The organism is Methylobacterium sp. 285MFTsu5.1, from assembly GCF_000383455.1.
In the GTDB taxonomy this organism is placed as follows: domain Bacteria; phylum Pseudomonadota; class Alphaproteobacteria; order Rhizobiales; family Beijerinckiaceae; genus Methylobacterium.
Window position 1 is genome coordinate 1 of record NZ_KB911277.1, and the last position, 111,663, is coordinate 111,663.

General features: G+C 72.2%; 102 protein-coding genes, 1 tRNA gene and 2 pseudogenes (1 of these 105 only partly in view). 47 read left to right on the forward strand and 58 right to left on the reverse strand.

Going from position 1 to position 111,663, the window contains the following annotated elements:
• The 7 genes from H288_RS0113805 to ileS all read right to left on the reverse strand — a co-directional run.
• The coding region (locus tag H288_RS0113805; protein ID WP_020093171.1) for a ferredoxin--NADP reductase at positions 1-690 on the reverse strand (690 nt) is incomplete at its 3' end.
• 316 nt (positions 691-1,006) lie between these two features.
• The gene (locus H288_RS0113810) at positions 1,007-1,957 is read right to left on the reverse strand and encodes a ring-cleaving dioxygenase (protein ID WP_020093172.1); all 951 of its coding nucleotides are present in this window, start codon (positions 1,955-1,957) and stop codon (positions 1,007-1,009) included.
• Positions 1,958-2,189: 232 nt separating this feature from the next.
• Complete coding sequence (locus H288_RS0113815; protein ID WP_020093173.1) at positions 2,190-3,485, reverse strand: pitrilysin family protein; 1,296 nt, start codon at positions 3,483-3,485, stop codon at positions 2,190-2,192.
• 107 nt (positions 3,486-3,592) lie between these two features.
• Positions 3,593-5,002 carry a pitrilysin family protein gene (locus tag H288_RS0113820; RefSeq protein ID WP_020093174.1) on the reverse strand — a complete coding sequence of 470 codons (1,410 nt, stop codon included), beginning with the start codon at positions 5,000-5,002 and terminating at the stop codon, positions 3,593-3,595.
• Between the two features lie 159 nt (positions 5,003-5,161).
• Positions 5,162-5,827, reverse strand: a complete 666-nt coding sequence (locus H288_RS0113825) for a hypothetical protein (RefSeq protein ID WP_020093175.1) — start codon at positions 5,825-5,827, stop codon at positions 5,162-5,164.
• A gap of 160 nt (positions 5,828-5,987) precedes the next feature.
• The gene (gene lspA / locus H288_RS0113830) at positions 5,988-6,503 is read right to left on the reverse strand and encodes a signal peptidase II (protein WP_020093176.1); all 516 of its coding nucleotides are present in this window, start codon (positions 6,501-6,503) and stop codon (positions 5,988-5,990) included.
• Between the two features lie 85 nt (positions 6,504-6,588).
• Positions 6,589-9,555 carry an isoleucine--tRNA ligase gene (gene ileS, locus H288_RS0113835; protein WP_020093177.1) on the reverse strand — a complete coding sequence of 989 codons (2,967 nt, stop codon included), beginning with the start codon at positions 9,553-9,555 and terminating at the stop codon, positions 6,589-6,591.
• Between the two features lie 336 nt (positions 9,556-9,891).
• On the opposite strand from ileS, the gene H288_RS0113840 reads away from it, so the two are divergent.
• Positions 9,892-10,161 (forward strand): hypothetical protein, encoded by a 270-nt coding sequence (locus tag H288_RS0113840; RefSeq protein WP_012318778.1) that lies wholly within the window; start codon positions 9,892-9,894, stop codon positions 10,159-10,161.
• A gap of 32 nt (positions 10,162-10,193) precedes the next feature.
• Here the strand turns inward: H288_RS0113840 and H288_RS0113845 are convergent, their stop codons facing one another.
• The 4 genes from H288_RS0113845 to H288_RS0113860 all read right to left on the reverse strand — a co-directional run bounded on the left by H288_RS0113845 (position 10,194) and on the right by H288_RS0113860 (position 14,141).
• On the reverse strand, positions 10,194-11,147 hold the full coding sequence (locus tag H288_RS0113845; RefSeq protein ID WP_020093178.1) for a DMT family transporter: 954 nt from the start codon (positions 11,145-11,147) through the stop codon (positions 10,194-10,196).
• Positions 11,148-11,261: 114 nt separating this feature from the next.
• Positions 11,262-11,642 carry a hypothetical protein gene (locus H288_RS0113850; RefSeq protein ID WP_020093179.1) on the reverse strand — a complete coding sequence of 127 codons (381 nt, stop codon included), beginning with the start codon at positions 11,640-11,642 and terminating at the stop codon, positions 11,262-11,264.
• 427 nt (positions 11,643-12,069) lie between these two features.
• The gene (locus tag H288_RS0113855; RefSeq protein WP_020093180.1) at positions 12,070-12,912 is read right to left on the reverse strand and encodes an NAD(P)-dependent oxidoreductase; all 843 of its coding nucleotides are present in this window, start codon (positions 12,910-12,912) and stop codon (positions 12,070-12,072) included.
• A 26-nt stretch (positions 12,913-12,938) separates the two neighbouring features.
• Positions 12,939-14,141, reverse strand: coding sequence for a pyridoxal phosphate-dependent aminotransferase (locus tag H288_RS0113860; RefSeq protein ID WP_020093181.1), 1,203 nt, complete (start codon positions 14,139-14,141; stop codon positions 12,939-12,941).
• A 166-nt stretch (positions 14,142-14,307) separates the two neighbouring features.
• Here H288_RS0113860 and H288_RS0113865 point away from each other — a divergent pair, with 166 nt between their 5' ends.
• The 5 genes from H288_RS0113865 to H288_RS36410 all read left to right on the forward strand — a co-directional run bounded on the left by H288_RS0113865 (position 14,308) and on the right by H288_RS36410 (position 17,126).
• A complete protein-coding gene (locus tag H288_RS0113865) occupies positions 14,308-14,586 on the forward strand; it encodes a type II toxin-antitoxin system ParD family antitoxin (protein ID WP_326491885.1) in 279 nt (92 codons plus the stop codon).
• Positions 14,579-14,920 (forward strand): type II toxin-antitoxin system RelE/ParE family toxin, encoded by a 342-nt coding sequence (locus tag H288_RS33975; protein ID WP_026604932.1) that lies wholly within the window; start codon positions 14,579-14,581, stop codon positions 14,918-14,920. Before H288_RS0113865 ends, H288_RS33975 begins: the two co-directional genes overlap by 8 nt.
• 46 nt (positions 14,921-14,966) lie before the next feature.
• Entirely contained in the window at positions 14,967-15,989 is a 1,023-nt protein-coding gene (locus H288_RS0113875) for an LLM class flavin-dependent oxidoreductase (protein WP_020093183.1), read from the forward strand.
• A gap of 106 nt (positions 15,990-16,095) precedes the next feature.
• On the forward strand, positions 16,096-16,836 hold the full coding sequence (locus tag H288_RS36405; RefSeq protein WP_326491886.1) for a fumarylacetoacetate hydrolase family protein: 741 nt from the start codon (positions 16,096-16,098) through the stop codon (positions 16,834-16,836).
• Positions 16,833-17,126, forward strand: a complete 294-nt coding sequence (locus tag H288_RS36410) for a fumarylacetoacetate hydrolase family protein (RefSeq protein ID WP_326491887.1) — start codon at positions 16,833-16,835, stop codon at positions 17,124-17,126. The genes H288_RS36405 and H288_RS36410 overlap by 4 nt, the downstream gene beginning before the upstream one ends.
• Before the next feature lie 168 nt (positions 17,127-17,294).
• Here the strand turns inward: H288_RS36410 and cysN are convergent, their stop codons facing one another.
• From cysN to H288_RS0113895, 3 genes are read right to left on the reverse strand one after another with little or no spacing between them, the layout of a single operon-like run.
• Positions 17,295-18,701, reverse strand: a complete 1,407-nt coding sequence (gene cysN / locus H288_RS0113885; RefSeq protein ID WP_020093184.1) for a sulfate adenylyltransferase subunit CysN — start codon at positions 18,699-18,701, stop codon at positions 17,295-17,297.
• Positions 18,701-19,660, reverse strand: coding sequence for a sulfate adenylyltransferase subunit CysD (gene cysD, locus H288_RS0113890; RefSeq protein ID WP_020093185.1), 960 nt, complete (start codon positions 19,658-19,660; stop codon positions 18,701-18,703). Before cysD ends, cysN begins: the two co-directional genes overlap by 1 nt.
• Complete coding sequence (locus tag H288_RS0113895; protein WP_020093186.1) at positions 19,657-20,484, reverse strand: phosphoadenylyl-sulfate reductase; 828 nt, start codon at positions 20,482-20,484, stop codon at positions 19,657-19,659. Before H288_RS0113895 ends, cysD begins: the two co-directional genes overlap by 4 nt.
• Before the next feature lie 265 nt (positions 20,485-20,749).
• Between H288_RS0113895 and H288_RS0113900 the strand changes: the two genes are divergently transcribed.
• The 6 genes from H288_RS0113900 to H288_RS0113925 all read left to right on the forward strand — a co-directional run bounded on the left by H288_RS0113900 (position 20,750) and on the right by H288_RS0113925 (position 29,214).
• The gene (locus tag H288_RS0113900; protein ID WP_010686224.1) at positions 20,750-21,265 is read left to right on the forward strand and encodes an Lrp/AsnC family transcriptional regulator; all 516 of its coding nucleotides are present in this window, start codon (positions 20,750-20,752) and stop codon (positions 21,263-21,265) included.
• 111 nt (positions 21,266-21,376) lie between these two features.
• Positions 21,377-23,146 (forward strand): flavodoxin domain-containing protein, encoded by a 1,770-nt coding sequence (locus H288_RS0113905; RefSeq protein ID WP_020093187.1) that lies wholly within the window; start codon positions 21,377-21,379, stop codon positions 23,144-23,146.
• A gap of 262 nt (positions 23,147-23,408) precedes the next feature.
• Positions 23,409-25,259, forward strand: a complete 1,851-nt coding sequence (locus H288_RS0113910; RefSeq protein WP_020093188.1) for an NADPH-dependent assimilatory sulfite reductase hemoprotein subunit — start codon at positions 23,409-23,411, stop codon at positions 25,257-25,259.
• Positions 25,260-25,662: 403 nt separating this feature from the next.
• The gene (locus H288_RS0113915) at positions 25,663-25,962 is read left to right on the forward strand and encodes a hypothetical protein (RefSeq protein WP_020093189.1); all 300 of its coding nucleotides are present in this window, start codon (positions 25,663-25,665) and stop codon (positions 25,960-25,962) included.
• Positions 25,959-26,597 (forward strand): TetR/AcrR family transcriptional regulator, encoded by a 639-nt coding sequence (locus H288_RS0113920; protein WP_020093190.1) that lies wholly within the window; start codon positions 25,959-25,961, stop codon positions 26,595-26,597. The genes H288_RS0113915 and H288_RS0113920 overlap by 4 nt, the downstream gene beginning before the upstream one ends.
• Before the next feature lie 436 nt (positions 26,598-27,033).
• Positions 27,034-29,214: a TonB-dependent siderophore receptor gene (locus H288_RS0113925; RefSeq protein ID WP_020093191.1), complete on the forward strand. Its 2,181-nt coding sequence runs from the start codon at positions 27,034-27,036 to the stop codon at positions 29,212-29,214.
• Positions 29,215-29,327: 113 nt separating this feature from the next.
• Here the strand turns inward: H288_RS0113925 and H288_RS0113930 are convergent, their stop codons facing one another.
• The 6 genes from H288_RS0113930 to H288_RS0113955 all read right to left on the reverse strand — a co-directional run bounded on the left by H288_RS0113930 (position 29,328) and on the right by H288_RS0113955 (position 36,206).
• Entirely contained in the window at positions 29,328-30,524 is a 1,197-nt protein-coding gene (locus tag H288_RS0113930) for a PepSY-associated TM helix domain-containing protein (protein ID WP_020093192.1), read from the reverse strand.
• A gap of 93 nt (positions 30,525-30,617) precedes the next feature.
• Complete coding sequence (gene garD / locus H288_RS0113935) at positions 30,618-32,210, reverse strand: galactarate dehydratase (protein ID WP_020093193.1); 1,593 nt, start codon at positions 32,208-32,210, stop codon at positions 30,618-30,620.
• 44 nt (positions 32,211-32,254) lie between these two features.
• Positions 32,255-33,142, reverse strand: coding sequence for a 2-hydroxy-3-oxopropionate reductase (locus tag H288_RS0113940; RefSeq protein ID WP_020093194.1), 888 nt, complete (start codon positions 33,140-33,142; stop codon positions 32,255-32,257).
• 22 nt (positions 33,143-33,164) lie between these two features.
• The gene (locus H288_RS0113945; RefSeq protein ID WP_020093195.1) at positions 33,165-33,929 is read right to left on the reverse strand and encodes an HpcH/HpaI aldolase/citrate lyase family protein; all 765 of its coding nucleotides are present in this window, start codon (positions 33,927-33,929) and stop codon (positions 33,165-33,167) included.
• Between the two features lie 130 nt (positions 33,930-34,059).
• A complete protein-coding gene (locus tag H288_RS0113950; protein WP_020093196.1) occupies positions 34,060-34,950 on the reverse strand; it encodes a LysR family transcriptional regulator in 891 nt (296 codons plus the stop codon).
• 122 nt (positions 34,951-35,072) lie between these two features.
• Entirely contained in the window at positions 35,073-36,206 is a 1,134-nt protein-coding gene (locus H288_RS0113955; protein ID WP_026604934.1) for a branched-chain amino acid ABC transporter substrate-binding protein, read from the reverse strand.
• 348 nt (positions 36,207-36,554) lie between these two features.
• Between H288_RS0113955 and H288_RS0113960 the strand changes: the two genes are divergently transcribed.
• The gene (locus tag H288_RS0113960) at positions 36,555-39,272 is read left to right on the forward strand and encodes a glucosidase (RefSeq protein ID WP_234080747.1); all 2,718 of its coding nucleotides are present in this window, start codon (positions 36,555-36,557) and stop codon (positions 39,270-39,272) included.
• 30 nt (positions 39,273-39,302) lie between these two features.
• Here H288_RS0113960 and H288_RS0113965 read toward each other — a convergent pair whose 3' ends face one another.
• Positions 39,303-39,620 (reverse strand): hypothetical protein, encoded by a 318-nt coding sequence (locus tag H288_RS0113965; RefSeq protein WP_020093199.1) that lies wholly within the window; start codon positions 39,618-39,620, stop codon positions 39,303-39,305.
• 175 nt (positions 39,621-39,795) lie between these two features.
• Positions 39,796-40,065 carry a hypothetical protein gene (locus H288_RS0113970; RefSeq protein WP_020093200.1) on the reverse strand — a complete coding sequence of 90 codons (270 nt, stop codon included), beginning with the start codon at positions 40,063-40,065 and terminating at the stop codon, positions 39,796-39,798.
• 559 nt (positions 40,066-40,624) lie between these two features.
• On the opposite strand from H288_RS0113970, the gene H288_RS0113975 reads away from it, so the two are divergent.
• Complete coding sequence (locus tag H288_RS0113975) at positions 40,625-42,373, forward strand: outer membrane beta-barrel protein (protein WP_234080748.1); 1,749 nt, start codon at positions 40,625-40,627, stop codon at positions 42,371-42,373.
• A gap of 339 nt (positions 42,374-42,712) precedes the next feature.
• Here H288_RS0113975 and H288_RS0113980 read toward each other — a convergent pair whose 3' ends face one another.
• Positions 42,713-43,276, reverse strand: coding sequence for a sugar O-acetyltransferase (locus H288_RS0113980; protein ID WP_020093202.1), 564 nt, complete (start codon positions 43,274-43,276; stop codon positions 42,713-42,715).
• A gap of 112 nt (positions 43,277-43,388) precedes the next feature.
• On the opposite strand from H288_RS0113980, the gene H288_RS0113985 reads away from it, so the two are divergent.
• The 5 genes from H288_RS0113985 (at position 43,389) to H288_RS0114005 (ending at position 50,736) form a co-directional block, all read left to right on the forward strand.
• Positions 43,389-43,934, forward strand: coding sequence for a TetR family transcriptional regulator C-terminal domain-containing protein (locus H288_RS0113985; RefSeq protein ID WP_020093203.1), 546 nt, complete (start codon positions 43,389-43,391; stop codon positions 43,932-43,934).
• Between the two features lie 212 nt (positions 43,935-44,146).
• Positions 44,147-47,605 carry a PAS domain S-box protein gene (locus H288_RS0113990; RefSeq protein WP_020093204.1) on the forward strand — a complete coding sequence of 1,153 codons (3,459 nt, stop codon included), beginning with the start codon at positions 44,147-44,149 and terminating at the stop codon, positions 47,603-47,605.
• 412 nt (positions 47,606-48,017) lie between these two features.
• Positions 48,018-49,031, forward strand: a complete 1,014-nt coding sequence (tauA, locus tag H288_RS0113995) for a taurine ABC transporter substrate-binding protein (RefSeq protein WP_020093205.1) — start codon at positions 48,018-48,020, stop codon at positions 49,029-49,031.
• A 23-nt stretch (positions 49,032-49,054) separates the two neighbouring features.
• A complete protein-coding gene (locus H288_RS0114000) occupies positions 49,055-49,846 on the forward strand; it encodes an ATP-binding cassette domain-containing protein (protein ID WP_020093206.1) in 792 nt (263 codons plus the stop codon).
• Entirely contained in the window at positions 49,843-50,736 is an 894-nt protein-coding gene (locus tag H288_RS0114005; protein ID WP_020093207.1) for an ABC transporter permease subunit, read from the forward strand. Before H288_RS0114000 ends, H288_RS0114005 begins: the two co-directional genes overlap by 4 nt.
• Here H288_RS0114005 and H288_RS0114010 read toward each other — a convergent pair.
• Positions 50,733-51,452, reverse strand: coding sequence for a hypothetical protein (locus H288_RS0114010; protein ID WP_020093208.1), 720 nt, complete (start codon positions 51,450-51,452; stop codon positions 50,733-50,735). The genes H288_RS0114005 and H288_RS0114010 overlap by 4 nt on opposite strands.
• Before the next feature lie 772 nt (positions 51,453-52,224).
• Here H288_RS0114010 and H288_RS0114015 point away from each other — a divergent pair.
• The 4 genes from H288_RS0114015 (at position 52,225) to H288_RS0114030 (ending at position 54,686) form a co-directional block, all read left to right on the forward strand.
• Positions 52,225-52,824 carry a PAS domain-containing protein gene (locus tag H288_RS0114015; RefSeq protein WP_020093209.1) on the forward strand — a complete coding sequence of 200 codons (600 nt, stop codon included), beginning with the start codon at positions 52,225-52,227 and terminating at the stop codon, positions 52,822-52,824.
• Positions 52,825-53,031: 207 nt separating this feature from the next.
• Positions 53,032-53,541, forward strand: a complete 510-nt coding sequence (locus H288_RS0114020) for a ferritin-like domain-containing protein (RefSeq protein ID WP_020093210.1) — start codon at positions 53,032-53,034, stop codon at positions 53,539-53,541.
• 98 nt (positions 53,542-53,639) lie between these two features.
• Positions 53,640-54,284 (forward strand): isochorismatase family cysteine hydrolase, encoded by a 645-nt coding sequence (locus H288_RS0114025; protein WP_081636479.1) that lies wholly within the window; start codon positions 53,640-53,642, stop codon positions 54,282-54,284.
• A gap of 204 nt (positions 54,285-54,488) precedes the next feature.
• Complete coding sequence (locus H288_RS0114030; protein ID WP_012318739.1) at positions 54,489-54,686, forward strand: hypothetical protein; 198 nt, start codon at positions 54,489-54,491, stop codon at positions 54,684-54,686.
• A 91-nt stretch (positions 54,687-54,777) separates the two neighbouring features.
• On the opposite strand, the gene H288_RS0114035 is transcribed toward H288_RS0114030, so the two are convergent.
• Positions 54,778-55,548, reverse strand: coding sequence for a glucose 1-dehydrogenase (locus H288_RS0114035; protein ID WP_020093212.1), 771 nt, complete (start codon positions 55,546-55,548; stop codon positions 54,778-54,780).
• Positions 55,549-55,700: 152 nt separating this feature from the next.
• On the opposite strand from H288_RS0114035, the gene H288_RS0114040 reads away from it, so the two are divergent.
• On the forward strand, positions 55,701-56,330 hold the full coding sequence (locus H288_RS0114040; protein WP_020093213.1) for a TetR/AcrR family transcriptional regulator: 630 nt from the start codon (positions 55,701-55,703) through the stop codon (positions 56,328-56,330).
• An 8-nt stretch (positions 56,331-56,338) separates the two neighbouring features.
• Here the strand turns inward: H288_RS0114040 and H288_RS0114045 are convergent, their stop codons facing one another.
• From H288_RS0114045 to H288_RS0114065, 5 genes are all read right to left on the reverse strand, one after another.
• On the reverse strand, positions 56,339-56,683 hold the full coding sequence (locus H288_RS0114045) for a DUF1330 domain-containing protein (protein ID WP_020093214.1): 345 nt from the start codon (positions 56,681-56,683) through the stop codon (positions 56,339-56,341).
• A 63-nt stretch (positions 56,684-56,746) separates the two neighbouring features.
• The gene (gene pyrF, locus H288_RS0114050; RefSeq protein WP_020093215.1) at positions 56,747-57,439 is read right to left on the reverse strand and encodes an orotidine-5'-phosphate decarboxylase; all 693 of its coding nucleotides are present in this window, start codon (positions 57,437-57,439) and stop codon (positions 56,747-56,749) included.
• 280 nt (positions 57,440-57,719) lie between these two features.
• Complete coding sequence (locus H288_RS0114055; protein WP_020093216.1) at positions 57,720-58,337, reverse strand: uracil-DNA glycosylase family protein; 618 nt, start codon at positions 58,335-58,337, stop codon at positions 57,720-57,722.
• Positions 58,338-58,474: 137 nt separating this feature from the next.
• Positions 58,475-60,670 carry a xanthine dehydrogenase family protein molybdopterin-binding subunit gene (locus H288_RS0114060; RefSeq protein ID WP_020093217.1) on the reverse strand — a complete coding sequence of 732 codons (2,196 nt, stop codon included), beginning with the start codon at positions 60,668-60,670 and terminating at the stop codon, positions 58,475-58,477.
• Positions 60,671-60,729: 59 nt separating this feature from the next.
• Positions 60,730-61,185, reverse strand: a complete 456-nt coding sequence (locus tag H288_RS0114065; RefSeq protein WP_020093218.1) for a (2Fe-2S)-binding protein — start codon at positions 61,183-61,185, stop codon at positions 60,730-60,732.
• A gap of 284 nt (positions 61,186-61,469) precedes the next feature.
• On the opposite strand from H288_RS0114065, the gene H288_RS0114070 reads away from it, so the two are divergent.
• Positions 61,470-63,005 (forward strand): ATP-binding protein, encoded by a 1,536-nt coding sequence (locus H288_RS0114070; RefSeq protein WP_020093219.1) that lies wholly within the window; start codon positions 61,470-61,472, stop codon positions 63,003-63,005.
• A gap of 27 nt (positions 63,006-63,032) precedes the next feature.
• Here H288_RS0114070 and H288_RS0114075 read toward each other — a convergent pair whose 3' ends face one another.
• Positions 63,033-63,449, reverse strand: coding sequence for an EVE domain-containing protein (locus H288_RS0114075; RefSeq protein WP_020093220.1), 417 nt, complete (start codon positions 63,447-63,449; stop codon positions 63,033-63,035).
• A 224-nt stretch (positions 63,450-63,673) separates the two neighbouring features.
• Between H288_RS0114075 and H288_RS0114080 the strand changes: the two genes are divergently transcribed.
• Complete coding sequence (locus tag H288_RS0114080; protein WP_020093221.1) at positions 63,674-66,061, forward strand: EAL domain-containing protein; 2,388 nt, start codon at positions 63,674-63,676, stop codon at positions 66,059-66,061.
• Positions 66,062-66,086: 25 nt separating this feature from the next.
• On the opposite strand, the gene H288_RS0114085 is transcribed toward H288_RS0114080, so the two are convergent.
• The 5 genes from H288_RS0114085 to H288_RS0114105 all read right to left on the reverse strand — a co-directional run bounded on the left by H288_RS0114085 (position 66,087) and on the right by H288_RS0114105 (position 69,778).
• The gene (locus H288_RS0114085) at positions 66,087-67,085 is read right to left on the reverse strand and encodes an NAD(P)H-dependent glycerol-3-phosphate dehydrogenase (RefSeq protein WP_020093222.1); all 999 of its coding nucleotides are present in this window, start codon (positions 67,083-67,085) and stop codon (positions 66,087-66,089) included.
• Positions 67,082-67,939 carry a GNAT family protein gene (locus H288_RS0114090; protein WP_020093223.1) on the reverse strand — a complete coding sequence of 286 codons (858 nt, stop codon included), beginning with the start codon at positions 67,937-67,939 and terminating at the stop codon, positions 67,082-67,084. Before H288_RS0114090 ends, H288_RS0114085 begins: the two co-directional genes overlap by 4 nt.
• Positions 67,936-69,000, reverse strand: coding sequence for a tRNA (adenosine(37)-N6)-threonylcarbamoyltransferase complex transferase subunit TsaD (gene tsaD / locus H288_RS0114095; protein WP_020093224.1), 1,065 nt, complete (start codon positions 68,998-69,000; stop codon positions 67,936-67,938). Before tsaD ends, H288_RS0114090 begins: the two co-directional genes overlap by 4 nt.
• 134 nt (positions 69,001-69,134) lie before the next feature.
• Positions 69,135-69,344 carry a molybdopterin-binding protein gene (locus H288_RS0114100; RefSeq protein ID WP_020093225.1) on the reverse strand — a complete coding sequence of 70 codons (210 nt, stop codon included), beginning with the start codon at positions 69,342-69,344 and terminating at the stop codon, positions 69,135-69,137.
• Positions 69,345-69,439: 95 nt separating this feature from the next.
• The gene (locus H288_RS0114105) at positions 69,440-69,778 is read right to left on the reverse strand and encodes a DUF2293 domain-containing protein (protein ID WP_020093226.1); all 339 of its coding nucleotides are present in this window, start codon (positions 69,776-69,778) and stop codon (positions 69,440-69,442) included.
• A 102-nt stretch (positions 69,779-69,880) separates the two neighbouring features.
• Here H288_RS0114105 and H288_RS0114110 point away from each other — a divergent pair, with 102 nt between their 5' ends.
• Positions 69,881-70,183: a hypothetical protein gene (locus tag H288_RS0114110; RefSeq protein ID WP_020093227.1), complete on the forward strand. Its 303-nt coding sequence runs from the start codon at positions 69,881-69,883 to the stop codon at positions 70,181-70,183.
• A 111-nt stretch (positions 70,184-70,294) separates the two neighbouring features.
• On the opposite strand, the gene rpsD is transcribed toward H288_RS0114110, so the two are convergent.
• Positions 70,295-70,912 carry a 30S ribosomal protein S4 gene (rpsD, locus tag H288_RS0114115; RefSeq protein WP_010686187.1) on the reverse strand — a complete coding sequence of 206 codons (618 nt, stop codon included), beginning with the start codon at positions 70,910-70,912 and terminating at the stop codon, positions 70,295-70,297.
• 193 nt (positions 70,913-71,105) lie between these two features.
• Between rpsD and H288_RS0114120 the strand changes: the two genes are divergently transcribed.
• The gene (locus tag H288_RS0114120; protein ID WP_020093228.1) at positions 71,106-71,585 is read left to right on the forward strand and encodes a GNAT family N-acetyltransferase; all 480 of its coding nucleotides are present in this window, start codon (positions 71,106-71,108) and stop codon (positions 71,583-71,585) included.
• A gap of 129 nt (positions 71,586-71,714) precedes the next feature.
• Here H288_RS0114120 and H288_RS0114125 read toward each other — a convergent pair whose 3' ends face one another.
• A complete protein-coding gene (locus tag H288_RS0114125; protein ID WP_020093229.1) occupies positions 71,715-73,349 on the reverse strand; it encodes an alpha-D-glucose phosphate-specific phosphoglucomutase in 1,635 nt (544 codons plus the stop codon).
• Positions 73,350-73,566: 217 nt separating this feature from the next.
• Here H288_RS0114125 and H288_RS0114130 point away from each other — a divergent pair, with 217 nt between their 5' ends.
• Complete coding sequence (locus H288_RS0114130) at positions 73,567-74,679, forward strand: alpha/beta hydrolase (RefSeq protein ID WP_026604936.1); 1,113 nt, start codon at positions 73,567-73,569, stop codon at positions 74,677-74,679.
• Between the two features lie 56 nt (positions 74,680-74,735).
• Here the strand turns inward: H288_RS0114130 and scpA are convergent, their stop codons facing one another.
• From scpA to H288_RS0114175, 9 genes are all read right to left on the reverse strand, one after another.
• Positions 74,736-76,901 carry a methylmalonyl-CoA mutase gene (scpA, locus tag H288_RS0114135; protein WP_020093231.1) on the reverse strand — a complete coding sequence of 722 codons (2,166 nt, stop codon included), beginning with the start codon at positions 76,899-76,901 and terminating at the stop codon, positions 74,736-74,738.
• 117 nt (positions 76,902-77,018) lie between these two features.
• The gene (locus H288_RS0114140; RefSeq protein ID WP_020093232.1) at positions 77,019-77,738 is read right to left on the reverse strand and encodes an SURF1 family protein; all 720 of its coding nucleotides are present in this window, start codon (positions 77,736-77,738) and stop codon (positions 77,019-77,021) included.
• A gap of 74 nt (positions 77,739-77,812) precedes the next feature.
• On the reverse strand, positions 77,813-78,208 hold the full coding sequence (gene cyoD, locus H288_RS0114145; RefSeq protein ID WP_020093233.1) for a cytochrome o ubiquinol oxidase subunit IV: 396 nt from the start codon (positions 78,206-78,208) through the stop codon (positions 77,813-77,815).
• Positions 78,205-78,837 carry a cytochrome o ubiquinol oxidase subunit III gene (cyoC, locus tag H288_RS0114150; protein ID WP_020093234.1) on the reverse strand — a complete coding sequence of 211 codons (633 nt, stop codon included), beginning with the start codon at positions 78,835-78,837 and terminating at the stop codon, positions 78,205-78,207. Before cyoC ends, cyoD begins: the two co-directional genes overlap by 4 nt.
• Positions 78,838-78,841: 4 nt before the next feature.
• Positions 78,842-80,842, reverse strand: a complete 2,001-nt coding sequence (gene cyoB, locus H288_RS0114155) for a cytochrome o ubiquinol oxidase subunit I (RefSeq protein WP_020093235.1) — start codon at positions 80,840-80,842, stop codon at positions 78,842-78,844.
• Positions 80,843-80,917: 75 nt separating this feature from the next.
• The gene (cyoA, locus tag H288_RS0114160) at positions 80,918-82,150 is read right to left on the reverse strand and encodes a ubiquinol oxidase subunit II (RefSeq protein WP_020093236.1); all 1,233 of its coding nucleotides are present in this window, start codon (positions 82,148-82,150) and stop codon (positions 80,918-80,920) included.
• A 139-nt stretch (positions 82,151-82,289) separates the two neighbouring features.
• Entirely contained in the window at positions 82,290-83,621 is a 1,332-nt protein-coding gene (locus H288_RS0114165; protein WP_020093237.1) for an MFS transporter, read from the reverse strand.
• 168 nt (positions 83,622-83,789) lie between these two features.
• Entirely contained in the window at positions 83,790-85,976 is a 2,187-nt protein-coding gene (locus tag H288_RS0114170; protein WP_020093238.1) for a glycosyltransferase family 2 protein, read from the reverse strand.
• Complete coding sequence (locus H288_RS0114175; protein ID WP_020093239.1) at positions 85,976-87,019, reverse strand: hypothetical protein; 1,044 nt, start codon at positions 87,017-87,019, stop codon at positions 85,976-85,978. The genes H288_RS0114170 and H288_RS0114175 overlap by 1 nt, the downstream gene beginning before the upstream one ends.
• A gap of 476 nt (positions 87,020-87,495) precedes the next feature.
• On the opposite strand from H288_RS0114175, the gene H288_RS0114180 reads away from it, so the two are divergent.
• Positions 87,496-87,570 (forward strand) — tRNA-Val (locus H288_RS0114180).
• A 217-nt stretch (positions 87,571-87,787) separates the two neighbouring features.
• Here H288_RS0114180 and H288_RS0114185 read toward each other — a convergent pair.
• Positions 87,788-88,006, reverse strand: a complete 219-nt coding sequence (locus tag H288_RS0114185; RefSeq protein WP_020093240.1) for a hypothetical protein — start codon at positions 88,004-88,006, stop codon at positions 87,788-87,790.
• Positions 88,007-88,045: 39 nt separating this feature from the next.
• Complete coding sequence (locus H288_RS0114190; protein WP_020093241.1) at positions 88,046-88,375, reverse strand: hypothetical protein; 330 nt, start codon at positions 88,373-88,375, stop codon at positions 88,046-88,048.
• A gap of 297 nt (positions 88,376-88,672) precedes the next feature.
• Here H288_RS0114190 and H288_RS0114195 point away from each other — a divergent pair, with 297 nt between their 5' ends.
• From H288_RS0114195 to H288_RS0114215, 5 genes are all read left to right on the forward strand, one after another.
• A complete protein-coding gene (locus H288_RS0114195; protein WP_020093242.1) occupies positions 88,673-89,176 on the forward strand; it encodes a hypothetical protein in 504 nt (167 codons plus the stop codon).
• On the forward strand, positions 89,173-89,670 hold the full coding sequence (locus tag H288_RS0114200; protein ID WP_020093243.1) for a hypothetical protein: 498 nt from the start codon (positions 89,173-89,175) through the stop codon (positions 89,668-89,670). Before H288_RS0114195 ends, H288_RS0114200 begins: the two co-directional genes overlap by 4 nt.
• 225 nt (positions 89,671-89,895) lie before the next feature.
• A complete protein-coding gene (locus H288_RS35640) occupies positions 89,896-90,033 on the forward strand; it encodes a hypothetical protein (RefSeq protein ID WP_020093244.1) in 138 nt (45 codons plus the stop codon).
• Between the two features lie 170 nt (positions 90,034-90,203).
• Positions 90,204-90,983, forward strand: coding sequence for an SDR family oxidoreductase (locus tag H288_RS0114210; RefSeq protein WP_020093245.1), 780 nt, complete (start codon positions 90,204-90,206; stop codon positions 90,981-90,983).
• 61 nt (positions 90,984-91,044) lie between these two features.
• Positions 91,045-92,328, forward strand: coding sequence for an amidase (locus H288_RS0114215; RefSeq protein ID WP_020093246.1), 1,284 nt, complete (start codon positions 91,045-91,047; stop codon positions 92,326-92,328).
• Between the two features lie 24 nt (positions 92,329-92,352).
• Here the strand turns inward: H288_RS0114215 and H288_RS0114220 are convergent, their stop codons facing one another.
• Positions 92,353-93,558 carry a serine hydrolase gene (locus tag H288_RS0114220; RefSeq protein WP_081636480.1) on the reverse strand — a complete coding sequence of 402 codons (1,206 nt, stop codon included), beginning with the start codon at positions 93,556-93,558 and terminating at the stop codon, positions 92,353-92,355.
• 233 nt (positions 93,559-93,791) lie between these two features.
• On the opposite strand from H288_RS0114220, the gene H288_RS32370 reads away from it, so the two are divergent.
• The 4 genes from H288_RS32370 (at position 93,792) to H288_RS0114240 (ending at position 96,265) form a co-directional block, all read left to right on the forward strand.
• A complete protein-coding gene (locus H288_RS32370) occupies positions 93,792-94,142 on the forward strand; it encodes a hypothetical protein (RefSeq protein ID WP_234082999.1) in 351 nt (116 codons plus the stop codon).
• Between the two features lie 124 nt (positions 94,143-94,266).
• A complete protein-coding gene (locus H288_RS0114230) occupies positions 94,267-94,521 on the forward strand; it encodes a hypothetical protein (protein WP_020093249.1) in 255 nt (84 codons plus the stop codon).
• A 91-nt stretch (positions 94,522-94,612) separates the two neighbouring features.
• The gene (locus tag H288_RS0114235; RefSeq protein WP_020093250.1) at positions 94,613-95,215 is read left to right on the forward strand and encodes a nucleoside deaminase; all 603 of its coding nucleotides are present in this window, start codon (positions 94,613-94,615) and stop codon (positions 95,213-95,215) included.
• A gap of 246 nt (positions 95,216-95,461) precedes the next feature.
• On the forward strand, positions 95,462-96,265 hold the full coding sequence (locus H288_RS0114240) for a class II aldolase/adducin family protein (protein ID WP_020093251.1): 804 nt from the start codon (positions 95,462-95,464) through the stop codon (positions 96,263-96,265).
• Positions 96,266-96,484: 219 nt separating this feature from the next.
• On the opposite strand, the gene H288_RS0114245 is transcribed toward H288_RS0114240, so the two are convergent.
• A complete protein-coding gene (locus H288_RS0114245; protein ID WP_020093252.1) occupies positions 96,485-97,384 on the reverse strand; it encodes a LysR family transcriptional regulator in 900 nt (299 codons plus the stop codon).
• 142 nt (positions 97,385-97,526) lie between these two features.
• On the opposite strand from H288_RS0114245, the gene H288_RS0114250 reads away from it, so the two are divergent.
• Positions 97,527-99,689 carry a malate synthase G gene (locus H288_RS0114250; protein ID WP_020093253.1) on the forward strand — a complete coding sequence of 721 codons (2,163 nt, stop codon included), beginning with the start codon at positions 97,527-97,529 and terminating at the stop codon, positions 99,687-99,689.
• A 214-nt stretch (positions 99,690-99,903) separates the two neighbouring features.
• Here H288_RS0114250 and flhB read toward each other — a convergent pair whose 3' ends face one another.
• On the reverse strand, positions 99,904-100,965 hold the full coding sequence (gene flhB / locus H288_RS0114255; protein WP_020093254.1) for a flagellar biosynthesis protein FlhB: 1,062 nt from the start codon (positions 100,963-100,965) through the stop codon (positions 99,904-99,906).
• A 104-nt stretch (positions 100,966-101,069) separates the two neighbouring features.
• Positions 101,070-101,765 (reverse strand): annotated as a pseudogene (locus tag H288_RS32375) (FliG C-terminal domain-containing protein); the annotation flags it as partial.
• Positions 101,766-101,771: 6 nt separating this feature from the next.
• Between H288_RS32375 and H288_RS33990 the strand changes: the two are divergent.
• The 4 genes and pseudogenes from H288_RS33990 to H288_RS32380 all read left to right on the forward strand — a co-directional run bounded on the left by H288_RS33990 (position 101,772) and on the right by H288_RS32380 (position 105,226).
• Positions 101,772-101,912, forward strand: coding sequence for a hypothetical protein (locus tag H288_RS33990; RefSeq protein ID WP_020093256.1), 141 nt, complete (start codon positions 101,772-101,774; stop codon positions 101,910-101,912).
• Positions 101,909-103,156, forward strand: a complete 1,248-nt coding sequence (locus H288_RS0114270) for a chemotaxis protein (protein WP_020093257.1) — start codon at positions 101,909-101,911, stop codon at positions 103,154-103,156. Before H288_RS33990 ends, H288_RS0114270 begins: the two co-directional genes overlap by 4 nt.
• Complete coding sequence (locus H288_RS0114275; protein WP_020093258.1) at positions 103,153-104,721, forward strand: flagellar hook-length control protein FliK; 1,569 nt, start codon at positions 103,153-103,155, stop codon at positions 104,719-104,721. The genes H288_RS0114270 and H288_RS0114275 overlap by 4 nt, the downstream gene beginning before the upstream one ends.
• A pseudogene (locus tag H288_RS32380) lies at positions 104,681-105,226 on the forward strand (transglycosylase SLT domain-containing protein). Before H288_RS0114275 ends, H288_RS32380 begins: the two are co-directional and overlap by 41 nt.
• A 236-nt stretch (positions 105,227-105,462) precedes the next feature.
• Here H288_RS32380 and H288_RS0114290 read toward each other — a convergent pair.
• Both H288_RS0114290 and H288_RS0114295 read right to left on the reverse strand, forming a co-directional pair.
• Positions 105,463-105,870: a hypothetical protein gene (locus H288_RS0114290; protein WP_020093261.1), complete on the reverse strand. Its 408-nt coding sequence runs from the start codon at positions 105,868-105,870 to the stop codon at positions 105,463-105,465.
• A gap of 198 nt (positions 105,871-106,068) precedes the next feature.
• Complete coding sequence (locus H288_RS0114295; protein WP_020093262.1) at positions 106,069-106,260, reverse strand: hypothetical protein; 192 nt, start codon at positions 106,258-106,260, stop codon at positions 106,069-106,071.
• A gap of 87 nt (positions 106,261-106,347) precedes the next feature.
• Between H288_RS0114295 and H288_RS0114300 the strand changes: the two genes are divergently transcribed.
• Entirely contained in the window at positions 106,348-106,620 is a 273-nt protein-coding gene (locus H288_RS0114300) for a hypothetical protein (RefSeq protein WP_020093263.1), read from the forward strand.
• Positions 106,621-106,677: 57 nt separating this feature from the next.
• Here the strand turns inward: H288_RS0114300 and H288_RS32385 are convergent, their stop codons facing one another.
• Both H288_RS32385 and H288_RS0114310 read right to left on the reverse strand, forming a co-directional pair.
• Positions 106,678-107,304 carry a cell wall hydrolase gene (locus tag H288_RS32385; protein ID WP_020093264.1) on the reverse strand — a complete coding sequence of 209 codons (627 nt, stop codon included), beginning with the start codon at positions 107,302-107,304 and terminating at the stop codon, positions 106,678-106,680.
• A 136-nt stretch (positions 107,305-107,440) separates the two neighbouring features.
• Complete coding sequence (locus H288_RS0114310) at positions 107,441-107,767, reverse strand: multidrug efflux SMR transporter (RefSeq protein WP_020093265.1); 327 nt, start codon at positions 107,765-107,767, stop codon at positions 107,441-107,443.
• A 336-nt stretch (positions 107,768-108,103) separates the two neighbouring features.
• Here H288_RS0114310 and H288_RS0114315 point away from each other — a divergent pair, with 336 nt between their 5' ends.
• On the forward strand, positions 108,104-109,333 hold the full coding sequence (locus H288_RS0114315) for a serine hydrolase (RefSeq protein ID WP_020093266.1): 1,230 nt from the start codon (positions 108,104-108,106) through the stop codon (positions 109,331-109,333).
• A gap of 49 nt (positions 109,334-109,382) precedes the next feature.
• On the opposite strand, the gene H288_RS0114320 is transcribed toward H288_RS0114315, so the two are convergent.
• A complete protein-coding gene (locus H288_RS0114320; RefSeq protein ID WP_020093267.1) occupies positions 109,383-110,804 on the reverse strand; it encodes a DUF4105 domain-containing protein in 1,422 nt (473 codons plus the stop codon).
• Positions 110,805-111,438: 634 nt separating this feature from the next.
• Between H288_RS0114320 and H288_RS0114325 the strand changes: the two genes are divergently transcribed.
• Positions 111,439-111,663 carry the 5' portion of a MucR family transcriptional regulator gene (locus tag H288_RS0114325; protein ID WP_020093268.1) on the forward strand. 204 nt of this gene lie beyond the right edge of the window, so the window shows 225 of its 429 coding nt (coding positions 1-225); its start codon is at positions 111,439-111,441; the stop codon falls past the right edge of the window.

Sequence of the window (111,663 nt, forward strand, 5' to 3'; positions counted from 1 at the left end):
CTCGCGGGTGTCGCGGATCATGTCGGGGCTGCCGCAGAGCATGAAGCGGTCGTTCTCGATCGCCATCGGCGGCAGGCCGATATCCTCGAACAGCTTGCCCGAGACCATCAGGTCGGTGATCCGGCCGCGGTTGCGGAACGGCTCGCGGGTCACGGTCGGGTAGTAGACCAGCTGGTTCGAGATCATCTCGCCCAGGAACTCGTGGCGCGGCAGCGTCTCGGTGATGGTCTCGCCGTAGGCGAGTTCCTGCACCTGCCGGCAGCCGTGGACCAGCACGACCTTCTCGAACCGGTCGTAGGCCTCGGGATCCTTGATGATCGACAGGAACGGCGCCAGCCCGGTGCCGGTGCCCAGCAGGTACAGGTTGCGGCCCGGCAGCAGGTTGTCGAGCACCAGCGTGCCGGTCGGCTTCTTGCCGACGATGATCGGGTCGCCGACCTTCAGGTGCTGCAGCTTCGAGGTCAGCGGGCCGTCCTGGACCTTGATCGAGAAGAACTCCAGCTCCTCCTCGTAGTTGGCCGAGACCACCGAGTAGGCGCGCAGCAGCGGCCGGCCCTCGACCTCCAGGCCGATCATGGTGAACTCGCCGTTGCGGAACCGGAACGCCGGATCCCGCGTCGTGCGGAACGAGAACAGGTTGTCGGTCCAGTGGTGGACCGACAGAACGCGCTCCTCGTAGAACTTGCTCATCGACGGATCAGTCCTCGAATCCTCTGACGCTCGGCACACGGCCCCGACGATTCGGGGCCCGTGGTGCGGGGGATCCCCGCCGCCCCGCTCGGGCGGGGGTGGATCCTCGGCAGGGAACCCGCCCGGATCCGGTTGCAAACACACGCGCGCCGCTTCTTTCGCAGTTGCAGCACGTCCGTCAAGGCGTGCCGGGATCACACTGGCGAAAGAAGTGAACGGCCTGGAATCGTTCGAAGATTTAGCGTCTTCGCGGACGCTCCGCAGCGCCGTTCCGGACATGGGAGGGTTGCCGCAGAGCGGGCCCCGCGCGCCGCCCTCAGAGGGGGGCGGCGGGCCGGAGCGGCGCGAGCCCGGCCTCGATCTCGGCCCGGCGCGGCTCCAGAAACGGCGGCAGGGCCAGGCGCTCGCCCAGGGTCTCCAGGGGCTCGTCCGCGGTGAAACCCGGCCCGTCGGTGGCGATCTCGAACAGGATGCCGTTGGGCTCGCGGAAATAGAGGCTGCGGAAATAGTAGCGGTCCACCGGCCCGCTGCTCGGCACCCGCGCCGCCCGGAGCCTGTCGGCCCAGGCCTCGTAATCCCCGTCCGGGATGCGGAAGGCGACGTGGTGGACCGCGCCCGCGCCCTGGCGGGCCGGCGCGGACCGGTCGGCCAGGAGCTGGAGCTCGGCGGCCGGGCCGCCGGGTCCCATCGCGTAGACCTCCACCGGGCCGTCGCCCGTCTCGAAGGCGCGGTCCCGGCGCAGGCCGAGCACCTCGGTCAGCACGGCGGCGGTGCGGGCCGGGTCCGGCACCGACAGCCGGATCGGGCCGAGGCCGCGGATCTGGTAGGCGGCCGGCACGGGCGAGCCGTCCCAGGGATGCTCCGGCCCGGTCCCGCCATCGTCCACCAGGGCGAGGCGCTGGCCCTCCGGATCCTCGAAATCGAGGGTGAGGCGCCCGTCGCGCGCGGCGGGCTCGGCCTCGACGATCCCGGCCTCGCGCAGGCGCGCGTGCCACCACGCGACCGCGCCCTCGCCCGGGACGCGCAGGTGCGTGCGGGTGATGCTGCCGGAGCCCCGCCGCTCCCGGGGCGCCGGCCAGTCGAAGAAGGTGATGTCGGTGCCGGGGCTCGCCAGCCCGTCGGCGTAGAACAGGTGGTAGGCCGAGACATCGTCCTGGTTCACCGTCTTCTTCACGAGCCGCAGGCCGAGCGTGCCCGTGTAGAAGGCGACGTTCTCCGCCGCGCGGGCGGTCACCGCGGTGAGGTGGTGGATGCCGGTGAGCTGCATGTCGGTCCTGGGGTTCGCCGCGTCGCGCCTCAGGTGGGGGGCGGCGGCGGCTTCGCGAGCGGCTCGCGGATCGGGCGGCCGGCACCCGTTCCTCCGGGGCCGCGCCGCGGTCGGCCCGCAGCGATCGCCGCCCGAGAGGCGCCGCGCCCCGGACCGGCGGCGCGGCCGCTACGCGGCGATCGGTACCCGGGCGCGGCGGATTTCGCCGAACCGCGGTCCCGAGACCCGCTTCTCAGAGCCCCACGGGCCGGCCGGCGGCGACCACCAGCATCTTGCCGTCCGCGAAGGTGCGGGCGGCGGCCCGGCGGATATCCGCCTGGGTCACGGCCGAGACCATCGCGTTGCGCCGGGCGATGTAGTCCATGCCCAGCTCCTCGAAGGCGATCTGCACCAGCTGGTGGGCGATCTTGGTCGAGGTGTCGAAGCCGAGGGCGTAGGAGCCGGTCAGGTAATCCTTGGCCTTCTGCAGCTCGTCGTCGTCCGGGCCGTCCGTGATCAGCCGGCCGATCTCGTCGCCGATCACCGACAGGGCCTCGCCGACGCGCTCGTTCTTGGTGGCGGTGTAGCCCCAGGTCATCGCGGCCGACCGGTGGCTGACCAGCGAGGTCCCCACCGAGTAGGCCAGCCCGCGCTTCTCGCGCACCTCCTGGAACAGGCGGGACGTGAAGGCGCCGCCGCCGAGGATGTGGTTCAGCACGTAGGCCGGGATGAAGTCCGGGTCGCGCCACGGCACGCCGGCCATGCCGAACCGGATCACCGACTGGGGCACGTCGAGGTCGACGACGATGCGCTTGCCGAGATCGTGCACTTCGGTGCGCGGCACCGCCTTCAGCGCCCCGGCCTCCGGCAGGGTTCCGAAGGCGCGGTTCAGGCCCTCGGCGAGCTGCTCGGCGCCGATGGCGCCGACCGCCGCCACCTTCACCCGGCCGCGGCCGATGATGCGGGCGTGCATCGCCAGCAGGTCGTCCCGGGTGATCGCCGTCACGCTCTCCACGGTGCCGGAGGACGGGCGGGCGTAGGGATGGCCGGCGAACGCCTCCTTGAAGAAGCGGCGGGAGGCCAGCACGCCCGGATCGTTCTGCTGGTAGCGCAGGCCGGCGATGATCTGGGCGCGGACGCGCTCGATCGCGTCGGGGTCGAGGCGGGGCTTGGCCAGCGCCAGGGCGAGGAGCGCGATGCCCTCGTCGGCGTGCTTGACCAGCATCTTCAGCGAGCCGCCGACCGCGTCGGCCCCCGCGTGGAACGACAGCTCGATTGCCCGGGCGGCGAGCCGCTCCTGGAACAGGTCGGAGGTCAGGTCGCCGGCGCCCTCGTCGAGGAGCCGCGCCAGCATCTGCGCGCAGCCGGCCTTGCCGGCCGGGTCCTGGGCGGCGCCGCCCTCGAAGGTGAAGGCCAGGGCGATCATCGGCACCACCGGCGACTCGACGTGCCACGCCTCGATGCCGGCGGCGGTCGTCACCGGCAGCGCCGTGGTGGGCGAGCTGACGGTTTGGGCGGTGGTCTCGACCAGAGTCTCGGCCAAGCTCATGGGAACCTCGTGTCTCTATCTCGGGCGACGGCGGAGCGGGCCAGGGCTCCCGTTCGGCAGAGCGCCCCGCCCGGACCCGTCACGGGCCCGGCGGGACGCACCCGGGGTTACTCGGCGGCCATCGCGACCGGGGCGTCGGGATCCTGCGCCTTGGTCAGGTAGCCGGTGACCGAGCGGGCCGGCGTCAGCCAGCGCTCGGCGGCGCCCTTGAGACGCGCCTGCGTCACCCCCTCGATGTCGGTCGGCCAGCGGCGGACCTCCTCGATGGTCTCGCCGATCGCCAGCGCCGAGCCGTAGATGCGTGCCAGCGACGACTGGCTGTCAGAGGAGTAGACGGTCTCGGCCACGAGGCGGGTCTTGGCGCGCTCGATCGCCTCGGCGTCCAGGGCCTCCGCGGGGGCGCGGCGCAGCACCCTGTCGACGGCCTCCTCCAGCTTCTCCAGGGGCACGCCCTCGGCGGGCACCGCGTAGACGGAGAAGCGGGTGTCGTCGATCGCCGAGCCCATGTACCAGGCGCCGGCATTCACCGCGAGGCCGGTCTCCATGACCAGCTTGCGGTAGAGGTAGGAGGTCGAGCCGCCGCCCAGCACCTCGGCCAGCAGCTCGAGGTCGTGGCAGCCGCCGTCCCGGGCGGTGATGCAGGAGGGGGTCAGGTAGAGGCGCTGCAGGGTCGGCTGCTCGACCTTCGGGTCGGCGACGGCGACGCGGCGCAGGGCCTTCGGCTCCGGCTCCCGCGCCCGCAGGCGCTCGGGCCGGGCGCCCTGGGGCGTCACGCGGCCGTAGGTGGTCTCGGCGAGGCGCCGGACCTCGTCGGGCGTGACGTCGCCGGCCACCACCAGGATGGCGTTCTCGGGGGTGTAGAAGCGCTTGTAGTAGGCCAGCGCGTGCTCGCGGTTCAGGCCCTCGATCTCGTGCATCCAGCCGATGATCGGGATGCCGTAGGGATGGTGCACGAACAGGCCGGCCGCCATCGCCTCGGAGAGCTGGGCGGAGGGGTCGGTCTCGACCCGCATGCGCCGCTCCTCCAGCACGACGTCGCGCTCGGGGGCGACGACGGCGTCGTCGAGGACGAGGCCGCTCATGCGGTCCGCCTCGAATTCCATCATGGTGCCGAGGTGATCCCGGGCGACCCGCTGGAAGTAGGCGGTGTAGTCGTAGCTGGTGAAGGCGTTCTCCTGGCCGCCCAGGCCCGACACCGCCTTGGAGAAGGCCCCGACCGGGTGCTTCTCGGTGCCCTTGAACATCAGGTGCTCGAGGAAGTGGGCGATGCCCGACTGGCCGAGCGGATCATCGGCCGAACCGTTGCGGTACCAGATCATGTGGGTGGCGACGGGGGCCCGGTGGTCGGGGACGACCACCACGTCGAGGCCGTTGTCGAGGGTGAAGGCCGTCACTTCCGGTCCGCCCGCCTCGGAACGCCCGAACGGCGCGGCCTCGCCCCGGCCGGCGCTGCCGCCGTAGGGCGAGCCCGGACGCAGCGGGAAGAGGGTGGGCGTCGCCTTCCTGAACAGGTGCATTCCGCTTTCCTTCTGCCGGCCCCGGATCGAAGCGTCCCGCGTCGGGATGCGCGCGCGGATCGGGGCCGTCCTGGTCACCGGGGCGCAAGAACCGCACCGGGACGATCATCTCATGTTGCCACGCCGCGGCGCCGTTGCAACGGCGACACGGCGCCCCCGTCACTGCTGCGCGCGCTGACGGAGATACGCGCGGGGATCCGACTCCTCGCGCTCGCGGCTGGCGTTGTTGATCGGGTCGCTCGACGGCGGCCGGGCCAGCTGCTTGGGCGACTGCCGGTACCCGGTCGGCGGGTCCGTGAGCGTGTCGCGGCTCGGCTCGATGTCGGAGGGCTCGGCGTTGGCGCTCTTGCCCTTGAGCAGCTCGAAGGGGCTGAGCAGGCTGTCGTCGCGGTTGTTGTCGCCGGGCTTGCGCTCGGCGGTGGTCGTCAGGCCCGCGCCGGCACGGCGGCCGCCGCGCATCTCCTCCACGGAGAGCGTCGCGTTGTTGTCGTCGTAGCGGCCCTGGGCCTGGGAGCCCTTGGGATTGCGCCGCTCCACGGCGGCGCGCTCGCGCTCCACGATCTCGGGATCCTTCGGCCAGGCGGTGCTGGTGGAGCGCGCCCGCGGCTGCGGCAGGGCCTTGCCGTCGATCTTGGGCGGCATCACCAGTGGCGGCCGCTCGTGATAGTCGATCGGATCCTGGCGCTTCTCCAGGAGGCCGATGCCCGACAGGGCGTCGCGCATGAACTCGCCGCGCTCCTGCGCGTGCGCGGCACCGACGACGCAGAGCGGAGCCAGGGCCACCGCGGCGGAGAGGAGGGGACGAAGCCTGCGATGCCCGGTCATGCTGCCTCACGGGTTCCGGACGGAGCGTCCGGCTCTGGGAAGGCCGCGGCGCGGCCCGATCCGACAGGTCCCGGCCTGAGACCGGTTTCCGGCGATCGTATGGCGCCTTGACTGCGTCGCGCCAGGAGGGGGACGCGGGAGGACCTGTGTGTTGCAGGGATCACAGGCGCGGCGCCGGGTCGCCCTGCGGGGGGGACGCCCGGCCCCTGCGGCCGTCCGGGGACAGGCTGTCGAGGATCAGGCCGATCACGCCGGCCACGATCGCCGCGTCGGCGACGTTGAACACGTACCAGGACCAGCCGCCGGCATGCAGGTGGACGAAGTCGAAGACGGCGCCGTAGGCGGCCCGGTCGATGGCGTTGCCGAGCGCCCCCCCGACGATCAGCCCGAGGGCGATCCCGAGGAGCCGCGACGTGGCCCGGCGCATCCAGATCCCGAGGCCGAGGGCGGCGGCCAGCGACAGGGCCACGAGGAGCCAGCGGCCGATCCCGCCCTCCTGCTGGAACAGCCCGTAGGAGACGCCCCGGTTCCAGACCACGACGAAGTCGGCGAAGGGCGCCAGCCGCCAGGGCTGCGTCAGCACGAGGTCGGTGCCGAAATAGAGGCCGAGCTTGCTGGCCTGATCGAGGACCAGGGTGAGAACGAGGGCCAGGAGGCCGGCGCGGAACGGCGTCACGGGCGGCGCACTCGGCCCGGGCCGGCGTCCCCCTCTCCCCGCGGGCGGGGAGAGGGAGTGGCGCCGCCGACGACGCGGAACGCCCTCACGCCGCGCTCGCCTCCGGATGCGCCGCGTCCCACTCGCGCAGGGCCTGGGCGTCGCGGGGCGTCACGTCCGGGTAGTCCGGGTCGCTGCCCACCTCCGGGCTGACCCGCCAGGAGCGGGCACATTTGCGACCCGCGGCCGGGCTCGGCACCACCGCCACGCCGCGTACCTCGTCGAGGCGGAAGGCCTCGGCCGGGCCCTCGCCCGCCACAACGGCGATGTCCGAGGTGATGCAGGTATCGGCGAAGTCGCAGCCCTCGAGCGCCGCGAGAAGCTCCGGATCCGCCACGTAGACCGTCGGCGCCGCCTCCAGGCTCGCGCCGATGCGCTTGGCCGCGCGCTCGATCTCCAGGGCGCCGGTGACCACCCGCCGCACCCGCCGGATTTTTTGCCAGCGCTCCGCGAGGGGGGCGTCGAGCCAGTCAGCCGGGGTCTCCGGCAGGGTCTGGAGATGCACCGAGCCGTCCTCGGACGGGTAGCGGTCGAGCCACGCCTCCTCGGCGGTGAAGGCGAGCACCGGGGCGAGCCAGATCGTCACCCGGCGGAAGGCCTCGTCGATCACCTGCAGCGCCGACCGCCGGCGGACCGAGGACACGGGATCGCAGTACAGGGCGTCCTTGCGCACGTCGAAGTAGAAGGACGACAGGTCGCCGGTCATGAAGCCGTTGAGCAGCGCCACCACCCGCTTGGTGTCGAACGCCGCGTAGGCCTCGCGGATCTCGCCGTCGAGCTCGGCGAGCCGGTGCAGGATCAGCCGCTCCAGCTCCGGCATGTCGGCGTAGGCCACGTCGTCGCCCTGGACTCGGTGGGCCAGCGAGCCCAGCATCCAGCGCAGGGAATTCCTGAGCTTCCGGTAGGTCTCCGCGAAAGTCTTGATGATCTCCGGGCCGATGCGCAGGTCATCTGTGTAGTCGGAGGCGGCGACCCACAGGCGCAGGATGTCGGCGCCCGAATCCTTGATGACGCTCTGCGGTGCGACGACGTTGCCCTTCGACTTCGACATCTTCAGGCCCTTGCCGTCGAGCACGAAGCCGTGGGTCAGGACGATGTCGTAGGGCGCCCGGCCGCGGGTGCCGGCGGATTCGAGCAGCGAGGACTGGAACCAGCCGCGGTGCTGGTCGGAGCCCTCCAGGTACATGACCCGGTCCTGCCCGCCGTCGCGGACGCGCTTCACCCCAGAAAGCCCCGGGAAGGCCTCCGGATCGTCGAGCACGAAGGCGTGGGTCGAGCCCGAATCGAACCAGACGTCGAGGACGTCGGTGACCTTCTCGTAGGCGGCCGGGTCGTGGTCGGGCGCCAGGAAGCGCTGCGCGGCGTCGTCCCGGAACCACGCGTCGGCGCCCTCGGCCGCGAAGGCGTCGCGGATGCGGGCGTTGACGGCGTCGTCCTTCAGGATCTCGGCGGTGTCGCGGTGGACGAAGACGGTGATCGGAACGCCCCAGGCGCGCTGGCGCGAGACCACCCAGTCCGGCCGGTTGGCGACCATGCCGGTGATGCGGTTCTTGCCTTGCGTCGGCACCCACTGGGTGTCGTCGATGCCCTGGAGCGCTACCTCGCGCAGCGTCCGGTTGCCCAGCGAATCCACCGGCCGGTCCATGGCGATGAACCATTGCGGCGTGTTGCGGAAGATCACCGGCTTCTTGGACCGCCAGGAATGCGGGTACTGGTGGCGCAGCACCCCGCGGGCGATCAGCGCCCCGGCCTCCGTCAGCGCGGCGATGACCGCCTTGTTGGCGTCGCCCTTCTCGCCCTTGGCGGTGAGCACGCGGGTGCCGGTAAAGCCCGGAGCGGCCTCCGTGAGCACGCTGTCGGCGTCGACCGTGTAGGGGATGGTCGCGTCGATGCCGCGCTCGCGCAGCAGCCGGCCGCTCGCCATCCAGAGCTCGAAATCCTCGCGGCCGTGGCTCGGCGCCGTGTGGACGAAGCCCGTGCCGGACTCGTCGGTGACGTGGTCGCCGTCGAGCATCGGCACGGCGAAGCCGTAGCCGAGCTTCGCCAGCGGGTGGTCCAGGGTCAGGCCGGCGAGCGTCGACGGGCTCACGTCGGCGACGCGCGCGAACGCCTCGACCCGGGCGGCTTTGAACACCGTGGCGGCGAGGCTGTCGGCGAGCAGGTAGGTCTGGCCGGGCACCGCCCAGTTGTCGGCCGGCGCCTCCGTGACCCGGTACAGGCCGTAGGCAATTTTTTTGGAGAACGCGACGGCGCGGTTGCCCGGGATCGTCCACGGAGTGGTCGTCCAGATCACCACCCGCGCCTGCGCGAGATCGCCCTCGGCGCCGGACCGGATCGGAAACGCGCAAAAAATCGTGTCGCTGACGTGCTCCTCGTACTCGACCTCGGCTTCGGCCAGCGCGGTCTTCTCGACCACCGACCACATCACCGGCTTGGAGCCGCGATAGAGCTGGCCGCTCATCGAGAACTTCATCAGCTCGTCGGCGATCACGGCCTCGGCGGGGAACGCCATGGTGGCGTAGGGATGGTCCCAGTCGCCGGTGACGCCGAGCCGCTTGAACTCCTCGCGCTGCACGTCGAGCCACTGGGCCGCGAAGGTCCGGCATTCCTGCCGGAACTCGATCACCGGCACGTCGTCCTTGTTGCGGCCCTTGGCGCGGTACTGCTCCTCGATCTTCCACTCGATCGGCAGGCCGTGGCAGTCCCAGCCCGGGACGTAGTTGGCGTCGAAGCCGAGCGCGGTCTGCGAGCGGACCACCACGTCCTTGAGGATCTTGTTGAGCGCCGTGCCGATGTGGATGTTGCCGTTGGCGTAGGGCGGCCCGTCGTGGAGCACGAATTTCGGCCGGCCCTGGCCGCGGGCGCGCAGCTTGCCGTAGAGGTCCATCCGCTTCCAGCGCTCGATGAACAGCGGCTCGCGCACCGGCAGGCCAGCGCGCATCGGGAACTCGGTCTGCGGCAGGAACAGGGTCTTGGAATAGTCGCGGGCGGGCGCGGTCTCGGGGGCGGTCATCGGATCTCGCATCGGCGGTCGGGCCGGCAGCGTCGGGCCGGCGGAATCGGGTCGGGCGGCAGGAGGATCCCGGACCTCCGCGCGGCCGCGCTGGAGCGGGCCCTCAGGCGGAGGCCGGGCCGGTAATTCGGATCGGGCGGCCGGGGCCGCGCAGGGCGCGCGAAGCGTGCATGACGGGTTCTCTACCAGCCGCCCCGGCCGGAGGCCAGCGGCAGCGCGGATCACGCGCCCGTGACCGCGGATGGGACCAATCGGCGTCTGAACCGTTGACCGACACACCCTCCGCCCGCCGCGGGGGCGCGGAGCCGATTCGGACAGACATCCGGGAGTAGCCCCATGAAGAAGCTTCTGATCGCGACCCTCGCCCTCGCGCCGCTGGCCTACGCGGGCGCCGCGGAGGCCCAGGGCACGGCGCGCGGCGCCCAGCGCGGCGTCGAGGACGGCACGGCCGCGGCCGGCCCCGTGGGCGGGGTCGTCGGCGGCGCGGTCGGCGCGGCGACCGGCACCGTCGGCGGCGTGCTCGGCACCGATCCGGACCCGGCCCGCCGGGCGCGCGAGAACCGCCGCGAGGAGCGGATGGAGCGCCAGGAGCGCCTCGGCCGCTGACAGGGTCCCGTAACAGGGTCCGGCCGGTCGCCTCAGGCGGCCGGCCGCGCCTCCCGGCGGATCGTCTCCTGCGCCAGGAGGTACAGGCCGGAGCCGACGACGATCATGGCGCCCGCCACGGTCCAGCGGCTCGGAACGTCGCCGAACAGCAGGAAGCCGAGCGTCACCGACCACAGCAGCTGCGTGTAGATGAACGGCGCCAGCACGTTGGCCGGGGCCCGGGCATGGGCCATCACCAGCAGCCAGTGGCCCAGCGTTCCGAACAGCGCGACCCCGAACAGCAGCGCCCAGTGGGTCAGGCTCGCCGGGCTCGTCCAGATCCACGGTAGGAGCGGGGCCATCAGCGCGAGTCCCGCGAGGCCCGTGTAGAACATGGTCGTGGCGGTCGAGTCGTAGGCCGCGAGCTTGCGCGTGATGATCGCGTAGAAGGCGTAGACCACCACGTTGGCGACGCAGAGCAGCGCGGCCGGATGCATGCCGCCGGCGCCCGGCCGCACGATCACCAGCACGCCCAGGAAGCCGACGCCGATCGCCGCCAGCCGCGCCCGCGACGACCACTCGCCGAGCAGCGGCCCGGCGAGCAGCGCCACGGTGAGCGGCGCGGCGAACTGGATCGAGATCGTCTCGGCGAGCTGCAGGTAGCGCAGGGCCAGGAAGTTGAGCGCCGTGGAGGCGAAGAGCAGCAGGGAGCGCGCGATCTGCAGCGGCAGGCGCCGGCTCTTCACGACGCCCGGCGTGCGTACCGGGTTGATGAACAGCGAGATCATGGCGACGCTCGCCGCGTAGCGCATGAAGGTGGTGACCAGGGGATCGACGCCGGCCCGGGCCAGGGTCTTGCCGCAGGCGTCGAGGCTCGCGAAGAAGGCGACGGCCCCGCACATCAGGGCGATGCCGACGATCCGCCGGCGGCCGGCGAGGTCGGCCTCCGGAGCGGCGCGCGGCGCGGCGCTGTCGTCGGGGACGGAGGTCGCGACCTGCGTGCTCATGCCTGACCAATCTCGGTAGAGGCCGAAATCCCTGCCACGCCCGGTGCCGTGCGGGTACCGGCCGGCGCGCAGGGGAACCATGCAGCCGGCACGGTCGCCCGCGACGGCGGCGGCTCAGCGCTTCGCCGCGACCTTCTCGGCAACGGGGGCCTTCTCGGCGGAGGCCGTCTTGGTGGCGGCCTTGGCGAGCTTCGGCTTGGGCGGCGTCGCGCCGGCGATCAGGGCGGCGAGGTGCGACTGGTCGAGCCCCGCGGCGGCGCGCGCGGGCGCAGCGGGAACAGGCGCCGCCGCGGCGACCGGCGCGGGCGCCAGCGCGGCGGCCCGTTCGACCCGACGCGGCTCGATGGAGCCGGTCGCGGCGGGCTCGGCGAGGCTCGCCGTCGCGACCGCGGGGGCGGCGGACTCGCGCTGGACCCGGAGGGTCCAGTGCGCGGCGGTGGAGAGCGCGGCGATGCCGAGAATCGCCTTGATGCCGCTGGTGAGCAGGGCTCGCATGGTCGTCAGGCCCGAGAGAACGCGGTTACGCGGAACCGGATCCCCGGCCCGGACGCATCATCGCGCGGGAGCGTGAACGAAGCCGCAACGGCCCCGTGCGCCCCTGTCCCGGAACGGGTCAGGGACCCGCGCCCGCGACCCGTCTCGCGGGCGGAATCGGGTGGGAAATCATGTGGGCCATGCGCCGGACCCGCGGTTCCTGTTCCCCGCGCTCCCGACACTCCTGCAGCGACTCGGCCCACTGAGCCTCACAGGAACGGCCCAGAGAACTGGTCCGGACCGTCCCGTCACTGCCGACCCCGCCGCCATGCAGGCCCGAGCGGGCTCGCGAAACCTTCAGGCGCATCGGCCGCTGGGGACAGCCCGTGTAGAGGGTGACAGCCGAGCCGGCAACAGAGGCGGGGCCGTTTCCGGGACCCCGCGGCGATCAGTGCTCCGCCGCGGGCGCGACGAAGCGCATCAGCGCGGCGATCTCGTCCGCGCCGTCCTCCGCGGCGAGGCGCCGGTAGAGCGCGGCGTAGCCGGAGAAGACCTGCCGCCCGGCCGCGTCGGGCCCGAGGAACCCGGCGATCTCCTCCATCTCGGGCGCCCAGCGATAGGCCTTCGGCACCATGTCGGGCAGCCCCCTGGCGAACCGGGCCAGCAGCGACGGCTCGTTCTCGGCGAGCTCGGCCAGCAGCGCTTCCCCGGCGCCGGCGCGCTCGGCGGCGCCGATCACGAGCGCGGCGAGCGCCGTCAGGCCCTTGTTGAGGCCGGCATAGCTCATCTTGAGGCTGGAGGCGGCGCCGACCGCGCCGGGGCAGACGCGCAGGTCGAGGCCGAGGTCGCGCAGGACCAGGGCCGGGGCCGTCTCGGGACCCGAGACGTAGACGCGCGGCCCCTTGGCGCCGGGCTTCGGCGGCAGGCCCAGGATCGCGCCGTCGAGGAATGGCGCGCCGGTGGCCGCGACGATCCCGGCGACGCGCCCGACCGTCTCCGGGCTGACGGCGTTGGCGTCGATGTAGACCGGCTTGCGCGGGGCCGCCGCCAGGGCGGGCGCGAGCCGGCGGGCCAGCGCCTCCGCGTCGGCGGGCGGCACGATGGAGAGCAGGAGATCGGCGGCGGCGAGCTCGCCGTCCCCGGCATGCGCCATGCCGGCGGCCGCGGCCCGGGCGCGGCTCGCCGCCCCGCGCCCGTCCAGGGAGGTCAGTACCCGGGCGCCGTGCCCGGCGAGCCGGGCCCCGACGGCGCTGCCCATGGCGCCCGGGGCGATCACCGCGATCGTGGGCACGGGACGCCTCCGGGACCTCGGGGCCGCTACCGCAGCGAGCCGCAGAAGCGCTGGATGCGCCGGCAGGCCTCCTCCAGCACCGCGTTCGACGTCGCGTAGGAGATGCGCAGGTTCGGGCCGAGGCCGAAGGCCGAGCCGTGGACCGCCGCCACGCCCTCGGCCTGGAGCAGCTCCATGACGAAGTCCTCGTCGGTCTCGATGGTCTTGCCGGCCTCGGTCCGCTTGCCGATCAGCGCCGCGCAGGACGGGTAGACGTAGAACGCGCCCTCCGGCGTCGGGCAGGTCAGCCCGTTGGTCTGGTTGAGCATCGACACGACGAGGTCGCGCCGGCCCTGGAAGGCGGCCCGGAACGTGGCGAGGTGGTCCTGCGGCCCGTCGAGGGCGGCCACCGCCGCCCACTGCGCGATCGTGCTGGCGCCGGAGGTCTGCTGGCCCTGGACGAAGTCCATCGCCTTAATGAGCGCTTCCGGCCCGGCCGCGTAGCCGATGCGCCAGCCGGTCATGGCGTAGCCCTTCGAGACGCCGTTCATCGTCAGCGTCCGCTCGATCAGCTGCGGCTCGACCTGGGCCGGCGTGACGAACGCGAAGTCGCCGTAGGTGAGGTGCTCGTAGATGTCGTCGGTGAGGATGTGCACGTCCGGGTAGCGGAGCAGCACGTCGGTGAGCGCCTTCATCTCGGCGCGGGAATAGGCGGCGCCCGACGGGTTCGACGGCGAGTTGAGGACGATCCACTTGGTCTTCGGGGTCAGGACCCGGTCGAGCTCCTCGGCCTGGAGCTTGAAGCCGTTGGCCATGTCGGTGTCGGCGAAGACCGGCGTGCCGCCGCACAGCCCGACCATCTCCGGGTAGGACACCCAGTAGGGGCGGGGGATCACCACCTCGTCACCGGGGTTCAGCGTGGCGAGGAACGCGTTGTACAGCACCTGCTTGCCGCCGGTGCCCACGATGGTCTGCGAGACCTTGTAGTCGAGCCCGTTCTCGCGCTTGAACTTCCGCACGATCGCCTCGCGCAGGGGCACGATGCCGGAGACCGGCGGGTAGCGGGTCTCGTTCCGGTGGATCGCCGCGATGGCGGCCTGCTTGATGTGCTCGGGCGTGTCGAAGTCGGGCTCACCCACCGACAGGCTGATGACGTCGACGCCGGAGGCCTTCAGGTCCCTGGCCTTCTGGGTCATCACGATGGTCGCGGACGGCTTCACCCGCGAGAGGACGTCGGCGAGGAGAGCCATGGCGTGCGGTGCTCCGGATTTTTGCGGTCAGGCGCCGCTTCCCCGCGGCGCGGCGGACCCTAGGCCCGGGACGCTGAGCCGGCAAGCGCGAGACGCCGCGGCGGCGCGCGGGAGCGACGTTTCTGCTATGATCCTCGGAATCGGGACGGAACGAGAGGCCCTGCCGATGGGCGAGACGATCAGCATCACCCTGGCACCGGACACGCTCCGCGCCGTGCGGGAGAGCGTCGAGGCCGGTGAGTACGCTTCGGTGGACGCGCTGCTCGACGAGGCCGTGCACGCCCTGCAACGCCAGCGACGCGAGGATGCCGAGCGTCTCGATGACATCCGCGCCCGCATCCGGCGTTCCCTGGACGATCCGCGGCCGGATCTGAGCATCGAAGAGGTTCAAGAGGATCTCGACAGGATGTTCGCTGAAGCGCGGCACGACACCCGCCGTGCGTAGACTGCCTGTCGCGTTTCGCCCTCAAGCGCAGGCCGATCTGGCCGGCATCTTCCGAACGGTCTTGCAGCGGAGTCAGAACGTCGCGACGGCGCAGCGCTTCACGCAGCGGATCAAGGATCGGTGCGACCGAATCGGCCACGCACCGCATGCGGGCCGACCCCGTGACGATCTCTTGGAAGGCTTGCGAACGGTGGCGTTCGAGAGATCGGCTGTGATCGCCTATCGCGTGGAACGTGGATCCGTGAGGATCCTCAATATCTTCTATGGCGGCCGCGATTTCGAGGCGGTCTATCCAGGCGATACCACGGAAGAAGCTCAGGAGCCCCCGTCCTGACGAACTGCCCTCGCACCGGCCGGCCCAGACCCCCATCTCACCCGGCATGACCCCGCTCTCCGTCCTCGACCTCTCCTTCGTCAGCGCCGACTCGACCCCGGCGCGGGCGCTGCACGACACGCTGGCCCTCGCCCGCCACGTCGATAACCTCGGCTACCGGCGCTACTGGCTCGCCGAGCACCACGCCCTGCCCAACGTGGCGAGCCCGGCGCCCGAGATCATGATCGGCCAGATCGCCGCCGCGACCCGCAACATCCGGGTCGGCTCGGGCGGCATCATGCTGCCGAACCACGCGCCGCTGATGGTGGCCGAGCGCTTCCGGGTGCTGGAGGCCCTGTTCCCGGGCCGGATCGACCTGGGTCTCGGGCGCGCGCCCGGCACCGACGGCCTCACCGCGCGGGCGCTGCGCCGCCGGGAAGCGCCGGGGGAGGGCGGGGACGACTTCCTCGACCGCCTGCAGGAGCTGCTGTTCTGGGACGGCGGCTTTCCGGAGGGGCACCCGTTCGCGCGGATCGAGGCGAGCCCCGCGGGGGTGCCGCTGCCGCCGATCTTCCTGCTCGGCTCCTCCGACTACAGCGCCCGCCTCGCTGGCGAGATCGGCTGCGGCTTCGGCTTCGCGCAGCACTTCTCCGGGATGCCCGCGGAGCCGCCGATGCTGGACTACCGGACCCGGTTCCGGCCGACGCGGCTCGGCGCGAAGCCCCACGCGATCCTGGCGGTGGCGGCGATCTGCGCCGCCACGGACGCGGAGGCCGAGCGCCTCGCCTCCAGCGCGCGGCTCGCGACGCTGCGGCGGGAGCGCGGCGAGTACCGGCCTCTGCCGAGCCTCGCCGAGGCGCTGGACTACCCGTATTCCGACGGCGAGCGGGTGCAGATCGAGCGCGGCCGCGACCGCCTGCACGTGGGCGGCCCCGAGACCCTGCGGGCCCGGCTCGCCGACATGGTCGCGCGCACGCAGGCCGACGAGCTGATGATCGTCTCGGCGATCCCCGACCAGGCGGCGCGCCACGACTCCTACGCGCTGCTGGCGCGGGCCTGGGGACTCGGCGCCGCCTCACAGGCGGCCTGAGCCGTCACTCGCCCCCGCCGCGGGCGCTGGCGGCGGCGAGGCCGGCCGTGCAGGCTCCCCCCGGTTCACGCCCGCGACCAGACGGGCCGACCGGAGGAGAGGCAGCATGGGCAACCGACGCGAATTCCTGACCGCCACGGCCGCGGGCCTCGCCGCCGCCGCCGCGGCGCCGGCCCGGGCCGCCGAGGAGCGCACGGCGGCTCCGAAATCCACGCCGGCGGGGGCGCCGCCCTTCGGCATGCCCCGCGACATGGTCCTCCTCAACATGCGCCGCGGCGACGGCTACGCCCTGGGCGTGAAGACGAAGGACGGCGTTCTCGACGTCGAGGCCGCCGGCCGGGCGCTCGGGATGCCGGTCCCCGCCGACATGGACGACCTTCTCCAGAACGGGCGCGGCCCGGCCCTGCGCGCCCTGATCGACGCGGTCGAGGCCGCGCCCGACGGGCGCTTCGTGCTGGCGGAAGCCGACGTCGCCTACGCGCCGGTGGTCACGCGGCCCGAGAAGATCATCATGATGGGCTTCAACTACCGCCACCACGCGGAGGAGACCGGCACGCCGATCCCCAAGGACCCGCCGCTGTTCAACAAGTACAACAACGCCCTGAACCACCACGGCGGCACGATCGCGCTGCCGACTCAGGCGGCGCGGGAATTCGACTACGAGACCGAGCTGGTGATGGTGTTCGGCCGCGAGTGCCGGAACGTGTCCGAGGCGGACGCCCTCGATTATCTCGCCGGCTACTGCACGGGCAACGATTTCAGCGCCCGGGACCTCCAGACGCTGACCTCGCAGTTCATGATCGCAAGACCTCGGACGGGTTCGCGCCGCTCGGCCCCTACCTGGTGACCGCCGACCGGGTGAAGGACCCGAACAACCTCAAGCTCAAGACGCTGGTCAACGGCCGGGTGCGCCAGGACTGGAGCACCGACGACATGATCTTCAACTGCCGCCAGCTGATCAGCTTCGCGTCGAGGGTGATGACCCTGAAGCCGGGGGACATCTTCTACACCGGGACCCCGCAGGGGGTGATCTTCGGCGAGAAGATCCCGCGCAAGGACCGCGCGTGGCTGAAACCCGGCGACGAGGTCGTGTCCGAGCTGGAAGGGCTCGGTGAGCTGCGCTTCAGGCTGGTCTGATCCGTCGTCCGAGCGGTGCGACCCGCACCGTCATCACGAGCGCAGCGACGTGACCCAGGGCAGCGCGACGGCAGGTGTCGTCGCGCCGGCCGGATCGCTTCGCTCCGCTCGCGAGGACGGCACTGTCGCAGCCATCACCCGTGAACGGCCCGGGTGCTGGGACCGTCCTCAGCGCCCGAACAGGCGACCGAGACGGGCGAGGAAGCCGCCCCCGTCCGCGGGCTTCGCACCGGGCGTCGCCGCCTGCGCGGCCCCCGCCTTCGGCGCCAGGACCAGCCCGAGGGCCGCCGTATCGGTGGTCTCGCGGTCGATCAGGATCAGGCTGCCGGTCTCGCGGTTCTCCGCGTACGGGTCCACCGCCACCGGCCGGTCGAAGCGCAGGCTCACGTCGGCGATGTCGTTCGCCGACAGGCGCTCGGCCGGGCCGGGCCTGCCGGTCTCGGGATCGATCCGCGAGGCGATCCGCTCCACGGTCGCGGTGACCGTGGCGGTGCCGATCTTGGCGAGCAGGCTCGCGCCCGGGCTGAGATCGGTCTCGGCCGCCCAGAACAGGCGCGCGTCGAGGGTCTCGGTGACCCGCATCGGCGCGTCGGTGGCCACGATCACCTGCCCGCGGGAGGCGTCGATCTGGTCGGCCAGCACCAGGGTCACCGACTCGTCCTCGCCGGCCTCGGGCAGGTCGCCGTCGGCGGTGTAGATCCGCGCCACCGTGGAGGTCCGGCCGGAGGGCTGGACCGTCACCGAATCGCCCGGCCGCACCCGGCCGCTGGCGATCCGGCCGCTGTAGCCGCGGAACTCGGAATTGGGCCGGTTGACCCACTGCACCGCCATCCGGAACGGCGCGTTCAGTGCCTCCGCGCGGACCGGCACGGTCTCGAGGTAGTGGAGCAGGGTGCCGCCCGTGTACCAGGGCGCCGCGACGCCCGCGTCCACGACGTTGTCGCCGTTCTTGGCCGAGAGCGGGATCGCCTTGACCTCGGAGAAATTCAGCCCGCGGGCGAAGTCCGAGAACCCCGACACGATGCCGTCGAAGGTGCCCTGCGCCCAGCCGGCGAGGTCCATCTTGTTCACCGCCAGCACGACGCGGCGGATCCCGAGATTCGACACGAGCAGCGCGTGGCGCCGCGTCTGCCGGGTCAGGCCCTGGCGGGCGTCGACCAGGATCACCGCCACGTCCGCCGTCGAGGCGCCGGTGGCCATGTTGCGGGTGTACTGCTCGTGGCCGGGGGTGTCGGCCACGATGAAGGAGCGCTTGTCGGTGGAGAAGAACCGGTAGGCGACGTCGATGGTGATGCCCTGCTCGCGCTCGGCCTGAAGGCCGTCGACGAGCAGCGCGAGGTCCATCTCCTGCCCCTGCGTCCCGTGCTTGCGCGAGTCGCGCTGGAGCGCCGAGATCTGGTCGTCGAAGATCTGCTTGGTGTCGTGCAGGAGCCGCCCGATCAGGGTCGACTTGCCGTCATCCACCGAGCCGCAGGCGATGAAGCGCAGCACCGCCTTGTTGCGGTGGGCCGTCAGGAACGCCGCGTAGCCGGAGGCCCGGTCGGTGAAGGCCGTGGGAGCCTGGTGGAGCGTCATCAGAAATAGCCCTCCTGCTTCTTGCGCTCCATGGCGCCGGCCCCGTCCTTGTCGATCACCCGGCCCTGCCGCTCCGAGGTGCGCGCCGCCAGCGTCTCGCCGATGATCTCGGGCAACGAGGCCGCGTCGCTCTCCACCGCGCCGGTGAGCGGGTAGCAGCCGAGCGTCCGGAAGCGCACGAGGCGCTGCTGCGGGGTCTCGCCCGGCGCGAGCGGCAGGCGCTCGTCGTCGACCATGATGAGCTGGCCCTCGCGCTCGACGACCGGCCGCTCCTTAGCGAAGTAGAGCGGCACGATCGGAATGTTTTCCTGCTCGATGTAGAGCCAGATGTCGAGCTCGGTCCAGTTCGACAGCGGGAAGACGCGCAGGGACTCGCCGCGCTTCTTCTTGAGATTGTAGAGGTGCCAGGGCTCGGCGCGCTGGCGCTTCGGGTCCCAGCGGTGCTGCGCGGTGCGCAGGGAGATGATCCGCTCCTTGGCGCGGCTCGCCTCCTCGTCGCGGCGGGCGCCGCCGAAGGCCGCGTCGAACTTGTGCTTGTCTAGCGCCTGCCGCAGGGCCTGCGTCTTCATCACGTCGGTGTGCACCTCGGAGCCGTGGCTCACCGGCCCGACACCGCGGGCGAGCCCGTCCGGGTTGGTGTGGACCAGGAGGTCGAGGCCGAGCTCCTTCGCGCGGGCGTCGCGGAAGGCGATCATCTCGCGGAACTTCCATGTCGTGTCGACGTGGAGCAGCGGGAACGGCAGCCGCCCGGGCGCGAAGGCCTTGAGGGCGAGGTGCAGCAGCACCGAGGAATCCTTGCCGATCGAGTAGAGCATCACCGGGTTCTCGGTCTCGGCGACCGTCTCCCGGAAGATGTGGATGCTCTCGGCCTCCAGCCGCTTGAGATGGCTGAGGCGGTCGGCGGCGGTCGGTGCGGGCGTGGGGGCGCTCGGCTGCACGGCGGCGAGGGCGGCGCTCATCGGGCGAACTCCGGCTGGCGGGCTGTCTGATTCGGGGTGGTCTCGAAGGCGGCGGGCTCGAGGATCGCGGGCTCTTGGCCCGGCTGCACGGCCGCACCGGGGCGTCCGACGTGCAGGCCGCACTCCTTCTTGTCTTCCTGCTCCCACCACCAGCGGCCGGCCCGCTCGGGCTCGCCGAGCTTCACGGCGCGGGTGCAGGGGGCGCAGCCGATCGACGGGAAGCCGCGATCGTGCAGGACGTTGTAGGGCACGAAATTGTCGCGCACGAAGCGGTCGACCTGCTCCCGCGACCAGTCGGCCAGCGGGTTCAGCTTGATCAGGCCGCGCTCCGCGTCGAAGGCGGCGAGCGGCGTCTCGGCGCGGTTGGCCGACTGGCCGGCCCGCAGCCCGGTGAGCCAGCCGCTCGCGCCGGCGAGCGCGCGGCCGAGCGGCTCGACTTTGCGGAAGCCGCAGCAGGCCTGACGGGCCGCCACCGAGCGCCGGAAGCCGTTGATGCCCTCGCTCCGCACGAAATCCTCGGCGGCCGCGCGTTCGGGGGCGTAGGCGGTGATTCGGATGCCGTAGGCCGACTCGGTCTCGGTCCACGTGTCGTAGGTCTCGGCGAAGAGGCGGCCGGTATCGAGGGTGACGATCTCGACGCGACCCTTCGCGAGGCCCGCCATGGCCAGCGCGTGGGTGAGCGCCTGGTCCTCGACGCCGAGGCTCGTCGTGAAGACGAGGCGGCCGGGGATCTCGGCGGCGATCAGGTGGAGGCGGCCTGGAAGGTCGAGCCCGGACAGCCGCTCCGCGAGGGAGTCGGCCGCCTGTCGGTCCGGACGGGTCATCGCGCCATGTCCCGGGGTTCGCGTGGTGGAAAGGCCACGGCCAGCGCCGTGCCTGTTGTCGAACGGTCGAAATGTTCGCTATACCGAACGAAGTCAAGGCGCCCCGGCGCGCTTGGCGGGGTCGGACCGGCGGTTCGGCGTGCGGTTGCGCACAGCTTCCGGCGCGGGCAGCATGGGCCCGAGGTAAAAGATTCTTCTCACTGGTCCCGGTAGACACGTATATGCGCTCGCGCCCCGCGCGCGGCGGAAGCCCACGGAGACAGCTTTGGACGCGATCGATCTGAAGATTCTCGCCCTGCTGCAGACGGACGCCACGCTCTCCATCGCGGCGATCGGCGAGCGCGTGGGCCTGTCCCAGACGCCGTGCTGGAAGCGCATCCAGAAGCTGGAGGCCGACGGGGTCATCGACCGGCGCGTGGCGGTGCTCGATCCGGTGAAGCTCGGCCTCGGGCTGACCGTGTTCGTCTCCATCGAGACCGCGGACCATTCCCAGGAGTGGCTGCAGCGCTTCGCCGCAACCGTCTCGGCCATGCCGGAGGTGCTCGAGTTCTACCGGATGGCCGGCGACGTGGACTACATGCTGCGGGTCGTCGTCGCCGACATGCAGGCCTATGACAGCTTCTACAAGCACCTCATCGCGGTGCTGCCGCTCAAGAACGTCACCTCCCGCTTCGCGATGGAGAAGGTGAAATCCACCACGGCCCTGCCGCTGCCGGCGCCCCCGAAGAACGGGCGGCACCTGCCGGGGACGGCCCCCGTCCTCGCCGTGGTTGGAGAATGATATTCTCTTTTTTCGCAGTGCAGCGAACGTGATGTCCTATACGCCACCCGTTCTGCAAAACGAACGTTTCTCGATTGACACCGGCCGCGCCGGCCCCGACATGGTCCCGTGATGTCCCGCCAGAATCTCCTCCCGCGCACCGCCCCGTTCGGGGACGGCGAGCGCGCCAGCCTCGACGCGGTGCTCGGCACCGCGAGCCCCACGCAGCGCGCCTGGCTCGCCGGCTTCCTGGCGGGCCTCGACGCCGCGGGCGGCCAGCCGGCCGCGGTACCGGCCGCCCCGCCCAAGGCCGCCGCGCCGCTGACGGTGATCTACGCCAGCGAATCGGGGAACTCCGAGGCGCTCGCCGGCAACGTCGCCAAGCTCGCGCGCAAGCAGGGCTTCAAGCCGAAGGTGGTGGACTTCGCCGACCTCGACGTCGCGACCCTGCCCAAGGCCGGCAAGCTGATCGCCATCGCGGCCACCTGGGGCGAGGGCGAGCCGCCGGCCCGGGCCGTGCGGGCCTACGGCGAGCTGATGGGGGAGGGCGCCCCGCGCCTCGACGGCGTCGAGTTCGCGGTCCTGTCGCTCGGCGACACGTCCTACGCGGAGTTCTGCGCCATCGGGAAGGCGCTCGACGCGCGCTTCGAGGCGCTCGGCGCCAAGCGCGCCGCCGAGCGGGCCGACCTCGACCTCGATTTCGAGAAGCCCGCCGCCGACTGGATCAAGGGCGCGCTGAAGGCGCTCGCCCCGGCCGAGCAGCCCGACAACGTCGTGGCGGTGGACTTCGCCCGCGCCGGCGCCGGCGAGGACGACGACGCCGAGCCGAGCCGCGAGCCCGTCGTGGTCGAGGTCGTCGAGCACGTGAACCTCAACTCGTCGCGCTCCGACAAGGAGACGATCCACCTCGCGCTCGCCTTCGAGGACGGCGCGCCGGCCTACGAGCCCGGCGATTCGCTGGAGATCTATCCCGAGAACGACCCGCAGCTCGTGGACGAGATCCTGAACGCCGCCGGGCTCTCCGGCGACGAGGCCCTGCGCACGGCTCTGCTCGCCGAGCGGGACATCACCACGCTCTCGGCCGCCACGATCGAGCGCTTCGTGAAGGCGACCGGCCACGCGGAGGCGCAGACGCTCATCGACAGCGGCGAGGCCAAGGCCTGGATCGAGGGCCGCCACCTGATCGACCTGCTGGAGACCTACCCGGCGAAGCTCACGGCCGATCACATCGGCACCATCACCCGGCCGTTGCCGCCGCGGGCCTACTCGATCGCCTCCTCGCGCAAGGAGGTGGGCGACGAGGTCCACCTCGCGATCGCGGCGGTGCGCTACGAGACCCACGGCCGCGCCCGCTCGGGCGTCGCCTCGGTCCACGTCGCCGACCGCATCCGCGACGGCGCCAAGCTGCGGGTGCGGCTGAAGCCGAACCGCCACTTCCGCCTGCCGCAGGATCCGGCCACCGACATCATCATGGTCGGGCCGGGCACCGGCGTCGCGCCGTTCCGCGCCTTCGTGCAGGAGCGCCGCGCAGTGGAGGCCCCGGGGCGGTCGTGGCTGTTCTTCGGCGACCGGCACTTCACCCACGACTTCCTGTACCAGCTCGAGTGGCAGGACGCCCTGGAGGACGGGTCGCTCACGAAGATCGACGTGGCCTTCTCGCGGGACCAGCCGGAGAAGGTCTACGTGCAGGACCGGATCACCCAGCACGCGCAGGAGTTGGTCTCCTGGCTGGACGGGGGCGCGCATCTCTACGTCTGCGGCGATGCCAAGGCCATGGCCAAGGACGTGCGCGCCGCCGTGGTGGGCGCGTACCAGAGCGCGAAGGGCCTCAGCGCCGCCGAAGCCGAGGCGCAGGTCGCGGCGCTGGAGCGCAGCCACCGCTACCAGCAGGACGTTTACTGAGGACACACCGCTCCCCGCACCGCGGGGGGCCTTCAACGAGATGCGGCAGAGACAGGCGGGACGCAGGTCCCCGCTCCCGGGCGGGAGAGGGACAGGGTGAGGGATCAGGTCTTTCCGGAGAGGGCGCACCCCTCACGCCGACCCGCTCCCGCACGGGAGAGGGGGCGGGTCGCGGATCCGGTTCCAGTCCTGCACCGGCTTCGCTCCGCTCGCCACCTCCCGATCGGGGAGGAAGACGCGTTCAGACAGACGGATTCACCCCATGGACGACCACAGCCCCCGCGACGCCGCCGAGACCCCGGCCCCCGGCCCGATCACCGCCCCGGCCAAGCGCGTCTACGAGACCCCGCCGACCGCGCGCCCGATCACGGACGCCGAGGCCGCGCGCGCGGAGAAACTCGCCGCGAACGAGCACATCAAGATCGCCAGCGGCTACCTCCGCGGCACCCTGGCGGACGGCCTCCTGAAGCACGCCACCGGGGCGATCTCGGAGGATGACGGGCAGCTCGTGAAGTTCCACGGGATGTACCTGCAGGACGACCGCGACCTGCGCCCCGAGCGGACCAAGAAGAAGCTCGACAAGGCCTACAGCTTCATGATCCGCCTGCGCATCGCCGGCGGCGTCATCACCCCGAAGCAGTGGCTGATCCTCGACGACATCGCCCGGACCTACGCGGGCGGGGCGCTGCGCGCGACCACGCGCCAGACCTTCCAGTACCACGGCGTGATCAAGTCGAACCTGAAGCGCACGATGGCCGCCATCGACGGCGCGCTGCTCGACACGATCGCGGCCTGCGGCGACGTCAACCGCAACGTCATGGCGGCGACGAACCCCGCTCAGACCGGCGCCCACAAGGCCGCCTACCAGCTCGCCAAGGACATCTCCGACTCGCTGCTGCCCAAGACCAGCGCGTGGCGGGAGATCTGGCTCGACGGCGAGCGCGTGGTCGGCGGCGAGGAGGAGGCCGAGGTCGAGCCGGTCTACGGCCGGACCTACCTGCCGCGGAAGTTCAAGACCGTCGTGGCGGTGCCGCCCTCCAACGAGGTCGACATCTTCGCCCACGACCTCGGCTTCATCGCGATCCTCGACAAGAAGAACCAGGTCACCGGCTGGAACGTGACGGTGGGCGGCGGCATGGGCATGACCCACGGCGAGCCCGACACCTTCCCGCGCACCGCCGACGTGATGGGCTTCGTGAAGCCCGAGGACGCCCTGAAGGTCGCCGAGGCGGTGATGACCGTCCAGCGCGACTGGGGCAACCGCAAGAACCGCAAGAACGCCCGGCTCAAGTACACGATCGAGCGCTACGGCCTCGACGCCTTCCGGGCCGAGGTCGAGAAGCGCGCCGGCAAGAAGCTCGGCGCGCCCAAGCCCTTCACCTTCACGGGCAACGGCGACCGCTACGGCTGGGTCGAGGGCGACGACGGCCGCCACCACCTGACCCTCTACGTGCCCTCGGGCCGGATCAAGGACATCGCGGGCGGCGCGCAGTTCCTCTCGGGCCTGCGCCGCATCGCCGAGGTGCATCAGGGCGATTTCCGCCTCACCGGCAACCAGAACGTCATCATCGCCAACGTCCCGGCCGAGAAGCGCGCCGAGATCGACGCGCTGGTCGACGAGTACGGCCTGACCCGGGGCGCGAGCGCGCTGCGGCGCAGCTCGATCGCCTGCGTGGCCCTGCCGACCTGCGGCCTCGCGCTCGCCGAGAGCGAGCGCTACCTGCCGGACCTGATGACCGAGCTGGAGGAGAGCCTCGCGTCCCACGGGCTCGCCGAGGAGGAGATCACGATCCGCTCCACCGGCTGCCCGAACGGCTGCGCCCGGCCGTTCATCTCGGAGATCGGCCTCGTCGGCCGCGGCCCCGAGCGCTACCACCTCTACCTGGGCGCCGCCCACGACGGCTCGCGGCTCAGCAAGCTCTACCGGGAGGACGTGGCGGCCTCCGAGATCCGCGACACCCTCGACCCGCTCTTCGCCGACTACGCGAAGGGCCGGCAGCCGGGCGAGCATTTCGGCGACTACCTGATCCGCGCCGGCCACGTGGCGCGGACCACCAACGGCCCGGACTTCCACGAGCGGACCGGCGCCCTCAAGCCGGCCACGCTCGGCTGATGAAAGGCCGCGCGCGTCCGGGACGGCGCTTCCGGACGCGCCGGGACCGCGAGGCCGCGGCGGCAGGGTCGCGGGCAGGGTTGCGGAATGCGGGTCGCGGCCCGGCCCCGCCCTGACCGGAGCCGCGCGCCGATCCCGGGCGGCCGGGCCGCGGCGCGAGGGATCCGAGCCCCGGAGGAACTCCCCGCCCATGCGTGGATCCGGACGGCCGTTCCGAGATAACCGGAACCGCCGCCGGAGACCCGGCCGCGCTCGCGCCGGCACGCCCGGTAGATCCCCGCCCTCGCATATCCCCGTCCCAGCGGTGCGCTGTCGTCGCAACCCATCGCCCCCGATGAGAATGAACGTTCATTGACATGAGAATGAACGTTCATTATAAGGGTGGGGCAAACAGGAGCGCGCGATGGCTCTCACACTCGAAGGCCGCTGGTCCGATCTCGATGCCGAGCGTTTCGGCGCCCGCGGCCCGGGCGCCCTCGCCCTCGTCCGCGCCGTCTGCACCCCCGCCAACCTGACCTTCGGCGCCGTCCTGGCCCTCGCCTGGCTGGCCCTGATCAACTGGACGGGCGCCGGCCCGGACGGCTGGCAGGCCCGGATCTGCGCGGACCTGCATCAGGGACCGCAATCCTGCGCCGTCGCCAGCCTGGGCAAGGACCAGAGCCGCGTCGCCCCGGTCGCCGTCACGGCGCAGCCGGGATCGTGACCGTCGCGGCGGACAGGGCGGCGGAGGCCCGCGGCAACCCGTCCGCCCGGCGCGAGCACATCCTCGACGCCGCCGAGACCTGCTTCGCGCGCAACGGCTTCCATCGCACCACCATGCAGGACCTCGCCCGCGAGGCCGCGATGAGTCCGGGCAACTTCTACCGCTACTTCGAATCCAAGGAGGCCCTGGTCCTCGGGCTGGTGGAGCGCGAGCGCGAGCGCGGCACGCTCCTGGTCGCCGAGATGGAGGGCAGCGGCGATCCGCGCGGGACGTTGCTGGGCATCATCGCCCGCTACTTCGCGTCGATCACCCGCGAGGCCGCGACCCTGCGGGTGGAGATCTGGTCGGAATCGACCCGCAACCCGGACATCGCCGCCATGACGGCGCGGACCGAGGCGGAGAGCCGCGACTGGTTCGTGGCGACCCTGGCGGCGCTCGCCACCGCGCCGGGATGCGATCCGGCCGGGCTCTACGCCCTGCTCGCGCCGCTGATGAAGGGGATCGTCGTCGGCCGGGCCGCGCTGCCCGACTACGACGTCGCCGCGGCGATCGCCCAGCTCCACGCGCTCCTCGACGCCGGGCTCGACGGTCGCCTGCCGGCCCCGCCGCTCGCAGGCCGACACGCCGGCCGCTGATCCCGGCACCGCCGCCGCCGCGCCCTCGGGACGCACCGGCGGCGCGCCGGTCGAACCGCCATCGACGATCGCGCGTCGGACACGGCGCGCGGTACGCCGGCCGGTCCGCGTTTCCCCCCTCGCGCGGGCCGGCCGGCCGTTCTCCCGGGCGATCCCGCGCGATCACGCCCGGTCCCCTGACAGACGCGACGGCGTGAGTCGGCCCGCGGCCCGGGATTCAGCCGGTTGCGAAGGGCACGCATTACACACTCTGTAGTTGGCATCTTTGAATGATTTCAAAGCATTGCCCCTCAAAGCGTGCCTTCCGCGCCACATCCGGGCAGAGGATGCGCGCGTCACCCGCGGCTTTCCCGATCGGCGTTGAGAAACGACGGCGTTTGCACTCTAGAAACACCGCACCGCGTCGATACGTCGCTCTTGAGAACGATTTTAAATCATGCCCGCCGCCCGGATCGACGTCGTCGATCGCATCAAATACTGCCGGTCGCGCCTGAATATCTGCAGCACCGGACTCGCGACGTCGCTCCTCCTGCTCGCGCCGACAGAGATCCGCGCGCAATCCGACCCGGCCGCCGACGAGGTCGTGCTCTCCGAACTCAGCGTTGCGGGCACGGGCCCGGTCAGCGAGCGGGCCGACGGTCCCGTCACCGGCTATCGGGCGACGCGCTCGGCGACCGCCACGCGCACCGACACGCCGGTGCGCGACTCGCCGCAATCGATCAACGTCGTGTCCCGCTCGGTGATCACCGACCAGCAGGATCTGCGGCTCACCGATGCCGTGACCAACGTCAGCAACGTGGTTCTCGGCAGCACGGTGCAGGGACGGTCGCAGAACTACCTGATCCGCGGCTTCTCCACCCAGGTCTTCGCCGTCGACGGCGTGCTGGTCGACCCGGCCATCAACTTCTACCCGGTCACACGGGACCTCGTGGACGCCGAGCGCGTCGAGGTGATCAAGGGCCCGGCCTCCGTGCTGTTCGGCCGGGGCGATCCCGGCGGCGTCATCAACATCGTGACCCGCCGGCCCACCTTCGAGCCCACGGCCGACGCGAGCGTGCAGGGCGGCAGCTTCGGCTTCCGGCGGTTCCAGGGCTCCGTGTCGAGCGCGCTGCCCGCCGTCGAGGGCCTCGCCGCGCGTCTCAGCTTCGCCGCCCAGGAGGATCCGACCTTCCGCAATTACGGTGGCGACACCAACCGGCGCGTCTTCGTGGCGCCGGCCTTCAGCTGGACGCCGAGCGCCGACACCCGGGTCTACGTGAACTCGGAATTCACCAACCAGCACACCCAGTACGACGAGGGGCTGGTGGCCTTCCGCGGCCGCGTCCCGCTCGACAACATCGGCCGGTTCTACGGTGAGCCGTCCTCGCGCTACTTCGGCGCGTTCAACACGATCACCATGCGCGCCGAGCACGACGTCAACGAGAACCTGACGCTCCGGCAGGTCATCGCCGGGCAATGGGGCACGTTCGACGTGTTCGCCGCCCGTGCCCTATCGGTCAACAATGCCGGCACGCTGCTGAGCCGGCGCGAAGCCACGGTCAATTCGCGCTTCGCCGCGGTCGACAGCCAGACCGAGGCCGTGATGAAGTTCGACACCTTCGGCTTCGCCCATACGGCGCTCCTCGGGTTCGAGTACTCGAACGGCTTCCGCCACGCCTTCTCCCAGCAGGGCAACCTCGCCCCGGTCAGCTTCCTCAACCCGATGTTCGGCGCGGCCTTCCAGCCGCTCCAGTTCCAGGCCGACCTGAAGCAGAAGCTGGAAGTGTTCGGGCTCTACGTCCAGGACCAGATCGTGCTGGCGCCGGGCCTGCAGCTCGTCGTCGGCGCCCGGTTCGATCTCGGCAGCCAGTACTATTTCAACCGCCAGCCGGCCTCGCGGACCCAGCCGCCCGAGCAGACCCTGTTCGGCGCCTCGCCGCGGGTCGGGCTGATCTACCGGCCGTTCGAGCCGCTGACCTTCTACGCGAGCTACGCCACGTCGTTCCTGCCGCAGACCGCCAGCGTGCTGAACGTGGCGAGCCCCCCGCCCAGCACGGGCGAGCAGGTCGAGGCCGGCACCCGGGTCGATCTCACGCCCGGCCTGACCCTGAGCGCGGCCGCCTTCCAGATCGTCCGGGACAACGTCGCGGCCACCGACCCGCGCAATCCGACCTTCTCCGTCATCACCGGCCAGCAGCGGTCGCGGGGTGTCGAGGCCGACCTGGCCGGCGAGATCCTGCCCGGCTGGAGCATCATCGGCAGTGTCGGCCTGATCGACGCGCGGATCACCAAGGACACGACCTTCGCGGTCGGCAACCGGCTCACCGGCGTGCCGGTGTTCAGCGGCAGCCTGTGGACGACCTACGCGTTCCAGGACGGCCCGCTGCGCGGGCTCGGGCTCGGCTTCGGCGTCACCCATGTCGGCCGACGCTACGGCGACCTCGACAACAGCTTCACCGTGGGCGCCTACAACCGGCTCGACGCGCTCGTGTACTACGATTTCGACGCCCACTGGCGCCTGTCGGTGAACATGCGCAACCTGACGAACGCGCGCTACATCGAGGCGCCGACCAACGCGACCAACAACACCCCCGGGGCGCCGTTCACGGTGCTGGCGACGATCACCGCCCGGCTCTGACGGGCGGGCCGCATCGCCCGAGCGGCCGGGCCCGTCGGGGCGCGGATCGCCGCCCCGCCGTCCGCGCGACGGGGTGGGTGTCATCGAACGCTGGCGCCGCCGGAGGCCCGCCGTCAGGGGCTCGCCGTGCGGACCGCGCCCGCCGGCGCCCCGGCCGCGACGGTCCTGCGGCGGGCGCCGGCGCGGCGGCGCAGGACGTAGAGCGTCAGGCCGGTCGCCGCGAAGCCCGGCATGGCCAGCGCCGCGAGGCAGAACAGCAGCGCGACGAGGTCGCCGAAGAAGCGGCCGCGATGCACCTCCAGGACGTTGTCCAGGAGGCGCCGGCCCAGCGGCGCGTCGGCGGCCCGCTCGGAGGCCAGCAGCGCGCCCGTGGCGGGATCGTAGCGGATCTCGTTGCGGGCGCTCGGCGCGTCGACGCCCTTCGGCAGCCAGCGGATGCGGATCGCCTTCGTGTCGGCGCCCGGCAAAGTCAGGACCGCCGTCCCGGCCTCCGCGCCGGTCCGCGCGCGGAAATCCGCCCAGGCGCGGTCGACGGCCGCGCCGTCGGCGGCGGGATCGGCCGGTTTTCCGGCGGCCCTGCGGCCGGCCGGCTTCGCGGCGTCGGGGGCGCCCACGAGCAGCCGCGTCGCGCCGTCCTTGAACCACGGGTAGGACCACGTCAGGCCGCTCAGCGCGATGACTAGGTAGACCGGCAGGAGCCAGGTCCCGACCACGGCGTGCAGCGACCACCAGCGCGGCCGGCCGGGCCGCGACAGGGCCGGCTTCAGCCAGATCCGCCAGCGGTGGATCCGGGGCCAGCGCAGGTAGAGGCCGGTCGCCAGGAAGGCCAGCAGCGCCAGGGTGCAGGCGCCCGTCACGGTGCGGCCCCAGCCCTTGGACCCGCCGGGCAGCAGCAGCCAGCGGTGCAGGTCCCGCACCGTCGTGAAGGCGCCCTCCAGCCGCACCGGGCCGAGCAGCGCGCCGTCGTAGGGGTCGGCGTAGGCGGCGGGCGGCCGCGCGCGGGTCTCGGGGTCGCGGGCGAAGCGGACGTGGACGCTCGCGCGCGGGTCGTCCGACAGGGTCAGCACGTTGGCGACGCGGCCGCCCGCCTGCGCGTCGATCCGCGCCGCCAGCGCCGCGGGGGGCAGCGCCGTCCGCCCGGCGGGCGCGACCTCGAGCCGGTCGCGGTTGGCGAAGGCGGTGACCGCCTCCTCGTAGCTCATCAGCGCCCCGGTCAGGCCCATCAGGGCGAGGACGAGGCCGGCGGTGAGGCCGAGCGCCCAGTGCAGGCGGAAGAGCAGGGTCCGGAGGGAGGGAATCGGCAGCGTCATGGCGGTGCCGGCTGCCTAGCAGAGTCCGGCCACGCTGACGACGCGGCGGGACGCATGCCCCGCCCGACCGTCCGGCCGTCCCGCCGGTGAGTCTCAGGTGATCGGCGCGGGGTTGAACAGGGTCAGGTCGTTGAACAGCCCCCACCGGTCCGACCAGGGGCGCTTGCGCCCGCTCGCGACGTCGAGGATCAGGTGGAACAGCTCCCAGCCGACCTCCTCGATCGTCGCCGCGCCTGTGGCGATGCGGCCGGCATCGAGGTCGATCAGGTCGGACCAGCGCTCGGCCAGCTCCGTGCGGGTGGCGACCTTGATCACCGGCGCTTGGGCGAGCCCGTAGGGCGTGCCGCGGCCGGTGGAGAAGACCTGCAGGGTGATGCCCGAGGCGAGCTGCAGCGTGCCGCAGACGAAGTCGCTCGCCGGGGTCGCGGCGAAGATCAGGCCCTTCTCGCGGACGCGCTCGCCCGGCGCCAGGACCCCCGAGATCGCGCTCGTGCCCGATTTGGCGACCGAGCCCAGCGCCTTCTCCACGATGTTGTTGAGGCCGCCCTTCTTGTTGCCCGGCGACGGGTTGGCCCGGCGGTCGGCCTCGCCCTTGGCGAGGTAGGCGTCGTACCACGCCATCTCGCGGACCAGCGCCGCGGCGACCTCCGGGCTCTTCGCCCGGGGGGTGAGGAGGTGGATCGCGTCGCGCACCTCCGTCACCTCGGAGAACATCACGGTGGCGCCGCAGCGGACCAGCAGGTCGGCCGCGAAGCCGAGCGCCGGGTTGGCGGTGACGCCCGAGAACGCGTCGCTGCCGCCGCATTGCAGGCCGACGACCAGCTCGGAGGCCGGGCAGGTCTCGCGGGTCCGGCGGTTCAGCACCTCCAGGCGGGCCTCCGCCATGGTCAGGATGCTGTCGATCATGGCCGAGAAGCCGCGGTGGCGCTCGTCCTGCAGCCGCACCACCCCGTCGCCGGCCGCGCCGCTGTCGGGCAGGAGCCGCTCCGAGACGAGCTTCTCGCAGCCGAGGCCGACGACCATGACCTCGCCGCCGAAATTCGGGTTCTGCGCGAGGCTCTGGAGCGTCCGGATCGGCACCACCGCCTCGGGAGCGTTGATGGCGACGCCGCAGCCGTAGGCGTGGGTCAGGCCGACCACGTCGTCGACGTTGGGGTAGCGCGGCAGCAGCTCCTGCTTGATCCGCCGGATCGCAACGTCGAGGGTGCCGGCGACGCACTGCACGCTGATCGAGATCGCCAGGATATTCTTGGTACCCACCGACCCGTCCGGGTTGCGATAGCCCTCGAAGGTGTAGCCCTCGAGCGGGGGCAGGGGGGCCGGCACGCGGGTGGCCATCTCCAGGGCGTCGAGGGCGGGGGCGACCGGCGTCGCGACGCGGGATTCCTCCACCCAGGCGCCCCGCGGGATCGGTTGCGTGGCGATGCCCACCACCTCGCCGTAGCGGCGGACCTCGCCGCCCTCCGGGATGTCGGTGAGCGCCACCTTGTGGCCCTGCGGCACGAACTCGACGAGTTCCAGCCCGTCCGGGAAGACCGTGCCGGCCGGCAGCCCGAAGGCGTTGACCACGATCGCGACGTTGTCGCTGTCGCTCAGGCGGATCGTGCGCGGCACGTCGCCGGCGGCCCCTGCGGCCCCCGCGCCGGCCGGCTGCGGGCGGGTCGGGGCTTCGATCTCGGCCTGCATCGGATGCTCCTTCCGTCTCGCGCCCGTCCGGGCTCCTGTCGGGATCAGGCGGCGTCGCCGACCGCGTGGTTCGCCAGGGCCTCCAGGGCCTTCACCATGGCGGAGTGGTCCCAGGCCGCGCCGCCCTGGGCCACGCAGGCCGAGAACAGCTGCTGCGCCAGCGCCGTGGCGGGCAGGCTGAGGCCGAGCGTCCGGGCGTTGTCCAGGGCGAGGTTCAGGTCCTTCTGGTGCAGGCCGATGCGGAAGCCGGGATCGAAGGTCCGCTCGATCATCCGCGCGCCGTGCAGCTCCAGGATCCGCGAGGTGGCCAGCCCGCCGGTTATCGCCTGCCGCACCTTGGCGGGATCGGCGCCGGCCTTCGAGGCGAAGAGCAGCCCCTCGGCCACCGCCTCGATGGTCAGGGCGACGATGATCTGGTTGGCGACCTTGGCGACCTGCCCCGAGCCGACCGGGCCGACATGCGTCACCGTCTTGCCCATCGCGGCGAACAGGGGCTCGGCGCGCGCGAAGGTCCCGGCCTCGCCGCCGACCATGATCGAGAGCGCGGCGTTCTTGGCCCCGACCTCGCCGCCCGAGACCGGCGCGTCGAGATAGGCGCCGCCCCGCTCGGCGATCCGGGCGGCGAAATCCTTGGTGGCGAGCGGCGCGATCGAGCTCATGTCGATCACGGTCTTGCCGGGCGACAGCCCCTCGGCGACCCCATCCGTCTCGAACAGGACCTGCTCCACGTCCGGGGTGTCGGGCAGCATCAGGATGATCGTGTCTGCGCGCTCGGCCACCTCGGCGGCGGTGGCGCAGGCGGTGCCGCCCGCCGCGAGCAGGGCCTCGGGCACGCTGCGCCGGGTCTTGAGGAACAGGCTGTGGCCCGCCGCGATCAGGTGTCCGGCCATGGGCGTGCCCATGATGCCGAGGCCGATGAATCCGATGTTCATGGGTACGATCCCGTTGCGGAGCTCAGGCGCGGAAGCGGGCGGCGAGCGCCTCGGAGCTGCGGGCGAGGAGCCCCATGTCGGAGCCCACCGCTGTGAAGCGGGTGCCGGCCGCGATGTAGCGGCGGGCCAGCTCCTCGCTCGGCGTGAGGATGCCGGCCTGCTTGCCGGCCCGGACGACCCGGGCGACCGCCGCCTCGATGGTGGCGACCACCTCCGGGTGGCCCTGCTGGCCGACATAGCCGAGGCTGGTGGAGAGGTCGCCGGGCCCGATGAACACGCCGTCCACGCCCTCCACGGCGGCGATCGCGTCCAGATTGTCGAGGGCGCGGCGGGACTCGACCTGCACCGCCACGAAGATCTCGGCCTCGCAGCGGGTGTGGTAGTCCTTGATCCGGCCGAACCGGGCGGCGCGGGGCGCCTGCGAGAAGCCGCGGATGCCGCGGGGCGCGTAGCGCGTCGCCGCGACCACCCGGGCGGCCTGCGCGGCGTCGTCGATGTTGGGGATCATCAGCGACTGGGCGCCGGCGTCGAGGATCCGCTTGATGGTGATCGGGTCGTCGCTCGGCACCCGCACCATCGGGTGCGTGTCGCCCTCCATCATCGCCTGGAGCTGGGCGTAGATGTCCCGGAGGTCGTTGGCCGAGTGCTCCATGTCGAGGAGCAGCCAGTCGAACCCGGCCCCGGCGACCACCTCGGTGGAGATGGGACTGGCGAGGCTGCACCACAGGCCGATCTGCTGGCGCCCCTCGGCGAGGGCCGCCTTGAAGCGGTTGGTGAGGCTGTCCATCACGATCCTCCCTGGGGGCGTCGCGGCGTCTGCGCGCCGTCCGCCCCATCACGCGCAGCCTTCCGCCGCGAGGTCAAAGCCAAACACTGGATCGATCGATGCGGATCGCGCATCGATCGACCGTGCGGGCTCACGCGGGCGGCATCTCGGCCACGATCGAGACCAGCTGGGCGATGAGGGGGTCGTCCGCGTCGCGCCGCCACGCGAGGAGCAGTTCCACCGGGCGCGGCGCCGGCAGGACGAGGGGGCGGAACACCACGCCCTCGAAGCGCAGGCGCTCGGCGGCGGCCGGCACCAGGGCGATGCCGAGCGCCGCCCGGACGAGGGCCAGGATCGAGTGGATCTGCGTGAGCTGCTGGACCGTCGGGGGCCGGATCTCGGCCTCGGCGAGCAGGCCCAGGACGAGGTCGTGGAAGTAGCGCGCCTCGTTGGGCGCGTAGCCGATGAGCGGCTCGCGCCCGAGATCGGCGGGGGTGAGCCCGTCGCGCAGGGCCAGGGGGTTCCCGGCCGGCAGGGCCACCACCAGGGGCTCGGCCAGCGCCCGGACGGCGATCAGGTCCGGGTGCGTCACGGGCGGGCGCACCAGCGCGGCGTCGATCCGGCCGGCGAGCAGCTCCTCGATCTGGTCCTTGCTGACCATCTCGCGCAGCGCGAGCGTCACGTCCGGCAGCGCCCGCCGGAACGCGGTGACGAGGCGCGGCAGGAAGTCGTAGGCCGAGGCCGCCGTGAAGCCGAACTTGAGGACGCCCGCGCGCCCCGCCGCGACCTGCCGGGTGACGTGCGTCGCGGTCTCGGCGAGCCGCAGGATGCGCTGCGCCTCGGGCAGGAAGCTGCGACCGGCGGCGGTCAGCCGGACCGTGCGGCTGGTGCGCTCCAGGAGCTGCACGTCGAGGACGCGCTCCAGGACCTGGATCTGCCGCGACAGCGGCGGCTGCGTCATGTTCAGCCGGGCGGCCGCACGCCCGAAATGCAGCTCCTCCGCCACGGCGGCGAAGCACCGGAGCTGGCTGAAGTCGAACATGAAGGCTCCCTCTCCCGGACCGCGGCGCAGTCGGGCGGGAGCATAAGGCCTTCGCGGCGGCCACGTTGAGATCGCCGCCCTCATCCAATTAGGTAAGGCGGCGGCCTCCGGGCCCGACCGGCCTACGGGGTCACCTCGTGCCCGGCATAGTCGATCCGGCCGTCCGGCCCCTTGGTCCACTCGTAGATGACGTAGTCGGGGCGGGTGAGATCGCCCTTCCCGTCGTAGGCGATCGGGCCGACCACCGTGTCCACCGGCTTGCCCCGGTGCAGCCAGTCGGCGAGCGTCTTCCCGTCGCTGGAGCCGGTCTCGGCCATCGCCTTGGCCAGGACCTGCACGGCCGCGTAGGCGTAGAGCGTGTAGGCCTCGGGATCGATGCCCCGGGCGTTGAACGCCGCCACCACGCCCCTGGCGTTCGGGTTCTTGCGGGCGTCCGGCGCGAAGGTCATCAGGGTCCCGGCCGCGCCCGGGCCGGCGATCTGGACGAATTCCTTGTCGGGGATGGCGTCGCCGCTCATCATGCGGGCGGCGAGGCCCTGATCGCGCATCTGCCGGATGATCAGCCCGGCCTCGGTGTGCACGCCGCCGAAATAGACGACGTCGACGTTGGCGGACTTCATCTTGGAGACGAGCGCCGAGTAGTCCTTCTCGCCCGGGTTGATGCCCTCGAACAGCACCTCCTTGCCGCCCTTGGCCCTGAACGCCTTCAGCGTCTCGTCGGCCAGCCCCTTGCCGTAGGGCGTCTTGTCGTGGACGAAGGCGATCTTCCTGCCCGGGAAGTGCGCGGCCAGGTAGCTGCCCGCCACCGCGCCCTGCTGGTCGTCGCGGCTGCAGGTGCGGAACGTGTTCCACATGCCGCGCTCGGTGAACTTCACGCTCGTGGAGGCCGGCGTGACCTGGATGATGCCGGCGTCGAGATAGACGTCGGAGGCCGGGATCGTGACGCCGGAATTGTAGTCGCCGACGACCATCTTCACGCCGTCGCTGGCGAACTTGTTGGCCACCGAGACGCCCTGCTTCGGGTCGGAGGCGTCGTCGCCGACCGTGACGGTCAGCGTCCTGCCCTTCAGCGTGCCGGCCCTGTTGATGTCCTCGACCGCCTGGCTCACGCCGTTCCGGATCTGGGCGCCGAAAGCCGCGTTCGGCCCGGTCATGGGCGCGGCGACGCCGATCTTCACCGGCGCGCCGCCCTCCTGACCTTGCGCCGCGGTCATGAACAGCAGCCCGGCCAGGCCGGCCATCAATAGTCGCGTCATCTTTCCCCCAAGATGTGGCCGGACAGATCGCCGACGAACGCTGAATTCGGATAGATCAACGCGGATCCCCGCGCGTCGAGTCGCAGATCACCCGGCGCGATCCTGTCGCTCACCTTCACCGGGGTCAAGGTTTGGGGGTGGGCCGAGACGGTCACCGGCGCGGGCGCGCGATCGGCCGGCGGGCGCTCACGGAGCCGTGCGGCGGCCCGAAGGCCCGACGGGTCGGGATGGCGCCGATGATGCATCGGGCCGGCGCATCCGCAGCGAACCGCCGTGACCGATGACCGCCTCCCGTCCCCGCCGCACCCCCAGCCCCGGCCGACCGGGCCCGCGTCCGGGACGCGGCTGATGGGGCCGCGCGCGGACGAGGATCGGGACGGGGATCGGGACAGGGATCGGGGCGAGGGTCGAGACGCGTCGGTGGACTGGGCCGAGCGCCGCCGGATCGCCGAGCAGGGACGGGGCGACCGGGCGTGGTCGCTCTGGGGCCCCTACCTCAGCGAGCGGCAATGGGGGACCGTGCGGGAGGATTACAGCCCCTGCGGCAACGCCTGGGCCGCCCTGACGCACGAGGACGCCCGCTCGCGCGCCTATCGCTGGGGCGAGGACGGGCTGGCCGGGATCTGCGACGAGCGCGGCAACCTGTGCCTGGCCCTCGCCCTCTGGAACGGGCGCGACCGCATCCTCAAGGAGCGGCTGTTCGGCCTGACCAACCAGGAGGGCAACCACGGCGAGGACGTGAAGGAGGTCTACCACTACCTCGACGCGGTCCCGAGCCACGCCTACCTGAAGATGCTGTACCGCTACCCGCAGGCGGCCTTCCCCTACGCGGAGCTCGTCGACGAGAACGGTCGGCGCGGGCGGGAGCAGCCCGAGTACGAGATCGAGGAGACGGGCGTCTTCGACGGGGACCGGTTCTTCGACGTCACCGTGGAGTACGCCAAGGCCGACGCCGACGACGTCCACGCGGTGATCACCGCGCTGAACCGGGGGCCCGAGCCCGCCGACCTCCACCTCGTCCCGCAGCTCTGGTTCCGCAACACGTGGTCGTGGGAGGCCGGGCAGGCGCGCCCGCGGATCGCCCGCGCGCCCGACGGGGGCGCCGTCTGCACCCACGAGCGGCTCGGGCCGTACCGGCTCGCCTTCGACGGTACGCCGGACCTGCTGTTCTGCGAGAACGACACCAACCTGCGGCTGCACGGCGGGCAGCCGGACGCCGCGGGGCCGTTCAAGGACGGTCTCCACGCGGCGATCGTCGACGGCGATCCCGCTTCGGTGCGCCGGGACGCGGGCACCAAGCTCGGCCTGCACTACGCGCTGCGGCTGGCGCCCGGGGAGACCGCCCGGATCCGCCTGCGGCTTTCGGCGGGCCCGCGCGCCCGGGCCGTCGACGACGGGTCCCTGGTCCGCCGCCGGGTGGCCGAGGCGGACGCGTTCTACGAGGAATTGCAGGACGGCATCGCGAGCGCGGATTCCCGCGCGATCTTCCGCCAGGCCGCCGCCGGCCTGATCTGGTCGAAGCAGCTCTACAGCTACGACGTGCGGCGCTGGCTGGAGGGCGACCCGCTCCAGCCGCCGCCGCCCCGGGGGCGCGCGGGCGGCCGCAACGGCCAGTGGCGCCACTTCGCGGCGGCCGACGTGCTGTCGATGCCCGACACCTGGGAATATCCCTGGTTCGCCGCCTGGGACCTCGCCTTCCACTGCCTGCCGCTCGCCCTGCTGGACCCGGACTTCGCCAAGAAGCAGCTCCTGCTGCTCACCCGCGAATGGTACATGCACCCGAACGGCCAGCTCCCGGCCTACGAGTGGGAGTTCGGCGACGCCAACCCGCCGGTCCACGCCTGGGCAGCCTACCGGGTGTTCGAGATCGACCGGGACCGGCGGGGCGGGCGCGGCGACCTCGCCTTCCTGGAAGGCGTGTTCCACAAGCTCCTGATCAACTTCTCTTGGTGGGTGAACCGCAAGGACGCGCAGGGCCGCAACGTGTTCCAGGGGGGCTTCCTGGGGCTCGACAATGTCGGCGTGTTCGACCGCTCGCGCCCGCCCCCGGGCTTCGGGGTGGTGCACCAGGCCGACGGCACCGCCTGGATGGCGATGTACGCGCTGACCATGATGCGCATCGCCCTGGAGCTCGCCCTCCACAACGACGTCTACGAGAGCACCGCCTCCAAGTTCTTCGAGCACTTCCTGCTGATCGCCGAGGCCATGACCGACATGGGCGGGTCGGGCGGAGACGGGCAGGGCTACGGCCTGTGGGACGAAATCGACGAATTCTACTACGACGAGGTCGACATCCCCGGCGGCGGGATGCTCCCCTTGCGGGTCCGCTCCATGGTCGGGCTGGTCCCGCTCTTCGCCGTCGAGGTGATCGAGCCCTCCGTGCTCCACCGGCTGCCGGATTTCGCCCGGCGCCTGAACTGGGTGCTGGAGAACCGGCCCCACCTCGCCCGCCTGGTCTCCCGCTGGACCGAGGGGGGCGTGAAGGACCGCAAGCTGCTGTCGCTGCTGCGCGGCCACCGGATGAAGGCGCTGCTGCGCCGCATGCTCGACGAGGCCGAGTTCCTCTCGCCCTACGGCGTGCGCTCCCTGTCGAAGGTGCACCGCGACGCGCCCTACGTGCTCAACGAGCTCGGCGCCTCCTTCACGGTCCGCTACGACCCGGCCGATTCCACCTCGAACATGTTCGGCGGCAACTCGAACTGGCGCGGCCCGGTCTGGATGCCGATGAACTTCCTCATCGTCGAGGCGCTGCGGCGCTTCCACACCTATTACGGCGACGACTTCCTAGTGGAGTACCCGACGGGCTCGGGCGCGATGCTGACGCTCAGCGCCGTCGCGGACGCCCTCGAGGACCGCCTGATCGCACTGTTCGCCAAGGACGGGACCGGGCGCCGGCCTGCCTTCGGGACCCGGCCGCCGATCGCCCCGGCGCCGGGTGCCGAGGAGCCGCTGCTGTTCCACGAGTTCTTCGACGGGGATACGGGGCGGGGCCTCGGCGCCGCGCACCAGACCGGCTGGACGGCCCTCATCATCAACCTGCTGCGCGACCGGGCACGCCCGCGATAGGCGCGCCCGGCCGGAAGCCGGCCGATCGGGTCAGCAGCTCAGCCGCCGGCCTTCGCGACGCCCGAACACTTTGTAGTGGGCGGCACCCGATTCCATCTGGCCGTTGGCCACGGCGCGGCGGACATCCGGGTTGCAGCGCAGGTACTCGCGCTCGTCGAACCCGTAATTGGCGCGGCCGCGGTAATCGTCCCGGTCGCGGTAGCCGCGGTCCCGGTAATCGTAGTCGCCGCGGTCGCGGTAGCCCCGGCCGCCGTAATCGTCGTAGTCGGGGCGCGGCTGCGCGGAGACCGGGCCGACCACGCCCAGAATGCCGAGGCTCACCGCGGCCGCTGCCAGAATCGCCTTCATCGTACCAATCCTCCCTTGTCGGTGGCCAGAAACGCGTCGGGGCGCGGATGGTTCGATCGCCTCGGACGTGGCACCCCCGGCCAGCCCGAGCCCAGCCTCCGCGACGCGGGAAGCCCGCCTCGCGGCTCTGCCCCGGCCCGCGCCGGGGCGGACGCAGCCCCGGCGCGGATGCGCGTCACATGCGGCGCATCATCTCGCGACGCATCTCGCGGTGGCGCATCTCGCGGCGCATCTCCCGATGCATCATGTGGCGCTCCATCCGGTGGCGCATCATCCGGCGCTCCATGCGACGGCGCATCATGTGGCGCTCGACGGGATCCATCTGGACCGTCGAGACCATGCCGGCGGGCGCCGACACGCCCGTGCCGGGGCCGATCGGCGCGGCGGAGGCCGGGATCGCGACGGCGGAACCGAGAGCCGCCAGCAGGGCAGCGGCAATGATCATTGAACGCACGTGAGGTTTCCTCTCTCGCCGCCCGGGAAGACGGGCGGGCGTTTCCAGGGGACTCGCGGCCGGATCCGCCCGCAATCCCGCCCAGGAAGGCTCGGGCCGCCCGGATGGTTCCCCGGACCGGGCCGCCCCGCCAGGAACGCGCCGGAGCGGTATCGCGACGGGCATCGCGTCGGGCCGGCGGCCGGGCCCCGTGGCCGCCCTGGGTTGGACCGGGCAGGGCACAGGTGATGCACGAACGCATCACCCGGCCGCAAAAGCGAACGGAACCAAGCCGCGGCACGACCGAAGATCAGAGCAACATCTCCGCTGACAATGACTCGAATACACTATCAAGATACTAAGTCTGTAAAATACACGAAGTCAATAAAATATCATTCTCGCATCAACGATTGCATAGTCAGTCAAATTTGAGGAAGTATCTCGAAAATCCACGCTTCAGAATCGAGACATCATGACCTAATCATAAGAACGCATCATGCGAACCGCGCGAGATCAGCAGAAGCTCCGCTTCGGCATCCGAAGCCTTACCGGCGAAGAGACCTTGACGCTCATGCCTTCGACGACGCGCGGCGGGGGACACTACATGTACCGCATCTCGAGTTCTGGACTTCTCCTGTTCCTGCTGTCGCAGACCGCGATGGCGGCGGACCTCCCGCGGCGGGCCCTTCCGCCGGCGGCGACGGCCGTGCCGATCTTCTCCTGGACCGGAGCGCATGCCGGCCTGTTCGCCGGTTACGGGACCCTCGATCGGGCCACGCAGTTCGTCTGCACAGGTCCGGACGGGCAGCCCGGAGCCCGGAACTGCCCGGTCATTCCATCGAAGCGGGCCTCGGACGGGAGCTTCGTCGGCGGCGCCGAGGTCGGCTACGATTGGCAGGTGAATTCCGGCTTCGTCGCCGGCGCCGCCGCGGATTACCAATTCACCCGGCTGTGGGGCTACGATCGCCGCGAGGGCGCCTTTCCGGCCGCGGGCGGCGGCTTCTATCGCCGCAGCGTCGCCCATTCCGGCCAGAGGCTGGACGAACTCGCCACCCTGCGCGGCAGGATCGGCTTCGCCGTCGATCGCACCCTCGTCTACGCCACGGGCGGCCTCGCCGCGGGCACGGTCCGGACCGACAACAACCTGTCGTTGGCCGGCTTCCCGCTGTTCGACGGGCGCCAGGGCGCGGTGCGCATGGGCTACGTGGCCGGCGCCGGCATCGAGCACGCCTTCAGCGAGCACCTCTCCGCCAAGGTCGAGGGTCTCTACTACGATCTCGGCTCCCGGGCGATCCTCCCGGCTCCGTCGTACCCCGTGCTGACCGGCTACCACGCCGGCACGCGGGTCGCGACGGACGGCTTCCTGGCCCGCGTCGGCCTCAACTACCGGTTCGGAGCCGGGCTTCCCACCCTGGCCCCGATCGCGTCGGCAGGCCCGGCCACCTGGGATTTCGAGGGCGGCCTGCGCTACGTCTTCAGCTCCGGGACACCGCGCGAGAAGCTCGGCGACCCCGACGCGCCCGGCCAGCTCAATTCGCGCCTGACCTACAACAACACCCAGGCGCATGCCGGCGAGAGCTTCGCACGGCTCGAGCACAACCCCACCGGCCTGTTCGCCAAGGGCTTCCTCGGCTCGGGCGGCGTCACCGGCGGCCGCCTCGCCGACGAGGACTTCCCGCCCGCCCTGCGCCGCTATTCGAAGACGCTGTCGCCGATCAAGGACGGCGACATCGGCTACGGCGTGATCGATCTCGGCTACGACGTGCTGCGCCGGGACGGGTACAAGCTCGGCGGCTTCCTCGGCTACCAGTTCGCGTCCGAACTGTATAACGGCTACGGCTGCCGTCAGGTGGCAGGCGGGACTCCCTGCGCCAGACCCTACCCGACCAGCATGAAGACGCTGGGCGAGAGCATGCAGTGGAACGCGCTGCGCGTCGGGGTGATCGGCGAAGCGCGGTTCGACCGGGTCCGGCTGAGCCTGGAAGGCGCCTACTTGCCGGTCGTGAGCCTGAGCGGCGTCGACCGGCACTGGCTGCGGCCCGACATCAATCCGGGGCCGGAAGGCGGCCGCGGCGACGGCTACTTCCTGGAGGGGATCATCTCGTACGACCTGACGCCGTCCGTCAGCGTCGGCGTCGGCGGCCGCTACTGGCAGCTCCAGGCCGACAAGGCGCACACGACGGCCTTCCTGTTCTCGCCGCCCAGCCCGATGAAGTTCGAGACCGGTCGCTACGGCGGCTTCGCGCAGCTCTCCTACCGGCTGGCCGATTTCGGCTTCGGCGAGACAGGCGCTCCGGCGGCCCCGATCCGCAAGGACTGATCCAGCCGCCACGTCGCGCCCGAACGCGGGCGCGGCAGGCCAGGGGACGGGCCGCGCCGGCCGTTCGATTCCGGTGCCTCGATATCCCGGTGCCTCGATCCCGGCATCGGCCCCACCCGGCCCGCGGCAGCGACGCCGCGGGGCCGCTCAGCTTGGCCGCGCGGCCGCGTGAATCGGCCGCGACCGGTCGTCGGCGTCCCCGGCAGGTCCGGCCCGGACAGGAGTTCCGGCCCGGACGGGAGTTCCGGCCCGGACGGGAACTCCGGCACGCTCGACGGAGGGCCCACGCGGCCGGACCGCTTCCGCACGGAGCGCGTGCCCCGCGAGCCCTCACCCCCCTCACGGCCGCGGCCGGGCCGGGTTCCCCACCACGGTGGCGCCGGCCGGAACGTCGCGCGTCACCACGCTGCCCGCCCCGACGATCGCGTCGTCGCCGATCGTGACCCCGGGGAGGATGATCGCGCCGCTGCCGATCCAGACATTGGCGCCGATCACCACCGGGCGGGCGAATTCCAGCATCTGCCGGCGCTGGGCCGGGTCGCGCGGATGATCGGGGGTCAGGATCTGCACGGCCGTGCCGATCTGCGTCAGGTCGCCGATCGTGACCGACATCACGTCGAGGATGCTGCACCCGAAGTTCAGGAACACGCCGCGGCCCAGGCTGATGTTGTAGCCGTAGTCGCAGTGGAACGGCGGCCGGATGTTGCAGCCCGGGCCGACCCGCGCGAAGGCCTCCTCCAGGAGCGCCTGCCGCTCGGGCTGGCTCCGCGACTGCGCGGCGTTATACCGGTCCATCCATTCCGAGATGCGCCGGTTGTCGGCGGCCAGTTCCGGGTCGTCGGCACAGTACAGCTCGCCCGCCAGCATCCTCTGCTTCTGGGTCTTCACGATCTCTGTGTTCATGGTGGGGACCTCCCTCCGGCCGCGTCGGACCCTAGCTATGCGTACAGATGTACATATCAAGGCCGCGCGCGTCACGGCCCGGCTGCCCTGAACCGGATCCGAGGAGGTCCCCTTGCCCGCCGCCCAGCGCCGTTTCGACCCGGATCGCCGGGCGCGCATCATCCGGGCGACCCTCGACGTCGTCGCCGAGCACGGCGTCGCCGGCACGACCCACCGCCGGGTCGCGGCGGCGGCCGACGTGCCGCTGGGCTCCATGACCTACCATTTCGACAGCCTCGACGCGCTGCTGACGGAGGCGTTCACCGGGCTCGCCGACACGGTCTCGGCGCGGTTCGCCGACCGGCTCGCTGCGGCCGCGACCGTCGACGAGGCCTGCGAGGCCGTGGTCGACCTGATCGTGAGCGACCTCTGGGCGAGCCCGCGCACGATGCTGCTGAGCTACGAACTCTACGCCTTCGCGGCCCGGAACCCGCCGCTGCGCCGGGTCATGCAGGACTGGATGGCCAAGAGCCGGGCCGCCCTGGAACGGCACTTCGCGCCGGAGACCGCCAAGGCCCTCGACGCCATGATCGAGGGCCTGACGATCCACCGCTCGGTCGACCCGCAGCCGGCGGATCGGGCGCAGGTGCGGGCGATCGTGGAGCGGCTGGTGCGGTAGGGCCGCACCCGTCCCCGCACCCGTCCCCGCACCCGGCCGGGGACGCCGCGCGCCGGCCCCTCAAGCGATCGTGATCGCCGGCCGGACAGGTGCCGAATGCCGCACGGTGCCGGCAAGGAATCAGCAACCGTCGCGCGAGCAGGTTCGCCCCGATGCGTGCCGAGGGCGCGCCCGGGCGCGGTCCGCGCCGGTGGTGGGGAACCCTGGGGCCGATGCAGATTGACGCGACCCGCCCGGCCGCGCCGCCGGATCCCGCTCCGCACCGGGCCGCGGGCGAGCCTGCACCCTGGGACGGGGGCCCCGGCTTCGGGCAGTGGCGTCTCGATCCGCGGACCCGCCGGGTGACCCGATCGGCGAGTCTCGCGCGGCTGCTCGGGACGCCCGGCGCGTGCGACCTGCCGCTCGCCGAGCACGTCGCGTGCTATCATCCGGACGACCGCGCCGCCCTGGTCGCGCGGCTCGAGGGGATCCTGGGAGGAAGCCGGCCGGCAATCCCCTACCAGGCGCGGGCCCGCATCGTCCGCCCGGACGGGACCGTGCTGGACGCGATCATCCAGGGGCTGCCCGAGTTCGGGCCCGAGGGCGCGCTCGTCGCCTTGCACGGCCTCATCCTCGACGTGACCGACCTCGTCCGGTCGGAGCGGCGGGCGCGCGAGACCGACATGATCCTGCGCGGCACGCTGGACAGCTTGGACCAGGGCCTCGTCGTCCTCGACGCCGACCAGCGGGTGCGCGCGTTCAACCGGAGCGCCGCGGACCTGCTCGACCTGCCGGACGACGTCCTGCGGGCGGGCGTCGCCCTCCCGGACATCCGCGCCTACCAGCGGGCCCGCGGCGACTGCGCGGCGGCCGGGTCCGATCCGGGTCTCGGAACGGGCGCGCGCGCCGGGCTGCCGCCGCTGTTCGACTGGCGCCTGCCCGGCGGCCCGATCCTGGAGGTCCGGTGCGCGGCCCTGCCGGACGGCGGCACGGTCCTGACCTTCGGCGACGTGACCCAGAACCGGATCGCCGAGCGGGACCTGGAGGAGAGCGAGCGCCGCTACCGGCTGCTGGCCGAGAACGCCACCGACATCATCATCTGGTCCGACCTGACCGCCCGCCGCCGCTACGTCTCGCCGGCGGTGCGCGCCGTCCTGGGCTACGACCCGCAGGAGCTGATCGGCACCCATCCCCTCGACTTCGTCCATCCCGACGAGGTCGGCGCGTACCGCCGCGTCCTCGACGACCTCACCGGCGGCCGCGCGTCCCGCGCCCTGACCTCCCAGCGCTACCGGCACCGGGACGGGCACTGGGTCTGGGTGGAGATCTCGTTCAGCCTGACTCACGATCGGGCGACCGGCGCCCCGGACGGCTACGTGGCGACCCTGCGCGACGTGAGCGCCCGCAAGGCCGCGGAGGACGCCCTGCGGTTGAGCGAGGCCCGCTACCGCGCCCTGGCCGACGCGCTGCCGCAGCTCGTCTGGATCGCCAGCACGGAGACCGGCGACGCCTCCTACGTCAACCGGCGCTTCGAGGATTACTACGGCCCGATCGGCCCGACGCGCGCCGCCCGGATCGCCCGGACGCATCCCGACGACACGGAGCGGATGGAGCGGCTGTGGTCGGAGGCGCCCGCCCGCCGCGCGCCCTACGAGGTCGAGGGCCGCCTGCAGCGGCACGACGGCGCCTACCGCTGGCACAAGATCGTGCTCCTGCCGATCTGGCAGGGCGAGAGCATGGTGGGCATGCTCGGCACCGCCCTCGACATCGACGAGATCGTCACCGCCCGGCGCGCCGTGGAGGATGCCAGCAGCCTGCTGCACCTCGCCCAGCAGGCCGCCCATGCCGGGACGTGGCACCTCGACCTCGACAGCGGCCGGATCGAGTGGTCCCCCGAGAGCGCGCGGCTCCACGGCATCGAGACCGACCGGAACCACGCCCTCGACACCCGGGACTGGCTCGCCCTGATCGACCGCACCGACGGCGAGCGGGCGCTGCGGATCGCGGCCGCGGCCGCGGCCGCCGGGCAGACCTTCTCGATCGAGTTCCGGGTCCCCACCGCGGACGGCGGGGTGCGCTGGATCAACGGCGTCGGGCGCGGCGCGCCCGGGCAGGCGCGGCGGATGATCGGCCTCAACATCGACGTCACCGCCCGCAAGGCCGCCGAGGCGGCGCTCCTCGCCGCCAAGGCGGCGGCCGACGCCGCGCGCCTGGAGGCGGAGCGGGCGAGCGCGGCCAAGAGCGAGTTCCTCGCCGCCATGAGCCACGAGATCCGCACGCCGCTCAACGGGGTGATCGGCTACGCCGACCTGCTCCTCGACGGGACGGATCTCGGACCGTCGGCGCGCCGGAACGCCGACCGCATCCGCACCGCCGGGGCCGCGCTCCTGACCGTGGTCAACGACGTCCTCGACTTCTCGAAGGTCGAGGCCGGGCAGATCGAGATCGTGCCCCGGCCCTTCGCCCTGGAGGCGCTGATCGACAACGCGGTGTCGATCGTGCGCCCCTCCGCGGAGCGCAAGGGGCTCGCCCTCACGCTCGCCCAAGGCCCGGGCCTGCCCGACTGGGTCGAGGGCGACGAGGACCGCCTCCGGCAGATCCTGCTCAACCTGCTCAACAACGCCGTGAAGTTCACCGCGTCGGGCGGCATCGACCTGTCGGTCCGGGTCAGCCCGGACGCGATCGGCGGGACGCGGCTGCGCTTCGCGGTCCGCGACACCGGCATCGGGATCCCGACCGACAAGTGCGACCGCCTGTTCCGGCGCTTCTCGCAGGTCGACGGCTCGATCAGCCGCGAGTACGGCGGCACCGGGCTGGGGCTCGCCATCTCGAAATCCCTCGTCACGCTGATGGGCGGGACGATCGGCGTCGCGAGCACGGTCGGGCACGGCTCGACCTTCTGGTTCGAGGCCGACCTGCCCGCCGCCGTCCCGCCGGCCCGCGCGACCGCGCCGGCCTCGGCGATCGCCCGCGCGACCGGCCGCCGCCTGCTCCTGGCCGAGGACGTGCCGCTCAACCAGGACCTCGCCCGGATGATCCTGGAGCGCGCCGGGCACGCGGTGGACGTGGTGGCCGACGGGGTCGCCGCGGTGGCGGCCGTCCAGGCGCGGTCCTACGACGTCGTCCTGATGGACGTGCAGATGCCCGTGATGGACGGCATCGCGGCGACCCGGCGGATCCGCGCCCTGGGCGGCGCCGCCGGCCGCCTGCCGATCCTCGCGATGACGGCGAACGTCCTGCCGCAGCAAGTGGCCGAGCTGCGCGCCGCCGGGCTCGACGACCATATCGGCAAGCCGTTCCGCGCGGACGCGCTGCTCGCCGCGATCGACCGGTGGGCGGCCCCTCGCGCCGAGCCGCCGCGCCGCGCGGGGACGATCGACCGGGCCACCCTGGACGAGATGACCGCGATGGTCGGCCAGGCGCGCATGGGCGACCTCCTGGCGATGCTGGCGAAGGAGCTCGCCGAGCGGTTCGGGCCGGCGGCGACCGACGGCGACCGGACGCGGCTGATGGGGGACGCGCACGCCATGGTGTCGGCGGCCAGCATGATCGGCTTCCTGGATCTGGCCGCGACCTGCCGGGCCTTCGAGACGGCCTGCCGCGCGGGCGAGGACGTCACCGCGCTGCTGGCCGCGCTCCGGGCCCAGGCGGCCGCCACGATCGACGAGATCGCCGCGCTGCGCGCGGCCTGAGCGGGGGCGCCGCCGGAGCCGGCCCGCGGGTTTTGCACGCCCAAATTCTCGTCTCCCAGGCACGCGGCGGCGAGGAACGATCTTCCAGCCGGCGGTCCCGCGGCGGCGGGCGCCCGCCGGGCCGCGACTCCGGGACGACGATGGCGGGCGCCTCCGGCGAGGGCGGTTCGGAGAACGGCACCGGGTATCGCGCGCGTCCGGGGAGATGGATATTCCGGCGCGCGCGGTCCGCGCACCGCCGCGGGCGGCTGCCCGGGACCCGCGCACCGCCGCGGGGGCCGCGGCGCGAGGCGGATCCCGGGCGCGACCCGGGCAGGGCGCGGGCCCTTGCCTTCGTGGCCGAGCTCGGTCGACCCTGCGCCCGGCCGCCCGAGTCGCCCCCGCACCGGGCCGGCCGAATGGGGGACATCTCATGACATCTGCCGGTCCGCACCGCCGCGCCGTCGCGCTGGCCGCCCTGGCCGCCCTGGTTCTCGGCGCGCCGTTCCCCGGCACCGCCCGCGCGGCCGACCGGGAGGTCACCTTCGCCCACCAGGACATGGTGGTGCCGTTCCGCGCCCTGATGGCCTCCGGGGCGATCGAGAAGGCGACCGGCTACACGATCCACTGGCGCAAGTTCGGCGGCGGCGGCGACGTGATCCGCGCCATGGCCTCGGGCAGCGTCCAGATCGGCGAGGCGGGGTCGAGCCCGATCGCGGCGGCCGCCTCGCAGGGGCTCGACATCCAGCTGTTCTGGATCCTCGACGAGATCGCCGACGCCGAGCAGCTCGTGGCCCGCGCCGGCAGCGGCGTGACGGGCGTGGCCGACCTGCGCGGCAAGACGGTCGCGGTGCCGTTCGTGTCGACCGCGCATTACCAGCTGATCGCCGCCCTGGCGGAGGCCGGGCTCACGCAGGCCGATGTCCGGATCCTCAACATGCGGCCGCCCGAGATCGCCGCCGCCTGGGAGCGGGGCGACATCGACGCGACCTTCATCTGGGACCCGGTGCTCGCCCGGGTGAAGAAGTCCGGCACCGTGGTGGTCTCGGCCGGCGACCTCGCCCGCCGGGGCAAGGCGACCTTCGACGGCCTCGTGGTCGACCGGGCCTGGGCGGCGCGGAACCGGGACTTCCTGGTGACGCTCATCCGGCTGATCGCCGCCCAGGACGCGGCCTACGCCGCCAGGCCCTGGGGCGCCGACGCGCCGGAGGTGGCGGCGGTGGCCCGGATCAGCGGCTCGGCGCCCGCCGAGGTGCCCGCGAGCCTCGCGGCCTACCGGTTCCCGACCCTGGAGGCGCAGGCCTCCCCGGCCTGGCTCGGCGGCGGCGCCGCCAAGGCCCTCACCGAGACCGCCGCCTTCCTGAAGGCGCAGGGGCGCGTGCAGGCGCTGGCGCCCGACTACGCCCGGTTCGTCACGACGGAGGTCGTGGACGCGGCCCGGAAATAGCCTGTCCCCGGACCGGAGGGCCCATGATCGAGATCCGCAACCTGAGCGTCCGCTACGGGCAGGGCGCCGACGCGGTCGCCGCGCTGTCGGGGATCGACCTGACCATCGGTCCCGGGGAGTTCGTGGTGGCGCTCGGCGCCTCGGGCTGCGGCAAGACCACCCTGCTCTCGGCGATCGCGGGATTCCTGGCGCCCACCGAGGGCCGCATCCTCCTCGACGGCGCGCCGGTCCGGGGTCCGGGAGCCGAGCGGGGCGTGGTGTTCCAGCGCCACGCCCTGATGCCCTGGCTGGACGTCGCCGAGAACGTGGCCTTCGGACCGAAGATGCGGGGCGTGCCCCGGGCGGAGCGGCGGCGGATCGCCCTGGCGACGCTCGACCTCGTCGGCCTGCCCGACTGCGCCGACCGGAAGGTCTACGCGCTCTCGGGCGGTATGCAGCAGCGGGTCGGCCTCGCCCGGGCGCTCGCCGGAGACCCGCGCGCCCTGCTGATGGACGAGCCGCTCGGCGCGCTGGACGCCTTCACCCGCGAGCAGATCCAGGAGCTGATCCTCCGGATCTGGCACCGGACCGGCAAGATGGCCTTCTTCATCACCCACGACGTCGAGGAAGCGGTGTTCCTCGCCACCCGGCTGGTGATCATGAGCCCGCGGCCCGGCCGCATCGTCGAGACGCTGGACCTGCCCTTCTCCCGGGCGTTCGTCGAGGGCCGCGACGCCCGGGCCGTGAAGTCGGACCCCGCCTTCATCGCCGTGCGCGAGCGCGTGCTCGCGCGCATCCGGAGCGGCGCCGCCGCGGCACCGGAGGCCGTCCGATGAGCGGTCTGCCCCGCGCCGCGCCGGACGCGGTCCCGGACGCGGTCCCGGACGTGATCCCGGACACGGCCCCGGCCCCGGCTCCGGCGGCGGCCCCGCTGGCGCGCACCGGAATCCGCCGCCGCGGTGGGATCCTGGTGCCGACGGTCAGCGCCGCCACGGTGCTGGCAGCCCTCGGCCTCTGGCTGGTCGCCACCCGTGCCGGCTGGGTGAAGCCGCTGTTCCTGCCGCCGCCGGAGGCGGTCCTGGCGGCCTTCGGTCAGGCCTGGCGCGGGGAGATCGACGGCGCCCCGCTCGGGCTCCACATCGGCGACAGTCTCCTGCGCGTCCTCGGCGCCTTCGCGCTCGCCGCCCTGGTGGGCATCCCGGCCGGGCTCGCCATGGGCACGAGCCGGATCGCCCGGGGCATCCTCGACCCGCCGATCGAGTTCTACCGGCCGCTGCCGCCGCTCGCCTACCTGCCCCTGATGATCATCTGGTTCGGGATCGGCGAGCTGTCGAAGGTGCTGCTGATCTTCCTCGCCTGCCTCGCCCCGGTGGCGCTCGCCGCGCGGGCGGGGGTGCGCTCCGCCTCGGTCGACCAGATCAACGCCGCGCGCGCCCTCGGGGCGAGCCGCTGGCAGGTCCTGCGCCACGTGGTCTTCCCGGCGGCGCTGCCGGAGATCCTGATCGGCCTGCGGATCGGCATGGGCGTGGGCTGGACCACCCTGGTGGCCGCCGAGATGGTGGCGGCCCAGGCCGGGCTCGGCCAGCTCGTCCTCAACGCCTCCAATTTCCTGCGCACCGACGTGGTGGTGATGGGCATCCTGCTGATCGGCCTGTTCGCGGGCCTGTTCGAGCTCGGGATGCGGGGCCTGGAGCGCGTGCTGGTGCCCTGGAAGGGCCGACACTAGCGCCGCCGCAGCACCCGCTTGAGCCGGCTGCCCGCGTGCGGATCGACGTAGTGCAGCAGGGCCGTGGCCCGGATCGCGTCGGACGCGCAGGGCTCGTTCGTGTGCAGCGAGCGGTAGCCCCAGAAGAAGTAAAGGCTTCCCGGCTTCAGCGACAGGCGGATCACGCGGTCGCTGCCGCGGTCGTAGGCGCGGGTCAGGAGCTTCTGCGCGAGCGGATTGTCGACCAGCGCCTTGTCGACGAGGTTGCGGAGGTAGCTCCGACGCAGTGCGCGGGTGTTCGGGTGGATGATCAGGCGCCCCGGAGTACCGTGGTCCGGCATCGTGACGGGGACGAGGGCCGTGAGCACGTACGAGTCGAAGTGGAAGCGCATCGAGTGCGTCCTGGCGCCATGTCCCGCCAGACAGCGCAGGATCTGGTAGTAGCCGACATCCGGCGCGGGCCGTCCCACGGCGCTCTCGTAGATGCCGCGGCACAGGGCGTTGAAGGTCGGGTCGTCCGGCAGGGCGGCCAGGAACGTGCCGCCGAGATCCTTCGTCCCGGTGAAACCCGCGTACTCACCGCCCTTCGCGGCGACCGCCCGCGCGACGAAAGCCTGCGCCACGCGCAGGTCCTCCGGGCTCACGTAGTCCTCGAGAACCGCGTAGCCCTGTGACGTGATCTGCTGCGCGATCGCCCCCGCCACGGCGCCGGAGGGGACCTTGAACATGTAGCTCATGGGACCGAACCTTGCCGACCCGAGCCAGACGACACCTGAGAGCCGGTTCGAACGCCATCAGGCGCATTATCTGAGCCGATAGAGTCGGATTCGTCAATCATTCATCTGGATAAATAGCTGCACAAGATGGCGCAAGTTGCGCCATTACTGCACAGGCCGCCGGGACGAAGGGGGCTATGGGTTCACGGCGCGGCGGCGGATGGGTCCGCGCGGAGACCCTGCGGATCGGAGGAACGGGCCGGCCCGCGCGCGGCTCTGCATCCACGTCCGCGTCCCGACAAGATGTGGGGCCCACCAGGCAGCGGACGTGGAGGTCGGCAGAACCAACCCGTCCTTGATCGCGTCGGCCCGCTCGCCGGTCGCCCTCATTTGATGCGCTCGCTGCGCTGACGAACCGCGTCCAGCGCTCACGCGGACGCGCAGGGCGCGCAAGCTCCGGCCCGGACCGGGACGTCCCGGGCCCCTCGGCCAGGACGCGGGGCCTGCATGCGGGGCTTGGACGCGGGGCGTCGCGCCGTCCCCGCCGGCGGAGTCAGGTGTCGGCCAGTGGAGGGACGGCACGTCGCGGCGGCCAGCAGAAGAAAATTCCCTTCGAGTCCGCCGCTCAACTCTGATGGAAGCCTAGGTCGGGCGAACCGGGCACGGCGAGACAACACATATATTTGAATACAAGATCTTTACGGGAATTTGTATTAGGCTATAACGGATTTTGCAGGATCACAATCGTCGCGCAGCGTCGCCTCTGGTTGCGGTGAGATCGGGGAGGTCTCGGATGGACCACGCGGACGACGTCGTATCCGAGGCGGCGCTCGTCGCGGCGCTCGAAGCCTCGGGCGGCGTCGGCTTCTGGATGTGGGACATCCTCCGGGACGAGGCGCGGGCCGATCCGGTGAGCGCCCTGCTGTTCAACATCAGCCCGGCCCGGTCGCGGGTCGGGGTCAGCCTCGCGGAGCTCTTGAAGGCCGTCCATCCGGACGATCAGCCCCACATCTCGCAGGTCATTCTGGACTGCGTCCGGACCGGCGGCTCCTACACGGCGGAGTACCGCGTCTGCTCGCCGGAAGGGCGGCTGCGGTGGCTGTTCACCCGCGGGCACTTCTACCTGGACCAGGACGGGCGACCGACCACCGGACGGGGCGTGATCGTCGAGATCTCGGACAGCAAGGCGGCCGGCGCGGCTTTCGCGGAGCGCGACGGGGACACGATCGACGACGCCCTCAGCCGCACCGCCGACCTCTGCCTGTCGCTGCACAACACGGTCTCGGTGGTCGGCGACACCGCCCTCGTGGCGCTGACCGAGACGCTGCTCCTCGAGATCGGCAAGCGCCTCGCGGAGCGCCAGCGCGCCGAGCGCAGCGGCGGCCTGCACTGAGCGGGGCAGCTGCCGGAGGTCGCGGATCGTCCGCTCGATGCGCGCCGCCCCGGCCTCGTCGACCGGCACCGGCCGGCCGGTCTCGTGCGGCCCGTCCGGGAGCGGCGGCCCCCCGCCTGCGACCTTCCGACCGGAACTTGGCCGTGCGGCACCCGTGTTTGCCGGTTGAATGAGCCCCGCGCTCGCAACTGCTGAGAGGTGAACGCCATGACCATGGACGCCCGCGAGATCTACGTCACGGCCCTGAAGAACACCCATGCTGTGGAGATGCAGGCGCTGCAGATCATGGAGCGGCAGGTCGAGCGCCTGGAGCGCTATCCTGAGATGGAGCAGGCCCTGCGCCGCCACATCGAGGAGACGCACGGGCAGCGCCACCGGCTGGAGGAGGCGCTCCAGAGCCTGGGCGACAGCCCCTCGACCCTCAAGGAGGGCTTCCTGGGCTTCGTCGGCAACATGATGGCCCTGGGTCACACGCCGGCCCAGGACGAGATCCTGAAGAACACCTACGCCAACCACGCCTTCGAGAATTTCGAGATCGCCGCCTACGAGTCGCTGCTCACCATCGGCGACGCCGCCGGCAAGCAGGGCCACCGGACGGCGTTCGAGCAGTCCCTCAAGGAGGAGCAGGCCATGGCGGAGGCGGTGCGCAAGCTGATCCGCCCGACCACCGAGCGCTATCTCTCCCTGACGGTATCCGGCGCCAAGGCCGACCGCTGAGGTCCCGCCGTCCCCGCCCCGAGACCGGGCGGGGACGGCCTCCCGTACCACTTTCGCCCGCTACCCGAGCCACGCTGACCCAGTCTGATCGCGCGCCCATGGACATCGGAAGCCGCCCATCGACGGACAGTCCCCGGCCGGAGCCGGAAACCGCCGGCGGGGCCCTGGGGAGGGGATGCGTCCACCTCTGCGTGGACATGCAGCGCATGTTCGCCGAGCCCACCGACTGGCAGACCCCGTGGATGAATCGCGTCCTGCCCCATGTCTGCCGCCTCGCGGCGGCGCATCCGGAGCGGACCCTCTTCACCCGCTTCATCCCGGCCGCCCGGCCGGGCGAGGGCCGCGGGACCTGGGCGACCTACTCGCGGCGCTGGGCCGGCATGACCCGGGAGCGCCTCGACCCGGGCCTGATCGACCTCGTCCCGGACCTCGCCCGACTGGCTCCGCCCGCCGAGATCGTCGACAAGACCGTCTACTCGCCCTGGCTCGAGACGGGTCTCGACGCGCGCCTGCGCGCGCGGGGGGTCGACACGCTGATCGTCACAGGCGCCGAGACTGACGTCTGCGTGCTGGCCGCCGTGCTCGGCGGGGTCGATCTCGGCTACCGGATCGTGCTGGCCACCGACGGCCTGTGCAGTTCCTGCGACGAGGCGCACGACGCCCTCCTGCTGATGTACCGGATGCGGTACGGCCACCAGGTCGAGACGATGACGACCGCCGAGATCCTCGACCGCTGGCACTGAGCCGGCCACGCGCCCTCCCGCCGCGCCCGAGCATCCGATCTGTAATGGCCAAGCTCAAGGCGAGTTCTCGGCCCGGCTCCGCCGGCCACCCCGGCTCACGAACACTCGATCCGTGCGGCCGCGCACGCGAAAAACAGTCGCGGCGCATGAACCGGTGGCCGGTGAGACCGTTATGTTCCTGAACAGGGTTCCGGAGGAAAGGTTATGGCCAAGCACGAGATCCTCGGCTACTTCGAGCACCGCCGCGACGGGGCCTGGGTCTGCGTCCGTCCCTTCACCCTGACCACGCGGGACGCGAGCGTCGACATCCGCCAGGGCATGCGCTTCGACTACGGCAAGCGCGTCGGGGGCGTCGATCTGGCCGAGTACCTCGAGCGCCTGGGTTCGCAGTTCGGTTCCTGAGGCGCGGTCACGCGCGAGCCGCAGATCGCAGACCCTTCGACGCGGCGCCGGGGGTGACCCCTGCGCCGCGCTTCGTCGTTCCGAGCGCCGCTCAGGCGCCGCCCCACTGCATCGTCAGGCCGCCATCGACCACCAGGGTGTGGCCGGTGACGTAGGCGGCGTCCTCCGAGGCGAGGTAGAGGATCGCCCGGGCGATCTCCTCGGGCTGGCCGGCCCGGTGCCACGGGATCCGCTCCAGGGACTCGTCGAGAACCTCCGGCTTCTCGAACCGGTCGGCGGTCATCGGCGTCTCGATCAGGCCCGGGGCGACGCTGTTGACGTTGATCCGGTCCTCCGCGAGTTCGCGCGACAGGGACCGGCAGAGGGAGCCGAGCCCGGCCTTCGACATGCCGTAGGGGGCGCTCTCCGGCGTGGGCAGGTGCTGGGCCACGGAGGAGACGAACACGATCTTTCCGTTGCCGCCCTGGGCCCGGCGCATCCGGATGAAGGGGCGGGCGCAGAACAGCGGCCCCATGAGGTTCACCCGCAGGATCCGCTCCAGCACCGCGTCGTCCATCTCGGCGACCGGCATCCCGCTCATGGCCTGCCCGGCATTGGCCACGAGGATGTCGAGGGTGCCGAACTCGCTGCCGATGCGGTCGAAGGCCGCCGTGACCGCCGCCGGGTCGCCGACGTCGAGCTGGAGCACCAGCGCCCGCCGGCCCGCGGCCTCCACCCGCGCGGCGGTCTCGCGGATGCCCTCCGCGTCGCTGTGATAGGTGATGGCCACGTCGGCGCCCGCGCGGGCGAGCAGTTCCGCGGTCGCCTGCCCGATGCCGGAATCGGCCCCGGTGACCAGGGCGCGGGTGTCGGTGAAGCGCATCGCGGATCTCTCGCTGACGCCGCCGTCGCGGCGGGGTGCCTGGGCAATGGGCGCCGCCCGGGCCGGTTCCGGGCGCGCGCAGCCGCCGCAGGGGAACCCGATCCGGGTTCGCGTCTTTGACGCCCCGCCGCCGCATGGCCTAGTGAGGTCGCATGTCCCTCGAAGATACGACCCGCTCGCTCGCGGAGGAGTGCGCGCCCGACACGCGGAGCCGCATCCTCGCGACGGCGGGCACGTATTTCCGCGAGATCGGCTACCAGAAGACGACCGTGGCCGACATCGCCCGGACGCTGAAGATGAGCCCGGCCAACGTCTACCGCTTCTTCGAGTCGAAGAAGGCGATCAACGAGGCGGTGCTGGAGCGGCTGATCGGCGAGAGCGAGGCGGTGATCCTCGGCATCGCCGACCGGCCGGGCCTCGACGCCACCGCGCGCCTCGCGGCGGCGATCGAGGCCCTGCATCGCGACTCCACCCGGCGCTGCGAGACGTTTCCCCGCCTGCACGAGATGATCGAGGCGGCGATGGCGGAGAGCTGGGACGTCTGCCGCCACCACGTCGCCCGGATCACCGCCGGGTTCGAGCGGATCATCCGCGACGGGGTGGCGCGGGGCGAGTTCGAGGCGGCCGATCCCGCCGAGGCGGCCGCCTGCGTCCACGTCGCCATCGCCCGCTACACCCACCCGCTGCTGGTGGGCTGCTCCACCCTCCAGCCGGTGCCGCCCATGGCGGCGATGACGGCGTTCCTGCTGCGGAGCCTCGCGCCGCGCGGGTCGCTCCCGTAGCGCGCCGCCTACTCGGAGGCCGGTCCCGCCTCCGGCGCCGGCTCGGAGGCGCTGGGCTGCGGCCCGTCATAGCCCTCGATCACCAGGATCTCGGCCTCGACGCCGCCGCGCTGCTTGGCCTTGGCGGCCTGGTAGAGGTCGGAGTTCCAGCAGGCGAGGGCGTCGGCGTAGCTCGGGAACTCGATCACCACGTTGCGGGACCGGGCCGGGCCCATCACCGCCTCGTGGGCGCCGCCGCGCACGAGGAACCGGCCGCCGAACTTGGCGAAGGCCGCGCCGTTGGCCGCCACGTAGTCCTTGTAGGCCTCCGCGTCGCGGACATCGACCCGCGCGATCCAGTAGCCCTTGGTCATGCTGCGTCTCCTGCCCTGCGGAGCGAAGTGGGACCGCTCCGCCCGAAGGCAATCCCGCTCGGATCAGGCGAGGTCCGCCACGATCGCCCGCGCCACCGCGCGGGGGTCGGCGGCGCCGGTGATCGGGCGGCCGACCACCACGTGGTCGATCCCGGCCCGGCGGGCATCGCCCGGCGTCATGACCCGCTTCTGGTCGCCGGCCGCGGCGCCCGCCGGGCGGATGCCCGGGGTGACGATCAGCCGGTCCGGACCGACGACGTGCCGGACCGCGCCCGCCTCGGCGGCCGAGCAGACGAGGCCGTCGATGCCGATCTCGGCCGCCTGGGCGGCGCGCTTGGCGACGAGCTCCGCCACCGGCAGGCCGTAGCCGGCCTCCGCGGCGTCGGCGTCGTCGTAGGAGGTGAGCACCGTCACGGCGAGGATCCTGAGTCCCGCGCCCCGGCCGCGGACCGCCGCCCGCATGGTCTGCGGGTAGGCGTGGACGGTGAGGAAGGTGGCGCCGGAGCCCGAGGCCGAGCGCACGCCCTCCTCGACGGTGTTGCCGATGTCGTGGAGCTTCAGGTCGAGGAAGACCTTGAGCCCGCGGGCCGCCAGCCGCTCGGCCAGGGCGAGGCCTCCCGCGTATCCGAGCTGGTAGCCGATCTTGTAGAAGGTCGCGGCGTCGCCGATCCGGTCGATCAGCGCCTCGGCGGCCTGCACGCTCGGCAGGTCGAGGGCCACGATCAGGCGGTCGCGGGGGTCGGCAATCTCGGTCATCGGCGCGTCCTTCGGGGGTCGCGGCACGGATCACGCGCCGGCGATGCCTGTCAATGCGGGCGGGTCCGGGCGACGCCGTCCCCGACCTCCCGTGCGCGCCCCGCCTCGCGCGCCGTCCTTGCGAGCGCAGCGAAGCAATCCAGGGCGGCGCGCCGGTCTCGGATTTGATGTGTCGCTGGATTGCTTCGCTGCGCTCGCAAAGACGGGCGCGACCCTTCAGTCCCGAGGGATATGGGATGCGCATGTCGTCGCTGCCTGGACGAGGCCCCTCATCCCGCCATCACCCCGCCATCACCCGCGCCACCTCGGCGCGCAGCACCGGCAGCAGCTCCGCCTCGAACCAGGGCTCGCGCTTCAGCCAGCCGTTGTTGCGCCAGGACGGGTGGGGCAGGGGGAGCACCCGGGGGCGGCGCGGCTCGGCCAGGATCTCCCGCCAGCGCCGCACCGTCCCGGTGAGGCCGCCCTCCATCCGCCCGAGGTGCCAGCCCTGCGCGTACTGGCCGATCACCAGGATCAGCTCCAGATCCGGCAGGCCGGAGAAGAGTTCCGCCCGCCAGCGCTCGGCGCATTCCCGGCGGGGCGGCCGGTCGCCGCCCTTGGCGTCGAGGCCGGGGAAGCACGACCCCATCGGCACGATGGCCACCCGGGCGGGATCGTAGAACCGCGCCGCGTCGAGGCCGAGCCAGGCGCGCAGCCGCACGCCCGACGGGTCGGTGAAGGGCTGCCCGGTGCGGTGGGCGCGGGTGCCGGGGGCCTGGCTGGCGATGCAGAGGCGGGCCGTGGCCGAGCCCTGGACGATCGGCCGGGGCTCCTGGGGCAGGTGCGGCCCGTAGCGCGGCGTGTCGCGGCAGAGGCGGCAGGCGCGCAGGCGCGCGGCGGTGTCGTCGAAGGCGGGCATGGCCCGGAGATGGCGTCGCGGCGCGCGAAAAAGAAACGGCGCGGTGTCGCGCCGCGCCGTCGTCAGTCGGGTCTCTTGCCTTGGGGGGAAGGCCCACCCTTCCTACGCCGATCCGGGCCGGCGGAACGTGCGTTTCCTCACGCGCCCTTCACGCCGGAGAGGTCGAGCGGCAGCGAGCGCAGGCGCCGGCCGGTCGCGGCGAAGACCGCGTTGGCGATCGACGGCCCGAGCACGGGCACGCCCGGCTCACCGATCCCGGTGGGCGCCGCCTGGCTCGGCACGATGTGCACCTCCACCTTCGGCATCTCGCTCATCCGGGTCGGCTCGTAGGCGTCGAAATTGTGCTCCTGCACCTGCCCGTCCTTGAGGGTGATGCGGTTGCGCAGCACCGCCGACAGGGCGAAGCCCACCGCGCCCTCGACCTGCGCGCGGATCACGTCCGGGTTGACCGGAACGCCGACATCCACCGCCGCCACGATCCGGTTGACGCGGATCGCGGCGTCGTGCGCCGTGACGTCGGCCACCATGGCGACGTAGGAGCCGAAGGATTCGTGGACCGCCACCCCGAGGCCGCGGCCCTGGTCCTGCGGCTTGGCGCTCCAGCCGGCCTTCTCGGCGGCGAGCTTGAGCACGCCGGACAGCCGCGGCGCCTGGGTCAGGAGGGAGAGCCGGTAGGCGACCGGATCGACGTTGGCGGCGTGGGCCAGCTCGTCGATCATCACCTCCATCACGTGGGCCGTGTGGGTGTGGCCGACCGAGCGCCACCACAGGACCGGCACGCCCTCGCGGCCGTTATGGACGCCGAACCGGTAGGCCGGCAGCGCGTAGGCGGTGTCGGAGGCGCCCTCCACGGTGGTGGCGTCGATGCCGTTCTTGACGATCATCGCCTCGAAGGGCGAGCCGATCATGATCGACTTGCCGACCATCACGTGGTCCCAGCCGACCACCGCGCCCTTGCCGTCGATGCCGGCCCGGACCCTGTGCAGCACGGTCGGGCGGTAATAGCCGCCGGCCATGTCGTCCTCGCGGGTCCAGACGAGGTGGAGCGGGGCCTTCTCGCCGGACGCCTTGAAGACGGTGGCGGCTTCCGCGAGGTAGTCGGCGGTGGGCGTCGCCCGGCGCCCGAACGAGCCGCCGGCCCAGTTGCTGTGCAGCCGGACCCGGTCGGCCGTCACGCCGAGGATCGCCGCCATCGTGGCCTGCTCGACGGTCTGGAACTGGAAGCCCGCGTAGACGTCGTAGCCGCCGTCGGCCCCCTTCTCGATCGTGGCGTTCAGGGGCTCCATCGCCGCGTGGGCGAGGTAGGGGAAGGTGAACTCGGCCTCGACGACCTTGGCGGCGCCCTTGAGCGCCGCCTGCGGGTCGCCGCGCTCGGAGGCCGTCAGGCCGGGACCCTTGGCGCGCTCGCGGTACTCGGCCAGGATCGCGTCGGACGAGCGGGTCTCGGCGGTGCTGTCGTCCCAGGCGACGGTCAGCGCCTCGCGGCCCTTCATGGCCGACCACGTGTCGCGGGCGATCACCGCCACGCCGGTCGGCACCTGCACCACGTCGAGGACGCCCGCGACCTTCCGGGCGGCCGCGGCGTCGAAGCTCTTCACGGTGGCGCCGAAGCGCGGGGCCCGGGCGACGAGGGCCGTGACCTGGTTCGGGCGGCGGATGTCGAGGGAGTAGACCGCCGTGCCATTGGTCTTGGCGACGGAATCGAGGCGCGGCACCTTCTGGCCGATCAGCGTCCACTCGCTCGGGTCCTTGAGCCGCGGCTCGGACGGCACCGGCAGCGAGGCGGCCGAGGCCGCGAGCTCCCCGAACCGGGCCTGCCGGCCGGACGGAGCGTGGCGCACGAGACTGTCGGCGACCGTGATCTCGGAGACCGGCACCTTCCAGCGGAAGGCGGCCTCGGCCATCAGCATCTCGCGGGCGGCCGCGCCCGCCTTGCGCAGCTGGAACCAGGAATTGGCCACCGCGGTCGAGCCGCCGGTGCCCTGGATCGGGCCCATCAGGCTGTTGTTGTAGAGCGCCGCGTCGGCGGGCGCGAACTCGGTGCGGACGTGTCGCCAGTCGGCGCCGAGCTCGTCGGCCAGGATCGTGGCGAGCCCGGTCGTGTTCCCCTGGCCCATGTCGAGGTGCTTGATCACCACCGTGACGGTGTCGTCCGCGCCGATCCGCACGAAGGCGTTGGGCTGCGCCTTCACGTCGGCGAGGTTCGGGCCGGCGGCGGCGCGGGCGGGTTTCGGGTCGAGCCGGAACGCGACCACGAGGGCGCCGGCGCCCGCGAGCAGGCCGCGGCGGCTCGGACGGACGGGGAGGGGGTTCGGTCGACGGGCGTTCAGCATGGCGGCGAGGCTCCGGTCGGGACCGCGGGGGAGGGCGGGAAGGTGGGCGCCGGGACGGATCAGGCGAGGCTGCGCGCGGCTTCGTGAATCGCCGCGCGGATGCGCTGATAGGTGCCGCAGCGGCAGATGTTGCCGTCCATGGCGCCGTCGATATCGGCGTCGGTGGGCTTGGCGTTGCCCGAGAGCAGGCCGATCGCCGACATGATCTGGCCGGACTGGCAGTAGCCGCACTGGACCACGTCGAGCTTGCGCCAGGCCGCCTGGACGGCCTCGGCCACCCGGCCCGACACGCCCTCGATGGTCGTCACCTGCGCCGCGCCGACATCGCCCAGCCGCGTCTGGCAGGCCCGGACCGGCTGGCCGTCGAGGTGGACCGTGCAGGCGCCGCACTGCGCGATGCCGCAGCCGTACTTGGTGCCGGTGGCGTCGAGCCGGTCGCGCAGCACCCAGAGCAGGGGCATGTCGGGATCGGCGTCGATCGCGTGCGCGACGCCGTTGACGGTGAGATTCGGCATGGTCGGCGACCCTCTCTCGACGCGCGTGTCCGGGCGCCCCGGATCGCGGCGTGCGACCGCGCTCGGGCCGGCGGGCCTCCACCCGAGACTAGCGGGCGCGGGCCCCGACACGATGTGCGGCACCGCACGTCGATCCGGCGGCACGACAGTCTCGATACAGCCCGCGATGCTTAAGATTGCAGGGATGTCGGCAGCCGCTTCTTAACATATCCGCCCCATCCTCACGGAGTGCTTCCCCGCCACCGCCGCCCGTCCGCGCATTCGAGCCGAGTTTGAAGACGCGCATGTCCGATCTCACCGTCGAGATGGTCCAGCGCGGTCGCGGCCCCTCGACGGAGGAGGCGGCGCGCCGCCGCGGGGTCGCCCGGGAAATCCGCTCGGCCCGGGAGAAGCTGACCTCGCGGACCGGCCTCGAACGGGCCTTCGACTACGAGCTGCTGCGCCACTACGCCCAGTACCGGGTCGGCGCGGGCATCCCGCTGGTGGGGTTCGCGGCGGTGCTGGCCGCGGCGTCGACCTTCTGGATCGCGCCGCCGGTGGCGGCGATCTGGGCGCTCGGCGTGGTCCTGATGATCTCGCTCAACACGACGTTGAGCCGGCGCTTCCTCCGCGCCGACCCGGCGACGATCCCGCTCGCCCGCTGGCGCCGCCGCTTCCTGGTCGGCGAGGTGCTGCAGAGCCTGTCGTGGGCCGCGATGATCGGGCTCGGAACCACCGGCGGCTGGACCTTCGCGCTGTTCGGCCTCGTCATCGCCTCCGCGGTCACCACCATGCTGGCCGCGACGGTGCCGCTCGCCGCCGTCGCCGCCCTGGTGCCGCTGGCCCTCGCCACCGCCTCGCTCGCGGCCTTCTCCCGCGGGATGGACCTGCTGATGCTGGTGGTCATGGCCGGCGGCGCGCAGGTCTTCTTCCTCGGCCTGTCCCGCCGCCTCTACACCTCGACGGTGGGCGCCCTGCGCTCCCGCGCCGAGAAGGACGCGGTGTTCGGCGAGTTGGAGCAGGCCAAGGCCAATTCGGACGAGGCCCGCCGCCGGGCCGAGGAGGCCAACCTCGCCAAGTCGCGCTTCCTCGCCACGATGAGCCACGAGCTGCGCACGCCGCTCAACGCCATCCTGGGCTTCTCGGAGGTGATGAAGAACGAGGTGTTCGGCACCCATACGGCGCCGTCCTACCGCGAGTACTCGCACGACATCCACGACAGCGGGATGCACCTCCTGAACCTGATCAACGAGATCCTCGACCTGTCGCGGATCGAGGCGGGGCGCTACGAGCTGAACGAGGAGCCGGTGCAGCTCGCCCACGTGGTCGAGGAGTGCCGCCACATGATGGGCCTCCGGGCCAAGGCGAAGAACCAGACCTTCCACGACCTCGTCGACGGCTCGCTGCCGCGGCTCTGGGCCGACGAGCGGGCTCTGCGCCAGATCGTCCTGAACCTCCTGTCGAACGCCGTGAAGTTCACGCCCCCGGGCGGCGAGATCTGGCTGAAGGTCGGCTGGACCGCCTCGGGCGGGCAGTACGTCTCGGTGAAGGACAGCGGCCCGGGCATCCCCGAGGACGAGCTCGGCACGGTCCTGTCCTCGTTCGGGCGCGGCTCGCTCGCGATCAAGACCGCCGAGCAGGGCTCCGGCCTCGGCCTTCCGATCGTGAAGGGCCTCGTGGAGCTGCACGGCGGGCAGTTCCAGCTGTCCTCCAAGCCCCGCGAGGGCACCGAGGTGGTGGTGACCCTGCCGGCCGCCCGGGTCATGGACACGCTGCCGCCGGTCGAGGTCGAGCCGGACTTCGTGGGCCCCGTGCGCGGCCCCCTCAACCGCGCCGCCTGAGCGGCCCGTCGGGCCGCGGGCCCCGGCTCAGCCGAGACCGCCGAGGGCGCAGACCCGCGCCCACTCGGCCTCGGTCACCGGCTGCACCGACAGCCGGGAATTGTTGACCAGCACCATGTCGGCGAGCGCCGCGTCGGCCTTGATCGCCTCGAGCGTGACCGGGCTCGGCAGCGCCCGCACGGCCCTGACGTCGACCATGCCGAAGCGGCCGGTCTCGTCGGTGTGGTCGGGATAGTAGGCGCGGATCACCGCCACGATGCCCACCACCGCCTTGCCCTCGTTCGAGTGGTAGAAGAAGCCCTCCTCGCCGACCTGCATGGCCATCAGCTGCTTCTTGGCGAGGTGGTTGCGCACGCCGTTCCAGTGCGTGCCGGCCTCCCCGGCCGCGACCTGCTGATCCCACGACCAGGTCGCGGGCTCGGATTTGAACAGCCAGTACGCCATCGCTGAAGTCCCAGTAGACCGCCCGGCCGGGCGGCGCGCCCCGCCATAGCCCAGCTTCGCCTCCCGGGAACAGGCCGGTCCGGCCCCGGCCGCGCGCGGGACCGGCGGTCAAGCAGAACCCGCGTAGAACGCCGCAGCTCTGCTATCGCAAGCCTTGGGCAAATATTAAATTCTGCATGCAAATAGCCGTATAGCGCGTCACGCACCAATCGCCGGTTGCATACATGATCTCAGTCATCGGTTGCTTTATCGGTGAACACAACCTGTGGCTGGTAGGCCTCGCGGCCCTGGTCTGCGCGCTGGCGAGCGGCACCGCGATCGAGCTCCTCACCCATGCCGGCCGGACCGGCGGCCGCGGCCGCTACGTCTGGGTCGCGGTGGCCGCCGCCGCCGGGGGATCGGGGATCTGGGCGACGCATTTCCTGGCGATGCTCGCCTTCGAGCCCGGGCTGCCGTCGGGCTACGGCGTCGGGCTGACGCTCCTCTCCTACGTGGACGCCGTCGCGATCACCGGGCTCGGCTTCGCCCTGGCCGTCTCCGGCCGGGCGGTCCAGGCGGGCCTCGGCGGCGCCGTGGTCGGCGGCGGCATCGCGACGATGCACTACACCGGCATGGCCGCCTATCAGGTGGCGGGGCACCTCGCCTGGACCCCCGCGCTGGTCGTGGTCTCGGTCGGCCTCGGGGCGGGGCTCGGCGCCGCCGCCCTGGTGGTCGGCCTGTCGGCCACCACGTTCCGGGGCCGGTACGGCGGCGCCGCGCTGCTGATCCTGGCGATCTGCGGCCACCACTTCGCCGGCATGGGCGCGGTGACCCTGCATCCCGACCCCACCGTGGCGATCCCCTCGGGCGCGATCCGGAGCGGGTGGCTCGCCGCGGCCGTGGCGGTGGCGAGCTGCCTGATCCTGCTGCTCGCCGGCGCCGCCCTCGTGGTCGACCTGCGCGAGCGCCGCCGCGCCGATCTCGAGCGCGAGCGCCTGCGCAGCCTCGCCAACGCGGCCGTGGAGGGCCTCGTCGTCTGCCGCGGCGGCGAGATCGTCAGCGCCAACGAGGCCTTCGCCCGGCTCGCGGGCCTGGAGGCGGCCCTCCTGACGGGCCGGAGCCTCAGCGCCTACCTGCCGGACCTCGTGCCCGGCTCAGGGACGGCCGACCAGCCCCTGGAGACCGAACTCGTCCCGGCGGCGGGCGCCCCCATTCCCGTCGAGGTGATCATGCGCCCGGTCGCCGAGTACGGGCGCCTGCCGCACCACGCCGTGGCGGTGCGCGACCTGCGCGCGCGGCGCCGGGCCGAGAGCGAGATCCACTACCTCGCCCACCACGACGCGCTCACCGGCCTCGCCAACCGCACGAGCTTCCACGCCCGGCTCGAGCGCGCGATGCGCGCCGCGGACGCCCAGGGCGGCCGGCTCGCGGTGCTGTGCCTGGACCTCGACCGCTTCAAGGAGGTCAACGACCTGTTCGGGCACGCCGCCGGCGACGCGATGCTGCGCGACCTCGCGCTGCGGGTCGGCGGTCTCCTCGATCCCGAGCAGCTGATGGCGCGGCTCGGCGGCGACGAGTTCGCCATCCTGACGCCGCAGGCGGAGGGACAGGCGGAGCGGCTGGCCGAGCGGATCCTCGCCACCCTGGCGGCGGTTCCGGCCGCCTCCGGCCCGGTGATCGCCACCAGCATCGGCATCGCGGTCTATCCCGACGACGCCGCGGACCTGCGCGCGCTCCTGAGCCACGCCGACGCCGCCCTCTACCGGGCCAAGAGCGAGGGGCGCGGCACCTGCCGGCGCTACGACGCCAGCATGGGCGCCGAGATCCGCGACAGGCGCCAGCTCGAGCACGACCTCCGCCACGCGGTGGCGCGGGGCGAGCTGGAGCTCGTCTACCAGCCGCAGAGCCAGATCGAGTCCGGCACGGTCACGGGCTTCGAGGCGCTGCTGCGCTGGCACCATCCGGCCAGGGGCGGCATCTCGCCGGCCGTGTTCATCCCGATCGCCGAGGAAACCGGGGCGATCCTCGAGATCGGCGCCTGGGTGCTGCGGGAGGCCTGCCGGGCGGCGGCCGGCTGGCCGAACCCGCTGGCGATTGCCGTCAACGTCTCGGCGGTGCAGCTCCACAACCCGCACTTCGTCCCGTTCGTCCACGGGACCCTGTACGAATCCGGATTGCGGGCGGAGCGCCTGGAGATCGAGATCACCGAGACCGCGCTGATCCGGGATCCGGCCCGGGCGCTCCTCACCCTGCGCCAGCTCAAGGCCCTCGGCGTGCGGATCGCCATGGACGATTTCGGCACCGGCTACTCGTCGCTGTCGAACCTGCGCGCCTTCCCGTTCGACCGGATCAAGATCGACGGCTCGTTCATCAGGGCGGTCCACAGCAACCCGCAGGGGGCCGCGATCGTGCGCTCCGTCCTGGGGCTGGGGCGCGGCCTCGGGCTCGCCGTGGTGGCGGAGGGCGTGGAGACCGCCGAGGAGCTGTCCTTCCTGGCCGGCGAGCAGTGCCACCTCGCCCAGGGCTACCTGCTGGGTCGGCCGGCGCCGATCGCGCGCTTCGCGGCCCACACCCACGGCCACGGCCAAGGACAAGGACAAGGCCACGCTGTGCCGGCGGCCTCGGTGGCGTGACGCGGGTTGCGGGCCGGGGCCGGCGTCAGTCGGTCTCCCCGCGCAGCGGACGGGCCAGCAGGCCGGCGATCACGTCGTCGACGCTGGCGGTGCCCGCCACGATGGCGGCGACGGCCGCCGCCACCGGCATTTCGATGCCCCTGGCGGCGGCCAGCCCGGCCAGCGCCGCGGCCGTGAACGCCCCCTCGGCGAGCTTGCCGCCCGCGGCCTCGGCCGGGCTCGCCCCGGCGCCGAGGCGCTGGCCGAAGGCGAAGTTGCGCGATTGCGGCGAGGAGGCGGTGAGCACGAGGTCGCCGAGGCCGGAGAGCCCCATCAGCGTCTCGGGCCGGCCCCCGAAGGTGCGGGCGAAGCGCATCAGCTCGGCGAAGGCCCGGGCGATCAGCGCCGCCCGGGCGCTCTCGCCGAGCCCGCGCCCGGCCACGATCCCGCAGGCGATGGCGAGCACGTTCTTGCCGGCGCCGCCGATCTCGACGCCGCGCACGTCGTCGGTGTGGTAGAGGCGGAAGCTCGGTCCCGACAGCAGCGCGCTCAGGGCGGCGGCGAGGCCGGCATCGGCCGCCGCCAGGGTCACGGCCGTGGGCAGGCCGCGGGCGACGTCGATCGCGAAGCTCGGGCCGGACAGGACCGCCACGGGCGTTCCCGGCGGCAGGACCTGCTCGGCCACCGCGCTGAGGAAGCTGTCGCTGCCGCGCTCGATCCCCTTGGCGCAGAGGATGACCGGCCCGGCCGTCGCCAGGGGTCCGCGCAGGGATTCCAGCACGCCGCGCACGGTCTGGGCGGGCACGACCAGGAGCGTCGCCCGGGCACGGGCGAGGTCGGCGGCCTCGCCCGTCGCCCGGATCGCCGGGTGGAGCGGCACGCCCGGCAGGTAGCGCGGATTCTCCCGCTGGGCCTGCAGGGCGGCGGCGGCCCCCGCGTCGCGCAGCCAGAGGGTGACGGGATGGCCGGCCCCGGCGGCGGCGTTGGCCAGCGCCGTGCCCCAGGCCCCGCCGCCGACGACGTTGATCGGGGTCTCGGCGCTCATGCCGCTTCCTCCCTGTCGGCGCAGTCCAGCCGGTAGAGCACGTGGTCGCGCAGCGGCCCCTCCGGCACCGCCGGGTGCGGGAATGTCCCGGCCGCGCGCATGCCGAGGCGCTCCATCACGGCGCGGGAGCGGCCGTTGCCGGCCGCCGTGAAGGCCACGACGCTGCGGATCCCGCAGCGCTCCGCGAGGTCGGCGCGGGCGAGCCGCGCGGCGCGCGTGGCGAGGCCGCGGCCCCAGGAGTCGCGCGCGAGGCGCCAGGCCAGCTCGACCGTCGAACCGGGCCGGTCGCCGCCCGGGAAGGGCAGGGGCCGCAGGATCCGCATCGCGCCGGCGAAGCCGACGAACCGGCCCGCGTGTTCCAGGGCCCAGGGGCCGAACCCGTCCGCCACGAAGCGGCGGTCGAGGAGGCCGGCCTCGGCTTCGCTCTCCGTCGCGGTCCGGGTCCGGGGACAGTGGGCCATCACCGCCGGATCGGCGTTGAGCGCCGCGAACGGCGCCGCGTCCTCCGGGCGCCAGCGGCGCAGGGTCAGGTCGCCGTCGCGGAGAGCCGCGGGCACCGGCGCGAGGGCGATCTTGCCGCGCCACGCGAGCGAGCGGCGGTTGAGGAGGGCGAGATCCGCGCGCCCCGCGAGCACCGCCTCGCCGAGCGCGATCGCCAGCTCCAGCTGCGCGAGGGGCATGGTGGCGTGGGCGGGCGGGCGGACATGGTCGCGCCAGGCACCGCCGCAGGCGTGGTCCAGGAGGATGCGGGCGAAGCAATGGTCGAGCCGCACCGGCCAGCCCGGCCGGGCGGCCCCGGGCAGGCGGCGCTCCACCAGGTCCCGCCAGTGGGCGCGCCGGTCCGCCGCGCTCATCCGGCCGGGACCGCCGCGCGGGCCGGGGCGGCCGCCAGCGGCCAGCGGGGCCGCGCCGGGGCGGTGAGGTCGTCCACCAGCCCGAGGCGCAGGCGCTCCAGCCCGGCCCAGGCGATCATCGCGCCGTTGTCGCCGCAGAGGGGCAGGGGCGGGGCCACGAAGCTCAGGCCCGCCTCGCCCGCGAGGGACGCGAGCGCCCGCCGGACGGCGCCGTTGGCCGCCACGCCCCCCGCCGCCACCAGGGCGGTCGGGCGTCCGGCGACGTCCGAGAAGGCGCGCAGGGCGACCCGGGCGCGGTCCACCACCACGTCGACCACGGCGGCCTGGAAGCTCGCGCAGAGATCGGCGACGTCGCGCTCGGCGAGCGGAGCGATCCGCTCGGCCTGGATCCGCACGGCGGTCTTGAGGCCCGAGAGGGAGAAGTCGGCCTCGCGGCGGCCGAGCATCGGCCGGGGCAGGGCGAAGCGCTCGGGATCGCCGGCCTCGGCCACGCGCTCGACCTCGGGGCCGCCGGGATAGCCGAGGCCCAGGAGCTTGGCGACCTTGTCGAAGGCCTCGCCGATGGCGTCGTCGACGGTGGAGCCGAGGCGCACGTAGTCGCCGACGCCGCGCACGGCGACGAGCTGGGTGTGGCCGCCCGAGACCAGGAGCAGCAGGTAGGGAAAGGCGATGCCGTCGGTGAGCCGCGCCGTGAGGGCGTGGGCCTCCAGGTGGTTGACGGCGAGCAGGGGCTTGCGGGTCACGAGCGCCAGGGTCTTGGCGGTGACGAGGCCGACCAGCACGCCGCCGATCAGCCCGGGCCCGGCCGCCACCGCGATGCCGTCGAGGTCCCGGAAGCCGGTCCCGGCCCGGTCGAGGGCGCGGGCGATCAGCCGGTCGAGCACCTCGACATGGGCGCGGGCAGCGATCTCCGGCACGACGCCGCCGTAGGCCGCGTGCTCGGCGATCTGACTGAGCACCTCGTTGGCGCGGATCTGAGCGCCACCCTCCTCGTCGACCGACACCACCGCGGCGGCGGTCTCATCGCAGGTGGTCTCGATGCCGAGCACGGTCTTCTGCACGCGCGGAACTCCTTGGTCCGGGCTCATCCTATCCGGCGGCGGCGGCGGCGCGAAGGCGGCCGGCCCCCGCCCGGGCCCGGAGCGTGGTGAATGGGCGCCGCCCTCCGTCCAGGAGGTCGGCGCGCGAGCCGTCGTCAGTCGACGGCGACCATGACGTCGGAGGCCTTGATCACCGCGTAGGCGGGACCGCCGGCGACGAGCTTGAGGGCCTCGACGGCCTCGTTGGTGATCGAGGCGGTGACCACCTGGCCGGGGCTGATCTCGATCCTCACGTGGGAGGTGGTCGCCCCCTTCTCCACCGAGACGACCGTACCCTTGAGAACGTTGCGCGCGCTGATCTTCATGGTCTTCTGCCAATCTCCACGAGCGGCACCGGAACGGGCCGCGGGGCGGCCCCGGGCCGGTCTCCTACAGCATGGCGGAGCCCGGCGCGACCGCCTCAGCGCGGATCGGCCCCGGGCGCGCCGGGCTCGTCCTCGGGGACCGGCGCGGCGCCCCAGGCGGCGAGCGCGGCGTTGAGGTCTTCGAGGACGAAGTGCCGGGCGCTGTCCCGGTCGTAGCCTTCCGCGAGGATTTCGTCGTAATCCGTGAAGACGTGGCGCGCGTAGGCCACGAGGGCGAGGCGGGCCGCCGTCTCGGGGGCGGCCCGGCGGAGGCCGGGGCTCGCCAGCGCCCGGTCGAGGGCGGCCTCCGCCTCGAAATCCGGCAGGCGCGGGGCGAGGCGGGCCAGGGCCGCGGCGACGGCCTCCCGGCGGTTCAGGGGCGGACCGGCGCTCACCGGGGATCTGCCGTCGGCATGATTTTAAAGGTGTGATCGGGTAGGATCGCCGCCAGATGAGGCGGGGCCGGCACAGGATCCTCCGCCGGGGAGATCACGTCCATGGCAATTCTTCGTCCCGCGCTGCTTCTCGGCCTCCTGCTCGGGGCGACGCCGGCGCTGGCCCAGAGCCCGGCTCCGGGCGCGGGCCCCGGCCCCGCCGCCCCGGCCGGCCCCATCGTGGGCGGCCGCCGGGTCACCCCCATGAGCCAGACCAAGCCGACGGGCAACGCCGCGGCCACCGGACTGCCGCAGCCCGTGAGCCAGGCCGAGATGATCAAGGCTCAGAAGGCCGCCGAGGCCCGCTCGAAGGCCTGGGACAGCAAGATGCGGCACACGATGGGCTCGATCTGCCACGGCTGCTGAGGCCCGCGCCCCGTCCCGGGTGCCGGAGGCCGGCCTTCGGGACTGAGGTATCGAAACGCGAAGGGGCCGCCCGAACGGGCAGCCCCTCCATCGGTCGCCGGGGCGACAGGATCAGCGGGAGTAGAACTCGATGACGAGGTTCGGCTCCATCTGCACCGGGTAGGGCACCTCGGACAGGCTGGGGATGCGGGTGACGCGGGCGGTCATCTTGGCGTGGTCGGCCTCGATGTAGTCCGGCACGTCGCGCTCGGAGAGCTGCGTCGCCACGATGACGATCTCGAGCTGGCGGGACGACTCCTTGACCTCGATGAGGTCGCCGGCCTTCACCTGGTAGCTCGGGATGTTGACGCGGACGCCGTTCACCTTGACGTGGCCGTGGTTGACGAACTGGCGCGCGGCGAACGGGGTGGCGACGAACTTCGCCCGGTAGACCACGGCGTCGAGGCGGCGCTCGAGCAGGCCGACGAGGTTCTCGCCGGAATCGCCGCGCAGGCGGATCGCCTCGGCGTAGTAGCGGCGGAACTGCTTCTCGGTGATGTTGCCGTAGTAGCCCTTGAGCTTCTGCTTGGCGCGCAGCTGCGTGCCGAAGTCGCTCATCTTGCCCTTGCGGCGCTGGCCGTGCTGGCCGGGGCCGTACTCGCGGCGGTTGACGGGGCTCTTCGGGCGGCCCCAGATGTTCTGGCCCATGCGGCGGTCGAGCTTGTGCTTCGCCTGAATCCGCTTCGACATATCTTCCGCGTCCTCTCGTGACGAGAATGAGGAACGCGCCCTCCTTTTCCCGGCCCTTCGCGGTCCGGGACGACAGGGCGGGAGGATCCCGCCCACGGGTGCGCGTGAAAACGCGACGGGGCCCCGTGCGGAGCCCCATCGACGGGCGGGTCTTTAGGGGACGGACGCGCCGCGGTCAACCGTGAGAGGTCAGATGAACGAGTCAGTCGCGCTCCGGCGCGGTGCGCCCGCGGACGCGGACGCGATCCGGGCGCTGGTGGAGGCGGCCTACACGAAGTGGATCCCGGTGATCGGCCGCCTGCCGATCCCCATGCGGGCGGACTACGCGCAGGCTCTGCGGGACCACCGCTTCGACCTGCTGGTGGCCGGCCCGGATCTCGCCGGCCTGATCGAGACGCGGACCGAGGCCGATCACCTTCTGGTCGTCAACGTCGCGGTGCATCCGGCCTTCCAGGGCCGGGGCTTCGGCAGCCGGCTGATGGGACGCGCCGACGCGGTCGCGGGCGAGGCCGGGCTGACGCGACTGCGCCTCTACACCAACAAGAAGTACACGGCGAACCTGCGCCTCTACGGGGCACTCGGCTACCGGGTGGAGCGGGAGGAGCTCTACGACGGACCGGGCCGGACCCGCGACGACGACGTCACCGTGCACATGGTGAAGGACCTGGTTTGAGGAATCGGCGCCGGCCCTGCCGCCATCGCGCCCGCAGCGAAGCGACCCGGAGTCGCGCGCCGCCGTCGAGCGTGGCGCCTCTGGGTCGCTTCGCTCCCCGCGCAGAGACGGCACGTCTGCCGGCTCCCCTCAGGTCACCACGCTCGGCTCAGGCCTTCCGGTGCGCGGCGCGATCTCGGCGATCGCGCGGGCTGCGGCGGCCACCGGGGCCAGCACCTCGGCCACGGCCAAGTCGAGCCGGTCCGGCGCGTTCTCGTAGCGCTCCAGGTAGACCCGCAGCGTCGCCCCGGCGGTGCCGGTGCCCGAGAGCCGGAACACCGCCCGCGCGTCCTCGGCGAAGCCGATCCGGATGCCCTGGCGCTCGGTGAGCGAGCCGTCGACCGGGTCGCGGTAGGCGAACTCGTCGGCCGTCGACACCGTGAGGTCGCCGATCCGCGTGCCCGGCAGCCCGGCGAGCTTCTCGCGGAGCGCGTCCATCAGGCCGTTGGCGGCGTCGGAATCGACCTCCTCGTAATCGTGGCGGGCGTAGTAGTCGCGCCCGTAGGCGCGCCAATGCGCTCGCACCAGCGCGTCGGCGCGCTCGCCGGTGGCGGCCAGGATGTTGAGCCAGAGCAGCACCGCCCAGAGCCCGTCCTTCTCGCGCACGTGGTTCGAGCCGGTGCCGGCGCTCTCCTCGCCGCACAGGGTGATGAGGCCCGCATCCAGCAGGTTTCCGAAGAACTTCCAGCCGGTGGGTGTCTCGTAGGCCTCGATGCCGAGGGCGGCGGCGACCCGGTCGGCGGCGCGGCTGGTGGGCATGGACCGCGCGACACCGGCGAGCCCGCCGGCGTAGCCCGGCGCCCGGTGGGCGTGGGCGGCGAGCAGGGCGAGGCTGTCGCTCGGCGTCACGAACAGGCCCGGCGCCACGATCATGTTGCGGTCGCCGTCGCCGTCCGAGGCCGCGCCGAAATCCGGCGCGTCCGGGCCCTGCATCAGGTCGAACAGGTCGTGGCAGTGGACCGGGTTCGGGTCCGGGTGGTGGCCGCCGAAATCCTCCTTCGGCACGGCGTTGACCACCGTGCCGGCGGAGGCGCCGAGCATCCCTTCGAGGATCGCCGTCGCGTACGGCCCCGTCACCGCGCTCATAGCGTCGAAGCGCATGCGGAAGCCGGAGGCGAACAGCCGCGACACCGCGTCGAAGTCGATGAGCGTGCGCATCAGCTCGGCGTAATCGGCCACCGGGTCGATCACCGTGACCGTCATGGCGCCGAGGCGGGTGTCGCCGAGCGTGTCGAGGTCGAGGTCCGGGGCCTCGACGAGGCGGTACTCTGTCAGCGCCTTGGCCCGCGCGAAGATCGCGTCGGTGACGGATTCCGGTGCCGGGCCGCCGTTGGCGGCGTTGAACTTGATGCCGAAATCGCCCTCCGGGCCGCCTGGGTTGTGGCTCGCCGAGAGGACGATGCCGCCGAGCGCCTTGGCCTTCCGGATCACGCAGGAGGCGGCCGGCGTCGAGAGAAGGCCGCCCTGCCCGACCAGGACCCGGCCGAAGCCGTTTCCGGCGGCCAGTCGCAGCGTCTTCTGCACCACCTCGCGGTTGAGGAACCGGCCGTCCCCGCCGAGCACCAGGGTGGCGCCCGCCCTGTCGGGCAGGGTGTCGAAGATCGCCTGGACGAAGTTCTCGACGTAGTTCGGCTGCCGGAACACCGGCACCTTCTTGCGCAGGCCGGAGGTGCCCGGCTTCTGGTCGGGGAAGGGCGTGGTCGCGACGGTGGTCGGGGTCGTCATAAGCGGGCGTCTCCCGGGCTCTCCCGCCTCAATGCCCGCGCGGAGGCGCGGCGTCACCAGCCCCGGCGACAGGGGCGGGCTTTTATCACGCGGTTTCGCCGGATCGGGCGACGGAACCCGCCGCCTGTCCGCCGCCGGCCGCCCCGGAGCGTTGCGCCCGCCGGCACCCGCCGGTTCAATCGCCCGAGCCGCCGGACAAGGCGGACCGGAGGAAACCATGGCGGACAGACCGATGCGGACAGATCCGAACGGGGCACGACCGGGCCGGGGCCTGGCCCGGCGCGAGCTGGTCGGGGCGCTCGCCGCCGGGGCGGCGGTCGCGGCCGCGGCGGCCCCTGCCGTCGCGGCTCCCGCGGCCCGGCTGGCCACGGAAGAGTTCCGCCTCCCCTGGAGCGAGCCGGGCGTCGACATCTACGTGCGCAACAAGCGCCCGGCCGGCACCGACACGTTCCCGGGCGACCGGATCCTGCTCTACGTGCACGGCTCGACCTACCCGTCCTCTACGGCCTTCGACCTGCCGCTCGGCGGGATGTCGGCCATGGACTACCTCGCGGGCCTCGGCTTCGACGTCTACTGCGTGGACCTGCCGGGCTACGGCCTGTCGGGGCGCCCGGCCGCCATGGACGCGCCGCCGGACGACAACCCGCCGCTGATGCGCACGCCCGACGCCGCCAAGGTGGTGGGGCAGGTCGTCGACTTCATCAAGAAGCGGCGCGGCGTCGAGAAGATCGACCTGATGGGCTGGTCCTGGGGGACCTCCACCATGGGGCTCTACACCAGCACCCACAACGACAGCGTCAACCGCCTCGTCCTCTACGCGCCGCAATTGCTCGCGCGCACGCCGGGCCTGATCGGCGGCGGTGGCAAGGTCGGGGCCTACCGCACCGTCAGCCGGGACAGCGCCCGGGCCCGCTGGCTGACCGGGGTGCCCGAGGACAAGAAGGCCGACCTGATCCCGGCGGGCTGGTTCGACCAGTGGGCCGACGCGACCTTCGCGACCGACGCGGACGGGGCGAAGCGGTCGCCGCCGGTCCTGCGCGCGCCGAACGGCACGGTCGCCGACAAGGACGCCTACTGGGCGGCCGGCAAGCCGCTCTACGACCCGGGCGAGATCCGCGTGCCGGTGCTGATCATCCACGCCGAGTGGGACGCCGACCTGCCGAGCTACCAGGCCCAGGAATACTTCGCCAAGCTCACCCACGCCCCCTACAAGCGCTTCGTCGAGCTGGGGGAGGGCACCCACACGGTGATGATGGAGAAGAACCGCATGCAGTTCCTCCACGCCGTCGGGGCGTTCCTCACGGAGGCGGACCCGCAGGCGCTGAACTGAGGCGCCTCGGCAATGAGGTCCGCGGCGGCCAGCTTGGCCGCCGCGGGAGGCGCGTCCTACTCCGCCGCCTGCCGGGCCGCGTAGCCCAGCCGCTCGTTCAGCGCGCGGATCAGCTTGGCTGCCGCCTCGGCGATCACCGTGCCGGGCGGGAAGATCGCCGCCGCGCCGGCCGCCGTCAGCGCCTCGTAGTCGCCCGGCGGGATGACGCCGCCGATGGCGATCATCACGTCGTCGCGGCCCTGCTCGGTGAGCGCCGCCTTCAGCTCCGGCACCAGCGTCAGGTGGCCGGCCGCCAGCGACGAGACGCCGACGATGTGGACGTCGTTCTCCACCGCCTGCCGGGCGGCCTCCGCCGGCGTGGCGAAGAGCGGCCCGATATCCACGTCGAAGCCGAGATCCGCGAAGGCCGAGGCGATCACCTTCTGGCCGCGGTCGTGACCGTCCTGGCCCATCTTGGCGACCAGGATGCGCGGCCGGCGGCCGTCGTTCTCCTCGAACGCCTCGACCAGCGCCCGGACTTCCTCGACCACTGGCGACATGCCCCCCACCTCACGCTTGTAGACGCCGGAGATCGAGCGGATCTCGGCGCGGTGCCGGCCCCAGGCCTTCTCCAGGGCCTCGGAAATCTCACCCACCGTCGCCTTGGCGCGGGCGGCCTCGACGGCGAGTTCGAGCAGGTTGCCGGCACCGTCGGCGGCCTTCGTGAGCGCCTCGAGCCGGGCCGTCACGGCGGCCTCGTCGCGCTCGTCGCGCAGGCGCTTGAGCTTGTCGATCTGGAGCCGGCGGACATTGCCGTTGTCGACCCGCAGCAGCTCGATCGCCATCTCGTCGTCGGCGCGGAACTTGTTGATGCCCACGATGGTCTGCCGGCCGGAATCGATCCGCGCCTGGGCGCGGGCGGCGGCCTCCTCGATGCGGAGCTTCGGGATGCCGGCCTCGATCGCCTTGGCCATGCCACCGAGCCCGTCGACCTCGCGGATGTGCTCCCAGGCGCGGGCGACCATGTCGGCGGTGAGCTTCTCCACGTAGTAGGAGCCGCCCCAAGGATCGACGATCCGGGTGGTGCCGCTCTCCTGCTGCAGGAACAACTGGGTGTTGCGGGCGATCCGGGCCGAGAAGTCGGTGGGCAGCGCCAGCGCCTCGTCCAGCGCGTTGGTGTGGAGCGACTGCGTGCCGCCCTGCGTCGCCGCCATCGCCTCGATGTTGGTGCGGGTGACGTTGTTGAACACGTCCTGGGCGGTGAGCGACCAGCCCGACGTCTGCGAGTGGGTGCGCAGGGCGAGCGACTTCTCCGACTTCGGATCGAACCCCTTCACGAGCTTCGCCCAGATCAGGCGCGCGGCCCGCATCTTGGCGACCTCCATGAAGAAGTTGGTCGAGATCGCCCAGAAGAACGACAGGCGCGGGGCGAACTGGTCGATGGTCAGCCCGGCCGCCAGCCCGGCCTTGATGTACTCGACGCCGTCGGCGAGCGTGTAGGCGAGCTCCAGGTCGTTCGTGGCGCCCGCCTCCTGCATGTGGTAGCCGGAGATCGAGATCGAATTGAACTTCGGCATGTTCTTCGACGTGTAGGCGAAGATATCGGAGATGATCCGCATCGATCCCTTGGGGGGATAGATGTAGGTGTTACGGACCATGAACTCCTTGAGGATGTCGTTCTGGATCGTGCCCGCGAGCTTCTGCGGCGGCACGCCCTGCTCCTCGGCGGCGACGATGTAAAGGGCGAGGATCGGCAGCACCGCGCCGTTCATCGTCATCGACACAGTCATCTCGTCCAGCGGGATGCCGGAGAACAGTGTGCGCATGTCGTAGATCGAGTCGATCGCCACGCCCGCCATGCCGACATCGCCCGAGACGCGGGGATGGTCGGAATCGTAGCCGCGGTGGGTGGCGAGATCGAAGGCGACCGACAGGCCCTTCTGCCCGGCCGCGAGGTTGCGGCGGTAGAAGGCGTTCGAATCCTCGGCCGTGGAGAAGCCGGCATATTGCCGGATCGTCCAGGGCTGGGTGACGTACATGGTCGGGTAGGGGCCGCGCAGGAACGGCGCGATCCCCGGATAGGTGTCGAGGAACTCGATGCCCTCCCGGTCCTCCGGCCCGTAGCGGCCCTTCACCGGGATGCCCTCCGGCGTCATCCAGGGCTCGCCGAGCGCCGGGGCCGACACCGCGAGCGATTCGCCTGAGAACGGGACTTCGGCGAAGTTCGGGATGCGGGAGGTCATGGCGTTGACTCGTTGTGGCGTTTGTCACGCCATTATAGGGACCCGCTCGGAGCGGGCTACTCCCCTATCGGTCAAGCCTCGCGCGGAGGCCGCGCGGCGCCGGCGCCCCGGCAGGCCTCAGCGGACCTCGACGTCCCGGTCCCCCGGGCCGCGCCGCAGCAGGTAGATCACGGCGCCGGCGAGCATCAGCGCCATCCCGTACCACGTGATCGCGTAGACGAGGTGGTTGTTGGGGAAGGCGATCACCGTGAGGCCGCCCACCGGCAGGCCGCCCGGATTGGGTGTCGCGTCCGCGTCCACGAAGTAGGGGGCGACGTCGGTCAGGTCCCGGGCGGCGGCGATCGCTGCCACGTCGCGGGAATACCAGCGGCCGTCCTTCGGATCGTTGGCGCGCAGGAACGCCCCCCCGGGCTCGGTCAGCCGCAGGAGGCCGGTCACCGCGGTCTCGCCGGCGACCTGCCCGGCCGCCCGGGTCGCCGGGTCCCGACGGTCGCCGGGCACGAAGCCGCGATTGACCAGCACGACGGTCCCGTCCGGCCGCCGCAGGGGCGTCAGCACCCAGAAGCCGCCGCCCAGCTCGGTGACGGCCTGAACCAGGGTCTCGCGATCGTGCAGGAAGGTGCCGGAGAGCCGGACATGCCGGTAGGCGTCGTCGGGGCCGACGCGCGGCCACGCGGCGGCGCCGGGCGCCGGCACGGGCGGCGCGTGGACCCGGGCATCGACCCGGGCGATCAGGTCGAGCTTCCAGGCCCGCCGCTCCACCTGCCAGGTCCCGAGCCCCAGCAGCACCAGGAAGACGAGGCCCGCGCCGGCGCCGAACACGGCGCGCCGCAGCAACGAGAGCGGGGCCGGGGAGGGGCCCGGATCGGACCCCCCTCCCGACCCCGCGGGTCTCGAAACCGAACGCGCGCTCAGCGGGCGTTCTTCATGACGTCGTGGGCATCCATCGGCATCATGTTGTGGTTGAGGTGGTACATGACCCACACCGAGCCGGCGAGCATGATCACCACCAGCGTGATGGTGAAGATCAGTGCCATGAAGGTCCAGCCGCCCTCCGACTTCGTGCTCATGTGCAGGAAGTAGATGACGTGCACGACCATCTGGACGCCGCCGAGCGCCAGGATCACCAGGGTGGTGACGAGGCTGTTGTCGAGCACGTTGCCCATCACCAGCCAGAACGGGATCACCGTCAGGATCACCGACAGGACGAAGCCCGTCATGTAGCTCTGGAAGGTGCCGTGCCCGCCCTCGCTGTGGGCGTCGTGGTGGCCGTGCCCGGCGGCGGCGTTGTGAACGTCGGCGCTCATTCGAGCACTCCCATCAGGTAGACGACGGTGAAGACGCCGATCCAGATCAGGTCGAGGAAGTGCCAGAACATCGACAGGCACATCAGCCGGCGCTTGTTCTCGACGATCAGGCCGCGCTTGCTCACCTGCACCATCAGCACGACGAGCCACAGGATGCCCATCGAGACGTGCAGGCCGTGCGTCCCGACCAGGGTGTAGAACGAGGACAGGAACGCGCTGCGCCAGGGCGGCGCGCCCTCGTGGAACAGGTGAACGAACTCGCGGATCTCCAGGGCCACGAAGGCGACGCCGAACAGGCCGGTGATGGCGAGCCAGATCTGCGTCTGCTTCACCCGGTCCCGGTCCATCTCCAGCATGGCGAAGCCGTAGGTGATGGACGAGAACAGCAGCATGGCGGTGTTCACCGCGATGCCCGGCAGGTCGAACAGCTCCTTCGGGGTGGGGCCGGCCGCGTAGCTGCGCCCGAGCACCCCGTAGGTCGCGAACAGGGTCGCGAAGATGAGGCAATCGCTCATCAGGTAGAGCCAGAACCCGAGCATGGTCGAGCCCTCGGAATGATGGCCCTCCTCGTCGGTCTGGTAGAAGACCGGCGCCGCGGCGCCGGGGGGTGCAGTCTCCGCGTGCATCATCGGATCACGCCATCTCCAGTTCGCGCGTCCGCTGACCTTCCGTCCGACTGACGACGTCGGCGGGAATGTAGTAGTCGCGATTGTAATTAAAGGTGTGGGCGATCGCCACGACGAAGATCGCCACGAAGCTGAGGATCGCCAGCCACCAGACGTACCAGACCATGGCGATGCCGAAGGTGAAGTTCAGCGCCGCCAGGATCGCGCCGGCCGCGGTGTTCTTGGGCATGTGGATCGGCCGGTAGCCCTTGAGCGGGCGGTCGAAGCCGCGGTTCTTCATGTCCCACCACGCGTCGGAATCGTGGACCACCGGCGTGAAGGCGAAGTTGTAGTCCGGCGGCGGCGAGGAGGTGGACCATTCCAGCGTCCGGCCGCCCCACGGGTCGCCGCTGAGGTCGCGCAGCTTGTCGCGGTTCCGGATCGAGACCACGAACATGATGATCTGCGAGGCGATGCCGCAGGCGATCAGCGCCGCGCCGAAGGCCGCGATCACGAACCAGATCTGCAGCGACGGGTCGTCGAAGTGCTGCATGCGCCGGGTCACGCCCATCAGGCCGAGCACGTAGAGCGGCATGAAGGCGACGTAGAACCCGGTCACCCAGAACACGAGGGCCATCTTCCCCCAGAACTCGTCGAGCTTGAAGCCGAAGGCCTTGGGAAACCAGAAGGTCACGCCGGCGAACATGCCGAACAGCACGCCGCCGATGATCACGTTGTGGAAGTGCGCGATCAGGAACAGCGAGTTGTGCAGGACGAAGTCCGCCGGGGGCACAGCGAGCAGGACGCCGGTCATGCCGCCGATCACGAAGGTGACGATGAACGCCACCACCCACAGCATCGGCACCTCGAACCGGATCCGGCCGCGGTACATCGTGAACATCCAGTTGAAGATCTTCGCGCCCGTCGGGATCGAGATGATCATGGTCGTGATCCCGAAGAACGAGTTCACGTCCGCGCCCGAGCCCATCGTGAAGAAGTGGTGCAGCCACACGAGGTAGGCGAGGATGGTGATCACCACCAGCGCGTAGACCATCGAGGTGTAGCCGAACAGGCGCTTGCCGCAGAAGGTCGAGGTGATCTCCGAGAACACGCCGAAAGCCGGCAGGATCAGGATGTAGACCTCCGGGTGACCCCAGATCCAGATCAGGTTGAAGTACAGCATGGCGTTGCCGCCGAGGTCGTTCGTGAAGAAGTGCGTGCCGACGTAGCGGTCGAGCGACAGCATCGCGAGAACGGCCGTGAGGATCGGGAAGGCGGCCACGATCAGGATGTTGGTGCACAGCGACGACCAGACGAAGATCGGCAGCTTCATCATGGTCATGCCGGGCGCCCGCATCTTCACGATGGTGGCGATCAGGTTGATCCCTGAGAGCAGCGTCCCGATGCCGGCGATCTGCAGGGCCCAGATGTAGTAGTCGACGCCCACGCCCGGGCTCATCGCCGCCCCGGAGAGGGGCGGGTAGGCCAGCCAGGTGGCGCGGGAGAACTCGCCGACGAAGAGCGAGACCATCACCAGCATGCCGCCGGCGACCGTCATCCAGAAACTGAAATTGTTCAGGAACGGGAAGGCGACGTCGCGGGCGCCGATCTGCAGCGGCACGGCGAAGTTCATGAGCCCCGTGACGAACGGCATCGCCACGAAGAAGATCATGATCATACCGTGGGCGGTGAAGATCTGGTCGTAGTGGTGCGGCGGCAGGAAGCCCTGCTGGTCGCCGAACGCGACCGCCTGCTGCGAGCGCATCAGGATCGCGTCGGCGAAGCCGCGCAGCAGCATGATGCCCGCGAAGATGCAGTACATGATGCCGATCTTCTTGTGGTCGATCGACGTGATCCAGTCACGCCACATCGGCCCCCAGAAGCGGTAGTAGGTGATGACGCCGAGCACGGTGAGGCCGACGACGGCCACGCCGGCGAACGTCCCCTGCAGGATCGGCTCGTGATAGGGGATCTGCTCGATCGTGAATCGCCCGACGAGCAGCTGCTGTAGGTCCAGGTTTGCGAACATGGGATCGGCCCGTTCAGTGGGTTCGACGGCGACCGCCGGTTGTGTGTGTGGAGTCCGCTGTCAGCACGCGCGGCCTCACTGGTTCAGCTGCTTCGGGGCGATCTGGATGCCCCCGCTCCGACCCCCGCCGGAGCCCTGGCCCGTGGCGTCGGGCGGCGTCGTCTGGCCCCGGACGTCCGGGTTGCCCATGTCGGGTCGCGGCTGCATGCCCTGCGGCTGCGTCTGGCCGTGCGGCGCCGTTCCGGAGGCCGGCGCCGTCGCGCCCGGCCCCTCGACGCCGCGCTCGGCGAGCCGGTTGTCGTACCGGAGACGCGCGTAGTTCTCCGCGGCCTCCGTGCCGGTGGCGCCGCCCTGCGCGTCGATCTTCGCCATCTCTCCGACGCACATCTGGTCGGGCCGGGGGCACATGCCGATGATCCGGTCGTACAGGCCCTTCATGTAGGACTTGTAGAACCGCGCCGGCTCGGCCTCGCTCGGCTCCTCCAGCTTCAGGTAGGCCTCCTGGGTCAGCTCGCCGCCCTCGGCCTTGGCCTTGGCGATCCACTGGTCGAACTTGTCGGTGGTCAGGCCGTGGAACTTGAAGAACATGTTGGAGAAGCCGGCGCCGCTGTAATGCGCCGAGCGGCCCTCGTAGGCGCCCTCGCGGTTGATCACCGCGTGGAGCTGGGTCTGCATGCCCGGCATCGCGTAGACCATGCCGGCGAGCGTAGGCACGTAGAACGTGTTCATCACGTCGGTGGCGGTGATCTTGAAGCGGATCGGCCGGTCCACCGGCGCGGCCAGCTCGTTGACCGTGGCGATCCCGTATTGCGGGTAGAGGAAGAGCCACTTCCAATCCATGGCCACGGCCTCGACCTCGAGCGGCACCGTCCCGGCCGGGACGTCGCGCTTCGGGTCGATCTTGCTGAGCGGCCGGAACGGATCGAGGGTGTGGGTCCCGATCCACGTGAGGGCGCCCAGGGCGATGATGATCATCAGCGGCGCCGTCCAGATCAGCACCTCGAGCTGCGTCGAGTGGTGCCATTCGGGATCGTAGACCGCGTCCTGGTTGCTGGCGCGGTAGCGCCACGCGAAGATCAGCGTGAAGGCGATCACCGGGACGATGATCAGGAGCATCAGCCCGGTCGCCGCCAGCACGAGGTTGCGCTGCTGCTCGGCGACGTAGCCGGCCGGGTGCAGGACCACGAAGTTGCAGCCGCCGAGCAGGGTCAGGAGCGGCAGGGCGAGGAGCGGCAGGAGGCGCCGAGCGCGACCGCCTCGGCGGGTCGCGGTGTCGGTCCTGTCCGGTCGATGGATCGTGGATGTCACAGCACGCGTCTCGTCATCCCAGGCCGCTGCCGCGGCACTTCTGCCATGCCGCTGCCGCGGCGCTTCTGCCGTACCGCGCGAGGCGGCGTTCCAGTCAGCTCACGGGCGGGCCGGGCGGCCTGCGCCGCCGGCCGCCGACTCACATCTGGCGCAGTTCCGACCGGTCGGTGAACAGGGCCACGAGGCTGCAGACCGCGCCGGAGAGGAGGTAGACGCCGATCATCGCCAGGCCGTAGCGCTGCGACAGGAACAGGGCCACCAGGGGCGCGAAACCGGCCCCGATCAGCCACGCGAAGTCGGAGGTCAGCGCCGCGCCGGTGTAGCGGTAGCGGTTGCCGAGGCGGGCGCTCACCGCTCCCGCGGTCTGGCCGTAGGCGAGGCCGAGCAGCATGAAGCCGATCGTGACGTAGATGGTCTGGCCGATGGCGCTCTCGCCGAACAGGAGCGGCGCGATGATGCTGCCGACGGCGAAGAAGCCGATCAGCGAGCTGCTCATGATCAGGCAGTTGCGGCGGCCGATCTGGTCGGCGATCAGCCCCGAGGCCGCCACCGCGCCGGCGCACACGATCGCGCCGGAGAACTGCACGATCAGGAACTCGCCCGGCGAGCGGGTCGTGCTGTTCAGCGCGAGCCACGCGATCGGGAAGATCGTCACGAGGTGGAACAGCGCGAAGGCGGCGAGCGGCACGAAGGCGCCGCGGACCACGTCGCCGGCGTGGTGGCGGAACAGCTCCAGGGCCGGGACCGGGCGCAGCCGGTCGAGGTCCATCATCCGGGCGAACTCGTCGGTGGCGACGAGGCGCAGCCGGGCGAACAGCGCGACCACGTTGATGGTGAAGGCGCAGTAGAACGGGAAGCGCCAGCCCCAGTCGATGAAATCGGCCTCGTCGAGATTGACGATGAAGAACGCGAACAGGGCGCTCGCCACCATGAAGCCCAAAGGCGCGCCGAGCTGCGGGATCATCGCGTACCAGCCGCGGCGCTCCCGCGGGGCGTTCATGGCGAGCAGCGAGGCGAGGCCGTCCCAGGCGCCGCCGAGGGCGAGGCCCTGCAGGATCCGCAGGCCGGCCAGGATGTATACCGCCGAGATGCCGATGCTGTCGTAGCGCGGCAGGAAGCTCACCGCCGCCGTCGACCCGCCGAGCAGGAACAGGGCCGTGGTCAGCTTGACGCTGCGGCCGTGGCGCCGGTCGATCGCCATGAACAGCACGGTGCCGAGCGGCCGGGCGATGAAGGCGAGGGCGAAGATCGAGAAGGCGTAGAGGGTGCCCTTCAGCGGGTCGACGAAGGGGAAATACACCTTCGGGAAGACCAGCACGCAGGCGATGCCGAACACGAAGAAGTCGAAGTATTCGGACGCGCGTCCGATCACCACGCCGATAGCGATCTCGTTGGGGTGGACCTTGTGGTCTCCCATCGCCTGCTGGGCGTCGCGCTCCAGGCCCGCGACCGTAGGGGTGTTCGCACTCATCTCTGATTGTCGCCCTCGCCGCGCGCCCGTGGGGACGCCTTGGCCGGAACTGCCTCTTGCGGCATGTCCAGAGGTACCGCAACCGGCTCCGGACGCAAGTTTACCCACTGACGCATGCATAGCACCGCGCGGCCGCGACCACCGGTGTCGCCACCGGGTGAGGACCGCTCACACGCGGTAATGGGCGGAATTCCGTGACAGGTTGATGTTGTAATAGGGGTCGGCACGCAGCTCCGGGCCCCAGCGGTCGAGCATGGTCAGCACCTCGCCCTCGAAGCGCTTCTGCTTCTCCGGCGTGTCCTCGGCCCCGCGGCTCTTCGACTCGTGATGAATCAATTTCGCGAAGGGGGTCCAGACGATCCGGTAGCCGGACCGGCGGATCTTCAGGCAGAGGTCGACGTCGTTGAAGGCGACCTTCAGGGCCTGCGCGTCGAAGCCGCCGACCTCCGCGAACACGTCCGCCCGCATGGCCAGGCACGCGCCGGTGACCGCCGAGACCTCGTGGGCGATGACCATGCGGCAGAAATAGCCCGGATCCGCGTCCGCGACGCCGAGATGGCTGTGGCCGGCCACGCCCCCGATCCCGAGGACGATGCCGCCGTGCTGGATCGTGTGGTCCGGGTAGAGGAGCTTGGCCCCGACGGCCCCGATCTCCGGCCGCACGGCGTGGCGGACCAGCTCGGCCAGCCAGCCGGGCTCGAGCACCTCGATGTCGTTGTTGAGGAACAGGAGCACCGCGCCGGTGGCCGCGGCGGCGCCGCGATTCGACAGATCCGAGAAATTGAACGCCCCCGGCACCGGCACGACGCGCACCCGCGGATCGTCCCGGTAGCGGGCGAACAGGGCGGCGGTCTCCGGCTCGCGGCTGTCGTTGTCGACGATGATCACCTCGATGTCGGGGTAGTCGGTCGCGCCGAGCAGTCCGTCGAGGGTCACCGACAGGATCTCGGCCCGGTCGCGGGTCGGGATGATCGCGGAGACCCGCGGCGGCGACGCCGGCAGCGGCCGGACCAGGCGGTTGAAGCCGCCGGGACCGCGCTCCGCGCGGCCGCCCCAGGGCGCCACCACCTCCTCCAGGGCGCGCAGGCGCGCGGCCTCCGCCCGGGCGAGCGCCCGGTCCGAGAAGGTCCCGGAGCCCTGCGCGGCGCGCCAGTGATAGAGCACCCGCGGGATGTGGCGGATGCGGGCGGGGTCGAGCCCGTCGGTCAGCCGCAGCAGCAGGTCGTGGTCCTGACTGCCCTCGAAGCCGGGGCGCAGGCCGCCGACGGCGCGCAGCGCCTCGGTGCGCACGACCGTGAGGTGGTTGATGTAGTTCTGGGCGTAGAGCAGCTCGCGGTCGAAGCAGGACTTGAAGTGCGGGTCGAATCGCCGGCCGCGCCCGTCGATCTTGTCCTCATCGCTGTAGATCAGCACGAGGCCCGGGTCGCGGCGCAGCGCCCGGGCGACCTCGTAGAGGGCGTCCTCGGTGAGCGCGTCGTCGTGGTCCATGAAGGCGCAGACCGCCCCCCGGGCCATGCCCAGCGCGTCGTTGGTCGCCCGGGCGATGTGGCCGTTCTCCGTCCGGGCGAGGACGCGGATGCGCGGGTCGGCCTCGGCCGCCCGGCTCAGGATCCGCGGGATCTCGGGGCGCGTGGAGGCGTCGTCCACGGCGCACAGTTCCCAGTGGGGGTAGAGCTGCGCCCGCAGCGAGGCCAGGGCCGCGCGCAGCACCTTCGGGTCCGGATCGTGGACCGGCATCAGCACGGAGATCAGGGGCGGATCGGTCCAGGCGGCGATCTCGGCGGCGATCCCGTCCCGCTCCGCGCGGCGCAGGGTGTGGGTCCCGAGCCAGGCCTCGTAGCCGCTCACGCGCCGGTGGCGCAGCGCCCGGCCGAGGAAGCCCCGCGCGCGCACCTTCTTGCCGAGGATCCGCCAAGTGAAGGCCTGCACGGTCAGGCCGGGATCGCGCAGGAGCCCGCGGGCGGCCAGGACCGGCCGGGCGAGGCGGCGCACGGCGATCCGGCGCAGCCGGACCGGGACGCGCCCGGCCGGGTCGGCGACGCGCAGCTCGACGACGTCCTCGGGCAGGCAGCCGATCCACGCGAAGGCGCCGCCGCCCCGGGCCTCCTGCGGCAGCAGCGTGCCCGCCCGTCCGTCGGGACCGACGAAGCTGATGTCGGGGAGGGTGTCGCGGGCCTCGGCCGGGTCGTTGGACAGGATGATCTCGACCCAGCGGCCCGCGAGATCCGGCAGCGCGACGCGCAGCCCGTCGGAGCCCGCCCGCGCCGGGAGGGCGCGCCGCTTGCCCCAGAGCCCCGTGACCTGCGCCGTCGGGAGGCGGAATTCGGGCACCGCCGGCCCGGTCGAACGCACCATCAACTCCAGCTCTTGTCGACCGAGGCCTTCACGGCATCCGACATGGCCACGTCGAACACGATCATGTCCTCGACCGCCTTGACGCTCTTCAGGCGCTCGGCCAGCGCCAGCGTCTCGGCCGGCACCGGCGGCAGCGTCGGGATCGGCGCGCCGATCCCGAGGCGGTCGAACAGCGTCGACGCGAAGGCGGGGAACCGGGTCTTGTGGCCGACGATCCCGACCCGGGCGAGAATCTCGATCGCCGCGATCGAGTTGCCCGGATGCAGCCGGTCGTCCGGCATGCGGGTCCCGAGCTGGCGGGTCAGGGGGTTGTAGAGCAGCCGGTAGGCGGGCTCGGGCAGCATCCGGAAGAAGCGCTTGAGGCTCTTCACGTCGGAGAAGTCATACCCGTCCGCGAAGGCGGCGGCCTCGGCCAGCGGCCCCAGGCGCCAGCTGCGCGCCGGATCGGCCGCATCCGCGGCCCGGGCCTTCAGCCAGCGCATCCGGGCCGCCATCTCGATCTGCGGTTCCTGGAGCAGGATGGCCGTGACCATCAGGTCCGGCGTCATGAAGTTCTCGTAGCGCGGGATGGTCACGGCGCCCGACAGGAAGGCCGACGGGGCGGCCGGGCCGGCCAGGACGCAGCTCAGGATCTCGTCCGGCAGCTTGTGGATGCCGAAGTAGCAGTGCTGGAAATACGGGAAGAGCGCCGTCTGGAGGACGGTCTCGGGCTCGATGCCGGTGTTGATCAGCATGGTCCGCAGCCGGATCTGACCCTCGACCGGCATGCGGCGGTAGACCAGCACGTTGGTGTCGGCATCGTAGAGTTCGAGCCGCGGGATCTCGGACAGGCCCGGCACCTCGGCCTCGCTGACCACGAAGGTGCATTGCCCGGTGGCGTGCCAGCCGTTGCGCTTGAACGCCTCGTCGATGACGCTGGCCGGGACCTCGGCCACGCGTCGGCCGTCGACCGCGACCACGACCCGGCTGATGGCGAGGGGATTGTCCGGCACGATCCAGCCGCGGATCGAGTCGCCCTGATCGTGGTCGATGAAGTAGCGCATGTCCTGAAGCGTGAGGCGGCGGCATGCCGGCGCCGAGTGTCCGCCATGTGTCGCGGCGCGGCCGGATGCCGAGCGGCAGGGCCATAGCGCATTTTCCCGTCGGCGTGCACCATGGCGCGTTCGGCCCGGAGACGGATCCCGGCGGGTTGCCCCCGCCGGCTCGTTCTCCCCGTCTCTAAGCCATTGACGCAAAATGCGCTATCCGCGCGCGGCGCGGGGCGATCGGGTCGGCGCGCGCCGCGGCCGGACCATTGAGGGACGCGATCGATCGGCCTGGTCACGCAGGTTCCGCTTGCGCCCTCGCCGGGCAGCCGCTATAGGCCCCGCCCACCGGAGCCCGAACGGCGCCGGCCCGGACGCGCAGCTCGGCGGGAGAGCACTACCTTGACACGGTAGTCGGCACTCTCATAAGTTACTGAGCAGTCTGGACTATTTCGATGGCTTGCAGGTTCGTCGAACCTGATCGCGGTCGATACGGAGACGTAGCACAGCGGTAGTGCATTCCCTTGACATGGGAAAGGTCACAGGTTCGATCCCTGTCGTCTCCACCATTCGACGCCGTGACTCCCGGCCCGTCTCCAGATTGAACGCCCCAGACTGACGTCACGGCAGGATCGCCCACCGAGAGGGGTTCTCCGAACCCGTCGCGGCCTCCGGAATCGCGCCTGCCCGCTCCTCCCTCACGGCGTCGCTCGTGCCTCCTCTCGCGTGGCGAGACGGCGAGGCTCGAGCAGAACCGATGCCCGACCCGTCGGCGGGACCGGGATCCTACGGGATCGCGGCGCGGGCGAGGGCCGCGCGGCGCAGCCGACAGGCGGCCTCCGTGACACGGCGCGAGCGGTCCCGTCCCGCGTCCGGCCGCGCGCGGTCGCAGGTCTTCGCGACCGCGTCCAGCACGGCCGAGGCCGCCGCCATGAGGGCCAGCGTCGTCGCCGAACCGACCGAGACTAGGAAGAAGATCGTTGCGATGACTTGCGGAGCGGTCATGACGCACCTCCTCGGGTGCTTCGCGGTGATGCGGGAGACTTATGGCCGGTGCGGCGGGAACAGCGTGCGGCCGAGCACGGGCCGCGTCGCGTCGGGCGCACCGCCCGCGGGCTCCGGACGGGGGGAGAACCTCAGCTCGATCGTCCGGCCCTCGCGCGCGACGACCTCGCAGGCTTGGTTCAGCAGCAGGGCGATCGAGACGAGCCGGACGGCCTGCGGTGGCACCGCCTCCGGCTGGACCTCGATCCGCGCCCCGGATGTCCTGAGCTCCCAGATCAGGCAGTCACAGCATTCCTGCGGGTGCCCGAAGAAGATCTGTCCGGTCTTGAAGGCCGGCCTCCAGGCCTCTTCCATGCGGTTCCCGGCCATCGCGATCTCCTACAGAACAACCATTTCAGCCCGTACCGATGAGCTGAATACGCGGTCATTCCGGGCGCGAATTCCGTATCAAACAGCACATCCGGCGAGCGCGCCGGCAATCCTGCCGCCGGCTTCGATCCGGCGATCCGGGGCCCGGCGCGAGGCCCGCCCGGCCGTGGCCGACGCGCGCGGATCGGCCGCCGTCATCAATTGTCCAATACCCGATCGCCCGTCGTTTAATCCTTCGTTAACCATTCTAAACAGCTTAGTCGGATCAGAATCGCGTACACAGGGAGCAGGGGATCCGTGAGCGAGCTGCAGAGGCTTCTGAGCGATCCTCGGTTCCGGCCCGCAGACAAGGCCAAGCGCGGCGCCGCGTCCGAACCCGACCTCGGCAACGTCCTGCGCGCCGTCGCGTCGCTGCACGCGCGGGCCGAGTCCCCGACACCGCCGGCCGCGCCGCGGGACTGGGACGCGCTGATCCACCGGGTGCAGACCGCCGCCCGCCAAGCGCGCGTGATCGAGGCCCAGGCGCGCGAGCGGGAGGCGCGGATCGAGCAGGTGCTGGATCAGGTCCGCGAGGAGGTCCACGCCTCCAACGAGCGCGCCCGGATGGCCGAGATGCAGGCGCGCGAGGCCCAGCTGCGCGCCGAGGCGCAGGTCGTCGCCGCCGAGGAGCGCGCCAAGGCGGCCGAGGCCCGCGCCCGCGCCGCCGAGGATCGGGCCCGGCAGGCCGAGGACTGGCTGGACCGTGTCCAGCAGGCGATCCTGTCCGAGTTCTCGGACCTCACCGAGCAGGCCGCGGCATGAGTGCCGCCCGCGCGTGGGCCGAGCCGACGGTGCCCCATCCCCTGTCCGACCCGGCCCTGCCGCGCGACGGCCACGCCGACCCGATCGACCGGGTCGTGGCGCTGTTCTCCGGCGCCGCGGCCGCATCCCCCGCGCCCGCCTCCCCGGCGGCCGAGGATGACTGGTCGACCTCCCTGACCGCCGTGCGCGGCGCCGCGGCGCGGGTCCGCGCCCTGCAGGCGAGCGCCCGCGACTCCGTCCGGGAGGCTCAGAGTTCCGTGCGGGCGGCCGAGACGGCGCTCCGCGCGGCCGAGGAGCGGGCCCGCCACGCCGAGGCGCTCCTGCAGGCGGCGCTCGCCCGGGCCGAGCGGGCCGAGGCGCAGGCCCGCGCGTCGGACGAGCGGGCCGAACGGGCGGAGGCCCAGCGGGCCGAGGCGCGGGCGTGGCTGCGCCGGATGCACGAGTGCATGGTCAACGAGTTCGGCGCCCTGTCCGGAGCGGCGGATCAGCCCTGAGCCGGCGCGCACCGGCCGGGATCGCGCGGACCCGCGATGCGTCGGCCTCGGCCGAGCGTCCGACGCCGCCATCACGCGCGATGGCCGCCGCGACGCGGGCCGGCCGCGCAGATTTCCCTCAGGTTCCCGCAATTACGAGCACTCGCCTTAAGTCGTCGAAAACAATTCTCAGGATATGGAATTCTGATCTCGTCGCCTCGACACCGTCCGCCTGGCAGGATCGCCGTGACCCTCAGCCTCGTCCTCAGCACGTCCCTTCCGCTCCTCACCGGGGCGGTGGCCCTGCTGTGGGCGGGCTTCGTCGCTCCGGAGCGGGAGGAGCGTCCGGACGTGCCCGGCGCCCGCGACCTGCGCACGTGGTGAGCGCCGGATCCCGGTTCCGGCCGTGAGGCGCCCGCCGAACCGGCCCTCCGGAGGCGGAGAGACCCCGAGAGGCCCCGCGCCCCGTCCCGGGCCGCTTCCGGGGACGGCACCCGGCGCGCTATGACGCGCCGGACGCCCTCGCGGCGAGGGCCGGCTCACGGAGGCTTCCCATGGATCTCGGCTTGAGCGGACGCCGGGCGCTCGTCTGCGCGGCGAGCAAGGGACTGGGCAAGGGCTGCGCCCTGGCGCTCGCCCGGGAGGGCGTCGCGGTGACGATCACGGCCCGCACCGCGGAGACGCTGGAGCGGACCGCGGACGAGATCCGCGCCGCGACGGGCGTCACCGTCACCGCCGTCGCGGGCGACATCGCCACCGAGGCCGGCCGGGCCGCCGCGCTCGCCGCCTGCCCCGAGCCCGACATCCTGGTCAACAATGCCGGCGGCCCGCCCCCCGGCGATTTCCGCGAGTGGGACCGCGACGCCTGGATCCGGGCGCTCGACGCCAACATGCTGGCGCCGATCGCGCTCATCAAGGCGACGGTCGACGGGATGATCGACCGCGGGTTCGGCCGGATCGTCAACATCACCTCCGGCGCCGTGAAGGCGCCGATCGAGCATCTCGGCCTGTCGAACGGCGCCCGCTCGGGGCTGACGGGCTTCGTGGCCGGCCTGGCGCGCAAGACCGTGCGGCACGGCGTGACGATCAACAACCTGCTGCCCGGCCCCTTCGACACCGACCGGATCCGCGGCAACGCCGCCGCGGGGGCCGCCAAGGCCGGCACCTCCGTTGAGGCGTTCCTGGAGGCGCGGGCCCGCGACAACCCCGCCGGCCGCTTCGGCCACCCCGACGAGTTCGGCGCCGCCTGCGCGTTCCTGTGCAGCCAGCAGGCGGGCTTCATCACCGGGCAGAACCTGCTGATGGATGGCGGCGCCTATCCCGGCACGTTCTGACGCGGACCGGCCCGACCGGCCCTCCGCTTGCAGGGCCGGATCAGATCATGCGGTGAGGACCATGAGCGTACGCGAGACCCTCGAGGCCCGGCTGGCCCGGATCGCCGCGGGGGACCCGGCGGTCTTCACCCGCCTCTACCCGGAGCAGGCCCGCGCGGCGGCGGACGCCGCCGATGCGCGCCGCCGGGACGGGATCTCCCTCGGCCCCCTCGACGGCGCGATGGTCTCGATCAAGGACCTGTTCGACGTGGCGGGCGAGACGACGCGCGCCGGCTCGGTCCTCTTGGCCGACGCGGCGCCGGCGCGGTCCGACGCCCCGGTGGTCGCCCGCCTGCGCCGCGCCGGCGCGGTGATCCTGGGCAAGACCAACATGTCCGAGTTCGCCTTCTCGGGGCTCGGCCTCAACCCGCATTACGGCACCCCCGGCAACGCCGCCGATCCGGCGCGCATCCCGGGGGGCTCGTCCTCCGGCGCCGGGGTCTCGGTGGGGCAGGGGACGAGCGACATCGCGATCGGGTCCGACACGGGCGGCTCCGTCCGGATCCCGGCCTCGCTGAACGGCGTCGTCGGCTTCAAGCCGACCGCGAGCCGCGTGCCGCTGGAGGGGGCGTTCCCGCTGTCCTACGCCCTCGATTCCCTGGGGCCGCTCGCCCGGACGGTCGCGGATTGCGCGGCCGCCGACGCCGTGATGGCGGGCGAGGAGCCCGCGCCGCTGGAGGCGCTCGCCGTCGCCGGCCTGCGCATCGGCGTGCCGCGGGGCCTGCTGTTCACCGAGACGGAGGCGCCGGTCGCCGAGGCCTTCGAGCGGGTGCTGTCCCGCCTGTCCCGGGCCGGCGCCCGGATCGCCGATCACCCGATCGACGACCACCTCGCCGCCATGGACGCGGCGCTCCCGGACGGCTCCCTCGCGGCGATCGAGGCCGCGGCGATCCACGCCGACTGGCTGGACAGCGCGGCCGGCCGCTACGACCCGCGGGTGCATCGCCGCATCGTGGCCGGCCGGAATGCGACGGCCGCGGGCTACATCCGGACGATGCGCCGGCGGGCCGCGCTGATCGCCGCCTTCGACCGGCACCTCGCCCCGCTCGACGTGCTGGCGCTCCCGGCGACCGCCGCGACGGCGCCGCTCACCGCCCCGCTGGCGGCGGACGACGCGGCCTTCCTGGCGGCCAATCGCCTGATGCTGCGCAACACCGCCTTCGGCAACTTCTTCGATCTCACCGGCCTGTCCCTGCCGATGCCGGGCCTGCCCCGGCCGGCGGGCCTGATGCTGCTGGCCCGGCACGGACAGGACCGCCGGCTCCTGGCGATCGGGGCCGGGATCGAGGCCGCGCTGGCGGGGTGAGCGCCCCGCGCGGCCCGGGCCCGCTCAGCGGATCTGGCGGGACAGCGCCACGCCGAGGCGCTCCGCGCCGATCTTCGGCTGGCCGCCGGCCACGAAGACGACGAGATCCTTGCCCGGATTGACGACGACCACGCTGTTGAAGCCGTCGGTCCCCCCGACCTTCAGGAAGACCGGCCGCTGGCCCGCGTCCGGGTCGCCGATCTCCTCGATCCAGGCCATGCCCTGCCGGAAGGTCTGTCCCTCCGGCTGGTAGAGCGGCGTCATCGCCTCGCGCAGCGCCCGGGTGAGCGCTGGCGGCACGGGCGCGCCGTTCACCGCCTCGTGCCCGAGCGCCGCCTCGCCGAAGGCGAGCATGTCGGTGGCGGTCGAGCGGAGCGCTCCCGCGGCGTACCACGCGAAGACCGGCCAGGGCATGACCGGCTGGCCCTCCATCCCGTAGCCCTGCGCGAGACGCGCGCGGTCGGCCGGCTTCACGGTGACCGCCGTGCTGGTCATCCCGAGCGGCCCGGTGATCCGCTCGTGCACGAGGCTCTCCCACGGCGCGCCGAGACGTTCGGAGAGAACGTAGCCGAGCAGGCCGATGCCGGCATTCGAGTACCGGTAGGGGGCGGGCAGGGCGCAGCCGCCCGCCTCGGATCCCTCCGGGCTCCAGCGCGACACCCAGGCCAGGAACGCTTCCGGCGGGTAGGTCCGGACGCTGCGCTCCGCCAGGGCACGCGGCAGGTCGCCCGGCAGCGTCGGCATCCCCGAGGTGAAGTCGGCGAGCTGCAGCGGCGTGATCTGGGCCGTGCAGGGCCGGAGCCGCAGGTTCGGCAACAGCTCCTGCAGCGGCGTGTCGGGACGCAGGCGGCCCGCATCGACGGCCTCGGCGAACAGTGCGGTCGTGAACACCTTGGTGATCGAGCCGATCTCCACGATCGTGTCGGACCGGTAGGGCGCGCCGCCGGCCCCGTTGAACCCGAAGTAGCTGCGCCGCCCCCGGTGGCTCACGCCCACGATCAGGCCCGGGATCGCCCCGCGCGCGACCCAGGCGCCGGCCAAGCGCTCGACGACCGGCCGCAGCGCGTCCACCTCCGCGCCGGCCGCGAGGTCGGCCGGGCGCCCGGCCCCCTCACCGAAGCCGTCCTGCGCGCCGCCGGGACCGGCGGCGAGCGCGAGGACGAGGGCGGCGAGGCCGGCCGTCACGATGGGTCGAGACCGTCCGCCGGCCCGACGATCCGTGCTGTTCATGGTCCTCCTCCCGATCCGTCACCGGCGCGCCGGGTGCGTCAGATTGGAACGGATGCATTGACGAACACTGAATACAGAACGGAAATCGCGCGGCTCATAAATGATGATGCGTAGTTGATACAGGTATTGACTGAGTGCGGGCCATTGACATTAATCTTGGCTCGCAAGCAGCATGATGCACGATCCGGACGCGGACAGCGTGCCGGTCGCGGGAGGATCACGCCGTGCATTTCATGCGGATGATGGGGCTCGTGGCCCTTGTGTTGAGCGGCCTGGGCCTGGCGGGCCCGGCGTCGGCGGCCCCGCTCTCACCGGCGCCGCTGGCCGGCGACGCGAGCGGGCTGACCCGGGTCGGCTACTGGTGCGGGCCCGGATTCCACCTCAACCCGTGGGGCCGGTGCGTCCCGAACGCCCGCCGGTTCTACGGCCCGGGCCCGGCCTTCTACGGAGCCCGCTACTACGGAGGCCGGCGCTTCTACCGGACCTACAACTATCGCTGGCACCGCAATTACCGCTGGCATCGCAACTATCGCTGGCACCGCAACTATCATTGGCATCGCAGCTACCACTGGCGTCGCCGCTGACGAACGCGCCGGCGGCGCTCCTGACGGTCTCGCCCGGAGCGCCGCCGGCCCCACATACCGCTTCCCAGATCCGCGGCCGGCCGGACAGCGGCCGCCGCGGCGCCGTATTCGGAGACCTGTGACGATGCGCCTCCCGCTGATTGCCTTCGCGACCGCGATTGCCCTGACCACGGGGGCGGCGGCGCAATCCGTGCCGGAGCCACCCATCCAGAGCCCGCAGGACGCCGCCTGCCGCGAGCAGGCGCGGGCCCAGATCTTCAGCTACCCCAACCCGAACAACCTCAGCCTCTACGACCTCGGTTCGCAGATCTGGCACCTGTGCATGGCGTCCTATCACGGCCGCGGCCCCAACCCCGGCCGCACGGAGCAGCGCTTCTAGGCAGCGCTTCCAGGCAGCGCTTCCAGGACGGCCCCGGGCCGCGGTCGCGGCCGCCGGGACGGCCCCTCGAGACAGCTCAGCGGAACCGATCATGACGAGCAAGCTCCGCGGCACCGGGCAGCACGGCCACGCACCGCCCGTCGCGCCCGATGCGGGCCGGCGCGCGTTCCTCGGGGCCGCGGCGCTCGGCGTGGCGCTGTCGACGGGCGCGCGCCCCGCGTCGGCGACCACCGCCGCGCCGGCCACGGCCGCGGACGAGACCTTCATGCGGGCGGCCATCGCCGAGGCGCGCCGCGCCGACTTCCCGTTCGGCGCCGTCATCGTCGCGGAGGGCGAGATCCGCGCCCGGGGCCTGAATCTCGGGAAGCAGCAGCGCGATCCCACGGCGCACGGCGAGATGGTGGCGATCCGCCGCTTCCTCGCGGAGCACGGGCCGGAGGCGCTGCGGGGGACGACCCTCTACACGTCCGGCGAACCCTGCGCGATGTGCATGGGCGCGATCGTCTGGTGCGGGATCTCGCGCGTCGTCTTCGCCGCCTCGCTGCAGCAGCTCGCCACGAAGATCGACCAGATCATGATCACCTGCACGGAGGTCGCGGACCGGTCGCCGTTCCGCCCGATCGCGATCACGGGCGGCGTCCTGGCGGAGGAGGCGCTCGCGCTCTTTCCGCCCGGCGACCGCCCGTCCAAGTAAGGGACTGGAAGACGGCTCGGGCGACCGCCCGCGCGGCCCGGCAATCCGGTGGGACGCGGCCGTCGCTCCCCCGGAGGTCCCGCCGCATCCCACCGGATTGCCGGGCCGCCCGCCCTGGTGCACCCTGCCGGCGATTCCCGGACCTCGCCCCGAGCCCCCGCCTCGGGCGCCCGGGGATCGCGGGACCGCCTGCGCCGGGCGGCGATCCCGGAGGGCCGACAGGGCCGACCGGCAGGGAGCCGTCGCATGAGCGCAGCCACACCGTCGACCGTCGCGGACCGGGATACGGACCCCGCCGATCGCGCCGCGATCCGCGCGATGCGCGTCGACCTCGCGGCCGCCTACCGGCTGATCCATCGGCTGGGCCTCGACGACAGCATCTACACCCACATCTCGGCGCGGCTGCCGGGCGCCGGGCACCGGTTCCTGATCAACCCCTACGGGATGCGCTTCGAGGAGGTGTCGCCGGAGAACCTCGTCACCGTCGACATCGACGGGAAGGTGCTCGAGGATCCGATGGGGCTCGGCATCAACCCGGCCGGGTTCACGATCCACAGCGCCATCCACGCCGCGCGCCACGACGCGATCTGCGTGCTGCACACCCACACGGTCGCGGGCGTGGCGGTCTCCTGCCAGGAGGAGGGGCTCCTGCCCCTGAACCAGTGGTCGATGCAGTTCACGGGGCGCGTCGCCTACCACGCCTACGAGGGCATCGCCCTCGACCTCGACGAGCGGGAGCGGCTGGTGGCCGATCTCGGCGACAAGCCCGTGATGGTGCTGCGCAATCACGGCCTGCTGACCTGCGGCCGCACGGTCGGCGAGGCGTTCCGGCTGATGCACAACATGGAGCGCTCGTGCCGGGCGCAGCTGGCGATCCAGGCGGCGGGCGCGCCGGTGATCCGGCCCTCCTCCGCCGTCGCCACCAAGACCGCCGGGCAGTACGCCGCCGGCTACGACCGCGTCGTGGTCCAGGGGGCGCCCGACAACGAGTGGGCGGCGTTCAAGCGGATGCTGGCGCGGACGGATCCGGATTTCTTCGCGAACGGCTGAGGGCGGCACGGCCGCCGGCTGAGCCGTTCGGTCGATGCGCCGCTCTCCGTCATCGCGAGCGCGGCGAAGCGACCCAGGGCAGCGCGACGTCCGACCTCGTCACGCCGACCGGACTGCTTCGCTCCACCCGCAACGACGGCGGTGCCGCGATCGGCGACGGCGTGAGACGTCGAGCGGGCGTCTCCCGCTCAGCAGGAGCGAGACGCCGCAGCACGGGCCTCACCCGTCTGCCCAGGCCCCGCTCGACCGGTAGGTCTGCTTGAGGAACGCGATGAAGGCCCGGGTCTTGGCCGGCACGAAGGCCCGGCTCGGGTAGACCGCGAAGATGCCGGCCGAGGCCGCCGCCGCGTAGGCCGGCAGCACCACCTCCAGCAGGCCGTCGCGCAGCTCCGCGTGCACGTCCCAGGTGGAGCGCAGCGCGATCCCGAGGCCGCCGATCACGGCCTCGCGCACCACCTCGTTGGAATGGGTGCGCAGCGGCCCCGAGGCGCCGACCGTGCAGGGGCCCTCCGGCCCGACCAGCCGCCAGGGATTCTGGTTCTCGGTGGCGAGGCAGACATGGCCGCGCAGGTCGTCGAGGCTCTGCGGCCGCCCGGCCGCGTCGAGGTAGCTCGGCCGCGCGCAGAGGACCCGCTGCACCGGCGCGAGGCGCACCGCCGTCAGCCCGGAACTCTCCAGCGCGCCGACCCGGATCGCGAGGTCGTAGCCGCGCTCGACGATCGACTCGAAATCGTCGCTCAGCTCCAAGTTGAGCACGATGCCGGGATGGAGGGCGAAGAAGGCCCGCAGGTGCGGGACGATGTGCAGGCGCCCGAAGGAGCTCGGCGCCGTGACCCGGAGCGTCCCCCGCGCCCGCGTCGCCGTCTGCGACACGAGGCTCTCGGCCTCCGCGATGGCGTCGACGATCGGCGCGATCCGCTCGAAGAAGGCCGCCCCGACATCCGTGGGCGCCACCCGCCGCGTGGTGCGATGCAGCAGGCGCACGGCGAGCCGTTCTTCCAGCCTTTTCAGCCGCTTCGACACCACCGCGACCGACAGGCCGAGCTCCGAGCCGGCCTGGGTGAGGCTGCCGGTGCGGACCACCCGGGCGAAGATCTCCAAGTCGCTCTGGTCGTGCATTGTCAACGCTGCGGAAAAAATCAAATCCCTTTTGCCGCCTTTCTCGCGGATGCCAAGCGATCTATCGAGGAGACATCAAAAATTTTTCACGGCGCGTTCGATTTTTTCTGACGCGCGTCGCCACGCATCCCCGAGGATCGCCATGTCGAAGCTCGTCGTCGCCGAGGATCTCCGCACCTTCGTCTCCGAGGAAGCGCTGCCCGGGACCGGTCTCTCGGCCGACCAGTTCTGGTCGGGCTTCGCCGCGATCGTCCGCGATCTCGCACCGCACAACCGGGCGCTGCTCGACCGGCGCGACGGCCTCCAGGCCGACATCGACTCCTGGCACCGCGACCATCGCGGAGCGCCGCACGATCCGGCGGCTTACGCGGACTACCTGACGCGGATCGGCTACCTGCAGCCGGAGCCCGAGACCGTGCGGGTGACCACCGAGAACGTGGACGCGGAGATCGCCGCCATCGCCGGGCCGCAGCTCGTGGTGCCGATCTCCAACGCCCGCTACGCGCTGAACGCCGCCAATGCCCGCTGGGGCAGCCTCTACGACGCCCTCTACGGCACCGACGCGATCCCGCAGGACGGCGAGCTCGCGCCCGGCGCCGGGTTCAACCCGGCCCGCGGCGCCGCGGTGGTGGCCAGGACCAAGGCGTTCCTCGACGCGACCGCGCCGCTGAGCGTCGGCTCCTGGGCGGATGCCGTGGGCTTCTCGGTGACGGACGGCCGCCTCGCCGCCGATCTCGGCGCCGGTCGCAGCGCCGGCCTGACCGGATCGTCCGCCTTCGCGGGCTACACCGGCGACGCCGCGGCGCCGACCGCGCTCCTGCTGCGCCACAACGGCCTGCACATCGAGGTCGTCATCGACCGCGCGAGCCCGATCGGCCGCACCGACCCGGCCGGCATCGCCGACGTGGTGCTGGAGGCCGCCCTCTCGACCATCATGGATATGGAGGATTCGGTGGCGGCCGTGGACTCGGCCGACAAGGTCGCGGTCTACCGGAGCTGGCTCGGCCTGATGCGCGGTGATCTGACCGCCACCCTGTCCAAGGGCGGCCGCACGGTCGAGCGGCGGCTCGCCGAGGACCGGACCTTCACGGCCCCCGACGGCGGGCGCCTGACCCTGCCGGGACGGTCGCTGATGCTGGTCCGGCATGTCGGCCACCACATGTACACCGACGCCGTGACCCTCGACGGCGCCGAGATCCCGGAGACGATCCTCGACGCGGCCGTCACCGCGCTGATCGCCCTGCACGACCTGAAGGGCACCGGTCCGCTCCGCAACAGCCGGACCGGCTCGGTCTACATGGTCAAGCCCAAGCTGCACGGTCCCGACGAGGTCGCCTTCGCGGTGGCGCTGTTCGGGCAGGTCGAGGCGCTGGTCGGCCTCGCGCCGCGGACGCTCAAGATCGGCGTCATGGACGAGGAGCGGCGCACGACGCTCAACCTCAAGGCGGCGATCGCCGCGGCGTCGGACCGGCTGTTCTTCATCAACACCGGCTTCCTCGACCGGACCGGCGACGAGATCCACACCTCGCTGGAAGCGGGTCCGGTGGTCCGCAAGGACGCCATGAAGGCGACCGCCTGGATCCAGGCCTACGAGGACGGCAACGTCGATGCCGGCCTCGCCTGCGGCCTGCCCGGCCACGCGCAGATCGGCAAGGGCATGTGGGCCGCCCCCGACCGAATGGCGGCGATGCTCGACGCCAAAGGCGCCCACCCGGAGGCGGGCGCCAACACCGCCTGGGTGCCGTCGCCGACCGCCGCGACGCTCCACGCGCTCCACTACCATCAGGTGGATGTCCGCGCCCGCCAGGCGGCGCTCGCCGGCCGGGCGCCCGCGACCCGCGCCGCCATGCTGACCCTGCCCCTCGCCGAGGGCGCGTTCGCGCCGGAGGCGGTGCGGGAGGAGCTCGACAACAATTGCCAGGGGATCCTGGGCTACGTGGTCCGCTGGGTCGACCAGGGCGTCGGCTGCTCCAAGGTGCCGGACATCCACGAGGTCGGGCTGATGGAGGACCGCGCCACCCTGCGGATCTCCAGCCAGCACATCGCCAACTGGCTGCGCCACGGGATCGTGGATCGCGACGAGGTCGCCGCGGCCCTGCGGCGCATGGCAGAGGTCGTCGATCGCCAGAACGCCGGCGACCCGGCCTACCGGCCGATGGCCCCGGGCTTCGACGGGCCGGCCTTCCGCGCCGCCGAGGCCCTGGTCTTCGAGGGCGCCGGCCAGCCGAACGGCTACACCGAGTTCGTGCTGCACCGGTTCCGCCGGGAGGCGAAGCGGCTGGAGGCCCGCGTACGGGCGGCCTGAGGCCGCTCCCGGATCCCGGACGCGCAGCACCCCGAGACCGCCCCGAGACCGCCCCAAGACCGCCCCGGGCCCGCCCCGGGCCCGCCGACGGCCTGCGCGGCCCGAAACGCCGCGCCGCGGATCTGCCAGGGTCCGCGGCCTCTGCCGGTCGGGACGGGCCGACCGGTCAACGCCGCTGCCAAGCCGCTGCCACGCCTCGGCCACGCCGCGCCGGTCAGCGGCGCTTGCGCGTCATCACGTAGACCAGCAGGTTCGCCACCGCCCGGTAGAATTCCGCCGGGATCGCCTGGTTGACCTCGACATGGTCGTACATCGCCCGGGTGAGCGCCTTGTCGACGACGACCTCGATCCGGTGCTTCTCGGCGATCTCGCGGATGCGGAGGGCGATCAGGTCCGCGCCCTTGGCCAGAACCGTCGGGGCGTCGTTCTCGCTCTGGTCGTAGCGCAGCGCGATCGCGTAGTGCGTCGGGTTCGCCAGGATCATGGTGGCGCGGGGCACCGCCGCCATCATCTGCTTGCGCAGCCGGTCCTGCGCCAGCGAGCGCATCTTCGCCTTCACGAGCGGGTCGCCCTCGAGCTGCTTGAACTCGTCCTTCACCTCCTGCCGCGACATCCGCAGGTCGCGCTGCCAGCGCACGCGGGTCCAGACCAGGTCGCCGGCGACCAGCGCGATCGTCGCGACGCTCACGGCCGAGACGAGGCGCACCGACAGGGTCAGCAGGAATTCGGGCAACCCGACTGGATCCACGAACATGACATTGACGATCTCGTGGCGATCCGCGTGCAGGACCATGTAGGACATGCCGCCGATCGCGAAGAACTTGAACAGATTTTTCCCGAACTCGACGAACCCCTGCACACTGAAGAGCCGATTCCAGCCTGCGACGGGGGAGATGCGGGACCATTTCGGCTGGATCCGATCGAACACCACGCGCGGCGCGTTCTGGAAGATCGAGGCGGCGATGCCGGCCACGAGCAGGATGACCAGGACCGGCAGCAGGAAGCGGCCCGTCTCCAGGGCGAGGGCGTGGACGAGGCGCATCGCGTCGTGGCTCGTCTCCACGCTGAAGTTGCGCGGCTGCTCCAGGATCAGCGCGAGCCTCTGCACCAGCGGCAGCCCCTGATCCCGCGCCACGAAGACCAGGAAGATCAGCAGTCCCAGGATGGAGGCGAAGACGGGCGCTTCCCGCGAGAACGGCGTGTTTCCTTCCGCGATCGCGTCGCTGATCTTCTTCTCGCTCGCCGCCTCGGTCTTGCTCTCCCTGTCCTCAGACATCGCGGCGCCCCGAACTCGGGCCGCCGACGGCACCGCGCCGGTCGGCCCGGCGGGACGCGTCCGCCGGAGCGGCGCCCCGGAGCCGTCCCCGACCGGGGACGGTGCTAGCGGAAGTAGGTCTCATCCGAGTCGGCCGGGGTGAGTTCGATCTCGCCGCGCGACGCCATCTCGAGCGCCTGGTCGGTGATCGCGCGGCGCGCGTCGAGCACGTCCCGCTGGGCGGCGGGCTCGCCTCCCTCCAGCTCGTGCTCGACGAGGCGCCGGGCGCGGGCGGTCAGCGCGCTGAGCACGACGTTCCGCAACGGCCCGTTCGTGCCCTTCAGGGCGAGGATGACCTTCTCGTGCGGGACCTGATCGAAGAGCGTCGTCCGCGCCCGCGGCGTCATGTGGATGATGTCGTCGAAGGTGAAGAGCAGGCTCTTCAGGATCTCGGCCGATTTCGGGCGCGTCTGCGTGAGGTTGTCCAGGACCTCCTCCATGCTCTGGCGCTCCATCTTGTTGACGATGTCGGCCATGCGCGAGTGGGTATCCGCCGCGGCATTGCGCGCCAGGTTGATCATGAAGTCCTCGTGGATGGTCTGCTCGATCATCTTCATGGTCGCGTCGACGATCGGCTTGAACGTCAGCATCCGCCGCATGACGCCGTTGCGCAGCGGCGCCGGCAATTGCGCCATCACCTTGGCGGCGCAGGCCGGCTTGACCTTGGACAGCACGAGCGCCGCGGTCTGAGGGTGCTCCTTGATCAGGTAGCCCGCCAGGGCGGTCTCGGACCCGTTGGAGATGCGGTCCCAGATCGAGCGGCGTACATGCTCACCCGGGCCGGGATCGACGAAGCGCGGATCTGGCGCGTCGAGGGCGCCGCGGACCGGACGCCGCGCAACGCCGCGGATCCGAAGGCTCCGGAGAACCGGCGGATCGAGATTCTCCTGCAGGGATCTCCAGGATGAAGGTGTCCCGGACCGGGCGGATCGTGGCGGCCGCCCTCGGCCTGCTCATCGCGGGGAGGGCCGCCCCCGTCGCCGCGGAACCGGCGGGCGGCCCTCCCGCCGCCCCGGCCGCCGACCCGCAGGCGCCGACGGGCGATCCGGTGCAGTGGGTGCGCACGCTCCAGTTGCTGCAGGATCGGGTCGCCGCCGGCTCCCGGGCCGCCCACGAGAGCCAGCCGCTGCTGATCGCCCGGATCAACGCGGATCTCCTGGCCGCCCCGCCCGAGATCTGGGGCCGCCGGAGCAATCTCCGGGCCGCGATCACCTTCGCCCTCAGCGGCGGCGGTCCTTCCGTCCTGCGCCGGCTGACGGCTCAAGACGGCCTCGGCGAGCCCGAAGCGACGCTCGCGCGCGGGGCGCTCGCCTATGTCGAGGGGCGGGAGGCCGAGGCGCGGCGCCTGCTCCAGGACGTCGACACGACGGATCTGCCGCCGACGCTCGCGGGCGCCATCGGCCTGACGCAGGCGTCGCTCGCCGTGCCCGACCAGCCGATCCGGGCGATCGCCCTGCTCGACCGCGTCCGGGTGCTGCTGCCGGGCACTCTGACCGAGGAGGGCGCCCTGCGCCGCGAGATCTTCACCCTCGGTCAGATCGGCGACCTGAAGACGTTCGAGGCGCTGGCGATCCAGTACCTGCGCCGCTTCCCGCACTCGATCTACGCGGGCAACTTCCGGCAGCGACTGGCCTATCAGCTGACGCAGTTCGATATCGGCCACGACGCGGAGCGCTTCGCGACCCTCAACAGGATCCTGGACGAGCTCGGTCCCGAGAGCCGGCGCGACCTGTATCTCGTGGTCGCCCAGACGGCGATCCAGGCGGGTCAGACGGCCGCGGCGCTCCGCGCCAGCGAGAAGGCCCTCGCGCTGTGCGCGCCCGGAAGCGCGGAGGCGACCCGGGGCCAGCTCTACCGGGCTGCCGCCGAGATCGTGAGCCTGGCGACGTTCCAGTCCGGGTCGCGGACGCTGAGATCGCTCGACAGGGCCAAGCTCACGGCCCGCGACATGCCCCTCCTCGAGACGGCCCTGTCGACCGCCGAGGCGATCGGACGCGGGCTCGCCGGCCGGCCCGGCCTGCCGGAGGCCGACGCCGCCGCGAAGCCGGCGCGGGCGGCGCCGGATCCCGCCGACGGGCCCGCGAGCCTGATCCCGAAGGCGCAGGCCACGATCGACCGGATCGATCTGATGCTCAGCAAGGCGACCCCGTGAACACGATCTCCACCGCGGTCCAGAAACCCGTCCCCAAACCCGATCGGGATGTCGCACCGTCCCCGCATCCGGCGGGCGACCTTCAGGCGCTGCCGGATGCGGCGGTGCGGGGCGCCTTCGACCTGGTCCTGCGCGCGGTCTCGGGGGGAACGCCCGCCGCCCGACCCGAGACCGACGGGGGTGAGATGGACGAACCGGAGGGCGCGACCGGGGAGGATCGGCGGCCCGAAGCCGGCGCATCGCCCGCGCCGCCGCCGTCACCGGGCGATCCCGGCAGCGCCGCCGCGGCGCTCGCCGAGATCCTGAGCGCCGCCGTCCTGTCGGCCCGTCCGGAACTGCCCGCGGGCCACGGGACCGGTGCTCCGGGACCGGCCCCATCCGCCGCATCCCCGGCGGGCCCCGACGCGGCCCCGGAGACCAGCCTCGTGGGAAATCTCGAGGCGGCCCGCGCGGACGCGTCGCCGCGCGCCGGGCCGAGCCCGGGCACCCTGCTGCAGGGCGGCCCCCCGCAGGTCGAGGTCCTCGACCGGGCGGTTCACTTCAAGCCCATCCTGCCCGAGGCGGCCCGCCACGCCCTCCCGGCCGCCGCAGCGGCAACGTCCGCGTTGCCGGCCGTCCCGAACGCGGCGGACGCTCAGCCTCGACCCGTCCGCCCCGGACCGGTGGCTCCGGCCGTCGCCGGGCCCGATCCCGCTCCGATCGCGCCGGCCGCCCAGATCGCCGCCCAGATTGCCGCGCAAGTCGCCACCCAGATCGCCGGGACGGTCGCCGGGAAGGTGAACGCAGCGCCGCCGAAGGCGACGGTCGCCCTCGCGACCGATCCCGAGCCTCGAGCCGGCGATGCGTCGGCCCGCGCTGATGCGTCGGCCCGCACCGCGACGGGGATCGATGGGCCGGGGGGGCTCACGGCACGCGAGGACAACCGTTCCCGCTCCGGCATCGCCGGACTCCTCCTCGCCCCCACCGGCCGGCAGGGGCCGCCGGGCGTCCCCATCCCGGGTCCCGGCAACGGATCCGGGACCGAGCCGGCCCGACTCGCCGCCGTCCTGCCGACGATCGCGGCGGCCATCACGGAGGAGATCGAGCGCGCGACCGCGGCCGGACCGGAGCGTCGCGTCGGCGCCGATCCGGCGATCCCCGCGGCTCAGGACGGGCCGCTCCGGGTGCTCAAGATCCAGCTCCGGCCGGAGAGCCTCGGGATCGTCACGGTGGAATTGCGGCTCGTCGACGGTCAGCTCGAGACCCATCTGCGCGCCGCGCGTCCCGAGACGGCGGCGATGCTGCAGCGGGATTCGGCGATCCTCACCGAACTGCTCAAGCACGCGCATTACCGGCCCGAGATCATTGTCGAGCCGGTTCGCCCCGGCGACGCCGGGTTCTCCGCGGGCGGATCACCGTCCCAGGGCCAATCCGGGCTCACCGACGGCGGCGCCCGGCCGGGTCACGGCGGGGACGGGCAGCGGCAGGCAGACCAGCGCGCGGCGCAGCGGCCGACGCTCGGCAGGCGCGACGGGGAGCGGACAGATGAGACGGTACGTCCTCGCGACGGCGGCGTTTATCTGTAGCGCCGCCCCGGTCGCCGGGACCGTGTGCGAGGCCGAGATGGGCCGTGCCGCGGCCCGTTACGGCGTGCCCCTCGGCGTGCTCTACGCGGTCGGCCTCACGGAGACGGGTAAGCGCGGCTCGCTCCAGCCCTACGCCATGAACATCGAAGGGGCGGCCTATTTCGCGACCGGGCCCCAGGACGTGCTGGCCCACTTCGCCGCGGCGCGCCGCCGGGGCGCGCGCCTGATCGATCTCGGCTGCATGCAGATCAACCACCACTATCACGGCGAGAAGTTCGCCTCGGTCGAGGCCATGATCGACCCGCGCGCGAACGTGGACTACGCGACGCAATTTCTTCGGGATCTGAAGCGGCGGGAGGGCAGCTGGACGATGGCCGTGGCGCGCTATCATGCCGGCCCGCACAACAACGCGGCGCAGAAGATCTAGATCTGCCGGGTCGTGGCCAACATGGTCGCCACGGGCTTCGGCCAGTGGACGCCGGCCGCGGCCCATTTCTGCCGGTGATCGTCCCGGCCGGGGCGGAAGAATGCGGACCGGGCCCGGTCAGGGAACCAACCGAAGGACCGGGCCCTTTCGGCAGAGGCCCCGTCACCGGCCCGGAGGAGCCGCATGACCGACGCCCCAGACCCGCCGGAAGGACCGCCCGGGAAAACGGCGCTGCTGGTGGTCCTCACCCTCACGGCCGTTGCCGCCGCCGCGTACGTCCTGATCCACATGGACTAGGTTGCCCGGCGACGCACCTACAGGGTCCGACAATTCCCGTAGCTGACCTTGACGTCGTTGCGCTCCTCGGGATTGAGCTGCGCCTCGACGAAGTTCATCTTGTTGAGGTCGATCAGAAGGAAGTAGACGCCGTTCTGACACTTGATCGCGTTGCGCGGCGTGCGCTCGTTCAGCCGCGGCGAGGCTGTCTGGCACTCGTAATAGTCGGAGCGCCCGGCCGAGATCACGGTCAGCAGGCCGCCGCTGGAGACCAGCGAGAATGTCCGGGCCTTCTGGGATTGCAGTTTGGCGCCTTCGGGTGCGGCGACATCGAGACTGGTCGACGCCTCCACCGTACACGTCATCGGACGGCGCAGCTGGGGGACCGCGGGCGTGATGCTCAGCAGGAGGAGCGCACCAGCGAGCGCTACCCGTTCGGCGATCATCGGCGAGGGATCCGTGATTCGTGGGTAGTTTCTACCCAGAAGCTAGACCGTTATCCATCCTTGTAAATGCCGCCTGCTCGGATCGATGGGCCGATCAACAGATTTGCCGCCCGCTCCATTGCATCGCGCCAAGGATTACGGGCCAGGCCGGTTCTTCCGCCGGGACCCGATCCGACCGGAATGCCGGCGAAGCGCGCTCTAATCCGCCAGGGCGTCCGGATTGTCGTTGGCGGCCGGATCGGGATCGCGCCGCGCCGCGATCTCCGTACCGATCTCCATGAGCAGCAATCGGGACAGGAGTTGCATCGTCGCCGTGCCGTGCGCGACCACGAGTTGATGGGCCAGGATCGTCGCCTCCACCATGCGGTCAAAACCGTCGTCGTCGGACATGGCGGTGCAGTAACCTGGTTGAATGCCGAGCATACAACTTAAAGGTAAGGATCCGGTTCGACCGCCCGCGCAGAAACAGGATTTCCCATGATCCCGACCGTCCAGGCCGACGCGCTCCTGGGGAGACTGGCCGAGGCCCTGGGGAGCCCGGTCGAGATCTTCTTCGCCGAATGCGCGCCGGCGACCGGGCGCACATCCGGGGACGCGTCGCCGGATTGCGACGCGCTGCCGACGCTGGAGCTGCTCCGTCTGTGGGAATCGCTGCGGGAGCCGGTGCGCCGGGAGCGGGTGCTGGCCGCCGCCCGGCAGGAGGCCCGAACCCTGCGGGCGAGCCGCGCCGAGGACGCGGCGGCCGGCTGACCGGAGCTCACCGCGCGCGCAGATCCGGGACGCGGCTGTCGGATCGGGCCGTCTCGATCAGGGGCCCGCGGCGGGCGGCGCGGGTACGGCCGCGAAGGTCAGGGCCGTCGCGGGCAGGGCGGGCGTGGCCAGCCTGTCCTGCTGAGCCGGCTTCTCCGGCTTCTCCAGCTTGGCCGTTCGCCTGTCGCGCTTCTCGTAGAAGGCGTTGCCGCCGGCGACGGCCACGTAGTGCATGTTCGTGTAGGGGAAGCGGTGGCCCGCGGTGTGGAAGAACATCGCCTTCCCGACCTTCGGGTGCCGCTCGCCGGCCAGGACGGCGTCGGCGGCGTCGGCGACCTTCTGCAGGTCCTTCTCCTGCATCGGCTTGGTGAGGACGCCCGGCGCGAACTGGCCCGGCTGCCCGACCACCGCGCAGATGCCGCCCGGGAAGATCGCGTTCTCGAGCCGGTTCATCACGACCGTGCCGACGGCGACCAGCCCGTCGCTGTCGCTCCTGTTCGACTCGAAGTACATGGCGCGGCCCAGACAATCGCGCTCGGCGTCGCTGACGACCATCGGCGGCTTGCGGTCGGGGATCGATCCCGTCGTGAGCACCGGCGACGCGGTGTTGCAGGCCCCCAGGCCGCCGGCCGCCGCCAGAACGATCAGTGCAGGACCGACCTTCGTCCTCTCGCTACCCCGCATGCATCCGCGCTCCGTGCTCCTCCAGCCTGACCAGCCAGGCGGTGTTCCACTCCGACCGGACGAAGGCCAAGCTTGACGGCACGTTCGCGGCGAGGATGTGGCGAGGCTGTCCCGTTTCGGGACCGGACCGGGAGCCTCAGTGCTGGCCCTGACCCGCGGCCAGGACGGTCACGCCCAGGGCGATCACCCCGATGCCCACCAGCATCGTCGGGTTGAGCGCCTCGCCGTACAGCCACGCGCCGCCGAGCGCCGCGCCGATCATGCCGATCCCCGACCAGATCGCGTAGACCACGCCGATCGGCAGCATGTCCATGCTGGTCGACATCAGCCACAGGGCGGTGCCGTAACCGAGCGCCACGATCACCGTCGGCCCCGGGCGGGTGAGGCCGTCGGCGGCCTTCAGCGCCAGGGTGGCGGTCACCTCCGCGCCGATGGCGAGCCCGAGGATCAGGTACGGATTCATGGCACGGCGGACTTTCGGGCTGCGCGGGCTGGGTGAGTCGGGCGGTCGAGGCGTGTAGAACCAGGTTCGAATCGGACGCCCGCGCGGACGGGGCGGCGCTGGGCCGGCCCGGATCCGCGTCGAAACGGCCGCGGACGTCGGCGGTCGCCGGACACAAGGCCACAGATCCGTGAACATTTCCGAACCGGCGGCTCGCCGCTTCGCGGGCGACGGACCGGCCCGGCGCCGGGGCCGATTGGGGCTTTCGTTAAGGCCTGCTGATCATGGTGACCGCGCGCCGTCCCGCCCCGGGGCCGGCCGCGCGACAGCGACGATCCAGAGCGACACAGATCCAGCATGACCGCGTCCTTGGCGATCCCGGATTCTCCGGCCCGCGCGCGCCGGGGCCGCCGCTGGGGCGCGATCGCCGCGGCGGGCGGCGCCGCGATCGCGGGCTGCGCCTGGACCGCGGCCGCGCTGATCAACGTCCCCGATCCCGTCACCCTGACGGCGCTCGCGGTCATCGAGCCGTCGTCGGTGGGCACGTGGTTCCCGAGCCGGATCGTCCAGGCCCCGGCCCGGGCGAGCGACCTGCCGGCGCGGCCGCGCCCGATCCTCGACCGCGTCCCCTGGAAGGGGAAGACGGTCCCGCTGATGACGGTGCTGGAGGCGACCCACACCAACGCGTTCCTGGTGCTGCAGGACGGCGTCCTGATCCACGAGTGGCAGCGCGCAGGCACCGGACCGGAGACACTGTTCCCCTCGTGGTCGGTGGCGAAGTCCATCGTCTCGCTGCTGGTCGGCGCCGCGGTGGCGCGGGGTCAGCTCGCCGAGACCGACCGGGTCTCCACCCTCCTGCCCGAGCTGCGGAACGGCGCGGTCTTCGGCCAGATCACCGTGCGCAACCTCCTCGACATGGCGAGCGGCATCGCCGTGCCGGAGAACTACGACCCCCGGCATCCCCTGACCGGCACCGCCGGCATGTACCTGACGCGCGATCTCACGGCCTTCGTGCGCGACAACGCCCACCTGGCGTTCAAGCCCGGCACCAAGGGCCGCTACCGCAGCATCGACACCGAGCTGCTCGGCCTGATCCTCGCCCGGGTCGAGGGCAAGCCGCTGGCCGACATCCTCTCGGAGCGGATCTGGAAGCCGATGGGCGCCCAGGCCGACGCCACCTGGAACCTCGACCGGCCCGGCGGCATCGAGAAGGCGTTCTGCTGCATCAACGCGACGGCCCGCGACTTCGCCCGCCTCGGCCTTCTGGTGGCCGACCAGGGCCGGTCGGGCGATCACCGCATCATCCCGGGCCGCTGGATCGAGCGGATCATGACGCCGGCCCGGCGCGACGTCGACGGCTGGCAGTACTCGGCCCAGTGGTGGCACGCCCCGGGCGGCGAGGACGACGACATCTCGGCGATCGGCGTCTACGGCCAGTACATCTACGTGAACCGCGCGACCGGCACGGTGATCGTGAAGCTCAGCGACCACGGCGCCGAGCAGGACGAGGTCGACACGCTGGCGGTGATGCAGGCCATCGCGGGCGACCTCGCCGCCGGCCGCCCCGCCGCCCGCAAGGACCCCTGAGCGGGCGACCGCGGTCCCGAGTCCCGATCGGGCCGGGATCGGGCCGGGATCAGGCTTCTGTCGGGCCGGCTCCCGGCACGGAGGGCTGCCGGGCGATCGGGCTCAGGGGCGCGAGGTCCCGCGCCCGCCAGTTGCGCAGGAGCCGCCAGCCGACCCGCTTCCAGGCGATCGACGGCACCGGCGAGGCCGGATCCACGAGGGCGCTCAGCGCCCGCGTGTAATCGAGCACGAGGCCCGGGGTCCAGGTCATGGACCGCGCCCCGTTGCGCAGGAAGGCCGCCGCCCAGAACTCCGGCGTGGTCAGCGCCGCCGCGAGGCGCCGCCAGGGATGCCCGCCGCGGCTGAACGCGCCCTCCACGGCGATGTCCAGCGCCCGCGCCACCGTGGTGGAGCAGTTGCGGCTGATGAAGTTGTAGGTGGTGTCGCGGCTGTACTGCGCCCAGAACGCCCGCAGCCGGGCGGCGTCGATGCCGTTCAGCGTCACCGCCACCGTCGCGGGGCACCAGTCCGCCACCTCCGCGGCGTGCGAGGGCAGGAAGCGCCCGGGCACGTCGTTCTCCGGGCCCGCGCGCAGGCTCGAGCGCAGGTTGGCGGGGGAGCGGTCGATCTCCACCGCGGGGTAGTGGCTGACGTAGAGGTCGTCGCCCTGCTGCAGGGCCGCGTGGCCGGTGGAGAAGCGCCCGGCCTTGTCGACGGAGGCGACGTAGCGCCGGATCAGCCGCTGGCCGGCGGGGGTGGTCGCCTGCCCGGTGGGCGTCCAGACATAGACCGTCAGGCTGCCGGGCTCGTCGCCGCCGACCGACACGACCGACACGGCCGGCTCGGCGGTGCCCAGGCGCCGGGTGCGCAGCCCGACCAGCGCGAGGTTGGCGCCGTTCAGGATCAGGAACATGCCGATGCAGTAGCCGACCGTGCCGGCGTACCAGGTCGGCCAGGGCTGGAGATGGAACAGGCCGAAGGCGATGCTGAGGCCGCCGAGGGCGACCGACATCCGCCAGCCAGCGAATTTCAGCAGGCCGGCGATCGTGATCCGGACGAGGCCGTCGACCACGAAGGCGACGCCGAAGATCATGGCGAGCAGGAAGGTGCTGTGCTTCGTGGCCATCATGATCAGCACGGCCATGACCGACAGCAGCGCGCCCTTGGCGAGGCGCAGGCGGCGCGCGGCACCGATCGCGGACGCGCCGACGAGGAGGGAACTCACGCCCTCGGCCAGGAGGATCAGGCCGAACCACCGGTCCGGGACGTGGAGCGCACCGTCGAGGGAATCGATCACCACCAGGAGGCCGAGCGACGACCACAGCAGGCCGGTGGCGGCGATGAGGTGCCAGTGACGGCGGACCGCGGCCCGGCCGACGAGCAGCATCCAGAGGGGCGGCATCCGGCCGCCGACCGCGTCCGCGGCGCCCGGTCCGGGCGCTTCGAGCGCGGAGAGCGCGCGCGGGATAGTGGTCGCACAGGGTCCGGACATAGGGGTCGCCCTCGATAGCGCGCGTCGACGGGCCTCTCGCACGGATGCCGCCGTGCCGTCACGGCCGGAACGAGGCTCCCGACGCGCGAGCGTTTCGCGACGCGCCCGGCGCGCACGATCCACGCCTTGCCTGAGAACTTTGTTAATCGCGGCCCGGTCGCGGCGCCAGCGCCCGCGGAGAGGCCGTGGAGAAGCGCCACGGCCCCCGGGATCCCGTCGCGCGCCGCCCGACCGATGGTCAGCAGGGACGCGGGCCGCGGTCCGATCGACCCGTAACCGGGCGGCATCCGCGATCCGTCCCTGTCTCCGCCGCTGATTCGCGCCCCTGCAGCCCGTCATCGCGCGGCCGTTCGCAGTCATCGCGGACAGCCTCACGGACCGGAGGCCGAAACTGCGCACTGTTTGCGAGACGCCGCAGGCCTGGCAACCTCATGTTGCCTCGCAAGAACAGAAAATGTTCAAAGAACATCCTAAGATAAAGTATAGACAAAATAGACAGTTTTTGTATAGTTACACGCCAATCTTGGCACACTCGAAGCAATTCGGCGCATGCTTGGGCGGTAAAAGCTGATCCTAGCCTCAGCTTTATCGATGCGCCGGTTTTCATGCCTCGAATTTCGGTACTGGGGGATTCATGAACACCATCGATCTGAACGAAAAGACCTCGGACCTGAACACAGACCTGATCAAGTGCACGGCATCACTGGTCGCGGCCTACGTGTCTCGGAATGCGGTGGGCGTGGGCGACCTGCCGGTTCTGATCGACCAGGTGCACACGGCCATATCGGTGCTGCAGGGCGGCGGCTCGGGATCCGGTCCCGGCTGGACCGGCCCGACGGCGGCGCAGATCGAGGCTTCG

What these genes read in the sequence shown, in the direction of transcription:
- H288_RS0113810 (WP_020093172.1), bottom strand. Translation starts at nt 1,957, where the DNA reads ATGCAGCTCACCGGCATCCACCACCTCACCGCGGTGACCGCCCGCGCG.
- H288_RS0113815 (WP_020093173.1), bottom strand. Translation starts at nt 3,485, where the DNA reads ATGAGCTTGGCCGAGACTCTGGTCGAGACCACCGCCCAAACCGTCAGC.
- H288_RS0113820 (WP_020093174.1), bottom strand. Translation starts at nt 5,002, where the DNA reads ATGCACCTGTTCAGGAAGGCGACGCCCACCCTCTTCCCGCTGCGTCCG.
- H288_RS0113825 (WP_020093175.1), bottom strand. Translation starts at nt 5,827, where the DNA reads ATGACCGGGCATCGCAGGCTTCGTCCCCTCCTCTCCGCCGCGGTGGCC.
- ileS (WP_020093177.1), bottom strand. Translation starts at nt 9,555, where the DNA reads ATGACCGCCCCCGAGACCGCGCCCGCCCGCGACTATTCCAAGACCCTG.
- H288_RS0113840 (WP_012318778.1), top strand. Translation starts at nt 9,892, where the DNA reads ATGAAGAAGCTTCTGATCGCGACCCTCGCCCTCGCGCCGCTGGCCTAC.
- H288_RS0113845 (WP_020093178.1), bottom strand. Translation starts at nt 11,147, where the DNA reads ATGAGCACGCAGGTCGCGACCTCCGTCCCCGACGACAGCGCCGCGCCG.
- H288_RS0113850 (WP_020093179.1), bottom strand. Translation starts at nt 11,642, where the DNA reads ATGCGAGCCCTGCTCACCAGCGGCATCAAGGCGATTCTCGGCATCGCC.
- H288_RS0113860 (WP_020093181.1), bottom strand. Translation starts at nt 14,141, where the DNA reads ATGGCTCTCCTCGCCGACGTCCTCTCGCGGGTGAAGCCGTCCGCGACC.
- H288_RS0113865 (WP_326491885.1), top strand. Translation starts at nt 14,308, where the DNA reads ATGGGCGAGACGATCAGCATCACCCTGGCACCGGACACGCTCCGCGCC.
- H288_RS0113875 (WP_020093183.1), top strand. Translation starts at nt 14,967, where the DNA reads ATGACCCCGCTCTCCGTCCTCGACCTCTCCTTCGTCAGCGCCGACTCG.
- H288_RS36405 (WP_326491886.1), top strand. Translation starts at nt 16,096, where the DNA reads ATGGGCAACCGACGCGAATTCCTGACCGCCACGGCCGCGGGCCTCGCC.
- cysN (WP_020093184.1), bottom strand. Translation starts at nt 18,701, where the DNA reads ATGACGCTCCACCAGGCTCCCACGGCCTTCACCGACCGGGCCTCCGGC.
- cysD (WP_020093185.1), bottom strand. Translation starts at nt 19,660, where the DNA reads ATGAGCGCCGCCCTCGCCGCCGTGCAGCCGAGCGCCCCCACGCCCGCA.
- H288_RS0113895 (WP_020093186.1), bottom strand. Translation starts at nt 20,484, where the DNA reads ATGACCCGTCCGGACCGACAGGCGGCCGACTCCCTCGCGGAGCGGCTG.
- H288_RS0113905 (WP_020093187.1), top strand. Translation starts at nt 21,377, where the DNA reads ATGTCCCGCCAGAATCTCCTCCCGCGCACCGCCCCGTTCGGGGACGGC.
- H288_RS0113910 (WP_020093188.1), top strand. Translation starts at nt 23,409, where the DNA reads ATGGACGACCACAGCCCCCGCGACGCCGCCGAGACCCCGGCCCCCGGC.
- H288_RS0113915 (WP_020093189.1), top strand. Translation starts at nt 25,663, where the DNA reads ATGGCTCTCACACTCGAAGGCCGCTGGTCCGATCTCGATGCCGAGCGT.
- H288_RS0113925 (WP_020093191.1), top strand. Translation starts at nt 27,034, where the DNA reads ATGCCCGCCGCCCGGATCGACGTCGTCGATCGCATCAAATACTGCCGG.
- H288_RS0113930 (WP_020093192.1), bottom strand. Translation starts at nt 30,524, where the DNA reads ATGACGCTGCCGATTCCCTCCCTCCGGACCCTGCTCTTCCGCCTGCAC.
- garD (WP_020093193.1), bottom strand. Translation starts at nt 32,210, where the DNA reads ATGCAGGCCGAGATCGAAGCCCCGACCCGCCCGCAGCCGGCCGGCGCG.
- H288_RS0113940 (WP_020093194.1), bottom strand. Translation starts at nt 33,142, where the DNA reads ATGAACATCGGATTCATCGGCCTCGGCATCATGGGCACGCCCATGGCC.
- H288_RS0113945 (WP_020093195.1), bottom strand. Translation starts at nt 33,929, where the DNA reads ATGGACAGCCTCACCAACCGCTTCAAGGCGGCCCTCGCCGAGGGGCGC.
- H288_RS0113950 (WP_020093196.1), bottom strand. Translation starts at nt 34,950, where the DNA reads ATGTTCGACTTCAGCCAGCTCCGGTGCTTCGCCGCCGTGGCGGAGGAG.
- H288_RS0113955 (WP_026604934.1), bottom strand. Translation starts at nt 36,206, where the DNA reads ATGACGCGACTATTGATGGCCGGCCTGGCCGGGCTGCTGTTCATGACC.
- H288_RS0113960 (WP_234080747.1), top strand. Translation starts at nt 36,555, where the DNA reads ATGGGGCCGCGCGCGGACGAGGATCGGGACGGGGATCGGGACAGGGAT.
- H288_RS0113965 (WP_020093199.1), bottom strand. Translation starts at nt 39,620, where the DNA reads ATGAAGGCGATTCTGGCAGCGGCCGCGGTGAGCCTCGGCATTCTGGGC.
- H288_RS0113970 (WP_020093200.1), bottom strand. Translation starts at nt 40,065, where the DNA reads ATGATCATTGCCGCTGCCCTGCTGGCGGCTCTCGGTTCCGCCGTCGCG.
- H288_RS0113975 (WP_234080748.1), top strand. Translation starts at nt 40,625, where the DNA reads ATGCCTTCGACGACGCGCGGCGGGGGACACTACATGTACCGCATCTCG.
- H288_RS0113980 (WP_020093202.1), bottom strand. Translation starts at nt 43,276, where the DNA reads ATGAACACAGAGATCGTGAAGACCCAGAAGCAGAGGATGCTGGCGGGC.
- H288_RS0113990 (WP_020093204.1), top strand. Translation starts at nt 44,147, where the DNA reads ATGCAGATTGACGCGACCCGCCCGGCCGCGCCGCCGGATCCCGCTCCG.
- tauA (WP_020093205.1), top strand. Translation starts at nt 48,018, where the DNA reads ATGACATCTGCCGGTCCGCACCGCCGCGCCGTCGCGCTGGCCGCCCTG.
- H288_RS0114000 (WP_020093206.1), top strand. Translation starts at nt 49,055, where the DNA reads ATGATCGAGATCCGCAACCTGAGCGTCCGCTACGGGCAGGGCGCCGAC.
- H288_RS0114005 (WP_020093207.1), top strand. Translation starts at nt 49,843, where the DNA reads ATGAGCGGTCTGCCCCGCGCCGCGCCGGACGCGGTCCCGGACGCGGTC.
- H288_RS0114010 (WP_020093208.1), bottom strand. Translation starts at nt 51,452, where the DNA reads ATGAGCTACATGTTCAAGGTCCCCTCCGGCGCCGTGGCGGGGGCGATC.
- H288_RS0114015 (WP_020093209.1), top strand. Translation starts at nt 52,225, where the DNA reads ATGGACCACGCGGACGACGTCGTATCCGAGGCGGCGCTCGTCGCGGCG.
- H288_RS0114020 (WP_020093210.1), top strand. Translation starts at nt 53,032, where the DNA reads ATGACCATGGACGCCCGCGAGATCTACGTCACGGCCCTGAAGAACACC.
- H288_RS0114025 (WP_081636479.1), top strand. Translation starts at nt 53,640, where the DNA reads ATGGACATCGGAAGCCGCCCATCGACGGACAGTCCCCGGCCGGAGCCG.
- H288_RS0114030 (WP_012318739.1), top strand. Translation starts at nt 54,489, where the DNA reads ATGGCCAAGCACGAGATCCTCGGCTACTTCGAGCACCGCCGCGACGGG.
- H288_RS0114035 (WP_020093212.1), bottom strand. Translation starts at nt 55,548, where the DNA reads ATGCGCTTCACCGACACCCGCGCCCTGGTCACCGGGGCCGATTCCGGC.
- H288_RS0114040 (WP_020093213.1), top strand. Translation starts at nt 55,701, where the DNA reads ATGTCCCTCGAAGATACGACCCGCTCGCTCGCGGAGGAGTGCGCGCCC.
- H288_RS0114045 (WP_020093214.1), bottom strand. Translation starts at nt 56,683, where the DNA reads ATGACCAAGGGCTACTGGATCGCGCGGGTCGATGTCCGCGACGCGGAG.
- pyrF (WP_020093215.1), bottom strand. Translation starts at nt 57,439, where the DNA reads ATGACCGAGATTGCCGACCCCCGCGACCGCCTGATCGTGGCCCTCGAC.
- H288_RS0114055 (WP_020093216.1), bottom strand. Translation starts at nt 58,337, where the DNA reads ATGCCCGCCTTCGACGACACCGCCGCGCGCCTGCGCGCCTGCCGCCTC.
- H288_RS0114060 (WP_020093217.1), bottom strand. Translation starts at nt 60,670, where the DNA reads ATGCTGAACGCCCGTCGACCGAACCCCCTCCCCGTCCGTCCGAGCCGC.
- H288_RS0114065 (WP_020093218.1), bottom strand. Translation starts at nt 61,185, where the DNA reads ATGCCGAATCTCACCGTCAACGGCGTCGCGCACGCGATCGACGCCGAT.
- H288_RS0114070 (WP_020093219.1), top strand. Translation starts at nt 61,470, where the DNA reads ATGTCCGATCTCACCGTCGAGATGGTCCAGCGCGGTCGCGGCCCCTCG.
- H288_RS0114075 (WP_020093220.1), bottom strand. Translation starts at nt 63,449, where the DNA reads ATGGCGTACTGGCTGTTCAAATCCGAGCCCGCGACCTGGTCGTGGGAT.
- H288_RS0114080 (WP_020093221.1), top strand. Translation starts at nt 63,674, where the DNA reads ATGATCTCAGTCATCGGTTGCTTTATCGGTGAACACAACCTGTGGCTG.
- H288_RS0114085 (WP_020093222.1), bottom strand. Translation starts at nt 67,085, where the DNA reads ATGAGCGCCGAGACCCCGATCAACGTCGTCGGCGGCGGGGCCTGGGGC.
- H288_RS0114090 (WP_020093223.1), bottom strand. Translation starts at nt 67,939, where the DNA reads ATGAGCGCGGCGGACCGGCGCGCCCACTGGCGGGACCTGGTGGAGCGC.
- H288_RS0114100 (WP_020093225.1), bottom strand. Translation starts at nt 69,344, where the DNA reads ATGAAGATCAGCGCGCGCAACGTTCTCAAGGGTACGGTCGTCTCGGTG.
- H288_RS0114110 (WP_020093227.1), top strand. Translation starts at nt 69,881, where the DNA reads ATGGCAATTCTTCGTCCCGCGCTGCTTCTCGGCCTCCTGCTCGGGGCG.
- rpsD (WP_010686187.1), bottom strand. Translation starts at nt 70,912, where the DNA reads ATGTCGAAGCGGATTCAGGCGAAGCACAAGCTCGACCGCCGCATGGGC.
- H288_RS0114120 (WP_020093228.1), top strand. Translation starts at nt 71,106, where the DNA reads ATGAACGAGTCAGTCGCGCTCCGGCGCGGTGCGCCCGCGGACGCGGAC.
- H288_RS0114125 (WP_020093229.1), bottom strand. Translation starts at nt 73,349, where the DNA reads ATGACGACCCCGACCACCGTCGCGACCACGCCCTTCCCCGACCAGAAG.
- H288_RS0114130 (WP_026604936.1), top strand. Translation starts at nt 73,567, where the DNA reads ATGGCGGACAGACCGATGCGGACAGATCCGAACGGGGCACGACCGGGC.
- scpA (WP_020093231.1), bottom strand. Translation starts at nt 76,901, where the DNA reads ATGACCTCCCGCATCCCGAACTTCGCCGAAGTCCCGTTCTCAGGCGAA.
- cyoD (WP_020093233.1), bottom strand. Translation starts at nt 78,208, where the DNA reads ATGAGCGCCGACGTTCACAACGCCGCCGCCGGGCACGGCCACCACGAC.
- cyoC (WP_020093234.1), bottom strand. Translation starts at nt 78,837, where the DNA reads ATGATGCACGCGGAGACTGCACCCCCCGGCGCCGCGGCGCCGGTCTTC.
- cyoB (WP_020093235.1), bottom strand. Translation starts at nt 80,842, where the DNA reads ATGTTCGCAAACCTGGACCTACAGCAGCTGCTCGTCGGGCGATTCACG.
- H288_RS0114165 (WP_020093237.1), bottom strand. Translation starts at nt 83,621, where the DNA reads ATGAGTGCGAACACCCCTACGGTCGCGGGCCTGGAGCGCGACGCCCAG.
- H288_RS0114170 (WP_020093238.1), bottom strand. Translation starts at nt 85,976, where the DNA reads ATGGTGCGTTCGACCGGGCCGGCGGTGCCCGAATTCCGCCTCCCGACG.
- H288_RS0114175 (WP_020093239.1), bottom strand. Translation starts at nt 87,019, where the DNA reads ATGCGCTACTTCATCGACCACGATCAGGGCGACTCGATCCGCGGCTGG.
- H288_RS0114185 (WP_020093240.1), bottom strand. Translation starts at nt 88,006, where the DNA reads ATGACCGCTCCGCAAGTCATCGCAACGATCTTCTTCCTAGTCTCGGTC.
- H288_RS0114190 (WP_020093241.1), bottom strand. Translation starts at nt 88,375, where the DNA reads ATGGCCGGGAACCGCATGGAAGAGGCCTGGAGGCCGGCCTTCAAGACC.
- H288_RS0114200 (WP_020093243.1), top strand. Translation starts at nt 89,173, where the DNA reads ATGAGTGCCGCCCGCGCGTGGGCCGAGCCGACGGTGCCCCATCCCCTG.
- H288_RS0114210 (WP_020093245.1), top strand. Translation starts at nt 90,204, where the DNA reads ATGGATCTCGGCTTGAGCGGACGCCGGGCGCTCGTCTGCGCGGCGAGC.
- H288_RS0114215 (WP_020093246.1), top strand. Translation starts at nt 91,045, where the DNA reads ATGAGCGTACGCGAGACCCTCGAGGCCCGGCTGGCCCGGATCGCCGCG.
- H288_RS0114220 (WP_081636480.1), bottom strand. Translation starts at nt 93,558, where the DNA reads ATGAACAGCACGGATCGTCGGGCCGGCGGACGGTCTCGACCCATCGTG.
- H288_RS32370 (WP_234082999.1), top strand. Translation starts at nt 93,792, where the DNA reads ATGCGGATGATGGGGCTCGTGGCCCTTGTGTTGAGCGGCCTGGGCCTG.
- H288_RS0114230 (WP_020093249.1), top strand. Translation starts at nt 94,267, where the DNA reads ATGCGCCTCCCGCTGATTGCCTTCGCGACCGCGATTGCCCTGACCACG.
- H288_RS0114235 (WP_020093250.1), top strand. Translation starts at nt 94,613, where the DNA reads ATGACGAGCAAGCTCCGCGGCACCGGGCAGCACGGCCACGCACCGCCC.
- H288_RS0114240 (WP_020093251.1), top strand. Translation starts at nt 95,462, where the DNA reads ATGAGCGCAGCCACACCGTCGACCGTCGCGGACCGGGATACGGACCCC.
- H288_RS0114245 (WP_020093252.1), bottom strand. Translation starts at nt 97,384, where the DNA reads ATGCACGACCAGAGCGACTTGGAGATCTTCGCCCGGGTGGTCCGCACC.
- H288_RS0114250 (WP_020093253.1), top strand. Translation starts at nt 97,527, where the DNA reads ATGTCGAAGCTCGTCGTCGCCGAGGATCTCCGCACCTTCGTCTCCGAG.
- flhB (WP_020093254.1), bottom strand. Translation starts at nt 100,965, where the DNA reads ATGTCTGAGGACAGGGAGAGCAAGACCGAGGCGGCGAGCGAGAAGAAG.
- H288_RS33990 (WP_020093256.1), top strand. Translation starts at nt 101,772, where the DNA reads ATGCTCACCCGGGCCGGGATCGACGAAGCGCGGATCTGGCGCGTCGAG.
- H288_RS0114270 (WP_020093257.1), top strand. Translation starts at nt 101,909, where the DNA reads ATGAAGGTGTCCCGGACCGGGCGGATCGTGGCGGCCGCCCTCGGCCTG.
- H288_RS0114290 (WP_020093261.1), bottom strand. Translation starts at nt 105,870, where the DNA reads ATGATCGCCGAACGGGTAGCGCTCGCTGGTGCGCTCCTCCTGCTGAGC.
- H288_RS0114295 (WP_020093262.1), bottom strand. Translation starts at nt 106,260, where the DNA reads ATGTCCGACGACGACGGTTTTGACCGCATGGTGGAGGCGACGATCCTG.
- H288_RS0114300 (WP_020093263.1), top strand. Translation starts at nt 106,348, where the DNA reads ATGATCCCGACCGTCCAGGCCGACGCGCTCCTGGGGAGACTGGCCGAG.
- H288_RS32385 (WP_020093264.1), bottom strand. Translation starts at nt 107,304, where the DNA reads ATGCGGGGTAGCGAGAGGACGAAGGTCGGTCCTGCACTGATCGTTCTG.
- H288_RS0114310 (WP_020093265.1), bottom strand. Translation starts at nt 107,767, where the DNA reads ATGAATCCGTACCTGATCCTCGGGCTCGCCATCGGCGCGGAGGTGACC.
- H288_RS0114315 (WP_020093266.1), top strand. Translation starts at nt 108,104, where the DNA reads ATGACCGCGTCCTTGGCGATCCCGGATTCTCCGGCCCGCGCGCGCCGG.
- H288_RS0114320 (WP_020093267.1), bottom strand. Translation starts at nt 110,804, where the DNA reads ATGTCCGGACCCTGTGCGACCACTATCCCGCGCGCGCTCTCCGCGCTC.